The sequence below is a fragment of the Caballeronia sp. LZ016 genome (assembly GCF_031450805.1).
Lineage (GTDB): Bacteria > Pseudomonadota > Gammaproteobacteria > Burkholderiales > Burkholderiaceae > Caballeronia.
The window spans coordinates 1,828,109-1,943,451 of the sequence record NZ_JARTVY010000001.1; the positions used below are offsets into that span (position 1 = coordinate 1,828,109).

General features: G+C 62.7%; 105 protein-coding genes, 1 tRNA gene and 1 pseudogene (2 of these 107 running past the window's edge). 64 read left to right on the forward strand and 43 right to left on the reverse strand.

Annotated features, from left to right (window positions below; genetic code table 11):
* The 6 genes from P9220_RS08680 to P9220_RS08705 form a co-directional block, all read left to right on the forward strand.
* A protein-coding gene (locus tag P9220_RS08680) for a 5'-methylthioadenosine/adenosylhomocysteine nucleosidase (protein WP_309764481.1) crosses the window boundary here: on the forward strand, positions 1 to 353 show its 3' portion. 400 nt of this gene lie to the left of the window's left edge; only the last 353 of its 753 coding nucleotides appear in the window; its start codon lies off the left edge, out of view; it ends in the stop codon at positions 351 to 353.
* Positions 354 to 461: 108 nt separating this feature from the next.
* Positions 462 to 704: a hypothetical protein gene (locus P9220_RS08685; protein WP_309764482.1), complete on the forward strand. Its 243-nt coding sequence runs from the start codon at positions 462 to 464 to the stop codon at positions 702 to 704.
* Positions 701 to 1,162 (forward strand): hypothetical protein, encoded by a 462-nt coding sequence (locus P9220_RS08690; RefSeq protein ID WP_309764483.1) that lies wholly within the window; start codon positions 701 to 703, stop codon positions 1,160 to 1,162. Before P9220_RS08685 ends, P9220_RS08690 begins: the two co-directional genes overlap by 4 nt.
* 93 nt (positions 1,163 to 1,255) lie before the next feature.
* A complete protein-coding gene (locus P9220_RS08695; RefSeq protein WP_309764484.1) occupies positions 1,256 to 3,151 on the forward strand; it encodes a propionate--CoA ligase in 1,896 nt (631 codons plus the stop codon).
* A 111-nt stretch (positions 3,152 to 3,262) separates the two neighbouring features.
* A complete protein-coding gene (locus P9220_RS08700; protein ID WP_309764485.1) occupies positions 3,263 to 3,652 on the forward strand; it encodes a BPSL0067 family protein in 390 nt (129 codons plus the stop codon).
* A gap of 98 nt (positions 3,653 to 3,750) precedes the next feature.
* Entirely contained in the window at positions 3,751 to 4,083 is a 333-nt protein-coding gene (locus P9220_RS08705) for an STY0301 family protein (protein WP_309765430.1), read from the forward strand.
* Between the two features lie 74 nt (positions 4,084 to 4,157).
* Here P9220_RS08705 and P9220_RS08710 read toward each other — a convergent pair whose 3' ends face one another.
* Complete coding sequence (locus tag P9220_RS08710) at positions 4,158 to 5,390, reverse strand: MFS transporter (RefSeq protein WP_309764486.1); 1,233 nt, start codon at positions 5,388 to 5,390, stop codon at positions 4,158 to 4,160.
* A gap of 327 nt (positions 5,391 to 5,717) precedes the next feature.
* Here P9220_RS08710 and P9220_RS08715 point away from each other — a divergent pair, with 327 nt between their 5' ends.
* Positions 5,718 to 7,313: a methyl-accepting chemotaxis protein gene (locus P9220_RS08715; RefSeq protein ID WP_309764487.1), complete on the forward strand. Its 1,596-nt coding sequence runs from the start codon at positions 5,718 to 5,720 to the stop codon at positions 7,311 to 7,313.
* Positions 7,314 to 8,577: 1,264 nt separating this feature from the next.
* A complete protein-coding gene (locus P9220_RS08720; protein ID WP_309764488.1) occupies positions 8,578 to 8,802 on the forward strand; it encodes a hypothetical protein in 225 nt (74 codons plus the stop codon).
* A gap of 52 nt (positions 8,803 to 8,854) precedes the next feature.
* On the opposite strand, the gene P9220_RS08725 is transcribed toward P9220_RS08720, so the two are convergent.
* Positions 8,855 to 10,327, reverse strand: a complete 1,473-nt coding sequence (locus tag P9220_RS08725) for an HDOD domain-containing protein (protein ID WP_309764489.1) — start codon at positions 10,325 to 10,327, stop codon at positions 8,855 to 8,857.
* A gap of 140 nt (positions 10,328 to 10,467) precedes the next feature.
* Positions 10,468 to 12,342, reverse strand: a complete 1,875-nt coding sequence (locus P9220_RS08730; protein ID WP_309764490.1) for a GGDEF domain-containing protein — start codon at positions 12,340 to 12,342, stop codon at positions 10,468 to 10,470.
* 458 nt (positions 12,343 to 12,800) lie between these two features.
* Between P9220_RS08730 and P9220_RS08735 the strand changes: the two genes are divergently transcribed.
* Genes P9220_RS08735 through P9220_RS08745 form a run of 3 tightly spaced genes read left to right on the forward strand, consistent with a single transcriptional unit; the run spans position 12,801 to position 15,175 of the window.
* Positions 12,801 to 14,063: an EAL domain-containing protein gene (locus tag P9220_RS08735; protein WP_309764491.1), complete on the forward strand. Its 1,263-nt coding sequence runs from the start codon at positions 12,801 to 12,803 to the stop codon at positions 14,061 to 14,063.
* Between the two features lie 37 nt (positions 14,064 to 14,100).
* On the forward strand, positions 14,101 to 14,658 hold the full coding sequence (locus P9220_RS08740) for a peroxiredoxin (RefSeq protein ID WP_309764492.1): 558 nt from the start codon (positions 14,101 to 14,103) through the stop codon (positions 14,656 to 14,658).
* 37 nt (positions 14,659 to 14,695) lie between these two features.
* The gene (locus P9220_RS08745) at positions 14,696 to 15,175 is read left to right on the forward strand and encodes a hypothetical protein (RefSeq protein ID WP_309764493.1); all 480 of its coding nucleotides are present in this window, start codon (positions 14,696 to 14,698) and stop codon (positions 15,173 to 15,175) included.
* 13 nt (positions 15,176 to 15,188) lie between these two features.
* Here the strand turns inward: P9220_RS08745 and cydB are convergent, their stop codons facing one another.
* Positions 15,189 to 16,196 (reverse strand): cytochrome d ubiquinol oxidase subunit II, encoded by a 1,008-nt coding sequence (cydB, locus tag P9220_RS08750; protein WP_309764494.1) that lies wholly within the window; start codon positions 16,194 to 16,196, stop codon positions 15,189 to 15,191.
* A gap of 30 nt (positions 16,197 to 16,226) precedes the next feature.
* A complete protein-coding gene (locus tag P9220_RS08755) occupies positions 16,227 to 17,690 on the reverse strand; it encodes a cytochrome ubiquinol oxidase subunit I (protein ID WP_309764495.1) in 1,464 nt (487 codons plus the stop codon).
* A 227-nt stretch (positions 17,691 to 17,917) separates the two neighbouring features.
* On the opposite strand from P9220_RS08755, the gene sugE reads away from it, so the two are divergent.
* From sugE to P9220_RS08790, 7 genes are all read left to right on the forward strand, one after another.
* A complete protein-coding gene (gene sugE / locus P9220_RS08760) occupies positions 17,918 to 18,238 on the forward strand; it encodes a quaternary ammonium compound efflux SMR transporter SugE (protein ID WP_309764496.1) in 321 nt (106 codons plus the stop codon).
* A gap of 541 nt (positions 18,239 to 18,779) precedes the next feature.
* A complete protein-coding gene (locus P9220_RS08765) occupies positions 18,780 to 19,409 on the forward strand; it encodes a DUF4126 domain-containing protein (protein ID WP_309764497.1) in 630 nt (209 codons plus the stop codon).
* Positions 19,406 to 22,009, forward strand: coding sequence for an ABC transporter permease (locus tag P9220_RS08770; RefSeq protein WP_404989532.1), 2,604 nt, complete (start codon positions 19,406 to 19,408; stop codon positions 22,007 to 22,009). Before P9220_RS08765 ends, P9220_RS08770 begins: the two co-directional genes overlap by 4 nt.
* A gap of 13 nt (positions 22,010 to 22,022) precedes the next feature.
* Positions 22,023 to 22,430 (forward strand): group II truncated hemoglobin, encoded by a 408-nt coding sequence (locus P9220_RS08775; protein WP_309764498.1) that lies wholly within the window; start codon positions 22,023 to 22,025, stop codon positions 22,428 to 22,430.
* An 88-nt stretch (positions 22,431 to 22,518) separates the two neighbouring features.
* The gene (locus P9220_RS08780) at positions 22,519 to 23,250 is read left to right on the forward strand and encodes an alanyl-tRNA editing protein (RefSeq protein WP_309764499.1); all 732 of its coding nucleotides are present in this window, start codon (positions 22,519 to 22,521) and stop codon (positions 23,248 to 23,250) included.
* A gap of 2 nt (positions 23,251 to 23,252) precedes the next feature.
* Complete coding sequence (locus P9220_RS08785) at positions 23,253 to 23,831, forward strand: DUF924 family protein (RefSeq protein ID WP_404989547.1); 579 nt, start codon at positions 23,253 to 23,255, stop codon at positions 23,829 to 23,831.
* Between the two features lie 130 nt (positions 23,832 to 23,961).
* Positions 23,962 to 24,837 carry a DUF5672 family protein gene (locus P9220_RS08790; RefSeq protein WP_309764501.1) on the forward strand — a complete coding sequence of 292 codons (876 nt, stop codon included), beginning with the start codon at positions 23,962 to 23,964 and terminating at the stop codon, positions 24,835 to 24,837.
* A gap of 5 nt (positions 24,838 to 24,842) precedes the next feature.
* On the opposite strand, the gene P9220_RS08795 is transcribed toward P9220_RS08790, so the two are convergent.
* From P9220_RS08795 to P9220_RS08825, 7 genes are all read right to left on the reverse strand, one after another.
* Positions 24,843 to 25,589 (reverse strand): SDR family oxidoreductase, encoded by a 747-nt coding sequence (locus P9220_RS08795; protein ID WP_309764502.1) that lies wholly within the window; start codon positions 25,587 to 25,589, stop codon positions 24,843 to 24,845.
* A gap of 11 nt (positions 25,590 to 25,600) precedes the next feature.
* Positions 25,601 to 26,185, reverse strand: coding sequence for a TIGR00730 family Rossman fold protein (locus P9220_RS08800; protein WP_309764503.1), 585 nt, complete (start codon positions 26,183 to 26,185; stop codon positions 25,601 to 25,603).
* Positions 26,185 to 26,922, reverse strand: a complete 738-nt coding sequence (locus P9220_RS08805; protein WP_309764504.1) for a TetR/AcrR family transcriptional regulator — start codon at positions 26,920 to 26,922, stop codon at positions 26,185 to 26,187. The genes P9220_RS08800 and P9220_RS08805 overlap by 1 nt, the downstream gene beginning before the upstream one ends.
* Positions 26,923 to 27,181: 259 nt before the next feature.
* Entirely contained in the window at positions 27,182 to 27,724 is a 543-nt protein-coding gene (locus P9220_RS08810; protein ID WP_309764505.1) for an RDD family protein, read from the reverse strand.
* 8 nt (positions 27,725 to 27,732) lie between these two features.
* Positions 27,733 to 28,485 carry a DUF3106 domain-containing protein gene (locus tag P9220_RS08815; RefSeq protein ID WP_309764506.1) on the reverse strand — a complete coding sequence of 251 codons (753 nt, stop codon included), beginning with the start codon at positions 28,483 to 28,485 and terminating at the stop codon, positions 27,733 to 27,735.
* Positions 28,486 to 28,528: 43 nt separating this feature from the next.
* Positions 28,529 to 29,008, reverse strand: a complete 480-nt coding sequence (locus P9220_RS08820) for a DUF3619 family protein (RefSeq protein ID WP_309764507.1) — start codon at positions 29,006 to 29,008, stop codon at positions 28,529 to 28,531.
* Positions 29,005 to 29,562 carry an RNA polymerase sigma factor gene (locus P9220_RS08825; RefSeq protein WP_309764508.1) on the reverse strand — a complete coding sequence of 186 codons (558 nt, stop codon included), beginning with the start codon at positions 29,560 to 29,562 and terminating at the stop codon, positions 29,005 to 29,007. Before P9220_RS08825 ends, P9220_RS08820 begins: the two co-directional genes overlap by 4 nt.
* Before the next feature lie 367 nt (positions 29,563 to 29,929).
* On the opposite strand from P9220_RS08825, the gene P9220_RS08830 reads away from it, so the two are divergent.
* From P9220_RS08830 to pssA, 6 genes are all read left to right on the forward strand, one after another.
* Positions 29,930 to 31,693, forward strand: coding sequence for an acetolactate synthase 3 catalytic subunit (locus P9220_RS08830; RefSeq protein WP_309764509.1), 1,764 nt, complete (start codon positions 29,930 to 29,932; stop codon positions 31,691 to 31,693).
* Between the two features lie 108 nt (positions 31,694 to 31,801).
* Positions 31,802 to 32,293 (forward strand): acetolactate synthase small subunit, encoded by a 492-nt coding sequence (gene ilvN, locus P9220_RS08835; RefSeq protein WP_008341906.1) that lies wholly within the window; start codon positions 31,802 to 31,804, stop codon positions 32,291 to 32,293.
* Positions 32,294 to 32,362: 69 nt separating this feature from the next.
* On the forward strand, positions 32,363 to 33,379 hold the full coding sequence (gene ilvC, locus P9220_RS08840) for a ketol-acid reductoisomerase (RefSeq protein WP_309764510.1): 1,017 nt from the start codon (positions 32,363 to 32,365) through the stop codon (positions 33,377 to 33,379).
* Positions 33,380 to 34,493: 1,114 nt separating this feature from the next.
* Complete coding sequence (gene ltrA, locus P9220_RS08845; protein WP_309764511.1) at positions 34,494 to 36,194, forward strand: group II intron reverse transcriptase/maturase; 1,701 nt, start codon at positions 34,494 to 34,496, stop codon at positions 36,192 to 36,194.
* 117 nt (positions 36,195 to 36,311) lie between these two features.
* Positions 36,312 to 36,956, forward strand: a complete 645-nt coding sequence (locus P9220_RS08850; RefSeq protein ID WP_309764512.1) for a phosphatidylserine decarboxylase — start codon at positions 36,312 to 36,314, stop codon at positions 36,954 to 36,956.
* 13 nt (positions 36,957 to 36,969) lie between these two features.
* Entirely contained in the window at positions 36,970 to 37,836 is an 867-nt protein-coding gene (gene pssA, locus P9220_RS08855) for a CDP-diacylglycerol--serine O-phosphatidyltransferase (RefSeq protein WP_309764513.1), read from the forward strand.
* A gap of 69 nt (positions 37,837 to 37,905) precedes the next feature.
* Here the strand turns inward: pssA and P9220_RS08860 are convergent, their stop codons facing one another.
* The 7 genes and pseudogenes from P9220_RS08860 to P9220_RS08890 form a co-directional block, all read right to left on the reverse strand.
* Positions 37,906 to 38,610: a glycine zipper 2TM domain-containing protein gene (locus tag P9220_RS08860; protein WP_309764514.1), complete on the reverse strand. Its 705-nt coding sequence runs from the start codon at positions 38,608 to 38,610 to the stop codon at positions 37,906 to 37,908.
* A 187-nt stretch (positions 38,611 to 38,797) separates the two neighbouring features.
* A complete protein-coding gene (gene lysS, locus P9220_RS08865; protein ID WP_309764515.1) occupies positions 38,798 to 40,324 on the reverse strand; it encodes a lysine--tRNA ligase in 1,527 nt (508 codons plus the stop codon).
* An 87-nt stretch (positions 40,325 to 40,411) separates the two neighbouring features.
* A protein-coding gene (prfB, locus tag P9220_RS08870; RefSeq protein ID WP_309764516.1) for a peptide chain release factor 2 occupies positions 40,412 to 41,516 on the reverse strand; the annotation gives its coding sequence in 2 pieces (ribosomal slippage) (positions 40,412 to 41,443 and positions 41,445 to 41,516; 1,104 coding nt in all).
* Positions 41,517 to 41,591: 75 nt separating this feature from the next.
* Positions 41,592 to 41,864, reverse strand: a complete 273-nt coding sequence (locus P9220_RS08875; RefSeq protein ID WP_309764517.1) for a hypothetical protein — start codon at positions 41,862 to 41,864, stop codon at positions 41,592 to 41,594.
* A 72-nt stretch (positions 41,865 to 41,936) separates the two neighbouring features.
* Positions 41,937 to 42,107: pseudogene (locus P9220_RS27045) on the reverse strand (hypothetical protein); the annotation flags it as partial.
* A gap of 447 nt (positions 42,108 to 42,554) precedes the next feature.
* Positions 42,555 to 44,255 (reverse strand): single-stranded-DNA-specific exonuclease RecJ, encoded by a 1,701-nt coding sequence (gene recJ, locus P9220_RS08885; protein WP_309764519.1) that lies wholly within the window; start codon positions 44,253 to 44,255, stop codon positions 42,555 to 42,557.
* A gap of 13 nt (positions 44,256 to 44,268) precedes the next feature.
* Positions 44,269 to 45,366, reverse strand: coding sequence for a regulator (locus P9220_RS08890; RefSeq protein ID WP_309764520.1), 1,098 nt, complete (start codon positions 45,364 to 45,366; stop codon positions 44,269 to 44,271).
* Positions 45,367 to 45,569: 203 nt separating this feature from the next.
* Here P9220_RS08890 and P9220_RS08895 point away from each other — a divergent pair, with 203 nt between their 5' ends.
* From P9220_RS08895 to P9220_RS08915, 5 genes are all read left to right on the forward strand, one after another.
* A complete protein-coding gene (locus tag P9220_RS08895; RefSeq protein WP_309764521.1) occupies positions 45,570 to 46,823 on the forward strand; it encodes a lipoprotein-releasing ABC transporter permease subunit in 1,254 nt (417 codons plus the stop codon).
* Positions 46,816 to 47,529 carry a lipoprotein-releasing ABC transporter ATP-binding protein LolD gene (lolD, locus tag P9220_RS08900; protein WP_309764522.1) on the forward strand — a complete coding sequence of 238 codons (714 nt, stop codon included), beginning with the start codon at positions 46,816 to 46,818 and terminating at the stop codon, positions 47,527 to 47,529. The genes P9220_RS08895 and lolD overlap by 8 nt, the downstream gene beginning before the upstream one ends.
* 24 nt (positions 47,530 to 47,553) lie before the next feature.
* On the forward strand, positions 47,554 to 48,342 hold the full coding sequence (locus P9220_RS08905) for a TatD family hydrolase (RefSeq protein WP_309764523.1): 789 nt from the start codon (positions 47,554 to 47,556) through the stop codon (positions 48,340 to 48,342).
* 88 nt (positions 48,343 to 48,430) lie between these two features.
* On the forward strand, positions 48,431 to 49,180 hold the full coding sequence (locus P9220_RS08910) for a ComEC/Rec2 family competence protein (RefSeq protein WP_309764524.1): 750 nt from the start codon (positions 48,431 to 48,433) through the stop codon (positions 49,178 to 49,180).
* A gap of 121 nt (positions 49,181 to 49,301) precedes the next feature.
* The gene (locus P9220_RS08915; protein WP_309764525.1) at positions 49,302 to 54,281 is read left to right on the forward strand and encodes a type ISP restriction/modification enzyme; all 4,980 of its coding nucleotides are present in this window, start codon (positions 49,302 to 49,304) and stop codon (positions 54,279 to 54,281) included.
* Positions 54,282 to 55,069: 788 nt separating this feature from the next.
* Here the strand turns inward: P9220_RS08915 and P9220_RS08920 are convergent.
* On the reverse strand, positions 55,070 to 56,272 hold the full coding sequence (locus tag P9220_RS08920) for an XRE family transcriptional regulator (protein ID WP_309764526.1): 1,203 nt from the start codon (positions 56,270 to 56,272) through the stop codon (positions 55,070 to 55,072).
* A 2-nt stretch (positions 56,273 to 56,274) separates the two neighbouring features.
* Complete coding sequence (locus P9220_RS08925) at positions 56,275 to 56,937, reverse strand: hypothetical protein (protein WP_309764527.1); 663 nt, start codon at positions 56,935 to 56,937, stop codon at positions 56,275 to 56,277.
* 276 nt (positions 56,938 to 57,213) lie between these two features.
* Between P9220_RS08925 and P9220_RS08930 the strand changes: the two genes are divergently transcribed.
* A complete protein-coding gene (locus P9220_RS08930; protein WP_309764528.1) occupies positions 57,214 to 57,813 on the forward strand; it encodes a recombinase family protein in 600 nt (199 codons plus the stop codon).
* Here the strand turns inward: P9220_RS08930 and P9220_RS08935 are convergent.
* Positions 57,808 to 58,050, reverse strand: a complete 243-nt coding sequence (locus P9220_RS08935) for a helix-turn-helix domain-containing protein (protein WP_076926612.1) — start codon at positions 58,048 to 58,050, stop codon at positions 57,808 to 57,810. The genes P9220_RS08930 and P9220_RS08935 overlap by 6 nt on opposite strands.
* A gap of 41 nt (positions 58,051 to 58,091) precedes the next feature.
* Between P9220_RS08935 and P9220_RS08940 the strand changes: the two genes are divergently transcribed.
* Positions 58,092 to 59,171, forward strand: a complete 1,080-nt coding sequence (locus P9220_RS08940) for a lysozyme inhibitor LprI family protein (RefSeq protein ID WP_309764529.1) — start codon at positions 58,092 to 58,094, stop codon at positions 59,169 to 59,171.
* 113 nt (positions 59,172 to 59,284) lie between these two features.
* Entirely contained in the window at positions 59,285 to 59,971 is a 687-nt protein-coding gene (locus P9220_RS08945; RefSeq protein ID WP_309764530.1) for a hypothetical protein, read from the forward strand.
* Here the strand turns inward: P9220_RS08945 and istB (P9220_RS08950) are convergent.
* Positions 59,914 to 60,681, reverse strand: coding sequence for an IS21-like element helper ATPase IstB (istB, locus tag P9220_RS08950; protein WP_309765432.1), 768 nt, complete (start codon positions 60,679 to 60,681; stop codon positions 59,914 to 59,916). The genes P9220_RS08945 and istB (P9220_RS08950) overlap by 58 nt on opposite strands.
* Positions 60,682 to 60,683: 2 nt before the next feature.
* Positions 60,684 to 62,261, reverse strand: a complete 1,578-nt coding sequence (istA, locus tag P9220_RS08955) for an IS21 family transposase (RefSeq protein ID WP_309764531.1) — start codon at positions 62,259 to 62,261, stop codon at positions 60,684 to 60,686.
* A 180-nt stretch (positions 62,262 to 62,441) separates the two neighbouring features.
* On the opposite strand from istA (P9220_RS08955), the gene P9220_RS08960 reads away from it, so the two are divergent.
* The 4 genes from P9220_RS08960 to P9220_RS08975 all read left to right on the forward strand — a co-directional run bounded on the left by P9220_RS08960 (position 62,442) and on the right by P9220_RS08975 (position 66,546).
* Positions 62,442 to 63,581 carry a hypothetical protein gene (locus P9220_RS08960; RefSeq protein WP_309764532.1) on the forward strand — a complete coding sequence of 380 codons (1,140 nt, stop codon included), beginning with the start codon at positions 62,442 to 62,444 and terminating at the stop codon, positions 63,579 to 63,581.
* Entirely contained in the window at positions 63,539 to 63,799 is a 261-nt protein-coding gene (locus P9220_RS08965; protein WP_309764533.1) for a hypothetical protein, read from the forward strand. Before P9220_RS08960 ends, P9220_RS08965 begins: the two co-directional genes overlap by 43 nt.
* A gap of 976 nt (positions 63,800 to 64,775) precedes the next feature.
* Positions 64,776 to 65,858, forward strand: coding sequence for an ADP-ribosylglycohydrolase family protein (locus tag P9220_RS08970; protein ID WP_309764534.1), 1,083 nt, complete (start codon positions 64,776 to 64,778; stop codon positions 65,856 to 65,858).
* A 154-nt stretch (positions 65,859 to 66,012) separates the two neighbouring features.
* The gene (locus tag P9220_RS08975; protein ID WP_309764535.1) at positions 66,013 to 66,546 is read left to right on the forward strand and encodes a hypothetical protein; all 534 of its coding nucleotides are present in this window, start codon (positions 66,013 to 66,015) and stop codon (positions 66,544 to 66,546) included.
* Between the two features lie 381 nt (positions 66,547 to 66,927).
* Here the strand turns inward: P9220_RS08975 and P9220_RS08980 are convergent, their stop codons facing one another.
* Both P9220_RS08980 and P9220_RS08985 read right to left on the reverse strand, forming a co-directional pair.
* On the reverse strand, positions 66,928 to 67,356 hold the full coding sequence (locus tag P9220_RS08980; RefSeq protein ID WP_309764536.1) for a hypothetical protein: 429 nt from the start codon (positions 67,354 to 67,356) through the stop codon (positions 66,928 to 66,930).
* The gene (locus P9220_RS08985; RefSeq protein WP_309764537.1) at positions 67,346 to 68,803 is read right to left on the reverse strand and encodes a recombinase family protein; all 1,458 of its coding nucleotides are present in this window, start codon (positions 68,801 to 68,803) and stop codon (positions 67,346 to 67,348) included. The genes P9220_RS08980 and P9220_RS08985 overlap by 11 nt, the downstream gene beginning before the upstream one ends.
* Positions 68,804 to 68,874: 71 nt before the next feature.
* Here P9220_RS08985 and P9220_RS08990 point away from each other — a divergent pair, with 71 nt between their 5' ends.
* The 6 genes from P9220_RS08990 (at position 68,875) to ftsB (ending at position 76,564) form a co-directional block, all read left to right on the forward strand.
* Positions 68,875 to 71,022 (forward strand): ComEC/Rec2 family competence protein, encoded by a 2,148-nt coding sequence (locus tag P9220_RS08990; protein WP_309765433.1) that lies wholly within the window; start codon positions 68,875 to 68,877, stop codon positions 71,020 to 71,022.
* 11 nt (positions 71,023 to 71,033) lie between these two features.
* The gene (locus P9220_RS08995; RefSeq protein ID WP_309764538.1) at positions 71,034 to 71,849 is read left to right on the forward strand and encodes an alpha/beta hydrolase; all 816 of its coding nucleotides are present in this window, start codon (positions 71,034 to 71,036) and stop codon (positions 71,847 to 71,849) included.
* 134 nt (positions 71,850 to 71,983) lie between these two features.
* On the forward strand, positions 71,984 to 73,681 hold the full coding sequence (locus P9220_RS09000; RefSeq protein WP_309764539.1) for a CTP synthase: 1,698 nt from the start codon (positions 71,984 to 71,986) through the stop codon (positions 73,679 to 73,681).
* On the forward strand, positions 73,678 to 74,532 hold the full coding sequence (gene kdsA / locus P9220_RS09005) for a 3-deoxy-8-phosphooctulonate synthase (protein WP_309764540.1): 855 nt from the start codon (positions 73,678 to 73,680) through the stop codon (positions 74,530 to 74,532). The genes P9220_RS09000 and kdsA overlap by 4 nt, the downstream gene beginning before the upstream one ends.
* Before the next feature lie 183 nt (positions 74,533 to 74,715).
* Complete coding sequence (gene eno, locus P9220_RS09010; protein WP_309764541.1) at positions 74,716 to 75,999, forward strand: phosphopyruvate hydratase; 1,284 nt, start codon at positions 74,716 to 74,718, stop codon at positions 75,997 to 75,999.
* A 106-nt stretch (positions 76,000 to 76,105) separates the two neighbouring features.
* Entirely contained in the window at positions 76,106 to 76,564 is a 459-nt protein-coding gene (gene ftsB / locus P9220_RS09015) for a cell division protein FtsB (RefSeq protein WP_309764542.1), read from the forward strand.
* Positions 76,565 to 76,639: 75 nt separating this feature from the next.
* Here ftsB and P9220_RS09020 read toward each other — a convergent pair whose 3' ends face one another.
* From P9220_RS09020 to P9220_RS09030, 3 genes are all read right to left on the reverse strand, one after another.
* Complete coding sequence (locus P9220_RS09020; protein WP_309764544.1) at positions 76,640 to 76,987, reverse strand: hypothetical protein; 348 nt, start codon at positions 76,985 to 76,987, stop codon at positions 76,640 to 76,642.
* Between the two features lie 150 nt (positions 76,988 to 77,137).
* Entirely contained in the window at positions 77,138 to 78,088 is a 951-nt protein-coding gene (hslO, locus tag P9220_RS09025) for an Hsp33 family molecular chaperone HslO (protein ID WP_309764545.1), read from the reverse strand.
* A gap of 60 nt (positions 78,089 to 78,148) precedes the next feature.
* Positions 78,149 to 78,673, reverse strand: coding sequence for a gamma carbonic anhydrase family protein (locus tag P9220_RS09030; protein ID WP_309764546.1), 525 nt, complete (start codon positions 78,671 to 78,673; stop codon positions 78,149 to 78,151).
* Between the two features lie 189 nt (positions 78,674 to 78,862).
* Here P9220_RS09030 and P9220_RS09035 point away from each other — a divergent pair, with 189 nt between their 5' ends.
* The 10 genes from P9220_RS09035 to P9220_RS09080 all read left to right on the forward strand — a co-directional run bounded on the left by P9220_RS09035 (position 78,863) and on the right by P9220_RS09080 (position 87,967).
* Complete coding sequence (locus P9220_RS09035) at positions 78,863 to 79,693, forward strand: ferritin-like domain-containing protein (protein WP_309764547.1); 831 nt, start codon at positions 78,863 to 78,865, stop codon at positions 79,691 to 79,693.
* 57 nt (positions 79,694 to 79,750) lie between these two features.
* Positions 79,751 to 80,635 carry an alpha/beta hydrolase gene (locus P9220_RS09040; protein WP_309764548.1) on the forward strand — a complete coding sequence of 295 codons (885 nt, stop codon included), beginning with the start codon at positions 79,751 to 79,753 and terminating at the stop codon, positions 80,633 to 80,635.
* Between the two features lie 55 nt (positions 80,636 to 80,690).
* A complete protein-coding gene (locus P9220_RS09045) occupies positions 80,691 to 81,536 on the forward strand; it encodes a 3',5'-nucleoside bisphosphate phosphatase (RefSeq protein ID WP_309764549.1) in 846 nt (281 codons plus the stop codon).
* A gap of 132 nt (positions 81,537 to 81,668) precedes the next feature.
* Entirely contained in the window at positions 81,669 to 82,298 is a 630-nt protein-coding gene (locus P9220_RS09050) for an L-threonylcarbamoyladenylate synthase (protein WP_309764550.1), read from the forward strand.
* 85 nt (positions 82,299 to 82,383) lie between these two features.
* A complete protein-coding gene (locus tag P9220_RS09055; protein WP_309764551.1) occupies positions 82,384 to 83,049 on the forward strand; it encodes a site-2 protease family protein in 666 nt (221 codons plus the stop codon).
* Positions 83,050 to 83,053: 4 nt separating this feature from the next.
* A complete protein-coding gene (locus tag P9220_RS09060) occupies positions 83,054 to 84,256 on the forward strand; it encodes a tryptophan--tRNA ligase (protein WP_309764552.1) in 1,203 nt (400 codons plus the stop codon).
* Positions 84,256 to 84,843: a class I SAM-dependent methyltransferase gene (locus tag P9220_RS09065; RefSeq protein WP_309764553.1), complete on the forward strand. Its 588-nt coding sequence runs from the start codon at positions 84,256 to 84,258 to the stop codon at positions 84,841 to 84,843. Before P9220_RS09060 ends, P9220_RS09065 begins: the two co-directional genes overlap by 1 nt.
* 63 nt (positions 84,844 to 84,906) lie before the next feature.
* Positions 84,907 to 85,845 carry a 4-hydroxy-tetrahydrodipicolinate synthase gene (gene dapA, locus P9220_RS09070; RefSeq protein ID WP_309764554.1) on the forward strand — a complete coding sequence of 313 codons (939 nt, stop codon included), beginning with the start codon at positions 84,907 to 84,909 and terminating at the stop codon, positions 85,843 to 85,845.
* A gap of 186 nt (positions 85,846 to 86,031) precedes the next feature.
* A complete protein-coding gene (bamC, locus tag P9220_RS09075) occupies positions 86,032 to 87,174 on the forward strand; it encodes an outer membrane protein assembly factor BamC (protein ID WP_309764555.1) in 1,143 nt (380 codons plus the stop codon).
* A 19-nt stretch (positions 87,175 to 87,193) separates the two neighbouring features.
* Entirely contained in the window at positions 87,194 to 87,967 is a 774-nt protein-coding gene (locus P9220_RS09080) for an MBL fold metallo-hydrolase (protein ID WP_309764556.1), read from the forward strand.
* Between the two features lie 153 nt (positions 87,968 to 88,120).
* Here P9220_RS09080 and P9220_RS09085 read toward each other — a convergent pair whose 3' ends face one another.
* Both P9220_RS09085 and P9220_RS09090 read right to left on the reverse strand, forming a co-directional pair.
* Positions 88,121 to 88,375 carry a hypothetical protein gene (locus P9220_RS09085; protein ID WP_084592983.1) on the reverse strand — a complete coding sequence of 85 codons (255 nt, stop codon included), beginning with the start codon at positions 88,373 to 88,375 and terminating at the stop codon, positions 88,121 to 88,123.
* A 266-nt stretch (positions 88,376 to 88,641) separates the two neighbouring features.
* A complete protein-coding gene (locus P9220_RS09090) occupies positions 88,642 to 89,877 on the reverse strand; it encodes a cupin domain-containing protein (protein WP_309764557.1) in 1,236 nt (411 codons plus the stop codon).
* A gap of 33 nt (positions 89,878 to 89,910) precedes the next feature.
* Here P9220_RS09090 and P9220_RS09095 point away from each other — a divergent pair, with 33 nt between their 5' ends.
* Positions 89,911 to 90,462: a peptidylprolyl isomerase gene (locus tag P9220_RS09095; protein WP_309764558.1), complete on the forward strand. Its 552-nt coding sequence runs from the start codon at positions 89,911 to 89,913 to the stop codon at positions 90,460 to 90,462.
* Positions 90,463 to 90,520: 58 nt separating this feature from the next.
* Here the strand turns inward: P9220_RS09095 and P9220_RS09100 are convergent, their stop codons facing one another.
* The 5 genes from P9220_RS09100 to P9220_RS09120 all read right to left on the reverse strand — a co-directional run bounded on the left by P9220_RS09100 (position 90,521) and on the right by P9220_RS09120 (position 97,574).
* Entirely contained in the window at positions 90,521 to 91,885 is a 1,365-nt protein-coding gene (locus tag P9220_RS09100) for a hypothetical protein (RefSeq protein ID WP_309764559.1), read from the reverse strand.
* The gene (gene mutS / locus P9220_RS09105) at positions 91,848 to 94,469 is read right to left on the reverse strand and encodes a DNA mismatch repair protein MutS (RefSeq protein ID WP_309765434.1); all 2,622 of its coding nucleotides are present in this window, start codon (positions 94,467 to 94,469) and stop codon (positions 91,848 to 91,850) included. The genes P9220_RS09100 and mutS overlap by 38 nt, the downstream gene beginning before the upstream one ends.
* Before the next feature lie 281 nt (positions 94,470 to 94,750).
* Complete coding sequence (locus tag P9220_RS09110; protein ID WP_309764560.1) at positions 94,751 to 95,119, reverse strand: glycine zipper domain-containing protein; 369 nt, start codon at positions 95,117 to 95,119, stop codon at positions 94,751 to 94,753.
* Positions 95,120 to 95,313: 194 nt separating this feature from the next.
* Positions 95,314 to 96,612: a lysophospholipid transporter LplT gene (gene lplT / locus P9220_RS09115; protein WP_309764562.1), complete on the reverse strand. Its 1,299-nt coding sequence runs from the start codon at positions 96,610 to 96,612 to the stop codon at positions 95,314 to 95,316.
* 158 nt (positions 96,613 to 96,770) lie between these two features.
* Entirely contained in the window at positions 96,771 to 97,574 is an 804-nt protein-coding gene (locus P9220_RS09120) for an inositol monophosphatase family protein (RefSeq protein WP_309764563.1), read from the reverse strand.
* 244 nt (positions 97,575 to 97,818) lie between these two features.
* Between P9220_RS09120 and P9220_RS09125 the strand changes: the two genes are divergently transcribed.
* Both P9220_RS09125 and cysE read left to right on the forward strand, forming a co-directional pair.
* A complete protein-coding gene (locus P9220_RS09125; protein ID WP_404989548.1) occupies positions 97,819 to 98,598 on the forward strand; it encodes an RNA methyltransferase in 780 nt (259 codons plus the stop codon).
* A 173-nt stretch (positions 98,599 to 98,771) separates the two neighbouring features.
* Positions 98,772 to 99,557 (forward strand): serine O-acetyltransferase, encoded by a 786-nt coding sequence (cysE, locus tag P9220_RS09130; RefSeq protein ID WP_309764565.1) that lies wholly within the window; start codon positions 98,772 to 98,774, stop codon positions 99,555 to 99,557.
* Here cysE and P9220_RS09135 read toward each other — a convergent pair.
* The 4 genes from P9220_RS09135 to P9220_RS09150 all read right to left on the reverse strand — a co-directional run bounded on the left by P9220_RS09135 (position 99,552) and on the right by P9220_RS09150 (position 102,413).
* Complete coding sequence (locus tag P9220_RS09135) at positions 99,552 to 100,361, reverse strand: UDP-2,3-diacylglucosamine diphosphatase (RefSeq protein WP_309764566.1); 810 nt, start codon at positions 100,359 to 100,361, stop codon at positions 99,552 to 99,554. The genes cysE and P9220_RS09135 overlap by 6 nt on opposite strands.
* 11 nt (positions 100,362 to 100,372) lie before the next feature.
* Entirely contained in the window at positions 100,373 to 100,864 is a 492-nt protein-coding gene (locus tag P9220_RS09140; RefSeq protein ID WP_309764567.1) for a peptidylprolyl isomerase, read from the reverse strand.
* 68 nt (positions 100,865 to 100,932) lie between these two features.
* Positions 100,933 to 101,520 carry a peptidylprolyl isomerase gene (locus P9220_RS09145; protein WP_309764568.1) on the reverse strand — a complete coding sequence of 196 codons (588 nt, stop codon included), beginning with the start codon at positions 101,518 to 101,520 and terminating at the stop codon, positions 100,933 to 100,935.
* Positions 101,521 to 101,621: 101 nt separating this feature from the next.
* On the reverse strand, positions 101,622 to 102,413 hold the full coding sequence (locus P9220_RS09150) for a tetratricopeptide repeat protein (RefSeq protein ID WP_309764569.1): 792 nt from the start codon (positions 102,411 to 102,413) through the stop codon (positions 101,622 to 101,624).
* 422 nt (positions 102,414 to 102,835) lie between these two features.
* Between P9220_RS09150 and cysS the strand changes: the two genes are divergently transcribed.
* The 6 genes from cysS (at position 102,836) to P9220_RS09180 (ending at position 109,709) form a co-directional block, all read left to right on the forward strand.
* Entirely contained in the window at positions 102,836 to 104,233 is a 1,398-nt protein-coding gene (gene cysS, locus P9220_RS09155; protein WP_309764570.1) for a cysteine--tRNA ligase, read from the forward strand.
* Between the two features lie 47 nt (positions 104,234 to 104,280).
* A complete protein-coding gene (locus tag P9220_RS09160; protein ID WP_309764571.1) occupies positions 104,281 to 105,321 on the forward strand; it encodes a DNA-3-methyladenine glycosylase in 1,041 nt (346 codons plus the stop codon).
* 126 nt (positions 105,322 to 105,447) lie between these two features.
* Entirely contained in the window at positions 105,448 to 106,419 is a 972-nt protein-coding gene (locus tag P9220_RS09165) for an acetyl-CoA carboxylase carboxyltransferase subunit alpha (protein WP_309764572.1), read from the forward strand.
* A gap of 28 nt (positions 106,420 to 106,447) precedes the next feature.
* On the forward strand, positions 106,448 to 107,884 hold the full coding sequence (gene tilS / locus P9220_RS09170; protein ID WP_309764573.1) for a tRNA lysidine(34) synthetase TilS: 1,437 nt from the start codon (positions 106,448 to 106,450) through the stop codon (positions 107,882 to 107,884).
* Between the two features lie 323 nt (positions 107,885 to 108,207).
* Positions 108,208 to 109,458, forward strand: coding sequence for an aspartate kinase (locus P9220_RS09175; protein ID WP_309764574.1), 1,251 nt, complete (start codon positions 108,208 to 108,210; stop codon positions 109,456 to 109,458).
* A 158-nt stretch (positions 109,459 to 109,616) separates the two neighbouring features.
* A tRNA-Ser gene (locus P9220_RS09180) sits at positions 109,617 to 109,709 on the forward strand.
* A gap of 174 nt (positions 109,710 to 109,883) precedes the next feature.
* Here P9220_RS09180 and P9220_RS09185 read toward each other — a convergent pair.
* A complete protein-coding gene (locus tag P9220_RS09185; RefSeq protein ID WP_309764575.1) occupies positions 109,884 to 110,498 on the reverse strand; it encodes a helix-turn-helix domain-containing protein in 615 nt (204 codons plus the stop codon).
* Between the two features lie 464 nt (positions 110,499 to 110,962).
* Between P9220_RS09185 and P9220_RS09190 the strand changes: the two genes are divergently transcribed.
* Positions 110,963 to 111,211: a PAAR domain-containing protein gene (locus tag P9220_RS09190; protein WP_309764576.1), complete on the forward strand. Its 249-nt coding sequence runs from the start codon at positions 110,963 to 110,965 to the stop codon at positions 111,209 to 111,211.
* A 10-nt stretch (positions 111,212 to 111,221) separates the two neighbouring features.
* Positions 111,222 to 111,842, forward strand: a complete 621-nt coding sequence (locus P9220_RS09195; protein ID WP_309764577.1) for a phage late control D family protein — start codon at positions 111,222 to 111,224, stop codon at positions 111,840 to 111,842.
* Positions 111,843 to 111,900: 58 nt separating this feature from the next.
* Here the strand turns inward: P9220_RS09195 and istB (P9220_RS09200) are convergent, their stop codons facing one another.
* Together istB (P9220_RS09200) and istA (P9220_RS09205) are read right to left on the reverse strand one after the other, a co-directional pair.
* Positions 111,901 to 112,689 carry an IS21-like element helper ATPase IstB gene (gene istB, locus P9220_RS09200; protein ID WP_309764578.1) on the reverse strand — a complete coding sequence of 263 codons (789 nt, stop codon included), beginning with the start codon at positions 112,687 to 112,689 and terminating at the stop codon, positions 111,901 to 111,903.
* A complete protein-coding gene (istA, locus tag P9220_RS09205; RefSeq protein WP_309764579.1) occupies positions 112,686 to 113,696 on the reverse strand; it encodes an IS21 family transposase in 1,011 nt (336 codons plus the stop codon). Before istA (P9220_RS09205) ends, istB (P9220_RS09200) begins: the two co-directional genes overlap by 4 nt.
* Positions 113,697 to 113,777: 81 nt before the next feature.
* Between istA (P9220_RS09205) and P9220_RS09210 the strand changes: the two genes are divergently transcribed.
* Positions 113,778 to 115,343, forward strand: the 5' portion of a protein-coding gene (locus tag P9220_RS09210) for a type VI secretion system tip protein TssI/VgrG (protein ID WP_309765435.1). Its footprint extends 420 nt past the window's final position; only the first 1,566 of its 1,986 coding nucleotides appear in the window; its start codon is at positions 113,778 to 113,780; its stop codon lies beyond the right edge, outside the window.

Consider the following 115,343-nt stretch of genomic DNA (forward strand, 5'->3'; position numbering starts at 1 on the left):
CGGCTGCGGCACGCGCGTTCGTCGAAGCTGAAAGCGCCGCGCTCGCCGAACGCTTCGCGGTGGCGGCGCCGCAAGTGCATCGCGGGCTGGTGGTGAGCGGAGACCGCTTCATCGCGAGTCATGACGAAGTATCCGCATTGCGCGACGCGCTGCCGGATGCGCTCGCCGTCGAAATGGAAGGCGCGGCGCTCGCGCAGGTCTGCTACGAGCACGGCGTGCCGTGCGCGGTCGTGCGGACCATCTCCGACACCGCCGATGCCGCCGCGCCGCTTTCGTTCGCGGAGTTTCTGGCGGCCATCGCCGGGACGTATTCGTCGGGCGTTCTCGGACGCTTTCTTCAGGCGCGCGGCTGATCGCGCCGCGCCTTCTCGTCGCAGCTCCTCTCGAAATACACGATCGCGCTTGTTATTGAGAATGATTCTCAATACAATCGATCGTGATGCACTCGGAGGACGCCCGACATGACGAACGATTCCACCAGCGGCGCGCACGACGCACTCGAGCGCTGCGCCGTCGCCGTGAACGCCGCGAAGGTGCTCGAAACGACGCGCCGCGCCTGGTCCGCTGCGCCCGCGCTCGATGCCGGAAAGCAGGCCGATCGCCGGCCGCCGCGCGCGTTGCGGAAAAAGCGCGTCGTGCCGCGGCGTTCGCGCTGGCCGAGCCTCATCGCCGCCCTGAATCACTGGAGCCCGAAACCGCTGTGAACGCCGACCTTTTCACGAATCCGCCGCTCGCGCTCGACTCGCAACTTTTCGACGCCAGCCGTTTCCCGCTCGTCCGGCTGCGCCGCCGCGCGGTCCAGCCGGGGTTCGCATTCGCGTGGGCCGCGCAGATGCGCCGCCTGCTGGCGCTCGCGACGCCGTTCGTCGTCGTTGCGGAGCACGCAGGCGACGAAAGCCCCGATGATTTTCAGCTTCGCGCGGCCTGGCTGCGCACGCATCGCGCGGCGCTCGGCGCGCACTGCCGCGGCCTCGTCGTGATCGAACCGCGCATCGAGGCGCGCGCCGGCACGCGCGAAACGCTGCGCCGGCTCACCGATGGCAGCGGCGTGCGCACGGTCGTCGTATCGAGCATGCGCGTGGCGAACGAGCTCGCGCCGGTGCTGCTGAAACACGCCGCCACGCAGGCGGCCGCGCGTGTCTCGCGAAGCCGCGCGGTATAGAACCGTCGGACCGATCAGGGCGCGCCCTCTCTAGGCAGGCGTTCGCCCGCTGCTCTATTCTGTGTAGCCAACGCCGCTTTGCAGAGGACGCGCATGCCGACTTACCGAGAAGCGTATCGACGGTCGATCGACGAGCCTGAAGCCTTCTGGGCCGACGAGGCCCGCCGCATCCACTGGCAGACGCCGTTCGACAGCGTGCTCGATGCGAGCAATCCGCCGTTCGCGCGATGGTTCATCGGCGGGCGGACGAATCTCTGCCACAACGCGGTCGACCGCCATCTGGCGACGCGCGCGCAACAGGACGCGCTGGTCTATGTATCGACGGAAACGGGCATCGAGCGGCGCTACACGTTCGCCGAACTTCACGCCGAAGTGAACCGCATGGCCGCGGTGATGCGCTCGCTGTCGGTGAAGAAGGGCGACCGCGTGCTCATCTATCTGCCGATGATCCCCGAAGCCGTTTTCGCGATGCTCGCGTGCGCGCGCATCGGCGCGATCCATTCGGTCGTGTTCGGCGGCTTCGCGGCGCCGAACCTGGCGGCGCGCATCGACGATGCAGAGCCCGCGCTCATCGTCACCGCCGACGCGGGCGCGCGCGCGGGCAAGGTCATCGACTACACGCCGCTCGTCGATGAAGCGCTTTCCCGCGCCGAATTCAAGGTGACGCAAGTGCTGCTGATCGACCGCCAGCTTGCGCCCGAGCGATTGCAGGCGAGCTATCTCGTCGCCTACGAGCCGCTGCGCGAGCAGTTCTTCGACGCGCACGTGCCGTGCGAATGGCTCGAATCGAACGAACCGTCGTACGTGCTTTATACGTCCGGCACGACGGGCAGGCCGAAGGGCGTGCAGCGCGATGTCGGCGGTTATGCGGTCGCGCTCGCAGCGTCCATGGAGCACATCTTTCAGGGCGCGGCGGGCGACACGATGTTCACCGCATCCGATATCGGCTGGGTCGTGGGGCATAGCTACATCATCTATGCGCCGCTGATCGCGGGACTGACCACGGTGATGTACGAGGGCACGCCGGTTCGTCCCGATGGCGGCGTCTGGTGGCGGCTCGTCGAGCAATATCGCATCAACCTGATGTTCACCGCGCCGACTGCGCTTCGCGTGCTGAAGAAGCAGGACCCGGCGCTGATGGAGCGATACGATCTGTCGAGCCTGCGCACGCTGTTTCTTGCCGGCGAGCCGCTCGACGAGCCTACCGCGCAGTGGATTCAGAGCGCGTTGAAGAAGCCCGTCATCGACAATTACTGGCAGACCGAGACCGGCTGGCCGATGCTCGCGATTCCGCGCGGCATCGAGGCGTTGCCGTCGAAGCTGGGTTCGCCGGGCGTGCCGTCGATGGGTTTCGCGCTGACGCTGCGCGACGAGCAGACAGGCGACGTCTGCGCGCCGGGCGAGAAGGGCGTCGTGACGCTCGGCTATCCGCTGCCGCCCGGCTGCATGCAGACGGTGTGGGGCGATGACCGGCGTTTCGTCGACACCTACTGGCGCAGCGTGCCGAATCAGATGGTCTATTCGACCTTCGACTGGGGCGTGCGGGACGAGGACGGCTATGTATCGATACTCGGGCGCACCGACGATGTGATCAACGTCGCGGGGCATCGCCTGGGTACGCGCGAGATCGAGGAGGCGCTGTCGGCGCATGCGGCGGTGGCGGAAGTGGCGGTCGTCGGTGTCGCCGACCCGGTGAAGGGCCAGGCCGCGACGGCGTTCGTCGTGCTGCGCGACGCCGATCGCATCAATGCGCCCGGCGCGCGCGAGGGGATGGAAGCGGAGCTGTGCCATGCAGTCGATACGCAACTCGGCGCGATCGCGCGGCCGGCGCGCGTGCATTTCGTATCGATGCTGCCGAAGACGCGCTCGGGCAAACTGCTGCGGCGCGCGATCGCGGCGCTGGCGGAAGGGCGAGATCCGGGCGATCTCCCGACGATCGAGGACGCGGGGGCGTTGGCGCAGGTGAGGTCGGCGCTGGAGGGGAAGTAGTGGCTTCCCGGCATTGATTTGCCGCAAGAAGCGCGCGAATTCCACGCGCTTCGGCGAACCGCACGAAGACGTCGCTCATATGATTCGGAGGCCTTTTCACCGGAGGTCTTCATGTCATACCGCTACAACGACGCAGCCAATCTGGAAGGTGCCGAAATGGCCGGTTCGCAACAGTGCGTCGACCTCGTCGAGCACGATGCACACGCGCCCGCCACCGCGAGCTGGCGCGCAGGCACGAGCGTGCCCGATACCGCGATCATTCTGCCCGGGACGGCCATCGCTACCTTCGTTGGTGGGCGCTATCGAAGCCACGCTCACGGGAACCACGCCGCGCTTTTTTTGCGTCGCGAAGGTGACTGCATATGGGTAATGGACCAGTGGGGAAACGACAGTAACAAGCCGCTGGTATCGGCTCGCAAGCTCTGTCTCAAAGGCACGCTGAGAAGCGGCGGGTACGAGGACCCGAGCAACAATGCCGACGCTTTCTCCATCATCGAATGACGGCGAAGATGAATCGACTGTGCAGAGCCTTTGTCGGCCTTGCGTGTCTGCTCGCGTCTTTTTACGCGATGGCGATGCAAATTGAATGACCTGCGCGCATCGACATGCAGCCCGCAGTCGTCACCGATGCCCCCGATGGCTGGCAGCCCGAGCAGCGACGCACGACGCTGCCGGTTCAGGACATGCTCGTGACCATCGGCCCGCCGGCGACCCGGCGCGACCTGAAGCCGGAGATCAGCAAGAAAAACGGGCGGAAATCGTTCGAATGGAGATTCGTCGCGGCCGAGAACGACGAGGGAATCTGGCTCTCGTGCGGGTATGGGAACACCATCTTGCTTTCCCGAAAGCTGTCGGGGCATGTCTCGCGATGCCGCGCGTCCGAATCGATCGCCGGCGGCGGATACAGGCAACTGATCGCAACCTGCGACTAAGAAAGCAAAACGCCCGGTCACGAACCACGACCGGGCGTTTGCGCATGAGGACGCGTTAGCGCGGCATCAGCGCATCAAGCCTTCGCATCGTTCGTCTTCGGCAGGAACACCGTGAGCACGCCGATCAATGGCAGGAACGCGCAGAGCTTGTACACATGGTCGATGCTCGTCACATCCGCGAGATGCCCGAGCACCGCCGCGCCGACGCCGCCCATCCCGAACGCGAAGCCGAAGAACAGCCCCGCGACCATGCCGACCTTGCCGGGAATCAGTTCTTGCGCATACACCAGAATGGCCGAGAACGCCGATGCCAGCACGAGGCCGATGATCACCGACAACACGCCTGTCCAGAACAGGTTGACGTAGGGCATCAGCAGCGTGAACGGCGCGACGCCGAGAATCGATACCCAGATGACCGCCTTGCGCCCGACCTTGTCGCCCACCGGCCCGCCGATGATCGTGCCCGCCGCGACCGCCGCGAGAAACACGAACAGATGAATCTGCGCGGCCTGCACGGAGACGCCGAACTTGCTGATCAGGTAGAACGTGAAGTAGCTCGTGATGCTTGCGAGATAGAAGTACTTCGAGAACACGAGCAGCACGAGCACGCTCATCGCCATGATGACCTTGTCGCGCGGAAGCGCGGCTTGCGTGCTTTGCGCGCGGCCCTTCTTCGTCGCGGGATGACGCTTGTACCAGCGGCCGATGTTCGCGAGCACGACCATCGCCAGAAGCGCGGCCGCCGAGAACCACGCGATGCTGCGCTGGCCGTGCGGAATGACGATCAGCGCGGCAAGCAGCGGCCCGAGCGACGAGCCTGCGTTGCCGCCCACCTGAAACAGCGACTGCGCGAGACCGTGCTTGCCGCCCGACGCCATGCGCGCCACCCGCGACGATTCCGGATGAAACACCGACGATCCGCAGCCGACGAGCGCCGCCGCGATCAGCAGTGTCCCGAAGCTGCCGGCAACCGACATCAGCAACAGCCCCGACAGCGTGAAGCCCATGCCGACGGGAAGCGAATACGGTTTCGGATGTTTGTCCGTGTATAGCCCGACGAGCGGCTGGAGCAGCGACGCGGTGATCTGATACGTCAGCGTGATCAGCCCGATCTGCCCGAACGTGAGCGCGAATTCGCTCTTGAACATCGGATAGATGGCGAGGATCAGCGACTGGATCATGTCGTTGAGCAGGTGCGAAAAACTGATCGCGCCCAGCACGGAATAAACGGTGCGCTGCACGGCGGGCGCAGCGGCGGCAGTCGTTTCCGATGGCGGAAACGCGCCTTTGTCGATGCTCGTTTGCATGTCGATGGCTAAAAGAAACGGTTGTCTCGGAGTGTTCTTGATTGGGATTCATGCGCGAACCGCATGTCTGGCAAGTTTAGGTTGTCTTGCTTGCGGTGTCCTGCCAAGAATTGTCGCGAATCGGACACGGCTGCTCGATGCAATCGTCAGACGCTTGCGATTTTTGGCCGGTTATAAAAGCGCACGGGCGTCGCATCGGGCGAAGCAAGTGGTCGCGCCGGATGACGTTAAAGAAAACCGGAGCTCTGCCGTAGATGCACACAGAAGCAGAGCATGGAAGCGCGCCGAAGCGCGCACGCTCGACCATAACGATTACGGGGATCATCGATGAAACTGCACACGCTGCGCGCCGACAGGCGCGGCCTATCCGTCAAAGCATCGCTGCGCCTCGCGTTCGGCCTCGTGCTGGCGGGCACGCTCGCCATCGGCGCGATCTCGCTCACGCAGATCAGCCGTCTCAACGGCGCGACGGAATCGATTTATACGCAGGGCTATGTCGCGAGCCGCGCGGCGGAGGAAACGCGCGGGTATCTGTTGCGCGCGAGCCGTTCGCAGAAGATGCTGCTCACCGCGTCGACGGCGAAGGAGCGCGACGAGCTCGGCGATCAGATCGAGCACGCGCTGACGGAAATCGGCAAGGAGCAGGCGCAGTTATCGCAATACGTCGATCACGCCGACACCGACGCGCTCGCGCAGCAGAAGCGCTTTTCCGCGGCGCTCGGAACGTGGAGTGGCAATCTGCGCACCTTCGTCAAGCTAGTGAAGGAGCAGCCGCTCGATCTTTCGCAGATGAACTGGCAGGTCGGCACGCAGGATGTCTCGTTGCTGGTGGAGACCGGCAAGCTGGAAAAAATGGTCGACGAGCTGGTCGAGCGACGCGGCGCTGCCGCGAAGCGCACGATCGATGCGGCCGCGTTTATTTTCCAGTCGTCGTTCGTGATGGTACTGGCGCTGACGGCGGCGCTCTTCGTGCTGGCGATCGTCGTCAGCGAGTGGATGGTGCGGCGCCTGTCGGGGCAACTTGGCGGCGAGCCGGGCTATGCGAAGGAGATTGCGAGCCGCATTGCGTCGGGCGACCTTGCGTATCCGATTGCGCTGAAGCGTCGCGACGATGCGAGCATGCTTTATGCGCTGTCCGAGATGCAGTCGGGCTTGTCCGCGACGGTCGGCGATATTGCGGCGAGCGCGGAGGCGATTGCATCGGCGTCGAGCGAGATATCGACGGGCAACGTCGATCTGTCGCGCCGTACGGAGGAGCAGGCTGTCGCGCTGGAGAAGACTGCGGCGAGCATGGAACAGCTTACGTCGACGGTGCGTCAGAACGCCGACAACGCGATGCAGGCGACGACGCTCGCACACAACGCGTCGGAGATCGCGGAGAAGGGCGGCACGGTGGTAAATCGCGTGGTCGAGACGATGCAGCGCATCGATGCGAGCGCGAAGAGCATTGGCGACATCATTGGCGTGATCGAGGGGATTGCGTTTCAGACGAACATTCTCGCGCTGAACGCGGCGGTGGAGGCGGCGCGTGCGGGCGAGCAGGGGCGCGGGTTCGCGGTTGTGGCGGGCGAGGTGCGCAGTCTTGCGCAGCGTTCGTCGGCGGCGGCGAAGGAGATCAAGACGTTGATCGATACGTCCGTCTCGCGTGTTTCCGATGGTTCGACTTATGCGCAGGAAGCGGGCGCGACGATGGAGGAAGTGGTCAAGGCGGTGCGGCGCGTGACGGACATCATGGGCGAGATATCGGCGGCTTCGGCGGAGCAGAAGACGGGCATCGAGGCTATCGGACACGCGGTATCGCAGATGGATGCGGGGACTCAGCAGAACGCGGCGCTCGTGGAGCAGGCTGCGGCTGCGGCGCAATCGCTCGATGATCAAGCGCGCGCGCTTAAGGCGCTTGTGGGTAAATTTCAGCTTTGCTGAGCTTGTGTTGGTCGTGGTGGTTGTATTTGTCGGTAAACTTGTATTCGTGTCGGTCTATTAGCTCGCCCCTCCCCGGGGCGGGGGTCACTTTCTTGGCTGTCGACCAGAGTTGGCGCTTTAGCGCCTTACTCTGGTCCCATGCAAAGAAAGTAACCAAAGAAAGCAGCCTCTGGGCCCGCAGCACTAACTCATGTGGTCACTCCGTAGAACACCCGTGGCCCTCAGCTTGACACAGCCCTGAATCACGTTCCACGCCCACTGACTACTTACGTCCTCCGAGCCCCTTGGCTCGCTAACACCAACGGGATGCCTAATCAATCGCAAAGTACATCTCTTGCATTTCGCACAATCGATTTCACCATGCTTTGCAGTCCATGGATCGCGGATTTCGTTCGGTTGTTAGGTGAAGCCGAGAATGAAAGTCGCCGGTCGTCGACCCCGGAGAAACGTTAAGATGTTAAATAATGCCGTGTGTCTTTCCCTTCGTGCGTGAGTTCGTTCAACAAACGACATGGTTTTGTATGCTCAGCCCGTGAAGAACGACGGTGTTAACGAGCCAAGGGGCTCGGAGGACGTAAGTAGTCAGTGGGCGTGGAAGGTGATTCAGGGCTCTGTCAAGCTGGGAGCCACCGATGTTCTACGAAGTGGTTACGCGTACTGTGCTTTGGGTCCGAAAAGCTGCTTTCTTTGGTTACTTTCTTTGCAGCAGCAAAGAAAGTTACCCCCGCCCCGGGGAGGGGCGCACTAATAGACCGACACGAATACAGGTTCACCGAACGACCAGGTTCACCGAACGACCAGGTTCACCGAACGACCAAGTACACAGAAAACCCAATCGCACCCCTTGCCAAAATTCCGGAACAAGAACTAAAATCCCGACCGCAATGAGGGCGCGGCAGGAGCGCCCACTCTCGCGAAAGCCATACGCACCTGCCAGGCAGTAAAAAAAAGCATCGTCCACGCGTTCGATCGAACGCGTATCGAACCGCAACGTCGAACCTTATCCAGCCGCAGCGAGAACGGCGCATAGAAAGGGAACAACGTTATGTGGTCCACATCCTGTCCGATCGAATCGTCCGCAAGCAACACCGACTACCTGCGCGAACACGCGCGACGTCTGCTCAGGCAAGCCCGCGACGGCGATGCAAGCGCGGCCTTGCCGATACTGCGCCGCCTGGCGGCAACATCGAGAGCCCCCGGCAGTCCGAGCCTGACAACCCTCCACGCCTCGCGCAGCGAATTACAGCTGAAGCACATGCTATCGATGCTGGCCATCGAACTGGGCTATCCAACCTGGGACGCATGCAAAGCCGACATCGACACACGCGAACCCGCCTGCATCGATCGATACCGCCTCGACGCCGGCGCGTTCAACGACTTCGAAAAGAACTGGTTCGCGAGCGAGCCCGAGGCACTCGACTGGCAGCGCAGCCACGGCGGCTACATCGTGCGATACGCCGGGCAGGCCGTAGCCATCCTGAAACGCTGAAAAACGCTGAATAAACGCTGAGAGGACGCGAACTGCAAAAGAAACCGAGCATTCAGATCAGCTCGACTTCCTTCCAGTTCGCGCTAGAAAAAAAACGGCTCAACTCCCGCGTGAGTTCGTTGAGCGCAGCCATCTCTTGCGGCGAAATCTTGTGCACATGCTGACCGATCGTCCAGTCGCCATAAACGAGCGCAACGGTCGTATCGTTCGATTTCACCGGCAGCAGCACGAACGCCTGCGCTTCGCCGAGCGTCTCCTTGTACCAGCGGGGCAGCCGCGCGTCGATACGCGCATCGTGAGCATTCTCGATGAAAATCCCCACCGGATTCGTAATCGCAAGATGGAACACGTCCGGCCGGAACTCGGCGGCAAATCGCAGCGCCGGCAGCATCGGCTCGATACCGGAACCCAGCCCGAGCCGCGCCTGAAACTCGTTGTTGGCCTGCCGCACGAACACCACCGTGCGCGACAACCCGAGCCCCGCGAGCACCGCTTCCGATGCGAGCGCGAGCACCGGCCCCAACGCGTTCTTCGACGGCAGCGAGCGCAAGTCCTCGAGGCTCGCGCCGATGCGCGCCTCCGCCGACACGCCCGCCCGCGCGATCGCATCCGCGTTCGCCTGCAACTCGACGATCTCGCGCATCACGCCGTCGCCGCTCTCCTCGTTGGCGAGCGCGAGGCTCATCGCCGCGAGCGTTTCCGCATCGGTGTTGAGCGCGCCGCAATAACGTTCGGCGAGATCGACCAGCATCGATTCGCGTCCGTCCGCGGCCACGTTCTGCGCGGTGAGCGCATCGGCGACTTCCGTCGAATAGTTGGTGACGGCCTGCAGCCAGCGCACATGCCTCGGCACGGTTTCATCAGGAGGCGCGCTGGGATCGCTCACGCGCATGCCCGCGCGAATCGTCTCCGGAAGACGCCAGCGGTCCGCCGCCTCGATGCCGATTTCCTCGAACGTCACGCCCAACAGTTCGGCGCACGCGTGACTGTCGCTGATGCGCTCGGCAGCGGCCTTGCGCCGCAGCTGATCCCACTCATGCTCGAGATAGAACGCGACGAGCAGCTTGCCGATCTGCCGCATCAGCGTGCAGACGACGGCTTCCTCCGCCGAGCGCAAATCGATGCGTTCCGTGACCTGCCGCGCCACCGTGCCCGACAGCAGCGTGCGGTTCAGTTCCAGCTTGGCGTCGATACGGCGCGGCGCGCTGTGATGAAAGTGATCGACGAGCTTGAGGCCCACGACCAGATGCCCGACCGCGTCCATGCCGAGCACCATCAGCGCGCGCGTGACCGTCGTGATGTTGCCGCCGAAAGCCATGTACATGGCGGAATTGGCGAGACGCAGCACCTTCTGCGTGAGCCCGAAATCCGACAGCACGACTTGCACGAGCGCCGTGAAGTCGAGGTCGTCGTCGCTCATCGCGGACACGGTCGTGCGCAGCGCCTGAGAGAGCATCGGGAAATCCCCGCGCTCGCTCATGCGCCCCCACAACTTGTCCAGTAGTTCGGCCTTGGTGCGTGCCATGCGTAATAAAACCTATCGTTCTCGCAACGGCTAATCCGAAGCGGCTGAAGCGCATCCGTCCGTTCGGTCTTGCCCGAAGAGACGGAAGGCGTCGATAAATCGAGGCGCGATCGTCGATTAGAACACGAACATGCGTACTCTCATAATGTCTCGTGCAACAGCAGCGAGTGCGACTGGAACGAGCGCGCCAGTTCCTCGGACGGCAGCGCGTGACTGATCAGCCAGCCCTGTATGTGATCGCAGCCGAGATCCGCGAGCAGATCGCGCTGCGCTTCCGTCTCGACGCCCTCCGCGACGAGCTCGAGCCCGAGCGACTGCGCGAGCCCCACGACCGCGCTCACGATCGCGCGGTTGTTGCGCGACGTAATCAGGTTCTCGACAAAGCTGCGGTCGATCTTGAGCTTCGACAACGGGAAGCGCTGCAGATACGCGAGGCTCGAATAGCCGGTGCCGAAGTCATCGACGGCGAAGCGAATGCCGAGCGAGCGCAGTGTTTCGAGCAGGCGCGTCGCTTCCTCCGGGTCCTGCATCAAGAGGCTTTCGGTAATCTCGAAGACGATTCTTTCCGCGTCGATGCCCGTCAGCGCGATCGCTTCCTTCACCGCCGCGATGAAACGCTTGTCGCGGAACTGCTGCGGCGACACGTTCACCGATACGTAATCCAGCCGGATGCCGATGGCGTCCCACTGCACGAGCTGCATGCAAGCGGCTTTCAGCACCCAGTTGCCGAGATAGTTGATGAGACCGATCGACTCCGCGAGCGGAATGAAGAGCGACGGCGGCACGAGCCCGTGCACCGGATGATTCCATCGCATCAGCGCTTCCACGCCGACGACCGCGCCCGTGCGGATCTTCGTGATCGGCTGAAAAAAGAGCGAGAACTCGCCGTTGCGCACGGCTTCGTAGAGATCGGCTTCGAGCTTCAGGCGCTCGGCGTCGGCGGGGTTGTCGTCGAAGGTATGGAAGACGAGCGTGTTGCCTCCGGCCGCCTTTGCCTGCGCGAGCGCGAGATCGGCCATGCGCAGCAGGCTCGCCTGCACGCCGGGCTTGCCTTGCTTGCCTGCTGCGTTCTTTGCCGCCGCCAGATCGGGATACAGGGCGACGCCCACGCTCGCCGACAAATGCGTGTGCTGCCCGCGATACCGGTACGGCTGCGCGATCGCGGTCAGGAGACGCCGGCCGAGGCTTTCGGCGGCCTCGGCAGTCGCGCCGGCGGGCAGCAGCACGGCGAACTCGTCGCCGGCCATGCGCGCCACGCGCTCGCCGTGCGTGGCCGTATGCTGGATGCGCCGCGCGGTCTCGCGCAGCATGTCGTCGCCGGCGTCGTAGCCTAGCGCCCGGTTGATGCGCTGATAATCGTCGATATCGAGCAGCACGAGCGCCGCCTGCGTGCGTGTCTGCTCCGCTTCGGCCTGCGCCGCGCCGATCGCGCCTTCGAGCGCCGTCGCGTTTTCCAGACCGGTCAGCGGATCGTGATGCAGCGCATGCACGAGCGACAGTTCCCGCTCCCGCCAGCGCGATACGTCGAAGGCGGCGAGCGCGAAGCCCGGCGTGCCGAGCGCATCGGTCGACATCAGACGCAGCTCGACGCAGATCGGATAAGTGAGCGACTTCACAAGATTCAGTGTCGCCGATTCGAGCTTGCCGCTCATGCGCGCGCGGGCGATCAGCGCGTTCAGTTCATCCGCTTCCTCCGACGGCACGAGATCGTGCAGCGTCAGCATGTTCAGGTAGTCGCGGTGATAGCCGATGAAATCGATGCTCGCATCCGACACGTACTGAAAACGCAAGGCGTCGTCGAGTTGCGCGAGGAAATCGACGGGAGCGAGCGTCGGTTCGAACTCCGGCGCGCGGGCAGGGCGCACGGTCGCGGGCGCGGGTGCGTCGTCGACGGGGCGCGCGCGCTCGTCAGTCTCGTGGTGCGCTTGCGCTGCGCCGCCCCATGCGCGGCGCAGCGCATCGAGCGCGATGCGCCAGGGTGCGCGGCGGGAGTCGTTGATCCGGTTCGCTTGCATGGTCTGTTAGGGTTCTCGCGGCGGCGCACGCCGTCAGCGGTCGACGCAACCCACGCATCGGACGCTCGCGGCGGCGCGGTTGCCGCATCGAGCGGCTACCGTGCTGGCCGTGCCGGCACGGCGCGGCACGCTCTATCAGGCGAGTTATCGGCGGCGCGCGCCATTTCTTTAATGCCCATGCACGGCGAGCGAATCCAGGCTCCGGCTCGCGTTTTCGTTTACAGTGGCGCGTTCTGGCGATCGACCGCTTGCCCCGCGCCGTGCTGCGCCGTGCCGCGTGGTTCGATCGAATCCGAGAACTTGCTCGACACGTTCCGCCTCATGCTCGATGCCACTCCATTGCAGGCCGACGCACGCCGGCCCGCGTGCCCGCCTCCTGTCCGTCGACTCTTCGCGCAAACCTTTGCGCTCGCGCGGGGCGCAGCCCTGGGTTGCGCCGTCGCCCGCCCGTTTTCGTCATGACCCATTTCCCGTCGACGCGTGCGCCGCGCGTTTATGTCGGACGCCAGCCGATTCTCGATGGCGCCGGCGCGCTCGCCGCTTACGAACTGCTCTTTCGCGATAGCCCCGACAATCGCGCGCGCGTGCACGACGACGTCCAGGCGACCGCTCACGTCGTCGCGCGCACGGTCGGGGAGATGGGCGTATCGGCGGTGCTCGGCCTGCATGCGGGCTACGTCAACATGAGTCGCGAGCTGCTGTTTGACGACATCGTGCATCTGATGCATCCCGAGCGGTTCGTGCTGGAACTGCTCGAGAGCATCGTGTTCGACGACGCCCTCTTCAAGCGATGCGCGCAGTTGCGCCGCGAAGGCTTTCGCTTCGCACTCGACGATGTCGCGCGCATCGACGACACGCTGCTCGCCGCGCTGTCATCGGTCGATATCGTCAAGGTCGATCTGCTCGCGGCGGAGCGCAGCCACCTCGCCGAACTCGCGTCGCTCGCGAAGCGGCACGGCAAGCTGCTCGTCGCGGAGAAAGTGGAGACGCACGAGGCTTTCCTGGAAGCGCGCGATCTCGGTTTCGATCTCTTCCAGGGCTATTTCTTCGCGCGCCCGCAAGTGCTGTCGGCGCGTCGCGCGAGTCCCGCGCGCGGCACGCTGCTGCGGCTGCTCGCAGTGCTCGGGGCCGAGCCTGGCTTGCGAGAACTCGAAGCCGAACTCAAGCGCAATCCGGACATCGTGCTGCAATTGATGCGCCTCGCCAATTCGAGCGCACATGCGCGCGGGCGGCGCGTGTCGTCGCTGCGCGAGGCGGTGGCCGCGGCCGGCACGCGCCAGTTGATGCGCTGGACGCAACTGCTGCTCTATGCCGACGGCAGCGGCCTGCCGTGGCGTTCCGATCCGCTGCTGCAACTCGTCGGCGCGCGGGCGCGGTTCATGGAGCTCGCGGCGCATGCGCTGCGTCCATCGGATGAAGCCTTCTCCGACGCGGCGTTCATGGCGGGCGTGTTCTCGCTGGTGCATGTCGTGCTCGACATGCAGCCGGCGCAAATTGTCGATAAGCTGCATCTGGCGGCCGATATCAGCTCGGCGATCCTCGCCGGCGAGGGCGTGCTCGGCGCGCTGCTCGGCATCGCGCAGGCGGCCGAACGGGGCGATGCCCGCGCCATCGATACCTGCCGGCTCGCGGAACCCGCGCTCGACGCGCTGACGCCCGCGCTGCTCGCCCGGTTGCAGGTGGAGGCGGCGGCGTGGTTCGCGGGGCAGCCGCTCGACTGAAGCGCGGTTCGATCAACGTCAGGATGGGAGAGGGCACATGAGGAACGGATTGGGGAGACTGGCCGTGGCGATCGCGTGTGCCGCGGCGCTTTGTCCGCTCACGGCGGGCGCGACGCTCAAGCCGGGCGATGCCGCGCCGGACTTCGTCGCGAAAGCGTCGCTGGGTGGCAACGTCTACGATTACTCGCTCGCCGATGCGCTGAAGCAAGGCCCCGTCGTGCTGTACTTCTATCCGGCGGCGTTCACGAAGGGCTGCACGATCGAGGCGCATCAGTTCGCCGAGGCGGTCGATCAGTACAAGGCCGAAGGCGCGACGGTGATCGGCGTATCACACGACGATATCGACACGCTCAAGCGCTTCTCCGTGAGCGAATGCCGCAGCAAATTCCCGGTCGCCGCCGACGACGGATCGAAGATCATCCGCTCCTACGACGCCGCCATGCCGATGAAAAGCTCGATGGCCAATCGCGTGTCGTATGTGATCGCGCCCGACGGCAAGGTCATCTACGAATACACGAGCCTGTCGCCGGATCAGCATGTCGCGAATACACTGCAGGCGCTGCGCGACTGGAACGCGAAGCACAAAGCGCAGTGACGGCGCCAGTTCACGCGTTGAGACCCAGACAAGCGCCATGCCGATCGTTCTAGCGCTCGTCGCGCTCGCCGCGCTGATCTACGGCGCGGTGTGGTCCTTCAATGCGATTGATGCCCGCTTCGGGCTGTCGGTCGCAATCGGCGTCGCGCTGGTGGCCGCGGCGGCGATCGCGGCGGCCATTGCGTACTGGCTCGCGCGGCGTCGCGAGATCGCGCCGAATCTGCCGCGCATCAAGGGCGATGACGGCGCCGGCTGGACGCACGAACTCGCGCGCGAGTGGGGCGGCGTGCGGCTCGCGGCGGGCAAGCGGCTGCTCGACGTGCGCGTCGGCGAGAAGCGCGGCCACTATATCTTCGCGGACCTGCGTGGCGCGAGGATCGACGAAAGCGAGGGCTGGCAGGTGTTGCTCGATGTCGTCGATCCCGCGCACGGCCAGTGGCGTCTGCCGATGCGCAACCGCGCGGAGGCGCGCCAGTGGGCGCGCATCCTGTCGCTCGCGGTTCAGCAAAAGCTCTGAGCGGAACGCCGCGTCATTCGACGTGGTAGCCGATATCGCCGCGCACTTTCCCGCGGAATACCCAGTACGACCATGTCACGTAGACCATCAGCACGGGCAGCAGGAACATCGTGCCGATGAGAAAGAACGTATGCGAAATCGGCGACGCCGATGCGTCCCACAAAGTCACCGATGGCGGCGCGATGAACGGCCACAGGCTGATGACGAGGCCGGTGAACGCGAGAAAGAAGAGGCCCATCGAGCAGACGAAGGGCAGCGCTTCGCGGCCTTTGCCGAGGCTCGACCACAGTGTCCAGGCGAGCAGCGCGGTCAGCACCGGCACCGGCGCGAATGCGAGGCTGCCCGGAAAGCCGAACCAGCGCGCCGCGATGCGCGCATCTTCGAGCGGCGTCCAGACGCTGATGAGCAGGATGAACGCAATCACGCCGATCAGCGCGACGCGCGCCATCCTGCGGCCCCAGTCCTGCAAATCGCCTTCCGTTTTCAGGACGAGCCACGTCGCGCCCTGGAGCGAATAGCCGAAGATCAGCCCGACGCCGACGAGCAGCGGAAACGGCGCGACCCAGTCCCAGCTCGTGCCGGCGAACTGCCGTCCGTGGATCGGAAAGCCCTGGATGAACATGCCGAGGACGATGCCTTGCGCGAACGTCGCGACGAGCGAGCCGTAAGCGAACGCGCGATCCCACAGCCACTTGCGCGCGCCCGTCACTTCGCGGAATTCGAACGCGACGCCGCGAAAGATCAGGCCGAGCAGCATGAAGAGAATCGGGAAGTAGACCGCCGGGACGATGATCGCGAACGCGAGCGGGAACACGGCGAACAGGCCGCCGCCGCCGAGCACGAGCCACGTCTCGTTGAAGTCCCATACGGGCGCCACCGAGTTGAGCATGAGGTTGCGTTCCTCCGGATCGCGGCGCAGCAGAAAGAGCATGCCGACACCGAGATCGAAGCCGTCGAGCAGCACGTACATGAAGACGGCCAGCGCCAGAATGGCGGCCCACAGCGGCACGAGATCGAGCATTGCGGTCTCCGTTATCGATGATGGAATCGGCTAGTTCGGCCTGCGCGGCGGCACGATGTCGTCGCTCGTCGCGACGTGGCCCGTCTGCCGCGACGTCTCGCCGCCCGACGACACCGCCGACAACGGCCGCGCCGCCCGCGTCTTCGGCTGAAGCATGTCGTTCTCGTGATCCTGCGTCGCCTGCGCGGGGCCGATACGCACCAGACGCCGGAGCAGGATGAAGCCCGCGCCGAAGATCACCGTGTAGGCGAGCACGTAGAGCAGCCAGGACAGCGCGACATCGCCGGTGGTGAGCGAGGGCGTCACCGAATCGCGCGTGCGCAGGATGCCGTACACCGTCCACGGCTGCCGGCCGGCTTCGGTGGTCGTCCATCCGGCGATCACCGCGATGAAGCCGAGCGGCATCGTGAAGGTCGCCGCGCGCAGCCATCGGCGGCTGTTTTCGAGCTTGCCGCGCGCGAACAGGACGACGCCGCTCGCGACGGTCGCGAGCATCAGCAGCGCCACGCCAACCATGATGTGAAAGGCGAAGAACACGACCGCGACAGGCGGACGATCCTCGCGCGGGAAATCCTTCAGCCCGCGCACGACGCCGTTCGGGTCGTGCGTGAGGTAAAGGCTGCCGAGCACGGGAATCGAGATTTCGAAGTGATTGCGCTCTTCGTCCTGATCGGGAATCGAAAAGAGATTCGCGGGCACGCGCGATCCCGTTTCCCAGAGCGCCTCCATCGCCGCCAGCTTGGCGGGCTGATGCTTGAGCGTGTTGAGGCCGTGCGCATCGCCGATCACCATCTGGAGCGGCACCATGATGGCGAGAAAGATCAGCGACATCTTCAGCATCACGCGGCTTTCCTCGATCGCGCGCCGCTGCAGCATGTACATCGCGCCGACGCCGAGTATCACGAAGGCCGTCGTCACGAGGAACGCGGTCACGGTATGCGCGAGTCGGAACGGGAACGACGGCGAGAAGATGACGTCGAAAAAGCTCACCACCTCGAAGCGGCCATCCGGCAGGATGCGGTAGCCCTGGGGCGTCTGCATCCAGCTATTGACGGCGAGAATCCAGAACGAAGATATGAGCGTGCCGATCGCGACGAACATCGCGGACATGACGTGCGCCCACTGCGGCACGAGCTTGCGGCCGAACAGCAGCACGCCGAGGAACGCCGATTCGAGGAAGAACGCGGTGAGCACTTCGTAGCCCATCAGCGAGCCGACCACGTTCGCGGTCTTGTCGGCGTAGCGGCTCCAGTTGGTGCCGAACTGAAACGGCATCACGATGCCCGACACGACGCCCATGCCGAACGACACCGCGAAAATCTTCAGCCAGAAGGCGGAGAGACGGCGGAAGACATCGCGCTTCGTGATCCACCAGTTGAATTCGAGCGTCGCGATGAAGCACGAGAGGCCGACCGTGAATGCGGGCAGCAGGATGTGGAATGCGACCACCCACGCGAACTGAAAACGGGACAACAGCACCGAGTCGATATGCATGAACGCTCCCTGGCCGGTTCTTCGTGTCTTGTTCGTTGCTTCGTTGGTTGCTCTGTGTGTCGCTTTCCTGGTTGCCTCTTGATACACCAGTTTCGCGGGACCGGTCGACGCCCCGTGCATCCGCGCTGCTGTAATAGAATGGCCGATTCGCTAAGCTATAGCCGTGCCGGACGACCGCACGCGCTTCGACTCATCGGGGACGGCCCCGCTTTTACAGGGAGTCACTGATGTCCTGGATCCTTCTTTTCATCGCCGGTCTGCTGGAAGTCGCATGGGCGGCCGGGCTCAAATCGTCCGAGGGCTTCACGAAACTCGGGCCGTCTGTCTTCACGCTCGTCACCGCCGTCGGCAGCTTCGTGCTGCTCGCGATGGCCATGCGGCAGTTGCCGCTCGGCACCGCCTATGCCGTGTGGACGGGCATCGGCGCGGTCGGAGCGTTCGTGTTCGGCATCGTGTTCATGGGCGAGGCGGTGTCGGCGGCGCGTATTGTCAGTGCAGTGCTGATCGTCGCGGGGTTGATCGGCCTCAAGCTGACGTCGGGACATTGAGGCGCGGCGCATCGGTGAACATCGTTGCGCTTTTCGATACCGATGCCGGGCGAGAATCGCGGGAACGGCAATCGCTTGGACGCCCGGTGCACCGCGCGCTTTTGCGTGGATATAATGGTCTTAAGACTTTCTTGAGAGCGCTCGAGTGTCTGGACGCGTCGTTTTTATCTCGCGCTTGCTGCACTCTCGCGTGTTTGCCGGAATCGGCCGTTCGATGCACGTGGCCACGGCGGTGCGTATTCGCGTGGGATCGGAGGAAGCGGTGGAGCGCTAACTTTGATCGACAGCCTTGCATGGGATCCGAGTAAGCGCTGAAGCGCTAACTCGGATCGACAGCTTTGCATGGGATGCGAGTAGGCGCTGAAGCGCTAACTCGGGTCGACAGCTTTGCATGGGACGGCAGTAAGCGCTAAAGCGCTAACTGCCGTCGACAGCCTTGCATGGGGCCGGAGTGAGCGCTGAAGCGCTAACTCCGGCCGACAGCTTTGCATGGGGCCGGAGTAAGCGCTAAAGCGCTAACTCCGGCCGACAGGAGACAGCAATGCTAGAGTCACTTTCGCTCGCGGCGGGCCTCTCATGGGCGAGCGGGCTGCGCCTGTATCTCACCGTCTTCATCGCCGGACTGTTCGAGCGCATCGGGCTCATTCACCTGCCGGATTCCCTCGCCGTGCTCGCCTCGCCATGGGTCATCGGCGTCGCAGGCTTTCTCACGGTCGTCGAATTCCTCGCCGATAAAATCCCCGCGCTCGATTCGCTCTGGGACGCCATCCACACCCTCATCCGCATTCCAGCCGGCGCCGTGCTCGCCGCCGGCTCCCTCGGACACGCCGATCCGGCCATGCTCACCGTCGCCGCGCTCGCAGGCGGCACGCTCGCCGGGGCGTCGCATTTCGCCAAGGCAGGCACGCGCGCCCTCATCAATCTGTCGCCAGAGCCGGTGTCGAACTGGGCCGCCTCCGCCACCGAAGACATCGGCGCACTCGGCGGGCTCGCGCTAGCGTTCTTCGTCCCCTTGCTGTTTCTCATCATGCTGATCGCGTTTCTCGTCGTCGCCGGATGGGCGCTGCCCAGGCTCGTGCGCGGCGTGCACGGGGGCGTGCTGCGCATGGCGAAGCACATGATGCCCGGCACGCATCACCCGATCAACCGACTGCGGAGCAAGCACGATTGAGCACCGCAGCCCGCAACGACAAACCCGCGGCCAAAGCGTCGCCTTCTCTCCACGATACGCATCCGACAGCCCGGCTCGACTTCCTGCAGACCGTGCGCCAGGCGTGGCGCATGACCGCACGCGACTGGCGGGCCGGCGAGCTCACGATGCTCCTGCTCGCGCTGGTGCTCGCGGTGGCGGCGCTCGCCAGCGTCGGTTTTCTCGCCGATCGCATGCGTCAGGGTCTCGCGCGCGATGGCCGTCAGATGATCGCCGCCGATTTCGTCGTGCGCGCCGATCACCCCGTCGATGCGATGTTCGCCGCAGAAGCCCGCTCGCTCGGACTCGACACCGCCGGCACGACGATCTTCCCGAGCATGATCAGCGCGACATCGCGCGAGCCGCTGTCGCGGCTCGCGGCGATCAAGGGCGTCACCGATGGCTATCCGTTGCGCGGGAAGCTGCGCATCGCGCCCGCGCCGGATACCCCCGACGCGCCCGCGCAGGGCATTCCCGCTCCCGGCACCGTCTGGGTCGATCCCGCGCTGCTCGATGCGCTCAAGACCCGAGCCGGCGGCACCGTGAAGGTCGGCACGCGGACGTTCACCGTGGCCGCCGTCATCACGCGCGAGCTGGATCGCGGCTTTTCGTTCATCAACTTCTCGCCGCGCCTCATGATGCGCGCCGACGAAATCGCCGGCACGGGCCTGCTCGGTTACGGAAGCCGTGTGACCTACCGGCTGCTGGTGGCGGGGCCGGATGCGCAGGTGGATCGCTTCGCGCAGTTCGCCCGCGACAAGACCGATGGCGGCAAGCTGCGCGGTGTGTCGCTGGAATCGCTGTCGGATGGGCAGCCGCAAGTGCGGCAGACCATCGACCGCGCGAGTCACTTCCTGACGCTGGTCTCGCTGCTGACGGCGCTCCTGGCGGCGGTCGCCATCGCGATGGCCGCGCATCGCTTCGCCCGGCGCCATCTCGACGGCTGCGCCGCGATGCGCTGTCTCGGCGTCAGCCAGCGCACGCTGCGTGCGCTGTTTCTCAACGAATTTCTCGCGATCGGCCTGATCGGCAGCGCGCCGGGCATCGCGCTCGGCTTCATCGGCCATCTCGTGCTGCTGCACTGGCTCGGCTCGCTCGTCGATGTCGAACTGCCGCCAGCGAGCGCGTGGCCGGCGCTCGAAGGCATCGCGATGGGCCTCGTGCTCCTGCTGGGCTTCGCGCTGCCACCGCTGTTGCCGCTCACGCGCGTGCCGCCGGTCCACGTCATTCGCCGCGAACTGGGCGATGCCGGGCGCGTCGCTTATGCGGCGTACAGCGTCGGCGTGCTGCTGTTCGCGGCGCTGCTCGTCGTCGCGGCGGGCGAGCTGAAGCTCGGCGGCATCGTCGCGGGCGGCTTCGCGGCGGGGCTGCTGCTGTTCGGCGCGATCGCGCGGGCGGCGCTGTGGGCGGCGGCGCGTATCGTGCGCCGCGAGAAAAGCCGCGCGGGCGTCGGCTGGCGGTATGCGCTGGCGTCGCTGGAGCGGCGCAGCGGGGCGAGCGCGTTGCAGATCACCGCGCTCGGCATCGGCCTGATGTGCCTGTTGCTGATCGCGATGACGCGCAACGATCTCATCAGGGGCTGGCGCGACGCCACGCCGCCGGATGCGCCCAACGAGTTCCTGATCGACATCCAGCCCGAGCAGCGCGACGGCGTGCTCGCCTATCTCCACGGACACGGCCAGCCGCAGGCCGCGCTGTCGCCGATGGTGCGCGCGCGTCTCGTGTCGATCAACGGCAAGCCGGTCAATCCGGACAGCTACGAGCGAGCCGATGCCAGGCGTCTCGTCGATCGTGAATTCAATCTTTCCTACACGACCGCGCTGCCCGACGACAACCGTGTGACGCAAGGCGCGTGGTTCGGCACGGACGCCAGGCCGCAGGTGTCGATCGAGGAGGGCATCGCGAAAACCATTCGCGTGAAGATGGGCGATGTGCTGCGCTTCGACGTCGCGGGGCTGCCGGTGGAAGCGCCCGTGACGAGCCTGCGCAAGGTCGACTGGAATTCGTTCAAGGTCAACTTCTTCGTGCTGATGCCGCCCGAGGCGCTCGCCGATCTGCCCGCGACGTTCATCACGAGCTTTCATCTGCCCGCCGACGACCAGCGCATGATCGACGGCCTCATCGCCGCCTATCCGAACGTCACCGCCATCGATACCGCGCCGATTCTCGCGCAGATTCAGCGCACGCTCGCCCAGGTGATCGGCGCGGTCCAGTTCCTGTTCCTGTTCACCCTCGCGGCGGGCGTGCTCGTGCTGTACGCCGCCCTTGCCGGCACGCGCGACGAGCGCATGCGCGAATCGGCGCTATTGCGGGCGCTCGGCGCGTCCCACAGGCAGGTGCGCTCCGTGCAGGTCGCCGAGTTCGTCGCAGTCGGCGCGCTCGCGGGACTGATGGCCGCGCTCGGCGCACAAGGCATCGGCTATGTGCTGGCGTCGCGCGTGTTCGAATTTCATATCGATTTCAATCCGTGGCTCGTGCCGGCGGGCATCGTCGCGGGCATCGCGTGCGCGGGGCTCGGCGGCTGGCTGAGCCTGCGTCGCGTGCTGGCGCGTCCGGCGCTGCAATCGCTGCGCGACGCGTAATTTTGTGGAAGCAATGACCGAAGTGACTGACCAAGAGCAACAACCGACCGCGTTCGAACTGGTCGGCGGCGAGGAGCGGGTGCGTGCGCTCGTCGATCGTTTCTATGACCTGATGGACCTCGAGCCGGAGTTCGCGGGCATCCGCGCGCTGCATCCGCCGACGCTCGACAATTCGCGCGACAAGACGTTCTGGTTCCTGTGCGGCTGGATGGGCGGACCCGACCACTACATCAGCCGCTTCGGGCATCCGCGCTTGCGGGCGCGCCATCTGCCGTTCGCGATCGCGTCCGCCGAGCGCGACCAATGGCTGCGCTGCATGGCGTGGGCGATGGAAGACATCGGCCTGCCCGAGCCGTTGCGCGAACGCCTGCTGACTTCCTTCTTCGATACCGCCGACTGGATGCGCAACCGTCCCGGTTGATTCGCCCGCTTTTGTATCGGGCGAGGCCGCGCTCGTTTGCGGCATCATCTGTCGGATCACCGGCCAAGCCAATCGAGGACAAGAAGTCATGAGCACACGCGCACTCTTTCGCGAGGACGCCTATCAGACGCGCTGCGACGCGACCATCACCGGAATCGACGAAACGGGCATCCATCTCGACGAGACCGTGTTCTATCCGCTCGGCGGCGGCCAGGCGGGCGATGCGGGCACGCTGACGCTCGCGGACGGCACGGTCATCGCCATCGCGGATACGCGCAAGGCCAGGTTCGAAGGCGCGACGCCCGACGACGCGGTGCACGTGCCCGCGCCCGGCCAGGAAGACGCGCTCGCGAGGCTGCAGGCGGGCGACAGGGTGAGCGCGGAGATCGACTGGGCGCGGCGGTATCGGCATATGCGGCTGCATACGGCGAGCCATCTGATCTGCGCCGTGCTGCCGTTTCCGGTCGATGGCTGCAGCATCACGACCGACTACGCGCGGCTCGATCTCGCGACCGTCGAGCCGATCGAGCGCGAAGACGTGGAGACGAAGCTGCGCGAATTGATCGGCGGATCGCACGACGTTCGCACCGAATGGATCACCGACGACGAAATGGCCGCGCGCCCCGAACTCGTACGCACGATGAGCGTGAAGCCGCCGATGGGTCTCGGCCGCGTGCGGCTCTTGCGCATCGAGAACGTCGATCTGCAGCCGTGCGGCGGCACGCATGTGCGCAACACCGGCGAGATCGGCGGGCTGCGCATCGCGAAGCTCGAGAAGAAAAGCGCACGCACGCGGCGGCTCGTGCTGGAACTGGCTTGAGTATCGACCCTCGCGCGCAGGCGGTGCTCGACGCGTGGTTCGGCGCGGCGGGATCGCCCGAGTTCGGGACCGAGCGCAAGCAGTGGTGGACGAAAAAGCGCGCGTTCGATGCGATGCTCGTCGAACGCTTCGGCTCCCTGCTCGACGACGCGCAGGCGGGCGGCCTTCAGGACTGGGAGCGTTCGCCGCCTGGCGCGCTTGCGCTGATCGTGCTGCTGGATCAGTTGTCGCGCAATTGCCATCGCCATACGCCGCGTGCGTTCGCCGGGGACGAACGGGCGCTCGCGCTTGCCAAGGCGATGGTCGAAAAGGGCGACGACCTGGGCCTGCCGACGGCGTACCATCGCGCGTTCGCGTACATGCCGTTCGAGCACGATGAATCGATGGAAAGCCAGCGTGAATCGCTGCGTCTCTTCGAGAAGCTAAAAGACGAAACGGGTGTCGCGAGCTTTTATGAATCGGCGGTGGCGCACGCGGAAGTCATCTCGCGGTTCGGGCGGTTTGCGCATCGCAACCGGATTCTCGGGCGCGCCACGACGTCCGAAGAAGCGGCGTGGCTGGCGAAGCATGGCGGGTTCTGAGTCGCACGGTTCTTGACGAAGCTTTACGCCAGACGAGTCGCCAAAGGGCGTGCGCCGTCTAGAATCGAAGTCTCGCGACGGATGCGCTCGCTGCGGGAAACGACGAGACAACGCAGCAATTTCATGTGCCATGCCTGATTTCAGCAACATTACGCTCGTCTCCGTGACCGGGCTCGACCACGCTCAGGGCGCGGCCTATGCGCTCGAATTAAGTGCGCGGCGCATGGCGGGTGCACGGGTCGTGCTCTTTTCTCCGCAATGTCCCGCGCATCTGTCGCCCGTCACTCAATACCGCGCGATCGCTCCGATGAACTACTACGAGTACAGCTGGTTCATGTTGTTCGGGCTGTGGCGCTTCATCGACACCGAGTATGCGATCGTCGTCCAGGATGACGGCTGGGTGCTCGATGCAGCGAACTGGCGCGATGAATTCCTCCAATACTATTACATCGGCGCGACGAATCATCTCGCGTGGGTGACATCGCCGTCGGGCAGCGGCTGGATGGGAGAATTCTCGTGGTGTAGCCGGCTAGGCCAATCCGACCACGTCATCATGCCAGTGCTCAACGGCGGCTTCAGCCTGCGCAGCCGGCGCATGATGCGCGCGCTCATCGACCATCCGCACATCAAGTACGAGCTATCGCCGCCCGACTTCGTGGGCGGCGAACCGATCGAAGTCCGCTGGCTGACCTATGCTCAAAACGAGGACGTACAGTTGACTGCGGTCTTGAGAGAACGGCTGGAGGGTGTCGGTCTGCGCTATCCGCCGCTCGCCGTCTGCCAGCGGTTTTCCCTCGAATTCGCCGGCTACCATGACGGCGGCACCGATCCGATGCAGCTCTTCGGCCATCATTGCCGATGGCGCCGCCTCGTCAGCATCGATCCACCGACGGTTCGCTATTCCGTGCCGCGCAGCACGATGGAAAGGGCGTTCCGAGAGACGGATGTCGTGCAGATGCTTCTGCGGCGCGGGTATCGGGTGGAATTTGCGACAGAGCCGGCGTGATCGGCTCACCGCCCGCCGGTGACATCCAGAATCGCCCCCGTCACATACGACGACGCATCCGACAGCAGCCACACGATCGATTCGCCGACTTCATCCGCCGTGCCCGGCCGCCCGAGCGGCGTCTGCACGCCGAGCACCTGTGCGCGGTCGGGCTTTCCGCCGCTCGCGTGAATATCGGTTTCGATGAGGCCGGGGCGGATGGCGTTCACGCGCACGCCTTGCGGCCCGAGTTCCTTCGATAGCCCGATGGTCAACACATCGATGGCGCCTTTGGACCCGGCATAGTCGATGTATTCGTTCGGCGCTCCGAGCCGCGCCGCCGCCGACGACACGTTGACGAGCGCGCCGCCCTTGCCGCCGCGCGAGCGCGACAGCCGCCGCGCCGCTTCACGCGCGCAGAGATACGCGCCGAGCACGTTGGTATCGAAGATGCGCTTGAGACGCGCGACGTCCATATCCGCGAGCGCCGACCCGGGAGCCACGATGCCCGCGTTGTTCACCACGCCGTCGAGCTTGCCGAAGGCTTCTTCGGTGGCGTCGAACATCGCGAGGATCGCGGCTTCGTCGCATACGTCGCCCTGAATGGCGATCGCCTTGCCGCCCGCGGCCTGCACGGCGGCGACGGTTTCATCGGCGGCACGCGCGTTGGTCGCATAGTTGACGCCGACCGACCAGCCGCGCGCGCCCGCGAGCACGGCAGCCGAGCGGCCGATGCCGCGGCTTGCCCCGGTAATCAGGATGACTTTCGACATCGATTCGATCCTCAGACGACGTTGCGATTTTCCGACCACTTGTCGTGGGCAGGCGGCGTGTACGCTTCGAGTTTCGCGATCATCTCGCCGGAGTCGGCGGCGATCTGGATCAGGTCGAGATACGGCTTGCGCATGAAGCCTTCCTCGACGGTATGGCGAAGCATCGACAGGAGCGGCTCGAAATAGCCGTTCACGTTCAGCAGGCCGACCGGCTTCTGGTGATAGCCGAGCTGCGCCCACGTATAGACCTCGAAGAATTCTTCGAAGGTGCCGACGCCGCCGGGCATCGCGACGAACGCATCGGCGAGATCGGCCATCTTCTTCTTGCGCTCGTGCATGTCGGGCACGACGTGCAGTTCGGTGAGATCCGTATGCCCGACCTCCTTCGCCAGCAACAGTTCGGGAATGACGCCGACGGCGCGTCCGCCGGCGGCCAGGACCTCATCGGCGATGAGGCCCATCAAGCCGACACGGCCGCCGCCATAAACGAGCGACAAATCGGCTTCGACGAGCGCGCGGCCGAACGCTCTGGCCGCTTCGGCATAGACGGGGCGGGCTCCGGTCGCGGAGCCGCAATAGACACAGACTGCCTTCATTATCGGGAATCCTTCGGTGTTTCGGTCTTCGATGCGGCGGCCGCATCGTCGCGCGGCGGCAGGAAATCCGCGTATTGGCGCTTGGGTAGTCTACCGGACACCAGGTCGTCGAAAAGCTGACGCGAGCGGCCGCGCAAATACGGCGCCATGATCGAGATGATATGCAGGCTCGCCTGATGTAGCTCCGCGCGGATCGCTTCCTGATCGTTGTACTTGCGCGGGTTCATCACGTACTGGTACGAGAGCCAGTACGTCGAGATCACACCGATGTTCGTCGCGATCACCTTGATTTCGTCGGGTGTCGCGACCATCTCGCCGTCCGCGACGAGCGCTTCGCACAACTGGCCGGCGAAGCGCACCTTGTGCGTGATGATCTGCTTGAAGTGCGTCTCGAGCGTGCGGTTGCGTGCGAGCAGGTCGTTCAGGTCGCGATAGAGGAACCGGTACGCCCACAGAAAATCGGCCATGTACTGCAGATACGACCACATCTCGTCGATGGTCGGACGGTGATCGTCCGGGAAGCGCAGCCGCTTCTGAATCTGCTGCTCGAACTGCGCGAAGATGCTGTTGATGATGTCGTCCTTGTTGCGGAAATGGTAGTACAGGTTGCCTGGACTGATCTCCATTTCCTCGGCGATGGTCGTCGTGGTGACGTTCGGTTCGCCGATATCGTTGAACAACTTCAGTGACAGCTCGAGAATCCGTTCGCGGGTGCGGCGGGGAGGTTTCGCTTCCATGTCGTCCGACCTTGGCATCCGGCTCGCGCGGGCGTGCAGAGAGTGCTCCCGTCCGCTTCCGTTGCTATTTTTGAGAATATCGGACGATTATAAACCGCGTCTCTGCCTTCCCGGACTTGCCTCTGCCGGCGGGGTTTCCTTTTTATAAGACGGAGTCAGGTCATCGCGATCACTTCGCGAACCGCGCGATCCATGCGGCGAACGCGGGCGCGAGCGGACGCGGCCGTGACCGGGCGGCGACGGTCACGAGGACTTCTTATCAGTTGCGCGGTGCCGATTTGGCGGCGTTCGCGGGCGCCGCGACGATGCGCGTGCCCGCGAGCCGATCGTGGAGGAACTGGCGCGCCGGATCGAGCCGGACGGCCGCCGCCCACAGCGTCACCCAGACGCCGAACACGACGAGCGTTTGCGGCACGGCCAGCGACAACAGCGGATGCAGCGCGAGCGGCGGCAGAAACCACAGCCATGCGAACGCATAGCGGGCGAGCGCGCGGCCGGGTTTGACGGGCTGGCCGCGCGCATCGACGACTTTCAGGCGCCAGGTTTTCATCGGCAAGGTCTGTCCGCCGTGCGTCCAGAACCACACGAAGTAGGCGGCAAGCACGACTCCGATCCACGACATCAAGAGGTTGTGATGCGTGAGGCCGTTGCGTTGCTGCGTGAGCGTGCTGAAGAGATAGCCGGCGATGAACACGACGCCGAATAGAATGACGCCTTCGTACACCATCGTCGCGAGACGGCGGCGCAGCGCGGGCGCGTGAAGCGGCGGGATGGTCGGATCGGCGGCGCGGACGTCGTTCATTCGCGCGTCTATGATCCGTTGTACATCGACGGCGCTTGCTGCGGCGAAACAGGAATTGGCGTGGCGGGGACGATGCTCGCCGCGTTCGGGATGGCCGGCTGCGATGACACGCCCGGCAGCGACGCCGATGCGCCCGATTCGCCTTGCGCGTGCCCGGCGGCATGGCCCTGCTCGCGTGCGGTGACGAGACGGTTGATGTCCTTGACCTCCGTCTTGCCGGTCGGCGGCGCGCTGACGACCGTCGGACGGCGATTGTGCTCGCTCGCGGCGAGCTTCTTCTTCTGATCCTCGGGGAGCTTCTGATACGCGTCCCACGCGCGCTCGCGCTTGTCGAGCGGCACCGACTTCGACACCTGGTAGTTTTCCCGCGCGACCTTGCGTTCGTCGGGCGTCATCCGAACCCATTCCTGCATGCGCTGATGCAGGCGCTTCTGCGCTTCTGGCGACATCCGGTGATAGCGCGACGCGATCTTCAGCCACTTCTGCTTGCGTTCGTCGCTGAACGAATCCCACTGCGCGGCGAACGGCGCGAGCGCGGCATGCTGCGCGTCCGTCAGGCGATTCCACGAGAGCGGATTCGCCGACAGCGCGGCAAGCGGCAGGCCGTCGTTGTCGGCGGCGGCGCTCGCCCCGACGGGCGCGGCCTGGTTAGCGGTCGAGGCAGCAGGGGACGAGTAGAAGCGCGGGTAAGTGGCGGCGAACGCGACCAGACCCGCAATCGCGCAGCCAAAGACAATCGCGAGACCGCGCTTGTAACTCACCCGAAGATTCCCCCGCTGTGTTCGTTGCTCGATGAGCGATGTTTCAATGATTGCGTGTCAGGTACGCGTTGAAGCCGTGGTCGAGATAGGCGTCGAGCGGCAGGCTGTCGCTCATCATGGCCGCGTCGATGTCGGCCAGTTCGGCCTTGCGCTCCTGATCTTCCCAATACGCGACGCCCGCCAGCGCGACGGCGAGCGCGAGCACCGGCCACGCCAGCCCGAAGCCGCCTAGCCGGGCGAACAGGCCCTTGCGCGCGCGGGGCTCGTCGCCGAGCCCGCCTCCGCTGCCGAGGCCGCCCGCCGCGCCGGCGAACGCGGGCGAGGCGGACGTAAAGTCAGACGTAAAGGCCGGCGTGAAGGCGGCGACGGGTACTTTCTCCGGCTTCTTGCGCGCGAGCGCCGCCCGTCGCGCGAGCGCGAGGCGGTCGCTTGCTGCGGCCGGAATATTCGACGCATTTTCGTCGAGCGCGCGAATCACTTTCAGCGCGAACTCGTTTTCGTTTAATTCAGGAGCGGAACTCATAGCGTGATCCCTTTGGCTTTCAGGGCTTGCGCGAGCGCGTGCGTGGCGCGTGAACAGTGTGTCTTCACGCTGCCCTCGGAGCAGCCCATCGCGGCGGCCGTCTCGGCGACATCCATATCTTCCCAGTAACGCATGAGAAACGCTTCTCGTTGACGTGCCGGCAATTTCTGAATTTCCGCGTCGATCAGGTTCAGCACCTGTTCGCGCTCGAGCCTGTTCTCGCTGCTTTCGCTGCCGCCGCTTTCCGCTTCTAATGTTTCGAGCGGATCGAATTCGTCGTCGTCCGCGCTTCCGAACGACGAAAACAGGCTCACCCAGGTATTGCGGACCTTCTGGCGGCGAAAGTAATCGTGTGTCGCATTCTGAAGGATACGCTGGAACAAAAGCGGAAGCTCGGCGGATGGACGGTCGCCGTACTTCTCCGCGAGCTTGATCATCGCGTCCTGCACGATGTCGAGCGCCGCGTCGTCGTCGCGTACGGTGTAGACGGTCTGCTTGAACGCGCGTCGTTCGACGCCCGCCAGGAAGTCGGCGAGTTCCTTGTCTGATGCCATCCGTTGGGGACCCGGCGCAGCGAAAGTTGCGTCGAAAGAGAATAAGGAGTTGCAGGGAAACCTGCGGATGCTAGCAAACTTTCACCGCCCCCGGAAAATTCGGGACGATTTATTGCCGGACGCCCGTGCGTTGCGTGAGCGGCGAAACGCGGCGGCGCAAGCGCGCGCAATGATCGGAAAATTTTTGCTTGACCCCAAGCGCCGAACCGGGCTATCTTTTCTGACTCGCATCATAAAGTGAAATGTCTGCTTTGAGGCGAGCCCAAGAAGCACGCCTGTCAAACCTAGACGCGCCGCTTGAACCCGAGCCACAAGCCCGGCAGAGAGCACCCGATCAATTTTTTGCCGAAAATTCGAAAGGTGATGAATGAACATGCCTAGCGCGGAATTCTCCACGTCGGATACCACTCCTCCCCACGACGCTGACTCCATCGGCGCGACCGTGCTCATGCGTGCGCTCGCCGACGAGAACGTCGAGTTCATCTGGGGCTATCCCGGCGGCTCGGTACTCTACATCTACGACGAGCTGTACAAGCAGGACCAGATTCAACATATCCTCGTGCGCCACGAGCAGGCCGCCGTGCATGCCGCCGACGCGTATTCGCGTTCCACCGGCAAGGTCGGCGTTTGCCTCGTGACCTCGGGCCCGGGCGTCACCAATGCCGTCACCGGCATCGCCACGGCCTATATGGATTCCATCCCGCTCGTCGTCATCAGCGGGCAGGTGCCCACTGCGGCCATCGGCTTGGACGCCTTCCAGGAATGCGACACCGTCGGCATCACGCGTCCCTGCGTGAAGCACAACTTCCTCGTGAAGGACGTGCGCGATCTCGCCGCGACCATCAAGAAAGCGTTCTACATTGCCCGGACAGGCCGTCCAGGTCCGGTGCTGATCGACATTCCGAAGGACGTGTCGAAGGCGCCGTGCCAGTACGAACCGGTCAAGAGCGTGTCGCTGCGGTCGTACAACCCGGTGACGAAGGGCCACTCCGGCCAGATCCGCAAGGCGGTGCAACTGCTTTTGTCGGCGAAGCGCCCGTATATCTATACCGGCGGCGGCATCATCCTCGCGGATGCGTCGCGCGAGCTGAACCAGTTCGCCGATCTGCTCGGCTATCCGGTCACGAACACGCTGATGGGCCTCGGCGGCTATCGCGCGAGCGACAAGAAGTTTCTCGGCATGCTCGGCATGCACGGCACCTACGAAGCCAACATGGCGATGCAGCACTGCGACGTGCTCATTGCAATCGGCGCGCGTTTCGATGACCGCGTGATCGGCGACCCGAAGCATTTCGCGTCGTCGCCGCGCAAGATCATCCATATCGACGTCGATCCGTCGTCCATTTCGAAGCGCGTGAAGGTCGACATCCCCATCGTCGGCGACGTGAGGGAAGTCCTGAAGGAGCTCATCGAGCAGCTTCAGCACGCCGAACACGGTCCGGATACGCAGGCGCTCAAGCAATGGTGGGACGACATCGAAGGCTGGCGCGCGAAAGACTGCCTGGCCTACGACCGTAAGAGCGAGATCATCAAGCCGCAATACGTCGTCGAAAAGCTCGCGGAACTGACCGACGGCAACGCGTTCGTCTGTTCGGACGTCGGACAGCACCAGATGTGGGCGGCGCAGTTCTATCCGTTCAACAAGCCGCGCCGCTGGATCAACTCGGGCGGTCTCGGCACGATGGGCTTCGGCCTCCCCGCCGCGATGGGCGTGAAGATGGCCTATCCGGACGAGGACGTCGTCTGCATCACCGGCGAAGGCTCCATCCAGATGTGCATTCAGGAACTGTCGACCTGCAAGCAGTACGACACGCCCGTGAAGATCATCTCGCTGAACAACCGCTATCTCGGCATGGTTCGCCAGTGGCAGCAGATCGAATACAAGAAGCGCTATTCCAGTTCGTACATGGACGCGTTGCCGGATTTCGTGAAGCTCGCCGAGGCGTACGGTCATGTCGGCATTCGCGTCGAAAAAACCGCGGATGTCGAGCCGGCGCTGAAGGAAGCGCTGCGCCTGAAGGATCGCACCGTATTTCTCGACTTCCAGACCGACCCGACCGAAAACGTATTCCCGATGGTGCAAGCCGGTAAAGGCATCACGGAAATGCTGCTCGGCTCTGAGGATCTATAACGCGGGTTTCGAATGCGCGGGTTCGCGTGGCGCCTGTCTCCACGAAAGACAGGTGCGGCGCGTGAATCCGCATCGAAGCTCAACTGGAACGCCATCGGGAAACGACATATGAAACACATCATCTCCGTACTGCTGGAAAACGAGCCGGGCGCGTTATCGCGTGTCGTCGGCCTCTTTTCCGCGCGCGGCTATAACATCGAAACGCTGACGGTGGCGCCGACCGAAGACAGTTCGCTGTCGCGGCTCACCATCGTCTCCATTGGCTCGGACGACGTGATCGAACAGATCACGAAGCACCTGAACCGCCTGATCGAGGTGGTGAAAGTGGTCGACCTGACAGAGGGCGCCCACATCGAGCGCGAGCTGATGCTCATCAAGGTAAGGGCGGTCGGCAAGGAACGCGAGGAAATGAAGCGGATGGCGGATATCTTCCGCGGCCGCATCATCGACGTGACCGAGAAGACCTACACGATGGAACTGACGGGCGCGTCCGACAAACTCGACGCGTTCATCCAGGCGCTCGACGCCACGGCGATCCTCGAGACGGTTCGCACGGGCAGCTCCGGCATCGGCCGGGGCGAGCGCATCCTGAAGGTCTGACCGCCGGACCATCCAGTTAGCAGCGCAATCAAGCACACCAATTCACGCATCAGGACTCAAGGAACCACCATGAAAGTTTTCTACGACAAAGACGCCGACCTCTCCCTCATCAAGGGCAAGCAAGTGACCATCATCGGCTATGGCTCGCAAGGCCATGCGCACGCGCTGAACCTGAAGGAAAGCGGCGTGAACGTGACGGTCGGGCTGCGCAAGGGCGGTGCTTCGTGGAGCAAGGCCGAGAACGCCGGCCTGCCGGTGAAGGAAGTGGCCGAAGCCGTGAAGGGCGCCGATGTCGTCATGATGCTGCTGCCCGACGAGCAGATTGCCGAGGTCTACAAAAACGAAGTGCACGACAACGCGAAGAACGGCGCGGCCCTCGCATTCGCACACGGCTTCAACGTTCACTACGGCCAGGTGATTCCGCGTGCGGACCTGGACGTCATCATGATCGCGCCGAAGGCTCCGGGCCATACCGTGCGCAACACGTACCAGCAAGGCGGCGGCGTGCCGCACCTGATCGCGGTGGCGCAGGACAAGTCCGGTTCCGCGCGCGACGTGGCGCTGTCGTACGCAGCTGCGAACGGCGGCGGCCGTGCGGGCATCATCGAGACGAACTTCCGTGAAGAAACCGAAACGGACCTGTTCGGCGAGCAGGCCGTGCTGTGCGGCGGCACCGTCGATCTGATCAAGGCCGGTTTCGAAACGCTGGTCGAAGCGGGTTACGCGCCGGAAATGGCGTACTTCGAATGCCTGCACGAACTGAAGCTGATCGTCGATCTGATCTATGAAGGCGGCATCGCCAACATGAACTACTCGATCTCGAACAACGCCGAGTACGGCGAGTACGTGACGGGCCCGCGCATCGTGACGGAAGAGACGAAGAAGGCGATGAAGGCCGTGCTTACGGATATCCAGACCGGCGAGTACGCGAAGAGCTTCATCATCGAGAACCGCGCGGGTGCGCCGACGCTGCAATCGCGCCGCCGCCTGACGGCCGAGCATCAGATCGAGCAAGTGGGCGAGAAGCTCCGCGCGATGATGCCGTGGATCGCGAAGAACAAGCTCGTCGACCAGTCGAAGAACTAAGCGTGTCTGCGTGACCCCGCGTCACGGTTCTTGCTCAACCGAAAGCCGCCCGGAAGCCGCTGTGCGCCGGGCGGCTTTTGCTATCCTACGGTTTTTAGTGCGACGTGAGTCGCATCGACTGGACGGCGCAAGCCGTCCCATTGGTGGCACCTTGGGCCACCCCTTGTGTAGCAAACGAAACCGAGTGCGGTTTGGCTTGGAATCGTAGCTTTAGACGCACCGGAGTCTTCGGACCCTTGCGCGTAATCGCATTGACCTGATTACCGTCAGGTTCCGCCCAGTTAGCGGCTTCAACTCCGCTAACAAAGCGGATTGGAGTATGTGATTTTAGGGTAGGTCGAGCGCAAGCTCGGTTTGTCATTGTTCAATCTCACGGGGTTAGCCCCCCTATGAGGTAGAGAACCTGCTGTACGACCAGCAGTAGCCTAGGAGGACATGCGTCACTGGCAACGGTGGGGTGTGAAGCTTCTCTGACAATGTAGCCCCCGAAGTTTGGGTGACTGCCTGTTGTGAAACAGGTATTCAGAGACTCCTAGCAGCAAGGGGGTTGAGGCGCTAGGCTGGCTGATACGGTTAACGGAAGTGAACTGCTGATAAACCTCGTAAGTAGGACGATGCCAAAGCTGCTGATAGGCATTAACCAAAACGGTGTGCGGTCGGATAACTCGCTTGAAATTCGGGTTACGTCGTCTTAGGGCCGCCGGGGGAAAGGCAGAACCTACGTCAGTCATGTGGCAGGCCGGGAACACGGTAAGCCCGTATCGTTGCCAGTGCAGTTGGGCTGGCAGGCGGCCCGCAAGGAACGCTGTTGACGATGCGGGTAGAGGATGACGGAAAAAGCGAATGACGGGCTGTAATGGTCCGGATAGGGATTGAGACATCATCCCACGCGAAAGCGGGCAGACTTCCGTCTGGTCTACCGTCGCAAGATGGCTGACAGACCTTGTGACTTGGTGAGACACGAGCGCTCGCGTTCGTGCGTAGTACATGGATGACATATGGGCGCATGCGCCCGTATTTGTTCAACTGTTGTTCCCCAGCGGGGTGTGTCTATCCCGCTGGGGAAGATGCGCCTTCTGCTGTGGGAATGATCAACCCAAGGTAGGAGAGCAGCATGAAAGTATCTGTCCGGAAGGATGGATCTGCGCTTTCCCACGTGCCTGACAACTGGCACGCCGTAGATTGGCGTCGCGTCGAACGGAACGTGAGAGGGATGCAGATACGAATTGCGAAGGCGACGCGGGAAGGCGACTGGCGCAGGGTGAAAGCCTTGCAACGGATGCTGACCCGCACGTTGTCCGCAAAGCTGTACGCGGTACGACGTGTTACGCAGAATCAAGGTGCGCGAACGGCCGGAGTCGATCGCGAACTGTGGGATTCGCCTGAGAGCCGGTGGGAAGCTATCGGCAGGTTGAAGCGGCGTGGGTACAAGCCTTTGCCATTAAGGAGAGTCTTTATCCCCAAGGCCAATGGAAAGGAGCGCCCTTTGGGCATTCCGACCATGCGGGACAGGGCGATGCAAGCCCTGTATCTGCTGGCCTTGGAGCCGGTGTCGGAATCGACGAGTGATCCGAACTCTTATGGGTTCAGACTCAATCGCTCGACAGCCGATGCCATGTCGCAGATATTCGTCGCAATGTCCCAAAAGGGCTCGGCCCGATGGGTGCTGGAAGCGGATATCAAAGGCTGCTTTGACTGGATCAACCACGACTGGTTAGAAAGCCATGTCCCGATGGACAAGGAGATCCTCCGGAAGTGGTTGAAGGCTGGCCTGATTTACAAGGGGCAGCTACAGGCGACCGAGGCCGGTACGCCGCAGGGGGGCATCATCTCCCCGACGCTGGCAAATGTGACGCTGAACGGGCTGGAGCGTGAACTGATTGGGCACCTCGGTGCGACGTTGGGAATCGCGAAAGCCAAGAAGCTGAAAGTGAATGTGGTGCGATACGCGGATGACTTCGTGATCACCGGCGACTCGAAAGAGATTCTGGAAAACGAGGTCAGGCCTTGGGTGGAAGCATTCCTTGCTGTTCGGGGCTTGCAACTGTCCGAGACAAAAACGCGGATCACTCACATTGACGAAGGCTTCGATTTCCTTGGGTGGAATTTCCGGAAGTACTCGGGAAAGCTGCTCATCAAGCCGAGCAAGAAGAACGTGCAGACGTTCTATCGCAAGGTGTCGGAAACGATCAGTGGTAACAAGACGGTGAAGCACGAGGATTTAATCCGATTGCTGAATCCGATGCTACGGGGTTGGGCGCAATATCACAGCCCCGTCGTAGCTAAGCAGGCATACAGCCGCATGGAGTCTCTGATCTTCCGAAGACTTTGGTGGTGGTCAAAACGGCGACATCCAAACAAGGGTGCTGAATGGGTGAGGAAGAAATACTTTCATTCCGATGGCACTCGACACTGGATTTTTGCTGTTCCTGTAGTTCGAGACGATGGCAGTAACGGCTTGACCGAGTTGTACCAGCTTCGCGGTACATCGATCAGGCGGCATCGCAAGATCAAAGGCGACTTCAATCCTTTTGATCTTGGTTGGGAGCAGTATGGCGAACAATTGCGACAGGCGCGCATGGAAGTATCAATGCGTCATCGCAAGCAATGGGTTTCGCTATACCGATCGCAAGGCGGGCTGTGTGCGCACTGCGGCGGTGCTCTGACACGAGAGACCGGTTGGCACGATCATCATCTGGAATACCGGATGCATGGTGGTTCCGACGGCCTCTTCAATCGAGTGCTATTGCATCCCGACTGCCACCGACAAGTGCATGTAGGTAAAATTGCGCTAACTAAGCCGGCCCGGTCATAAAACTGGGCTTTGTACGTAGATTGGAGCCGTATGCGGGGAAACTCGCACGTACGGTTCTTAGGGGGCTCTCCTTCTGCGAAGAAGGGGGGCTACCCTCCTAAAACACAGAACACGTTCATGAACTATCCTCATCCGATCATTGCCCGCGAAGGCTGGCCGTTCATCGCCATCGCGGCCGTCGTTGCCATTCTCGTGCAGGCGATCGGCGGCTTCGGCTTCGCCTGGCTCTTCTGGCTGATCGTGATCTTCGTTGTCCAGTTCTTCCGCGATCCGCCGCGACCCATTCCCACTCAGCCGAACGCGGTGCTGTGTCCGGCCGACGGGCGCATCGTCGCGGTCGAAACGGCGCACGATCCTTACGCCGGACGCGAAGCACTCAAGATCAGCGTGTTCATGAACGTGTTCAATGTTCACTCGCAGCGTTCGCCCGTCGACGGCGCGATCACCAAGGTGCAGTACTTCCCCGGCGCGTACTTGAATGCTGCCGTCGACAAGGCATCGACCGAGAACGAGCGCAACGCGATCGTCCTGCATACGGCGGCCGGGCATACGGTGACGTCGGTGCAGATCGCGGGTCTGATCGCACGGCGCATTCTCTGTTACGTGCACGCGGGCGAACCGCTGACGCGCGGCCAGCGTTACGGCTTCATTCGTTTCGGCTCGCGCGTCGACGTGTATCTGCCGGTCGGAAGCCGGCCGCGCGTGTCGATCGGCGAGAAGGTGTCCGCCTCGTCGACCATCCTTGCCGAATTCGCGGAATAACGCGGAGGTTCCGATGGCGGCATTCAAGACGCGCCGTAACCGCGCGAACGCGACGCCGCCGCGCGCGTTCCGCCGCAACAAGGCCATTCAGGACGTGAGCGTCGTCGAGACGCGGCGCGCGAAGCGGCAGCAGTTTCTCCGCAAGCGCGGCATTTATCTGCTGCCGAATGCGTTCACCACGGCGGCGCTGTTTTGCGGCTTCTTCGCCGTCGTTCAGGCGATGAACGTGCGCTTCGAGATCGCGGCCATCGCCATTTTTGTCGCGATGGTCCTCGATGGCATGGACGGCCGCGTTGCCCGCATGACGCATACGCAAAGCGCGTTCGGCGAGCAGTTCGACAGTCTCTCGGACATGGTGTCGTTCGGCGTCGCGCCCGCGCTCGTGATGTACGAATGGGTGCTGAAGGATCTCGGGCGCTGGGGCTGGCTTGCGGCGTTCGTCTACTGCTCGGGCGCGGCGCTGCGGCTCGCGCGTTTCAACACCAACGTCGGCGTGGTCGACAAGCGCTATTTTCAGGGCTTGCCGTCGCCGGCTGCAGCCGCGCTGATCGCCGGTTTCGTGTGGCTCGCGACAGATAACCGCGTGCCGCTCAAGCTCGTGTGGCTGCCGTGGGTCGCGTTCGGTCTGACGATCTACGCGGGCGTCACGATGGTGTCGAACGCGCCGTTCTATAGCGGCAAGGCGCTCGACGTGCGGTATCGCGTGCCGTTCGCGGGCGTGCTGCTGATCGTGGTGGCGTTCGTGCTCGTATCGTCCGATCCGCCCGTCATGCTGTTTTGCCTCTTCGTGCTGTACGGCTTCTCCGGATACGTCTGGTGGGCCTACATGGCGATGCGCGGCAGGCCGAATCCGGCGCGCAGTTCGCAGCGCGATCACTGACGCGCGGGTTTATCGGCATCGGGAAGAGCGGCGGCCTGCAAGCCCGCCGCTCTTTTCATTCACACGCAATCAACCCGCTTCCAGCACGCCGTTGCGCACCCGCACATGCTGGCCTTGCGCAAATGGCGGTTGCTGCTTGTACGTGAAATAACGCGTCTTGCCGTTCTCCATCCTTACGCGCACCGAGTAATCGGTTTCGCTGCGGATGTGTTTCTCCACCGAGTTGCCCGCAAGACCGCCGCCGAGCGCGCCGAGCAGGGTCATCGCGGTGCGTCCGCCGCCGCGCCCGAACTGGTTGCCGACGACACCCCCGGCCACCGCGCCACCGACCGCGCCGATACCCGTGCCGTGTCCTTCGCGACGGACGGCGGAGATAGCTTCGACTGTGCCGCATGTCGAGCAGTACGCGGCTTTCGGCGGCGGCTGCTGCGCGTAGGAAGGTTGTGCGGGCGCCGGCTGGACAGGCGCCTGCTGCACCGGCTGCGGAGAGAGTTGCGGAGCGGGTTGCTGCGCGACCGGCTGTGCGGGCGCGGGTGCGGCCTGGCTCACCACCGGCTGTGGCGCGACGGCCGCCGTCTGCGTCTGCGGATTTTGAGCGGACGTGCTCGACGCCCTGGGAAATACCCCTGTAATCGCTGCCGTCGCGGCCAGACTTGCCACGATCACCGCGCCCGCCGCCGTCGCGACGAGCGGATGCAGACGCCGCTGCTGCGGTTGCGGCTGGCTGGCGTCGGAAGAGGGCGACGACGCGAATTTTCTGGTCCCGTTATCCATGCTGAACCTCCGTTCGAGGCAAAGTGCCGACGCCATCGATTCTGGTGCAAGCGTGCGATCGGCGCTTTTTCAGAGTGTAACTTCGTGTTTTCGTTAGGAAAGCACGTTGGATGCCAGCCTCGACCGGAAATAAAAAAGCGCGCCCCGCAGGACGCGCTTTTCAGCGTGGATAAACCGAGCGTACCGCTCAGTCCTCCCGACGCAGATGCGGAAACAGAATCACATCGCGGATGCTGGGGCTATCGGTCAGCAGCATCACCAGCCGGTCGATGCCGATGCCGCATCCGCCTGTCGGCGGCATGCCGTATTCGAGCGCGCGAATGTAATCGGCGTCGAAGTACATCGCTTCTTCGTCGCCGGCATCTTTCTGGTCGACCTGCTTCTGGAAGCGCGCAGCCTGATCTTCCGGATCGTTCAGCTCCGAGAAGCCGTTCGCGATCTCGCGCCCCGTGATGAACAGCTCGAAGCGCTCCGTGATGCCCGCCACGGTGTCCGACTCGCGTGCGAGCGGCGACACTTCGATCGGGTAATCGACGATATACGTCGGCTCCCACAACTGCGATTCCGCTGTTTCTTCGAAAAGCGCCAGCTGCAGCGCGCCGATGCCGGCATTCAGAAACGCGGGCTGCGTCGTATCGACTCCGAACTTCTTCAGCTCCGCGCGCACGAACACGCCGTCGTTCAATTGCTCGTTGGTGTATTGCGGCGCGTACTTTTGAATGGCCTGGTTGATCGTCAGCCGATGGAACGGCTTGCTCAAGTCCAGTTCGCGGCCCTGATACATGATGGTCGCGGTGCCGAGCGCATCGATTGCGGCCTGGCGGATCAGTTGCTCGGTGAAGTCCATCAGCCAGCGGTAGTCCGTGAACGCCGCATAGAATTCCATCATCGTGAATTCCGGGTTGTGACGCGGCGAAACGCCTTCGTTCCGGAAATTACGATTGATCTCGAACACGCGCTCGAAGCCGCCGACGATCAGCCGCTTCAAATACAGCTCGGGCGCGATGCGCAGGAACATCTGCATGTCGAGCGCATTGTGATGCGTGACGAACGGCTTCGCCGCCGCGCCACCGGGAATCGGGTGCAGCATCGGCGTTTCGACTTCCATGAAGTTCGCCTGCGCCATGAAGTTCCGGATCGACGTGACCGCCTTCGTGCGCGCCATGAACGTCTTGCGCGATTCCGGCGTCACGATCAGATCGACGTAACGCTGGCGATAACGCATTTCCTGGTCGGCGAGACCGTGGAACTTGTCGGGCAACGGGCGCAGCGCCTTCGACAGCAGCCGCAGCTCCGTGCAGCGCACCGACAGTTCGCCCTTGTTCGTGCGAAAGAGCACGCCGCGCGCCGCGACGATATCGCCCAGGTCCCACTTCTTGAACGCCTCGTAGACGTCCGCGCCGACATCGGCGGGCGTCACGAAAAACTGGATCTGGCCGCTGCCGTCCTGAACCGTCGCGAAGCTGGCCTTGCCCATCACGCGCTTGAGCATCATGCGGCCGGCGAGCGCCACGGGCAGGGGATTCGCTTCGAGCGCTTCCTTGTCGGTTTCGGCGTACTCGGTTTGCAGCGCGGCGGCCTGATGCGTCGGGCGGAAGTCGTTCGGATAAGCGACGCCTTGCTCACGCAGCGCGCGCAGCTTGTCGCGGCGCTCGGCGATGATCTGGTTGTCTTCCAGTTCGGGAGCGGCGCTCGTCTGGGTCGGTTCGGTCATGATGATTCTTGGCTTTTAGGGCGAGGCGGATGCGCGGTGAGTCGAAACGAAAAACGCGGATATCGAAGCCGATATCCGCGCCGGCGGTCAGACGCCCTGTTTCAGGCTCGCGCTGATGAAGTCGTCGAGGTCGCCGTCGAGCACGGCGCGCGTGTTGCTCATTTCCACGCTGGTGCGCAGGTCCTTCACGCGGCTCTGATCGAGCACGTAGGAGCGGATCTGATGGCCCCAGCCCACATCGGTCTTGCTCGATTCGAGCTTGTCCTGTTCGGCCTGGCGCTTGCGCATCTCGAATTCGTAGAGACGCGCTTTGAGCATCTGCATGGCTTCGGCGCGGTTGCGGTGCTGCGAGCGGTCGTTCTGGCACTGCACGACGATGCCCGTCGGCGCGTGCGTGAGGCGCACGGCGGAGTCCGTCTTGTTGATGTGCTGGCCGCCCGCGCCGGATGCGCGATACGTGTCCGTGCGGATATCGGCGGGATTGATTTCGATCTCGATCGAATCGTCGATTTCCGGATACACGAACACCGACGAAAACGACGTATGCCGGCCGCCCGACGAATCGAACGGCGACTTGCGCACGAGGCGGTGAATGCCGGTTTCGGTGCGCAGATAGCCGTACGCGTATTCGCCTTCGACCTTGATGGTCGCGCTCTTGATGCCGGCGACATCGCCTTCGGATTCTTCGAGCACTTCGGTCTTAAAGCCCTTGCGCTCGCAGTAGCGCAGGTACTGGCGCAGCAGCATGGACGCCCAGTCGCACGCCTCGGTGCCGCCCGCGCCCGCCTGAATGTCGATGAAGCAGTTGTTCGGATCGGCCGGGTTCGAGAACATCCGGCGGAATTCCATGTCTTCGACGCGCGCCTTCAGCGCTGCGGCGTCCGCTTCGCAGGCGACGAGGGTGTCTTCGTCGCTTTCGTCGCGCGCCATGTCGAAGAGGTCCTGCGCGTCGCGCAGATCGTTGCCGAGCGCGGTCAGCGTCGTCACCACGCCGTCGAGCAGCTTCTTCTCACGACCGAGCGCCTGGGCGTTTTTGGAATCGTTCCAGACGTTGGGGTCTTCGAGTTCCTTGTTGACTTCGGTCAGACGCGCGAACTTGGCGTCGTAGTCAAAGATACCCCCGTAGCTCGTCCGCGCGGCGGCGCAGGTCGGCCAGAAGGCTTTCGATCGCGTTGAGACGTTCTGCTTCCATTGTCGATCTTCGGCTTCGTAAAAAGGTGCAATTATAGCCGATCGACACGTGGCGCCTGACGCGCCTGCGGCAGTTTCACTGCGAGTCGGCAAGCAATGCTTCGCATGCCGCGACGTGCTCGGCGGCCTCGTCGGCGGTGAGCTGGAACAAGTCCAGCGTGTAGGTCTGCGCGATCTGCTCCGGCGAAAAGCGCGAACGCACGCGCGAATACAGCGCGCGCGTAACGGACGTCCTGCCTTCCTTCCGGCAACTCAGGCACAGATCGAGAAAGTCGGTAGTTTGCACCGAGCGCAGATGCGCGTTTTCGGCGAAGAAGATAATGTCGGCGTCTTCGACAAAACGATTCATGTTGAAAACTGCGTGAAAACCGAAGGGCGGTTGTGAAGCGCGCGTGAATTCAAGCGAGAAACGATCGGCCAGCTGTTCGTCGGCGAAGCGAATGCCGAATTCGCGTTCCAGCAGTGGGCGATATGTGCGGCAGATCAGTTCGTCTTCGACGATTTGCGGATGCGGCGGAAACCGTTCGTCGGTTGCGAGTATCTCCAGAAGCCGCCGGGAACGCAGCGAAAAGCCGCCATTGCCGACGGACATCCCGTCGTGATGAAACGGCCAGCGCGCCGATGTAATCGCACGAGAAGAAATCTTCCGTCCACGCCGACGGATTGACGACGAAACCGTCCCATTGGATCAGCAAGACCCACGGCGTCGAAACGTGCCGCAGCAAGTGCTTGAGTATGAACGCACTGTATTCTTCTCGCGATCCGATTGCCGGAATCAGCGCGATTCGTGAATTGCTTTCGACGCGTTTATCAGTCAGTAAAACCGAATCGCCGAACAGGCAGCCCCGTTTTGAAATATCGAGTGCTCTCGATGCGAGCACGGGATTAATGCAATCGACGGCACAAAGCGTCACATTGCGCAGATTTATTTTCTGGGAATCCATCGGGAAACAAAAGCCTTCGGCTCGGAAATCCATCGATTATAGATGTCATCGAATAGAAGATTTCCGAGGGGCCGTCAAGCCGAATGAATGCCCTTCTAACCCGCGTGTTCGACGATCATTTGCACGCGCGCCACGCCGTTCCAGGAATCGCTGACGAGCCGGTACGCGACCGTCGCGCGCGGCGGCAACGGATCGACGTGATTGAACCAGATCGCGTTGAAGCGCTGCCGCCCGCGCATGAGCGACAGCTTCAGATGCTTCTCCTTGACGAGCGCCTGAGACGCGACATCGAATTCGCCGGAGAAGGTCGGCGCCGGGAAGCCCTGGCCCCAGACGGCGGCGTCGATCAGTTCCACGAATTGCGGCGTGAAGTACGCATCCTCCAGTTCGCCGTCCGTCTCGATGGTTCGAGCGAGCGCTTCGGCCGTCAGCCATTCTCGCCCGACCGTTTCGAACGCGGCGGTGAAGCGCGCGATATCGGCGGTGGCGAGCGTGAGGCCCGCCGCCATTGCGTGGCCGCCGAACTTGTGGATGAGACCGGGCTCGCGCTTGCTGATCAGATCGACGGCGTCGCGCAGGTGAAAGCCCGGGATCGAGCGGCCCGAGCCTTTGGAAAGCGTGCCGGCGTCGTCGGCGTGCGCGAACGTGAACGACGGCCGGTGAAAGCGCTCCTTCAGCCGCCCCGCGACGATGCCGATCACCCCCTGATGCCAGCCGGGATCGAAAAGCGTGAGCGTCGCGCGCTCGCCGGGATCGAAAGTTTGCAGCTCGGCGAGCGCCTGTTGCTGCATCCCCGCTTCGATCTCGCGCCGCTCGCGGTTCATCGAATCCAGTTGCTGCGCGAGTTCCCACGCGCGGCCGATATCGTCGGTAGTCAGGCATTCGATGCCGAGCGACATGTCCGACAGCCGGCCCGCCGCGTTCAGCCGCGGTCCGAGCGCAAAGCCGAGATCGAAGCCCGATGCGGCGCGCGCATCGCGGCCCGCCGCGCGAAACAGCGCCGCGATGCCCGGCTGCATGCGGCCCGCGCGAATCCGCTTGAGTCCCTGCGCGACGAGGATGCGGTTGTTCGCATCGAGCTTCACGACGTCCGCGACGGTGCCGAGCGCGACGAGATCGAGCAGGCCGTCCAGACGCGGTTCGGGCGCATTCCCGTAAGCGCCGCGCCGGCGCAATTCGGCGCGCAACGCGAGCAGCACGTAGAACATGACGCCCACGCCCGCGATGCACTTGCTCGGAAACCCGCAGCCCGGCTGATTTGGGTTGACGATCGCGCGCGCGGCGGGCAATTCGTCGCCGGGCAGGTGATGGTCGGTGACGAGCACGTCGATGCCGAGCGCATTCGCCGCCGCGACGCCTTCGACGCTGGCGATGCCGTTATCGACGGTAATCAGCAAGTCGGGCGGGCCGAGCGGCGAGCGTGCGGCCAGATCGACGATTTCGGGCGTCAGTCCGTAGCCGTATTCGAAGCGGTTCGGCACCAGATAGTCGATGGTCGCGCCGAACATGCGCAAGCCGCGCACGGCGACGGCGCAGGCGGTCGCGCCGTCGCAGTCGTAATCGGCGACGACGAGCATGCGCTTTTTCGCAGCGAGCGCATCGGCGAGGACGACGGCGGCATCGTCGCAACCCTTGAGGCCGACGGGCGCGTGCAGGCGCTTGAATTCGGTTTCGATCTCATCCGGCGACGTGACGCCGCGCGCCGCATAAAGCCGCGCGATCACGGGATGCAGGCCGTGGCGCATCAGCGCTTCGGCGTCGGCGGGAGACGAAACGCGCGTAACGATTCGGGTCATTCGGCTATGGCCTTCATTCGATGAAAAGCGCCGCAATCGGCCGGCGACGCCAGAACTTGCGCAAATCCGAACGCGTGACGGAAAGCGTCACCGAGCCCGTGTCGCCGCACAGCGTGATGCCGAGGCGCTTGAGCGAACCGTTCGACAGCGCGTCGAGCGCGGGCGCGAGCCAGTCCTTCTCGAGCGCCCGAAGGGATGCGTTCCAGCGCGCCCAGTCCTGCTCGATGAACGGCGCGGAGAACGGATCGAGTTCGACGAGCGCCGTGCCTTCGGCATTGGCCTTCACGAGCGCGGGCAGGCTTTCCGGCGGCGTGTGCGCTTCGATGCCGGCGGCGATCGCCAGCCCGCGCGTCGCGGCGGCATCCGACATGACGCGTGCGAACGGACTCGTGACGGGACGCATCGCGCCTTGCGCATGCAGCCAGATGGAGTTGATCGCGGGCAGGCCGCGCGACTCGCGTTCCACGTTGAGCGGATGTTCGAACCACGCCATCTGCACTTCGTTCTGCAGCTTCATCCATGCGCGCGAGCGTTCGCCCGTGCGGGCTTCGTGCGGCAGCCAGATTTCGATGTTGCGTCCGGTCGCGCGCAACGGCGATGCCCCCGCGAGCGCGCCGAGCGCTTCACCGGACACGTACCAGCGCAGCGGCGTCGGCGCCTGCAACGCGATGCCCAGTTCTTCGATCACCGGCCGCGCCGTCTGAAGCAACGCGCGCGCTTCTTCGGTCCGCACGCCGAGCGTGGCGGGATCGATCAATACCAGATGATCGTGCGCGATCCGGACATGAACCGGCTCGATGCAAGCCCACGACGCATCGCCGGGCGTGCCGCCATCGGCGAGAAGCATGAAGGGGGCGAGCGGGGCGTCGTCGGCGTGGCGCTGACCGGCGCCCTGCGTAACCACGCCGAAGCGCTGCGCGATCCAGCGTTCGTGCGGCAGCGTGCGCTGGAAATCCTCTCCGATCACGCGTTCTTCGAGCGTGGCGCGGGCGAGCAGCTTGTCGAGCGCCGCGCTTTCTAGTCCGTGCAGCGCAGTGGCGGCGTCCGCCGCCGAGGGCAAAGCGAACGGCAGAAGAAGGTGAAGGTCGGGAACGGGCATGATGGTCGGCATTGTAGGGCATGCGCCGATGCCACGCGCGTCGGGGGAACGCTGCGAATCGCCCGCCGAAAGGCCTTTGCGCACTCCGCCGAATGGCCGATGCCAGCGCCCGTTTGTTACGGCGCTCACGCCACCTATGGCAAACTTTCGCAAATTCCGGCCATGCCCCGCATCGGTTCACGGCCGCGACAGCAACAGCAGACACAGGGATTCGCTTGAAACTTCCGTACGAATGGCAGATCGGCTGGCGCTACACGCGCGCCAGCAAACGCACCACAGGCAACGGCTTCATCTCCTTCATCGCGCTCGTGTCGATGGCGGGCATCGCGCTCGGCGTCGCCGCGCTGATCGTCGTGTTGTCGGTCATGAACGGCTTCCAGAAGGAAGTGCGCGACCGCATGCTATCGGTGCTCGCGCACGTCGAAATCTTCTCGCCGACCGGGTCGATGCCCAACTGGCAACTGACCGCGCAGGAAGCGCGCCGCAATCCGGAAGTGACCGGCGCGGCGCCGTATGTCGAAGCGCAGGCGCTGCTGACGCGGCAAGGTGCGGTGAGCGGCGTTGCGCTGCGGGGCGTCGAGCCGTCGCTGGAGCCGCAAGTGTCGGACATCGCGAAGGAAATGCGCGCGGGCAAGCTCGCGGATCTCGTGCCGGGGGAATTCGGCATCGTGCTCGGCCGCGATCTGGCGACGAACCTCGGCGTGATGACCGGTGACAGGATCACGCTCGTCGCGCCCGAAGGCACGATCACGCCGGCCGGCATGATGCCGCGGCTCAAGCAGTTCACGGTCGTCGGCATCTTCGAGTCCGGGCACTACGAATACGATTCGACGCTCGCGCTCATCGCCATCCGCGATGCGCAAGCGCTCTTTCGCCTGCCCGCGCCGACCGGCGTGCGCCTTCGCCTGAAAGACATGCAGCGCGCGCCCGAAGTCGCGCGGCAACTGTCGCATACGCTGTCCGGCGATTTGTACATCCGCGACTGGACGCAGCAGAACAAGACGTGGTTTTCCGCCGTGCAGATCGAGAAGCGCATGATGTTCATCATCCTCACGCTGATCATCGCGGTGGCCGCGTTCAATCTCGTTTCGTCGCTGGTGATGACCGTCACCGACAAGCAGGCCGATATCGCGATCCTTCGCACGCTCGGCGCGCAGCCCGGCTCCATCATGAAGATATTCGTGGTGCAGGGCGTGACGATCGGCTTCATCGGCACGGCGCTCGGCGTGTCGCTCGGCTGTCTCATCGCGTGGAGCATTCCGTGGCTCGTGCCGATGATCGAACATCTGTTCGGCGTGCAGTTCCTGCCGCCTTCGGTCTATTTCATCAGCGAGCTGCCGTCCGAGCTCGTGCCGGGCGATGTCGCGAAGATCGGCGTCATCGCGTTCCTGTTGTCGTCGCTGGCCACGCTCTATCCGAGCTGGCGCGGCGCGAAGGTGCGTCCGGCGGAGGCATTGCGTTATGAGTGACATGATTCCAGACAACAATATCGTGCTGCACGCGTCGGCGATTTCGAAGACCTTCGTGCAGGGCGGCTTCAACGTCCAGGTGCTCGACAACGCGCAGCTCGAAGTGCGGCGCGGCGAAAAGCTGGCGATCGTCGGCGCATCCGGCTCGGGCAAGAGCACGCTGCTGCATGTGCTCGGCGGACTCGACGAACCGAGCGCGGGCAAGGTGTCGCTGCTCGGCAAGCCGTTCACCGAGCTGAAGGAAAAGGAACGCAACGACTTGCGCAATCGCGCCCTCGGTTTCGTGTATCAGTTCCATCATCTGTTGCCGGAATTCACCGCGCTCGATAACGTCGCGATGCCGCTGCGCATCCGCCGCATGCCCGAGGACGCGGCGCGCAAGGAGGCGATGGCGATGCTCGAACGCGTGGGCATCGGGCATCGTGCGAAGCATCGGCCGGGCGCGCTGTCGGGCGGCGAGCGGCAGCGCGTGGCGATCGCGCGTGCGCTCGTCACGCGTCCGGCGTGCGTGCTGGCCGACGAGCCTACCGGCAATCTCGACGGCGGCACCGCCGATACGGTTTTCAATCTGATGCTGGAACTGTCGCAGACGCTCGAGACGAGCTTCGTGATCGTCACGCACGATGCCGATCTCGCCGCGCGTTGCGACCGCATCATGCGTTTGCGCGACGGCGTGCTGCACGAAGAGCCGTCGGTGCCGGTCTGAGCGTCGCGGACCACGGAGCGCGCCATGTGGATCGATACCCACTGTCATCTCGATGCCTCGGAGTTCGACGCGGATCGCGATGACGTCGCGCGCGCGGCGGTGGAGTCGAACGTGACGCGCATCGTGATACCGGGCGTCGAGCGCGCGAACTTCGATACCGTGCGAGTGCTCGCGCATCGCATCGAAGGCGGGGCGTATGCGCTCGGCATTCATCCGCTCTTCACGCCGCGCGCCACCGAGGATGACCTTCTCGTGTTGCGCGAACGGATTGCGGCGAGTCTCGACGATCCGCTCTTCGTCGGCATCGGCGAAATCGGGCTGGATTACTTCGTCCCGACGCTCGACGACGCGCGCCAGCAATTCTTCTATGACGCGCAGCTCAAGCTCGCTCGAGAGTTCGATTTGCCGGTCATTTGCCATGTGCGCAAGTCGCAGGACAAGGTGTTGAAGGGCTTGCGCGTGAATCGGATTCATTGCGGCATCGCGCATGCGTTCAACGGCAGCTTTCAGCAGGCCGAGGCGTTCATCGCGCAGGGCATGCGGCTCGGCTTCGGCGGCAATCTGACGTTCGAGCGCGCGCGTCAGATTCGCCGGCTGGCGGCGGAGCTTCCCCTCGACGCGATCGTGCTCGAAACGGATGCGCCCGATATCGCGCCTGCGTGGCGGTACAGGGGCCGCAATACGCCGGATCAGGTCGCGGGCATCGCGAAGGTGCTCGCGGAGCTGCGCGGCATCGACGAAACCGCGCTTTCCCTAGGCACAACGGCTAACGCGCGCGCGGCGCTTCCCCGGCTGGGACTCGCTTCTTCATAATCGTTCGCAGGGTCATTCGATTCGGACCACTGATGGTGTCCGGGTGGATGCGTTCGCGTCGACGATGAAAGAGGAACGAGTGCGTGCGATGTTGCTGGGGTTTGCGTTGGGTGTCGGGTGGCTGCAGCAACAGGCGCGTTTGCCGGGCTTGCTGCTTTGTTGCGTGGCTGTCTGCATTGCACTGAGCGCGGGATGCATCGCGCGCCGCCGGTTCGGAATCAGCGCATTCGTGATCGCGGCGGTCGTCGCGGGCTTCGCGTTTGCGGCGTTGCGCGCCGAGATTCGCTTGCGTCCGCATTTGCCGGTCGAGTACGAGCAGCGCGATATCGAACTCACCGGCTTCGTGCGCGGTTTGCCTGAGCCACATCCGCAAGGCACGCGCTTTCTGTTCGAAGTGGAGGCGAACGGCGCGGGGTTGTACGACTTCCCGAAGATCGTGAGGCTGCTTTGGGTGCCGACGGCGACGCATGCTCCGCCTACGTTGCATGCCGGTCAACGGTGGACGCTCACCGCGCGTCTCAAACGCCCGCATGCGAACGCGAACTTCTCGCTGCGCGACGGCGAAGTGGCCCTGCTCGAGCGCGGCATTCGGGCGACGGGATCGGTATCGCTCGCGCGTGCGCCGCGTCGACTTCCCGGCGATGCGATCGGTCCGTGGCTCGCCATCGATCGATGGCGAGGGCATATTCGTCAGCGCATCGAGACGGTGCTCGGGAGCGCGCTGCATCGCGGGATCATCGTGGCGCTTGCGGTGGGCGCGCAGGAATCCGTCAGCGACGACGACTGGGCCATCATGCGCGCAACCGGCACGAGTCATCTGGTTGCACTGTTGTGGTGAAGAACACACAATGCTTCGTTCTTCCCGCGTCTCGGCTGTTCTGATAGGCGAAAACGGATTGTCCGAAAGGCATAATGTCGGCTTCATGGCTGCAAGGCCATTCTGCAAGTGACAATTACACATGACCGCACTCGAAAAGCTGCTCGATACGTTCCGCCACGCCGCCGTCACTGAGCGCGAGAAGGGGACCTATTTCGAAGATTTGATCGTCTGCTATCTGCGGAACGAAGCCACTTACCGTGATCTCTACAGCGACGTGTGGACCTACGCCGAGTGGGCAAAACAGCGGGGACTAACGGCGCAAGACGCCGGTATTGACCTTGTTGCGAAGACTCGCGGCACGGATGAAATCCATGCCATACAGTGCAAGATGTATGCGCCGGACTATAAGGTCCAGAAGGGCGACATCGATAGCTTCTTCACAGCATCAGGTAAGAAGCCCTTCTCGCGACGGATCATCGTCGCCACGACCGATCATTGGAGCGATCACGCTGAAGATGCCTTGCTGGATCAGCAGCCGCCCGTTAGCAAGATCGACTTGACCGCCCTTGAAGAGAGTCAGATCGATTGGTCGAAGTATCAGCCGAAAGCTGCACCGGTCATCAAGGCGAAGAAGGAACTGCGCCCGCACCAGACTAACGCACTGGACGCCGCTGTTCATGGTCTGGCGGACGCTGACCGTGGCAAGTTGATTATGGCTTGCGGTACGGGGAAGACGTTCACCAGCTTGAAGATTGCCGAAACGGTGGCCGGTGCTGGCAAGCGTGTGCTGTTCTTGGTTCCAAGCCTGTCGCTGCTGTCACAGACCTTGACCGAATGGACGCAAGAAGCCAAGACGCCGCTTCATAGCTTCGCCGTGTGTTCCGATAGCGATGTGGGGAAGAAGCGCAAGAAGGAAGACGACGAAGTGAAGACCTTCGTCCATGAACTGCGCTATCCGGCGACCACGAATTCGGCACGACTGGCGGACGAGATGGCGAAGCGTCACGACGCATCACATATGAGCGTCGTTTTCAGCACCTATCACTCCATCGACGTAATCAGCCGCGCGCAGAAAGACTTCAAGCTCGCTGACTTCGACCTGATCGTTTGCGATGAAGCCCACCGCACGACCGGCGCGACCTTCGGTGATGATGACGAGAGCACCTTCGTCCGGGTTCATGACGCGGACTACATCCGCGCCGCCAAGCGTCTGTATATGACGGCGACGCCGCGCATCTATGGCGATTCGGCCAAGGCTACTGCGGAACGTGACAACGTGGCGCTTTGCTCGATGGACGATAAAGCGCTGTACGGCGAAGAACTGTTCGTCATCACGTTCTCGGAAGCCGTCAAACGCGGGCTGCTGGTTGATTACAAGGTGATCGTGCTGGCAGTCGAGGAAGCGCACGTCAGCCGCCGTCTTCAAGACCTGCTGCGCGACGAGAACAACCAATTGAAGGTGGACGACGCGGCCAAGATCGTCGGGTGCTGGAAGGCGCTTTCGAAGCAAGGGCTTACCGAAGACCTGATCGGCGACGGCGATCCGATGAAACGTGCCGTGGCCTTCTGTCAGGTCATTGAGGTTTCGAAGGGTGCGAAGACGCATAAGGTTAGTTCGAAGCAAATCGCCGGAATGTTCCAATCTGTCGTCGAAGCGTATCAGGCAGCAGAAGAGACAGAAGAGTTCGAACAGGCGGCGCGGCTTCGCTGCGAAGCCGAGCACGTCGATGGCGGCATGAATGCCAGCGAGAAGGAAGCGAAATTGGCTTGGCTGAAGGCCGAGACGCCTGAGAATACCTGTCGCATCCTCAGCAATGTGCGCTGCCTGTCCGAAGGTGTGGACGTTCCGGCATTAGATGCGGTGCTATTCCTGACGCCACGTAATTCACAGGTTGACGTAGTCCAGTCCGTTGGTCGCGTCATGCGCAATGCACCGGGCAAGAAACGCGGCTATGTCGTGCTGCCGGTGGTGATTCCTGCTGGCGTCGCACCGCACGAAGCCCTCAACGACAACCAGACTTACAAGGTGGTGTGGCAGGTGCTGCAAGCGTTGCGCTCGCACGATGACCGCTTCGACGCGATGGTGAACAAGCTTGAACTAAACGGGCCGAACACCAGCAAGATGGAAGTCATCGCCATCACCGACAAAATCCAGAAGAAACAGGAGAAGTCGAAGGGGCCGAAGAACAAGGATGCCGGTAAGGGTGGTTTCACTATTGGCGAAGCAGCCAAGAAGCGAACGGCACCGGATCAGGGCGAACTGCAATTCGAGATCGGTGAGATCGAGAAGGCCATCTATGCCAAGCTCGTTCAGAAGGTCGGCAACCGTCACCATTGGGAAGATTGGGCGAATGACATCTCGAAGATCGCCCGGACTCATATCGATCGCATCACCGGCATCATCGAGAACCCTGCCAACGCGAAGGAACGGGATGCGTTCAACGAATTTGCAGCAGAACTGCGTGATGACCTAAACGGCAGCATTACGGATGGCGAAATCATTGAGATGTTGGCGCAGCATCTCATCACGAAGCCGGTATTCGATGCCCTATTCGCAGACTACAGCTTCGCGAAGCACAACCCGATGTCGTTGGCAATGCAGAGCGTGCTGGATGTGCTGCAAGAACACCGGCTGGACAAGGAAGCCGACACGCTGGATCGGTTCTACGAGAGCGTGAAGCTGCGGGCAGAAGGCATTGACAATGCGGCGGGCAAGCAGAAGATCGTCGTCGAGCTTTACGATAAGTTCTTCCGCAATGCCTTCCCGAAGATGACCGAGCGGTTGGGGATTGTCTATACGCCGGTCGAAGTCGTGGACTTCATCATCCACAGCGTCGCCGACGTGCTGCAAGCCGAATTCGGGCAGACCCTTGGTAGCAAGGGCGTTCACATAATCGATCCCTTCGTCGGAACGGGCACCTTCGTAACCCGGTTGTTGCAAAGCGGCCTGATTAAGCCCGAAGAACTGCCGCACAAGTACAAGCACGAAATCCATGCGAACGAAATCGTTCTGCTGGCCTATTACATTGCGTGCATCAACATCGAAGCGGTGTATCACGGCATCGTCGGCGGGAAGTACCAGCCCTTCGAAGGCATTTGCCTGACTGATACCTTTCAGATGTATGAGAAGGAAGACTTGGTGGATGCGCTGCTGGTGCAGAACAGCGCACGCCGTAAGCGCCAGAAGAAGCTGGACATCCGGGTCATTATGGCAAATCCGCCATATTCTATTGGTCAAGGCAGTCAGAACGACAACAACCAGAATATTGAATATCCGCAGTTAGATGACCGTATTCGCAATACATACGTTGAACGTTCGGATGCAGCACTCTCGCGAGGACTTTACGATAGCTACATCCGAGCGATCCGTTGGGCCACTGATCGAATCGGAAATAGTGGCGTTGTCGGATTTGTTACCAATGCAGGTTTCTTGGAGGCTGCATCTGCGGATGGTCTACGAAAATGTCTTGCTGACGACTTCTCAAGCATGTATGTCTTCCATTTGCGCGGTAATCAACGCACTTCCGGTGAACTGTCGCGCAAGGAAGGGGGTAAGATTTTTGGTAGCGGTAGCCGTGCCCCGATTGCGATCTCTATCTTAGTAAAAAATCCGGGTGCCGCGCAGCATGGGAATATTTACTTTCACGATATTGGCGACTACCTAAGTCGCGAAGAGAAGCTGAATAAAATAAGGGATTATTTTAGTATCGAGGGTATCACTAAAGCCAGAGGCTGGCGGACTTTAAGTCCAGATCAGCATGGTGATTGGTTGAATCAACGCGACGATTACTTTGAAGAGTACATTGCTATTGGAGATAAGAAAGGGGCTGTTGCAAAGCTCTTTTCGGACTATTCTCAAGGGGTTGTGACGAATCGTGATGCGTGGGCTTATAACGCATCGAAAAGCCAAGTCGAAAATAATATGAAGAAGATGATCGAATTCTATAATAGGGAGGTCGATCGCTTTGACGTAGCCTGTAGCAAATTTGACAAAAAATCTAGAGAAGCTCAAGTTAACGGATTCATAAATACGGACGCTTCTAAAATTAGCTGGTCTAGAGGCTTAAAGAGTGAATTGGTCAAAGGTAGGAAATACACTTTTGATCGAGATTGTTTGACGGAAAGCATTTATCGCCCATATAGTAAGCAGTGGCTATATCTGAATCGCCAGTTTAATGAGATGATTTTGAAGATGCCACGCATTTTTCCTGCGAAAAATGCCGAAAATCGAGCGATCATGGTTAAAGGTAATTGGGCGATGGGGGATGGCCAAATAGCGTTGATGATCGACAAGGTAGTCTGTTTGCAGCCGGACGGCGGTGCGCAATGCTTTCCATTGTATTTCTATGATGAGGCCGGAGAGGACGATGTCGAGGACCAAGAGCAGCAAGTTGGATTGTTCGATACTCGTAACGAAACAGCGCGCCGCGACGCGTTGACCGACGAGGGGCTGGCGTATTTCCAATCCGTGTATCCGGGCGAACAGATCGGCAAGAACGACGTTTTTTACTACGTCTACGGTTTGCTGCATTCCCAGGACTATCTGGAACGCTATGCCGACAATCTGTCTAAGGAGTTGCCGCGCGTACCATGTATGAAGTCAGCCGCCGACTTCTGGACTTTCTCGAAGGCCGGTCGGAGGCTCGCTGACTTGCACGTCAATTATGAGGCAGTTGAGATGTATCCGTTGCAGATCGAAGGCGGTGGGCTACTACTGACGGATGCCGACTATCGTGTCTCGAAGATGAAGTACGGTAAGAAGGGCAAGGACAAGGACCTCACGACGCTCATCTACAACGATAAGATCACGGTGAAGGGGATACCGCTGGAAGCCTATGAATATGTAGTCAATGGCAAACCAGCGTTGGATTGGGTGGTTGATCGTCAGCAGGTGCGGATCGATAGTGCTAGCGGCATCGTTAACGACGCCAACGATTACGCCATCGAGACAATGAACAATGCACGTTACCCGTTGGAACTGTTCCAGCGTGTCGTGACGGTCAGTCTCGAAACGATGAAGATCGTGAAGTCATTGCCGCCTCTAGACATTCAGGAGCCGGGTCCGACTGTAGATCAGTTAGTCGGGGCGGACGGTGCTTCGGATGCAATGACTGTGTGATCGGCTAGCAACGGTCGGCGACTGCAATCATTTAGGCCCGACCTATTGTTCGCTTGCAGACGGCTGACTTCCCCGATAGTGGGACCCCACTGGTGGAGACACCCACTGGTGGAGACACCCACTGGTGGAGACACCCACTGGTGGAGACACCCACTGGTGGAGACACCCACTGGTGGAGACACCCACTGGTGGAGACACCCACTGGTGGAGACACCCACTGGTGGAGACACCCACTGGTGGAGACACCCACTGGTGGAGACACCCACTGGTGGAGACACCCACTGGTGGAGACACCCACTGGTGCAGACACCCACTGGTGCAGACACCCACTGGTGCAGACACCCACTGGTGCAGACACCCACTGGTGCAGACACCCACTGGTGGAGACACCCACTGGTGGAGACACCCACTGGTGGAGACACCCACTGGTGCAGACACCCACTGGTGGAGACACCCACTGGTGCAGACACCCACTGGTGCAGACACACTGGTGCGGACACCCACTGGTGCATATACCCACTGGTGCAGACCGCCTACCCGTGGTCGAGACCTCCTACTAGTGGTGACGGGCCCCTGCCATAACATTGACCTACCTGATGTCATGGTGATCCGGTCGGCGTGCCGTTGTGCCGCTGGAAAATATTATCGGCGGCATTGCACTAATGTAGCCGACGACTGTAGCCGAATGCTTCCATCTATTGCTACATTCCAAGCCCGTTGACGAAGGCGACGGATTCAGATCGCAGCCCCTCTCACTTGTGTCTGCAATCGCGCTGCATATCGCCCCGTCACGCCTTACGCGGAAACTGCAACACTGTTCCTGTTGGCAAGGTCGGCGACCCGTCAGCGGACTGTTTCTTCAATCGAACTGCGTCCAATGATGAGACGCTTGGTTGGTGACTGAAGAATCCATCCGGCAGTCCGCAAAGCCTTTCGCAATCAGTTGCACCGAATCCCACTGATGCAAGAAGTCCTTCCTTGGTCAGGCCGCCCTCAGACAGAAGTAGATTGGTGGTACGGGGAAGAAGGCGGACCGATTCAAAGCCAAGTCGGTCGTCTAGCGGTTCACCTTTTCGCCAACCGCGTGCGCTGTAGTTCTTCCACAGACGGGTCGCGTAAGCGTCGTCGATGATCTCCAATTGACGGCAACGCATAATCATTGCGGCGACTGACACCTTCCAGCGCAGCTTCAGTGCGAGAAAAGTATCAAGACTAGGTCGGATCATTTCCGCCGCGAACGTTTCAGCGGGCAGCAGAAATGCAGCCGCGAACAGATGTGCTTGCCGTTCGATCTCGGGATACCGCTTCATGAACTCTATGTCATCGATGTCCCGGTGCAGAACCAGATGTCCGAGTTCGTGAGCGGCGTCGAATCTGCTGCGGACACCATTAGCTTTGTCCGCAGCAAGGAATACGTATGGGCGGCCATCGGTTTCGAACCACTTTGACGCGCCATCCATCCGGGTGTAGCCGAGTTCTTCACGAACGCAAATGACACCAGCATTCTCCAACACAAGCACCATATCCGAGATCGGACCAAGGCCAAGATTCCACTGTCGGCGGCATGCTTGCGCCGCTTGTTCGATGTCGGCGTCAGTGATCTTCAAGTGGTCATTCGCGCCGAGGCACGGAATGTTGACCGCAGGCCAATCGACCCACTCCTGAAGGACGAGACTTATCTCATTCAGCCACTTCAGGCGGATGTCAGAGATTGTTTGTGCTTCCTTGGTAACTGCCGCCGTGCTTCTGAAGAAACAGACCTTGTCCCCGTAGTCCGGTAGAGCGGTGAGAAACCATGAAGTCGGCATACCAAGTTCATCGGACAGGCGCTGAAGCGCCTCCGATTCGGGAACTTGATCGCCCTTCTCCCACTTCGAGACGGTACCCGACGACTTCCCCACCTTCGCCGCCAACGCTGTCTGCGTCAGCCCACGGCAAAGACGGGCCTGTATAAGGCGTTCGGGCTGAAAGCCTGAAACTCCAATTCGCATTGTTACTTTTCCGATTCGCCCATGCGGCGCTTCAAGGTAGCAAACGCCAAGTCTGGGACTTCGATCTTCTCTTCTGGGTGGTATGCAGCCATCACATCGGAGACAGGCACGAACAGGTGCCAGTCTGTGAGATTGCTATAAGGCACACCGACCATTACGCCGAAGGGTACCGATTGCGGCTCGCGTCGGTGCGGCTTAACAGCGACGATCAAACAGCCCAAGCCATCGGGAAGCGGTTCTGCATTCCCGGTGAAGAGGTCACGGTTTGCTGGTTCCAGTCGGTCATTGACGGCAGCAATCATCTGGCGATGTTTGGCCTGTCTTGGCGTCCTGTTGTTGAAGGGAACGCAAATCTGACCGAAGCGTATCTCACCGCTGGCGACAAGACTAAAGCGTTCACCTTTAGGTTCGGTGTGCGGGGCAGCGACGACCATCCCGGCAACGTCTGCCGCTTTGCGCAACGCTGCACTCGACCTGTAGTGTTGCAGTTGCGGATGCACCCGGAACCTCTCTGGGTCATCGAACGTAACCGCATGCCGGTGCGCGTCGGAATGACCAGCTTCGATTTCTTCCACAACACGCTGAAAGAATATTGCCGGTGTGCGGGATGCGATGTACTGAATCAGATCGTCTTTCAGAGGACGGCGGACAGCTTGCAGGGTCAAAGTAGGCTCCTACCAACGTGTGATGCGGATTTATTGTGAAAAATTATTCGTTTTGAAGCTGAACGCGAGACAAGTATAGCGTTAACCGGGTGCGATGGTGAAGCCTATGCGTAGACGAGAGATCAGCCCGTCGAGCTTGCGTGTCGGCATGCCGGGAACCCACCGTTTGCTAACAGTGGTCGGACGCAATCCCACGAACCGTTGGAAATATAGGGTTGACAATTTCCGACAGGCGGTGATATTCTGACACCCTTTTCCAACGCCTTCGGGGTGTCTATGGCGATCTTCGGGTACGGTCGGGTAAGCACGCGGGAACAGACAACCGAGAATCAGCGTCTCGAAATCGAGAACGCCGGTTTCAAACTCGATTACTGGTTCACCGACGAAGCCATCAGCGGCAAGACCCATGCGTCGCAGCGCCCGCAGTTCGTCGCGATGTTGGACAAGATCAGGGACGGCGAGACGCTGGTCGTATCTCGTCTCGACAGACTTGGCCGTGATGCCGAAGATGTGCTGCGGACCGTGCGGACGTTGGCCGAACGAAAGATTGAAGTCATCGTGCTTCAACTTGGGAAGCTGGACCTTGGATCGTCTGCCGGAAAGCTAATGCTTACGATGTTATCGGCTGTTGCGGAGATGGAGCGTTCACTGCTTGTCGAACGCACACAAGCCGGACTTACGCGTGCGAAGGCCGAAGGTAAAACCCTTGGTCGGCCATCCAAGACGACGCCAGCGCAACGCGAAGAGATGAAGGGCAAGTACGCTGCGGGCGAGACGGTCAGTGCTTTGGCGCGGACCTACGGCATTTCACGGGCGAGTGTACTGGCGGTGGTGAATCCGCAGTCAGCAGCCGCGCAACCGACGACTGTCTCATAACCCGGCTTCGGCTATCAACTCGGCCAAAGTTATGTCGAGCGCGTTCGCCAGTCTTTTCAGTGTCAATGTAGCGGCGTTGTTGGTGCCACGTTCAACACGACCGACATAGCTTCGATCAACGTCAGCGAGCAGGGCCAACTGCTCTTGCGATAGTTCTTTGGCTTCACGGTGGCGGCGAATCGCTTCGCCGAGCGCGATTAAGGATGGGTCCTTGCTTTGACGGGTGCTAATTGGCATCCCGTCATCGTGTGGGGTAACATCGTCCAGTTCGACGGACCATGGTCACCTTTGAGGTGGAACCAGAAACATTCGGGGGATTAACAATGAGAAAGTGTCCATTCTGTGCAGAAGAGATTCAGGATTTAGCGATCCGATGCAAACACTGCGGCGCAGACATCGCCGCCGCCGTAGCAGCGGCGAAGAGCGCCAAGAATGACCAAGCGGTCAACAACGTTGCTGGTTGGTTCTGGGGCATGGTCGGTGCCCTCGCTTTCGCAGCGTTGGCCTACGGCGCGTACACAGAAGGGTTACGCACGGACATAGCAATCTGTGTTGGCTTTGCGGTCGTCTTCCTGTTCCTAGCCCCAAAGGCATGGCAATTGGGATTTCTCGCTCGCAATGCGGGGCAGCCCGACATCATCCTCGCCAGCAGTGCGGGCGAGTTGGCGAAGCAACGCTTTTACTATGAGTTTGGTGCGCGGGTCTTCTTGACCGGTGGATTGTTCATTGTTCTTTTGATCGGCCTGTACTTCCTTGTGCCGCTTGATCGCATAGTGTTCGGGCCGGGGACTCAGGCCGCTGCATCGTCGGAAGCGAAGCCGTTCTCGGCAAGTGGTACGGCGGAAGCACAAGCAGCCGCCAGTTCGGCGTCCAGTGATGAAGCAGCGAAGGCCGTCGCAGATGGTCAATCGGTGGGCAGTGACGTAGCGACTTCGGCGGCACCAGTACCGGCATCGTCGGACACTGCAACGCAAGCGGCGCAGCAACCGGTGGAACCCGAGAAGGCCGTCAACACATCTCTCGCATCATCGGTACCGACAGCCAATGCAGTAGCGCAGTCGGCATCGACGACGACGCCGCAACAGGATGCAACTGGCACGACGGGTGTTCATCCTAGCTTTGACTGCACCAAGGCATCGTCCGACATCGAGAAGTTGATCTGTTCGACACCCGAGACTGCGGACGCGGATCGGCGTCTGGCTGCCGCTTACAGTGCCGCCCGCGCGAAGTCGAAGGACCCCAATGCCCTGAAGGTAGATCAGCGCAACTGGCTGACGAACGAGCGGAACGCGTGCAGCGATGCGGCATGTCTTCTTCACGCGATGAACGACCGCATCGAACGCCTTTCTTCCATGTAAGCGCAGCACTCGGCGGCTTTAGAATCCCATGCAGCATCAATTCGGGACACGCAGTTTCGTTGCCCGGCTTGGTGCTGTTTTTCATCATCACTAGAACAACGAGAAGGTCCTATATGAACGAGAATAAACGAGCGGGACGCAGTATTCATTCGGGGATGGCAGCGGCGACGGTCGCAGTATCTGCTGTCTTCGCGCTGGCAGCATGTGGCGGTGGCAGTTCGGGCAATAGCACGGCAAGCAATGCGACACCGACTTCGATGGCTGGAACCGTAGCCGTTGGTGGCAGCGTGGTCGGCGCGAATATCACGGTGATCGATTCGACCGGCAAGAGCGTCGCGACGACCAGTGACGCATCGGGCAACTACTCGATGTCGCTGTCCGGCTTGACCGCGCCGCTGTTGATCGTCGCGTCCGATCCCAATGGCGTGCATCCGACTTTGGCTTCAGTAGTTGCCAGCATCCCCAAGGGGACGAGCGCACCAGTGGTCGGAAACGTGACGACCCTCACGACGGCGGTCGCTGCATTACTGACCACCAGTGGCAATCCGCTGGAACTGACCGGCAGCGGTACTCTGTCGTCGCTGGCGCAAACTTCATCGGTGACGGCTGCCGTCTCGAAGCTCAATACAGCCCTGTCGAATATCCTGCCAGCCAATGGCCTGAATGCCGCGTCGTTCCCGGATGGGCAGTTCAAACTCCTCCACCTGTGGGCGGCTAAATTCCCCCAGGCAGGACCAGTGGATTATGCGTCGGATTCCTCAGTGACGGCAAGCCTGGTCGCTGCTTCCCGGAGGCGATAACTCTTTCCTTCAAACTCGAGGAGTTTTGAGCGATGCAGGAGACGGTCAAGAATCGTCGAGGCCATGGTGCTGTCGCGAAGGTAGCGCCCCCAGTCCTGGACGATGCGGTTGGATGTGACGAGAATGCTGCGGCGATGCTTGTATCGTTGGTGAACAAGGGTCTGCAGCAGTTCGGCCGCGGCATCAGGGATGCGTTTGGCGAGGAACAGATCGTCAAGCACGAGAAGTTCGGGCTCAACGAGTGCCTTGAGCAGACGGTCCTGATCGGCCCGCGTTTCCACAGCATAGCCGGCGAACACGGTGTCGGACTCGACGTAGCGCACCTTCCTTCCCTGCAGGGTGGCGTTGTAGGCGATGGCCTTGGCGACGTGGCTTTTGCCGGTGCCCGTTTTTCCTATCAGCAATGCGTTGTCGCTGTCGGCGACGAACTTCAGGGTATGTAACTCGAAGCAAGCCTGACGAGGTACTTTGGGGTTGAAGGACCAGTCGAAGTCACTCAAGGTTTTTCGCTCGTCCAGACCGGACTGCTGATAACGTCGTTCGAGAAGCCTGGATTGCCGCCGATCGAGCTCGTCCTGCAGAATCATGGAGAAGGTTTCGAGGAACGGCTGCTGGCTGGCCTGGGCTTGCAGCACCCTCGTTTCCAGCGTCGCGCTGATGCCAGACAGACGCAGTTCGCGCAGCGCGCGGTCAATTTCAGCGAGGCTCATGCTCAAGAGAGATCTCCGTTGGGTGATGACATGGCGGCGCTATGACTGGCGCCGAGGGTGAACAGGTCGGCATAGTCGTCGCCGTCCCGGATGAGGTGATGTTCTTGAGTCAAGGGCAGTTCGCCCTGGATGGGCGTGTCCAGTTCAGCCAGCGCCTGCTCCAGAAGACGCTCGGTTAGCGCTTTGACCTGCTTGTAGCTGGTCACACCTTCTCTCACAGCGATCTCGCACGCCGAATCGATCAGGCGGCGGGGGTAGCGCCGGGCGAGACCGACGATGCCCCAGAGCTTGCGCTGACCGATTCTCCCTTCCGTATCGAACAGCTGCTGACACAAACGCTCGGCCGACGGCCCGATCGCCTTGGCCTGCAACAAGATGCGGCGCGTTTCCCGGGAGGGATTGAACGGTCGCTCATCGTGCGGCAACACCACTGATCCCGGCTTGTCGGCCAGAACGTGCGTGCGCAGCAATGCCTGTGTCTGGAGGTTGCGGACTTCCAGGCGACGGGCAAACTTGCGTACGAGCACCTGGCTGCCGATGAGAGCCGGTCGGGCGGCGTAGCTGCTGTGATCCACCCGTACGCACGTGTCGTCGCAGACCGTGTAGACCTTGTCGGTGAAGTATTCGAAACTGCGCGTGGGCAAAGCACCTAGATGGGGGCGCTCTTCCTCGAACATCGCCTGAACCTGGCGACGGGTGCTGCCGTGGATCCTTCTGGCCGCCCAGTTCGATTCCCATTGATCAAGGAAGGCGTTTTGCTCCTCGATCGATTCGAATCGTCGCCCCTTCAGGGCCGTGCCCTGAGTGTGCTGGATTGCGTTCTCGACGGTGCCCTTGCGATTCGGATCCCGTACGCGGGCTGGGTCCGCCACCACGCCGTAGTGAGCGAGCATGGCGGCATACACCGGATTGAGCTCCGGCTCGTACAGGTCCGGTTTGACTACGCCTTCCTTCAGATTGTCGAGAACGACGTACTGCGTGACGCCACCAAAGTGGCGCCAGGCCTGCTCGTGCAGTTCAGCCCAGACCTGTTTGCTGGACTTCCACACGACGCGGCGGAAGCTGCGCCGCGAGTAACGCAGCGTCATCACGAACAGCCGGGGCTTGCGGTATCGGTTGGTGCCCGGCACCCTGGTCAGGGCGCCTTCGCCATAGTCAACCTGCGCCTCTTCGCCAGGCATGAAGTCCAGCCGGTCGAACTGGGCCGGCTCGTGCTGACGCATTGTCCGCACGAACCGCTTGACGCTGTCGTATCCAGCGACAAAACCAAATCGGTCCACCAGATCCTGGTAGATGGCCATGGCATTGCGCCGAAGCCGCAATTGAGCCTCTATGAACTCCCGGTGAGGCTCGCAAGCTGATATCTGGCTGCCCTTTGTCGGTGGGCATGGTGGAGGAATTTGCAGCGCGCAGCCGGTGGGCACCGTGGGGGAATTTGCTTGCGCCGCTGCGAATTGCTCCTGGTACTTGCGAATCGTCTTCCGATCAACCCCGGTAACCCGGGAGATTTCCCGCTGACATTTGCCCGCAGCGACGAGTGTGGCGATGGTTGTTTGCAGATGCGGCTTCAAGACGTTCACTCCAGCCACCCCTCTTGTTCATTCTTCGAGAGGTGCAAGGTAACGTCCTGCCAGACCGCGTCAGCATCATGCTCCGCGTGTCTCTAGGTGGGGGATTTTGAGGTGCCCACAGGTGGGGGAATTTGCCCGCCCATCGGGGCGTCGTTCGACCCGGTGGGGACTGCCTTCACGGCGAACCAGATGGGTGCAGATGCCGTGATTGACGCGGTTCAGGTCGTTCCCGCGCCGACCGGTGGTAGCCAGATCATCTCGTCGGCGTCGCCGTCCAGTGGTATCCCGCTGAACCAATCGACATCAGTGTCGTCGCCGTTGGTTGCGCCGCCCGCGTTGGCGTCGTACCTGTCTCAAGTGATGACGGCATTGACGCAGTGCCTTGGAGGATCATCGTCGGCGTGTACTCAAGCCATCGATGCCGACTACAAGGAGAATGGCTTCGCCACGTTCGCGACCGCGCATCCGAAGCTCGTCGCGTCGGGCGTGACCATCGGCACGCCACAAACCCTTGAATTCTTCACCGGAACCGGTGGCGTTCAGGAAGCGCTTGTCTCGATCCCTTACACGACGACCGGTGGCGTGGCAGGTACGGAAGTCACGGTGGTCCAGAAAACGTCGGGTGGCGCGTGGGACATCATCGGCAACCAGCAGCAGTACAACGCAAGCATCTGGTCGTATCTGAGCCGTTGGCAGTTCCTTGATTCCACGGATGCGCCCGCCAGCAGATACGAGTCTGGTCTGAACATCAGCATCCCCGTTGGCGGCGTGAATCCGTCGAATCTCGCATCGGCATCGGTGACTGGTCCGGGCATCATCGGAACGCTGTATCTGGTGCCGCGTGCTGCTGCGGGTAACAGCACATTGGCACTCACGTCCACGGCGCAAGCGAGCGTGCCGACCGGTGGCATGACCTCAACGTCGAATACGAACCTCTATCGTTGGTCGTGGCAGGCTACGCCGGGTGCAACGGCAACGTACACCCCGCCGAACGGGCGACGCGGCTTTTATGCGTCATCGCCGGTCGATCTGTCCACGGTGCCGCAGTTCGCGACCTACACAGTCACGTTCTACGATTCGACCGGTGCGCAGATCGGCCAACCGATGAGTGTCGTGAATACGACGCCGCCAATCAGTGCGGCATCGGGCACGGGCGTCGCATGGCAGACACTGGCGACGAGCGTCCAGAACAGCGTCTTGAGTCCGACTGGCGGATTGGCCGGTGCGCAGTCGTCGGTGGGCCTTCGTGGTCCAATCTCGTCAATAACCAGAACATCGCGCCGCTGGTGTCCAGAACGCAGATTCAGGCCGTACCGGGTACGGGCGTGACGACGGGCGAGGTCGATGGATGGTGGCCGGGACCCGCGACGTTCGCCACTTCGGGCCAGTATTCGTCCACGGTGACGCCGGGTGCTGACCAGTTCGGCGTCCAGCAGTGTTCAGGGTGCGTGTTCCCGGCGCTTCAATCGGGTGGCGCGCGCTTGGCCGAACTTAACTGGAATGTCGGCCAAACGGCGTACTACAACATCTGGAAGTACATCGACTGACGTGACTTGATTGACGGCGGGTGTGTCGTCCGCCGTCCCTTTTTCACGCACGCCGATGTTGACCACTTCGAGGATATTATTGCTCGGGGTCAGGTATTTCGGCGGTTTGCCGGACTTAACGTGATGGACTAAACATCATGAAGTGTGTCGCTGTCGCATTGGCATGTCTTTTCGCGGTGAACTCTTGGGCAGGAGAACCGGAACGACCGGCAAGCACTGTCGTCGCACCATCAAACCAACTGGCAGGCGTACCGACCCGGACAGATGTCACGCAGGGCATTTACGTTGAGACAGCCACGGCGACCCCTTCGTGGGTCGTATTACTGTTCGCCGGTGACGACGGTGCATTACACCTGACCACGAATGGGCCGACGACGCTGCGAGGAAATTTCCTCGTCCGAACGGCTTCGTATTGGGTCCAGCAGGGTGACGCCGCCGTGATGATCGACACGCCGTCCGACTACCCCAAACGGGATCGACGACGGATTTCGTCTTGGAAAGGATGCGCTGCGAGACATCGATGCGGTAATCAACGTGCTGCGGCAGCGGTTTCCATCGGCCAAGATCGCGTTGGTCGGCACTAGCCGTGGAACGGTTTCAGTTGGGAACGCGCTGGCACGTGCGCCTGACCTCGCGGATGCCTTTGTGCTGACATCGCCAGTATCGATTGCGCAGGGCGGCAAGGCAGGTGTTTCGGGCCTTGACGTGGATGGGACCAAGGCACGCGTGCTTGTTGTCTCGAATCGCCATGACGCATGTCCATCGGCGCTGTTTTATGGGGCATCGCATCTCGCTGAGAGAAACCATTTCGACTTCATTGCGGTGGAATCGACGAGCGGTGGCGGCGACCGGCACTCTGATTGCGGCGCACATTCCCCACACGGATTTCTCGGGATCGAGGATGAAGTGCTCGGGGACATTAATAGCTGGCTGGCAGCGGGTGCATCCCGTTAGCGCGTGCTGGCGGGGAGATCAGATGAACAATAACGAAGGGTTTCTCGGGCTGCGCGGATGTTCCGACGCGCGGATCGCCGGGTTGATCGGCTTGCTGGTCGGCGACGCGCTTGGGGTCCCGTTCGAATTCAAGACGCCGAATCTGCTTCCGCCGCGCGAGTTGATTGAGATGACCCCGCCACCGGGTTTTCGGCGCACCCACGCGGGCGTGCCGGTGGGCACTTGGTCCGATGACGGCGCACAGGCGCTTTGTCTACTTGCCAGCCTTCTGGAACGTGGCCGATTCTCGCTGACGGACTTTTCGGACAAGCTGCAAAAATGGCTGAACGACGGGTATATGGCCGTCGATGGTGCAGTGTTCGACATCGGCGTTCAGACATCGCGTGCTTTGGATCGTCTTCGAGACGGTGTGTCACCGCGCGATGCTGGCGGTGCCAACGAACATGACAATGGGAACGGCAGTCTCATGCGTGTCCTGCCATTGGCGCTATGGCACGCGGGACCAGACCGGGCTTTCGTCGGCGCGGCGCATATAAGTTCGTTGCCAACCCATGCACATCCACGTTCGCTAGTTGCCTGTGCATTGTATTCGCTCGTCGCCCGAGCCTATCTCTGGGCAATCGATGAGCCGTGGTCGTGGGCGAGCGAACATCTCGAAGCGGTCTACCAGACATGGTCCGTGGAAAGGAAACCGGACTCAACGTTTCTCGCGGAACTCGATCTGATTCGACGATTCATGAAGACCGAGATGCCGCGCGGTTCAGGCTATGTGCTGGATACCCTGCTATCGGCACGAACGGCACTGGAACAGCCAACTTTCCAAGATGTCGCGAGGACCGCGATCCAGTTCGGTAATGACACTGACACCACTGCCGCTGTGGCATGCGGACTCGCAGGCATCAAGTTCGGTCTCCAAGGCATTCCTGAGCGATGGCTGCAAAGCTTGCGCGGCTACGACATTGTCGAATCGCTACTAACCACGTGGATGAACAGACTTACACCGGAATGGATTGAAGAAGACGAATGGGCTGGCGATGCGGTCGATGAGGTGTCGGCTTTGTTGAGCGGGTCGGGAGTCCGCGAACCGCGTGATTGCCAGCAGTAACTCGGAAGCATCTCGCCCTTGCATCCCGTTGTTGTTGTGTGGTCGCGACGAAAAGGCTTGACATGACGAGAAAATCGTGACCGCAAAGTGACGCTGTGATATAATGACGTTTCTAAAGGTCGCTAAGTATAAGAAACACTTAAAGGCGATTCGAATGACCAGTAGCAATTCAGCGGTTCTTCCTGCCAACGTCGATGACTGGATCGCATGGGTCGATAGCCAGCCAGTAGATGGGTGGCGAATTGTGACCCTTGGGTATCCCCTGTGGACGCAAAAAGAAATGTGGAGAAAGCCAATCGCGCAGACCATGCGTGAGTTGGAACAAACATTTTTGAAGGGAAGTTTGCGAAGGCAAAACGAGAAATCAGGCGCAACAAAACTTCGCAGGGTTGTGGTAATGGGCGGTGATCGTGCCGCTGGCATTGAACTTCACGCCCATTGCCTGATTGATGGTATCGGTGATGATGCTGATTTCGAGAGGCGTCTACGGTCTGCGTGGACGAACAACGTTCGGAAATTTGATACCGCTGAAACCCGCGAGGACAAGATTCAGGTCTTCTCGCGGCCAGCGAAAGCTGGCATCGCGGAATACATGATGTATATGGTTCGGAATGAAGGAAACGATCTGAGATTTGGGGTTGATAAGATCGATATTTCGAACACATACCTTACTCCTTCCACATCCTGACGACTTGAATAACCCGAATCGTGCGTCGTGGTCGGTTTTATCTCTTATATGAAGGCAGCGTCGGCAGCACAGACGCGAAATGTCATTTACGCAGCTAAGGGATGCCGCCGCTGCGTAAACGAAGTTCTAGCCGCATGGTGAAGTCATAGTCACGTCTATAGGATTTGTTCACTCAGTAGTTGACAAGTGAAAAAGGAAGCGAGTGCGTGGTGAATAAACGAATCCGATGACCTGACGATGAACTCATGTAACCGGTATTGCATAAGCCGTGAAAATGCTTAGCAACGGCATAGCCTCATGGGCAGCATGCGGTACGGTCTTGGTAGACAGAGATCGATTGGTACCAACGAATGCCGGTCAGCACATTGGACTTATGACCGGCTACTTTTCCTCGTTTTCAATCTCGTTGAGAAGTGCTAGTAACAGATTGTCTTGACCGGTCAGCCCCGGTCCATCGTCGTTGAAACCGCCTTCAACGACTGCAACGGTCGGATCATCGAACTTCGGGTACACCACGCGGAAGCCGCCATTCTTGGTCTTGATAACGAAGAACCTACCGTTGTTAGCGCGTGATGCAAACCGTCCCCGATCTCCCTTTCCCTGACGCTTTGGTTCCGTCTGGTAGTGTTCATCGCAATACTTCGATGCTTCGGCTTTCGACATACCAGCTTCAATTAGACCTGCCTTCTGCTTCTCAATAAATTCCTTCGTGACGAGGCGACCGGCACCGTGCAGTTCGACTACGTCGATGAATCGGCGTAGTTGTGCCGCAAGTGCGGCACGAATACGAAACCTTTCTTCATCCGTCACGGATGACATTTGTTCGATCAGCGACTTCGTGACGCGGGCGACTTCGCGCGAATCCGTACCTGAATCCTTCCGCTGCTGAATCTCGGTCAGCAACCGTTCCTTCGCCGCTTCGGCGTTTATCTTGTCGGTGGTAAGCCTGCTCAGTTGCTTCTGAACTTCCCCTTTCGTCAATTCCGTGGCACTGAGAAACAAGTCGAACAGTTTGTCTATGTTCTTCTGGATGTCGTCGATTTTTTTTTTCTTCGGCGTGTAGCTGGTCTTCGAGCTTCACTGGTTGCGGTCCAGTATCGTTGCGAAGATCGGCAAGCAAGGCATCAAGCGACAATCCTCGACAGAAGGTTAGGAACGCAGCTTCGAAGTCGTTATATCCCCACTGAACCGCGTAGCAGCCCATTCCACGCCTTGCCGCGTCGCAGACCAAGACCTTCTTTGGGGGACGGATGGTTTCGCCTTCTGGCGTCTTGACGCGCTTCGCAGCGGCACCGGCGATGACCATGTTCGAACGCCCGCAATAGCCGCATCTCAGCAGACCGGATAACAGGTTCGGAACGGTCGTTCCTTTGCGTGCTCGACCACCGCCGACCGCATTTTGGGCACGGAAGGCTTGTAGCGAGTAAAACTCATCCTTGGTGATGACCGCAGGGTAGTAGTCCTCGATGGGTGGGCCGCTGATGATCTTCCTTCCGTTTATAGTCTCGCCGGGTTGAAATTCGCCGTATAACTGCTTCGATGTCAGGATTTTTTGAATATAGCTGCTGTGCCACGCGTTCTTCTCGCCCGAGAACGCTGGCGTGCCACGTTCATTGAGCATCTTTGCGATGGCAAGTTGACCGAAGCCGTTCTTCGCAAGGCTGATGATTTCTTTCACGATTTCGATGCGCTCTGGGATGAAGTTGAACTCAGTGCGATCCGCGTTTAGCTTCAACCAGAGCGGGCTACGTGCCGTAAGCTTCTTTGTGCCGATGTTCGCGCGTTTGTTGTTCCAAGCTGCACGCTGGCGCTTCGACTTGGTCAGGGATTCTTCGTGCGCGCGTGACATGACTGTGAGACTGATTATCAGGTCCGTCATCTCCGTGGTACGGCTGGAATACACCCGGTTGTCCGTCAAAGTAACGATGGTGATCTGCTTCTTTAGGATCGACCGGAATAGGTCGAACGCATCCATCACTTCGGCGCGAGAAAGCCGGTCCAACGATTCCACCAAGAGATAACTGCCGGGTAGAACTAAACCGGTGTCACACGCGTGAAGGAAGTCACCAAGGCGTCCGCGTTCGACGTTGCTACCCTTGTAAGCCGACACTCCAAGGTCATGGAAGGTAAGTGTGGTGTCCAGCGTCAGTCCATGTTTAGCAGCATAGGCTTCACTGAGTTCCTGTTGCCGTCTCAGTGAGTCGCCTTTACTTTGTTCCGGCGTAGAAAATCTGACGTACGAGTAGGCACGCGGCATTGGTGGTCACATAAGACGATTGGACCACCGAGATTGTAGCGGGATTATGTGTTCATAACCGTTAATTTGCGATTTCCGGGCTGCATATCGGCTTCGTCGCGGGGCTGGCGGCGCTGGCTTGCGGGTTCGTCTGGAGGCGAGTCAGGGTGCGCGGCGTGGACGGGCCGCTGCTCATGGCCACGCCGAAAGTCGCGGCGCTCGGGGCGGCGTCGTTTGCGGCGGTGTATGCCGCGCTTGCCGGATTCAACGTGCCGGCGCAGCGGACGCTGTGGATGCTGACAGTGTTCGCGATCGCGTTCGTGTGCGGGCGGCGGCCGGCGTCGTCGCTCGTGCTCGCGTGGGCGCTTGCGCTCGTGCTGCTTGCCGATCCGTGGGCGGTGACATCGCCGGGATTCTGGCTGTCCTTCTGCGCGGTGGCGGCCATTTTGCATGCGATCGCGGCGCAAGGCCGGCGGGCGTCGAAGGCGCGAGGCGATGATGATGACGATTGGTTAGCCGGAGTGGAGGCGCGTGATCCGGTGTTGCCGGATGAAGGGGCGGGAGTTGCGTCGGATGAGGCGAGGGCGTCGAATGCGCGCCGAGCGTCGAATGTGTCGGATGCGTCGGATGCGTCGGATGCGTCGGATGCGTCGGATGCGTCGGATGCGTCGGATGTGTCGGATGCGTCGAATACGTCTAACACGGCGAATACGTCGAATACGTCGAATACGTCGAATACGTCGAATACGTCGGATGCGTCGAGCATGTCTAACACGGCGAACGCGGTGAACGCGGCGAACGCGGCGAACACGGCGAACACGGCGAACACGGCGAACAAGGCGAATGCTTCGAATGCTTCGAATAAGTCGAGCATGTCTAACACGGCGGACGCGGCGAAAGCGTCGAACACGTCCTACGCGCTACATACGCGCGCCACACGACACTCACTGCTCACGCCGACTCCTATCGGCCCGAAGCGCCGGCTCATTTCCGCATTGCGCCGCACCGCTTCGAAGCTGCGCGCACACATCGCATCGAGCGCGCGCGTCCAATACGCCGTCACGCTCGCACTCGCGCCGCTGACCGCGTACTGGTTCTCGCAGGTGCCGCTCGTCGGGCCGCTCGCCAACGCGTTCGCGATTCCGTGGGTCAGTTTCATCGTCACGCCGGCGACGCTCGCCGGTCTGATCCTTCCCGCGCCCGTCGATGCGCCCGCGTTCCACATCGCGCATGCCGCGCTTTCCGTCCTTTGCGACGCGTTGAAGCACCTCGCCGATGCCGGCCCCGCATGGTCCCTCTGGCGCCTGCCGCAGCCTCGACCGTTCGCGCTCGCCGCCGCGCTGGCCGGGACTGCATGGGCGCTCGCCCCGCGCGGGTGGCCGTTGCGCTTCGCCGCGCCGCTGACCTGGCTGCCGCTGCTCGCGCCTGCACCACACGTCACACCGCCCGGCGCGTTCCGCATCACGGCGCTCGACATCGGCCAGGGCTCGGCGCTCGTCGTCGAGACGGCGAAGCACGCGCTGCTTTTCGACGCCGGCCCCGGTCCCGAATCGACCCACGCGGGCGAACGCATCACCGCGCCGTATCTGATCGCGACCGGAACGCGCACGCTCGATGCGCTCGTCATCAGCCATTCCGATTCCGATCACTCGGGCGGTGCGCCGGCGGTGCTGCAAGCGATCGCCGTGCGCCAGCTGCTCGCATCGCTTCCCGCCGACGACGCGCTCTGGTCGGACGCCCGCAAGCGCGGCAGCGACACGCTGCGATGCGCGGCGGGACAACACTGGACGTGGGACGGCGTCGACTTCCGCATGCTGTGGCCGGACCCTGGCCCGCTGACGGGCAAGCCGAATCATCAGGGCTGCGTGCTGAAAATCACGAACGCGTCCGGGCGAACCGCGCTTCTCACCGCCGACATCGAAGCCGATGTCGAACGCACGCTTCTCGCCCGCAATCCATCTGCGTTGCGCGCCGATGTTCTCATCGTGCCGCACCACGGCAGCCGCACGTCGTCGACCGAACCTTTCCTCGATTCCGTCGAGCCGCTCGCCGCGGTATTTCAGGTAGGCTATCGCAACCGTTTTCACCATCCGAACCCGACCGTCCATGCGCGCTACCGGATGCGGGGCATCGTGCTCTCGCGCAGCGACGAAGACGGCGCGGCCCGCATCGACGTGGGCTCGGACATCGTGCTCGAACGCTTCCGGCAAACGCACGCGCGTTACTGGATGGACCACTGACAAGGAAGCGCTTGAAGGACATCATCCATTTCTCGCACGCGAACGGCTTCCCGGCATCGACGTATCGCACGGTATTCGCCGAACTCGCCGACGACTACGAGATTCGCAGCATCGAACGATACGGCCACGATCCGCGCTTCCCCGTCACGCGCGACTGGCCTTATCTCGTCGATGAACTCATCGACGACATGAGCCGTCATCGGCGTGAAGCAGGCGGCGAGCATCCGAAAGTGTGGCTGGTCGGCCATTCGCTCGGCGGCTATCTGTCGCTGATGGCGGCGCACAAGCGCCCGCAGTGGGTGAAGGGCGTCGTCATGCTGGATTCGCCGGTCATCGCGGGGTGGCGCAGCGGTCTGCTGCGCGTGATGCAATGGACCGGGCTCGACGAACGCCTGTCGCCCGCCGCCGCGACGCGCAACCGCCGCACGCGCTGGGCGAGCCGTGACGAGGCGTGGCGTCACTTTCGGGCGAAGCCCGCGTTCGCGCGCTGGGACGAACGGATGTTGTCGGATTACATCGAGTTCGGCATTCCGTCGACGCATCCCGACGGCACGCGCGCGCTCGCGTTCGACCGGCAGACCGAATACCTGATCTATCGCACGTTGCCGCACACGCTCGGTGCGCGGCTCGCGCATGGCGCGCCGGTGCCGGTCGGATTCGTCGCGGGCACGCAGTCGACCGAAGTGCGGCAGGTCGGACTCGCGATGACGCGGCGCATCGCCGGCGAGCATTTCGAGTGGATGGAAGGCAGCCATCTCTTCCCGATGGAACGGCCCATCGACACCGCTCGCGCCGTGCGGCGGCTGCTTGTCGCAATGGACCGATAGACGCGCATCTAAGCCGAAACGATCGCCATAAATGGCGTCAAAAGCAGGGCGCGCAAGGCGGATTTCACCGGCGCGCGCGTTGGGTCGCGGGCGGCCTTTACGGTATAATCCGTTTTTCCCGCGAGCATCTAGCGATGACCAAATATGTATTCGTCACCGGCGGCGTAGTTTCTTCCCTCGGCAAGGGTATTGCCGCCGCCTCCCTCGCCGCGATCCTCGAATCGCGCGGTCTGAAAGTCACTCTCCTCAAGCTCGATCCCTACATCAACGTCGACCCCGGCACGATGTCCCCGTTTCAGCACGGCGAAGTGTTCGTGACGGAAGACGGCGCGGAGACCGACCTCGACCTCGGCCACTACGAGCGCTTCATCAGCACGAAGATGCGCAAGGCCAACAACTTCACCACGGGCCAGATCTACGAATCGGTGATCCGCAAGGAGCGCCGCGGCGAGTATCTCGGCAAGACGGTGCAGGTCATCCCGCACATCACCAACGAAATCCAGGCGTTCGTCGAGCGCGGCGCGGCCGCCGCCACGTGCGGTCAGCCGGATGTCGCGATCGTTGAAATCGGCGGCACGGTGGGCGACATCGAATCGCTGCCGTTCCTCGAAGCCGCGCGTCAGATGAGCCTGCGCATGGGCCGCCACAGCGCGTGCTTCGTGCACCTGACGCTCGTGCCGTTCATCGCCACCGCGGGCGAACTCAAGACCAAGCCGACTCAGCACAGCGTGCAGAAGCTCCGCGAAATCGGTATCTATCCGAACGTGTTGCTGTGCCGCGCGGATCGCCCGATTCCGGACGATGAGCGCCAGAAGATTTCTCTCTTCTCGAACGTGCAGGAAGACGCGGTCATCTCGGTGTGGGACGCGGACAGCATCTACAAGATTCCGCAGATGCTCAACGATCAGGGCCTCGACGAGATCGTCTGCGACGAACTGAAGCTCTCGCCGCCGCCGGCCGACCTGAAGATGTGGTCGGATCTCGTGGAGAAGCTGGAGAATCCGAAGAACGAAGTGACCATCGGCATGGTCGGCAAGTATGTGGAACTGACCGAGTCGTACAAGTCGCTGATCGAGGCGCTGCGCCACGCGGCCATCCATACGTCGACGAAGGTCAACATCGAATATATCGATTCCGAGCAGATCGAAGCCGAAGGCACGGGCGCGCTGGAACACCTCGACGCCGTGCTGGTGCCGGGCGGGTTCGGGCGTCGCGGCACGGAAGGCAAGATCAAGGCCATCCGCTATGCGCGCGAATCGAAGACGCCGTATCTCGGCATCTGCCTCGGCATGCAGCTCGCGGTCATCGAATTCGCGCGCGACGTCGCCGGTCTCGCCGATGCGAACAGCACCGAGTTCGACTCGCACACCACGAACCCGGTCGTCGCACTCATCACCGAGTGGTATGACCGTGCGGGCCGCATCGAAAAGCGCACCGAAGAATCGGACCTCGGCGGCACCATGCGCCTCGGGTCGCAAAAGTGTCCGATCAAGCCCGGCACGATGGCCGAGCGCATCTACGGCACGGATGTGAACGAGCGTCATCGTCATCGTTATGAAGTGAATAACCGTTTCGTGCCGCAACTCGAAGCGGGCGGGCTTATCATCAGCGCGCGTACGCCGAGCGAAGACCTGCCGGAGATGATGGAGCTGCCGCAATCGCTGCATCCGTGGTTCGTCGGCGTGCAGTTTCACCCCGAATTCACCTCGACGCCTCGCGACGGGCATCCGCTCTTCAAGGCGTTCGTCGAAGCGGCGCGTTCGCACGCGCTGGCTGCGGGCGGCGCGAAGGGCGGCGCGCAGATCGCCGCGACGGCAGGAGCGCAGGCATGAAGCTATGTCATTTCGAAGCGGGTCTGGACCAGCCCTTCTTTCTGATCGCGGGCACGTGCGTCGTCGAATCTGAACAAATGACGATCGACGTCGCCGGGCGGCTGAAGGAAATCACGTCCAAGCTCGGCATTCCGTTCATCTATAAGTCGTCGTTCGACAAGGCGAACCGCAGTTCGGGCAAGTCGTATCGCGGTCCGGGAATGGACGAAGGCTTGCGCATTCTCGGCGAAGTGAAGAAGCAGCTCGGCGTGCCCGTGCTCACGGACGTGCATGCCGAAGAGGAAATCGAAGCGGTGGCATCGGTCGTGGATGTGCTGCAGACGCCCGCGTTCCTGTGCCGTCAGACGGACTTCATCCACGCGTGCGCGCGTTCGGGGAAGCCCGTCAACATCAAGAAAGGCCAGTTTCTCGCGCCGCACGACATGAAGAACGTGATCGACAAGGCGCGCGATGCGGCGCGTGAAGCCGGTCTCTCTGAAGACCGCTTCATGGCGTGCGAGCGCGGCGTGTCGTTCGGCTATAACAACCTCGTGTCCGATATGCGTTCGCTCGCGATCATGCGCGAGACCGACGCGCCCGTCGTGTTCGACGCCACGCATTCCGTGCAGTTGCCGGGCGGGCAGGGCACCAGTTCCGGCGGCCAGCGCGAGTTCGTGCCGGTGCTGGCGCGCGCGGCAGTCGCTACGGGCGTCGCGGGGCTTTTCATGGAGACGCATCCCGATCCCGCGTGCGCGAAGTCGGACGGTCCGAACGCCGTGCCGCTGCATCGCATGGAAGCACTGCTCGAGACGCTCGTCGCGCTCGATCGCGCGGTCAAGAGCGGTCCGTTTCTCGAGAACGACTTCAACTAACGCGCGGGTCGGCATAGCCGGGCGGACGCCTCGCGGTCGGCGTCCGCTTCACGAGGACAGAAATGGTCGCGCGAAGGCAGGCGCGAACCACGAGAGCCGTCAGACGGTCTGAGCGAAGCCAGTGCAGCATCGAGTCATCGCTTCATTGTGACCGACAGAATTCATCGTCAATTTGAGGAAACCATGAGTGCTATCGTAGATATCATCGGCCGCGAGATTCTCGATTCGCGAGGCAACCCCACCGTCGAGTGCGATGTTTTGCTCGAATCGGGCACGATGGGCCGCGCCGCGGTGCCGTCGGGGGCGTCCACGGGATCGCGTGAAGCCATCGAACTGCGCGACGACGAAGCCGGCCGCTACGGCGGCAAAGGCGTGCTGAAGGCGGTCGAACACATCAACACCGAGATTTCCGAAGCCATCATGGGCCTCGACGCCTCGGAACAGGCTTTCCTCGACAAGACCCTGCTCGAGCTCGACGGCACCGAAAACAAGTCGCGCCTCGGCGCTAACGCGTTGCTCGCCGTGTCGATGGCTGTGGCGAAGGCCGCAGCGGAAGAAGCCGGCCTGCCGCTCTATCGCTATTTCGGCGGCTCGGGCGCGATGCAACTGCCGGTGCCGATGATGAACATCGTCAACGGCGGCGCGCACGCGAACAACAGCCTGGACATCCAGGAATTCATGATCGTGCCGGTGAGCCAGCCGACCTTCCGCGAAGCGCTGCGTTGCGGCGCCGAAGTGTTCCACGCGCTCAAGAAGATCCTGTCGGATCGCGGCATGAGCACGGCAGTCGGCGACGAAGGCGGTTTCGCACCGAACTTCGGCAGCAACGACGAATGCCTCTCCACCATTCTCCAGGCCATCGAGAAGGCGGGCTATCGCGCGGGTGAAGACGTGCTGCTTGCGCTGGACTGCGCGGCGAGCGAGTTCTACCACGACGGCAAATACCAGCTCGCCGGCGAAGGCCTGCAGCTTTCGTCGGGCGAATTCACCGACTATCTCGCGACGCTCGCCGACAAGTTCCCGATCGTTTCCATCGAAGACGGCATGCACGAAAGCGACTGGAACGGCTGGAAGACGCTGACCGACCGCCTCGGCAAGAAAGTGCAGCTCGTCGGCGACGATCTCTTCGTCACGAACACGCGCATCCTGAAGGAAGGCATCGAGAAGGGCATCGCGAATTCGATCCTCATCAAGATCAATCAGATCGGCACGCTGACGGAGACGTTCGCGGCCATCGAAATGGCGAAGCGCGCCGGCTACACGGCGGTCATCTCGCACCGCTCGGGCGAAACGGAAGATTCGACGATCGCGGATATCGCCGTCGGCCTGAACGCCGGTCAGATCAAGACCGGCTCGCTGTCGCGCAGCGACCGCATCTCGAAGTACAACCAGTTGCTGCGTATCGAGGAAGACCTCGGCGATATCGCAAGCTATCCCGGCAAGTCGGCGTTCTACAACTTGCGCTAAAGCTTTCGCCGCTTTAGTCGATAAGGACGTTAGCTTTATTCTCTGTCCGCCGCGCCGGCTTCGGTGTCACTGAAGCCGTCCGGCGGCGCTTATTTCGGCTACTCGAATGCGGCTTGTAACTGTCGTTCTGGTCTTGTTGCTGGTGCTGATCCAGTACCCGCTCTGGTGGGGGCACGGCGGCTGGTTGCGCGTGCATGAATTGCAGCAGCAACTCGCGCAGCAGACCGACAAGAACATGAACCTGAAACTGCGCAACGAGCGCGTGCAGGGCGAAGTGCAGGACCTGCAAAGCGGCACCGCCGCTGTCGAAGAACGGGCTCGCTATGAAATGGGCATGGTGAAGGACAGCGAGGTGTTCGTGCAGTTCGTATCGCCCAATTCGACGGCGCCGGTCAACTCGGCGAATGCGCCGTCGGTGAACGGCTCGATGCGCGGGCAGGTATCGGCGGCGCCGCTGCGGGTGGTGCCGAATCCGGTATCGCGTTCGAAGCAGGAATTGCGCGAGCTGGACCGCAAGGCGCGCAAGGAAAAAGAGGCGAAGAAAAAGCCAGGCGCGACGCAGTAATATCGGGCAGCGGACACACAAATGGCGCAGTGATCGACTGCGCCATTTGCTTTTGTACGGCAGAAATTGGGTGGATTACCACCAGGTCCCGAAGCCGACGCCCGTTCCCCAATATGGGCCGCCCCAGCCGCCGCTCGAATATCCGCCGTACACGCTGATGGGCGTCGCCGTGTAGCCGGACATCATCTTCGCATTGTTGCCGGCTGTCGCCGATTGCTGCGATTCGGCCAGCGCCTGCTTGTCGATCGCGTTATAGCGCTCCATCTGCTGCTCGGGCGTCAGCGCCTGTTGCACCGGCGCCGATGTGCTCGGCAGACGGCTATAGATCGGCGACGGGCCCGGCGGGTCCATCGCGCAGCCCGCGACAAGGAGTACGGCGGCCACGCCGGACGACAGTTCCAATAGCAACGGGACGTTTCTCATATTCGACCTCCAGCCGGTCGGACAACTAAACAAACGCCAATCATAGCGCGCGGCGGTTCGCCTGGACCACGCGCGCGGTTTCGCCCGTTCAGGCGATCCCGCGTTCGCCCGGCGCGTTCGACGGCACGCCGGACAAGGCTTCGGCGGCGCTCAGTGCCGCTGGTCGGCTGCGGGGCTCACGCCTTGTGAGAGGTCTTTTGCGACAAAAAGTTGCGCAACGTCGACCGGATCGAACTCGTAGCGCTGATTGCAAAACTCGCAATGTACTTCGACGGCCCCGCGTTCGTCGATCACGCTGTCCACTTCTTCGCGGCCGAGCATCTTCAACATGCCGCCGACCTTCTCGCGCGAGCACGTGCACTGAAAGCGCGCCGCAGCGGGCTCGAAGTGCTGCACGTTCTCCTGCCAGAACAGGCGGCGAAATACCGTCTCCGGCTCTTCCTTCAGCAGTTCTTCGGTCGAGAGCGTGCTGCCGAGATGGCAGACGCGCTGCCACGTATCGGCGTCGTGCTCGCCAGGATGCGGAACGATGCCGCCATCGCCCGGCAGCTTCTGCAGCAGCACGCCGACCGCGCGGTCGGTATCGGCGGCGAGCCACATGCGCGTATCCAACTGCTCCGAGTGATGCATGTAGTGTTCCAGCACCTCGGCCATCGACGCGAGCGGCCCATGTTCGCCCGAGAGCGGCACGATGCCCTGATACGGCTGCTGGCCGGGCTTCTTGTCGGACGGATCGAGCGTGATGACGCAGCGGCCGTGACCGTGACGGTTGAGCAGGTCGGCGAGCGGCATGTCGCTCTGAAGTTCGCTTTCCGCGCCTTCGGCGAGCTTGGCCGTCGCGCGCAGCGACAGGTTCGAATTGCACTGCACGACCAGCATTTTCACGGGGCCGTCGCCATAAATCTGCATGACGAGCGTGCCGTCGAACTTGAGATTCGCGGAGAGCAGGGCGCACGCGGCCATCATTTCGCCCAGCACGTTGCGCACGGCCGGCGGATACGCCCGGCGCGCGAGCACTTCCTGCCACGTGTTACGCAGCGAGACGATTTCGCCGCGCACGGGCGCCGCATTGAACATGAATTTCTGCAACTGGTCGTTCACAACGCTTCCTTGGGTGTTGAGGCCGAACGTGCGGCGCCGCGTCTCGCGCAGCGCCGCCGCTCAGCCGATGCGCACGAGCTGCGCCTTGTAGTATTCACGCCGGTCGGCATAACTTGCCGTCGCGGCGCGCATGCGGGCGATGTCCGCTTCGCCGATCTCGCGCACCGCCTTGGCGGGCGCGCCGAGAATCAGCGTGTTGTCGGGGAACACCTTGCCCTCGGTGACGATGGCGCCCGCGCCAACCAGACAATTGCGGCCGATTACCGCACCATTCAAGACCACCGCCTGAATTCCGATCAGCGAGCCTTCGCCGACGGTGCAGCCGTGCAGCATCGCCTGATGGCCGACGGTGACGTCGTTCGCGATGGTCAGCGGAAAGCCGGGGTCCGCGTGCAGCACCGCGCCTTCCTGCACGTTGCTGCCGCGTCCGACGACGATCGGCTCGTTGTCGCCGCGCAGCGACGCGCCGGGCCAGACGCTCGCGTTCTCTTCGAGCGTGACCTGGCCGATGATCGTCGCGGTATCGGCGAGGAACACGCTTTCATGGATGGTGGGGGCGTCGTCGCCGAGTTTGTAGATTGCCACGGTGTCTCCTCAGGTCTTCGTCTGGTCTTCGATGGGGAAGGTCGCCGCGCGGCGCTAAAATGCGCGGCTTGCGCCGGCCGGACCGCTATGTGTCTGCTTTGCGCCTTGTGCCTGCGCCGGGATTAACATTTTAGCCGTTTGCGGCGTTTCGCCGCCGAGCGTGCCTTACCGCTTTCATTCAGACGCGCGATGCCGAACGTTCCGACCACTCCTGAATGCGCCCGCCGCAGCGCATTGTCGATACTGCGCGAGATCGATCCCGCCACGAAGGCGGAGCGGACCCGCGCGCTTTACGAAGCGGCCTGCACGGGCGCGTCGCCGGTCGATTCCGCGCTCGAATTGCCCGATCCCGGCGACTTGCCGGGCCGCCCGGCGCGGCCCGCACTGGTAGAACCGTCGTCGCTCAAGCGGCGGGGCATGCAGTCGGAAGCCGGGCGCGCGGTATTGCTCCACGCGCTCGCGCACATCGAGTTCAACGCGATCAACCTGGCGCTCGACGCCGTCTGGCGGTTTCCGTCGATGCCGGCCGATTTCTATCTCGATTGGTTGAAGGTCGCGGCGGAAGAAGCGCATCACTTTTCGCTCCTGAGCGCGCGACTGGCGGAGTTCGGTCATGCCTACGGCGATTTCCCCGCGCACGACGGCCTCTGGGAAATGGCGCAGCGGACCCGCGCCGACGTGCTCGCGCGCATGGCGCTCGTGCCGCGCACGCTCGAAGCGCGCGGGCTTGACGCTTCCCCGCCGATTCGCAAGCGGCTCGCGCAGGCGGGCGATCACGCGTCCGCCGCGATCCTCGACGTGATCCTGCGCGACGAGATCGGCCACGTGCTGATCGGCAATCGCTGGTTCCGGACGCTGTGCGACGCGGCATCGCTCGACCCGCACACGGCTTACGAGCGGCTCGCCGCGCAGTATCACGCGCCCAAGCTGCGCGGTCCCTTCAACTTCGAAGCCCGTCGCGACGCCGGCTTCGACGAGGCCGAACTTCGCGCGCTCGCCGGACTCGACGGCTCCGCCTAAGCCGCACAGTCGCCGCTATACTCGAACGATCATCCTTTTTTTTGATCGAGGCGGGCCATGAAAGAATCGCGCTCCGAGTTCGTCGATGCGCGCGGCGTGCGGCTGCACGTGCGCCGCTGGGGTTCGCCCGACGCGCCCATGCTCTTCATGCTGCACGGCTGGATGGACGTGTCCGCGTCGTTCCAGTTCGTCGTCGACGCGCTCGCCGGCGACTGGCAGGTGCTCGCCCCCGATGCACGCGGCTTCGGCCTGTCCGACTGGCCGGTTGCGCAACGGGGCGGCGGGCATTACTACTTTCCAGACTATTTCGCCGATCTCGACGCGCTGCTCGATCACTACGCGCCTGCCGGCGAAGTCAATCTCGTCGGGCACAGCATGGGCGCGAACGTATCGCTGCACTATGCCGGCGTGCGGCCGGAGCGCGTGCGGCGGGTCGTCGATCTCGAGGGCTTCGGGCTGGCTGCGGCGCGTCCGTCGCAGGCGCCGGGCGCCATCGCGCGATGGCTCGACGAGTTGCGCGTACCGCCGGCGTTGCGCAGTTACGCGACGCTCGATGAAGTCGCCGACCGGCTGATTCGGACGAATCCGCGTCTTCCCCGTTCGCGGGCGCACTTCCTGGCGCAACATTGGTCGCGCCGCGAAGCCGATGGCGCCTACCACCTGCTCGCCGATCCGGCACACAAGCTGCGAAGCCCTGCGCTGTACCGGCTCGACGAAGTGATGGCCGTCTGGTCGCGCGTGCGGGCGAAGGTGCTGCACGTGGAAGCCGAGGCGTCGCCGACGCTCGCGCGGTTCGCCGGCGACATGCCCATCGCCGAATTCAAGACGCGCTTCGCCGCGTTCGCCGACTGGCGCGAGGAAGCCGTGAGCGGCGCGGGGCACATGATCCATCACGATCAGCCCGAGCGCGTCGCGGAATTGATCGCATCGTTCTGCGCGTAGGTCGGCGTCGGCGGCGCCAAGCGCCGTTATGCGCCCTTAACGTAAAATCACGTTTATGAATCCGACCACCATCAACGCCGATCTGCACTGCCATTCCACCGTTTCCGACGGGCGGCTCGCGCCCGCCGAAGTGGCCGCGCGGGCGCATGCGGGCGGCGTCGCGATCTGGTCGCTGACCGACCACGACCAGCTGGGCGGCCAGCGCGAAGCACGCGCGGCGGCCGAGGCGCTCGGCATGCGCTATCTCGCGGGCGTCGAAATTTCGGTGACGTGGGCGGGGCGCACGGTGCATGTCGTCGGCATGAACGTCGACCCGGAAAACGAGGAACTGGCGAACGGCCTCGCCTCGACGCGCAACGGACGCGCGGCGCGCGGCGTGGCGATCGGCGACGCGCTGGCCGCGGTCGGCATTCCGAACGCCTACGTAGGCGCGCTGCGCTATACCGACGACCCCGACATGATCTCGCGCACGCACTTCGCGCGCTTTCTGGTGGACGAGGGCTACGCGCAAAGCACGTCGGACGTCTTCGCGCGCTATCTCGGCGACGGCAAGCCCGGCTTCGTCGGGCATCGCTGGGCGAAGCTCGCCGACGCGGTGAAGTGGATCCGCAACGCGGGCGGCGAGCCGATCATCGCGCATCCGGGGCGCTACGACTACACGCCGGTCGAATTCGCCGCGCTGTTCGACGAGTTCATCGGGCTCGGCGGCAATGCCATTGAAGTCGTGACCGGAAGCCATACGCCGGACCAGTATCGCGAGTACGCGGATGTCGCGCGCCGATACGGCTTCGAAGCGTCGCGCGGCTCGGACTTTCACGCGCCGGGAGAAGGGCGCATCGATCTCGGGCAGCTTCCGCCGCTGCCGCAGGACCTCATCCCTGTCTGGCATCGCTGGCTCTAGCGCGCCGGCTGTGAATCACTGGCGCGCATGCGTCTTGCGTCGCATCATCGCTGACTAGCCCGCGTCCGCGCCGCAGATGTCTCGCGCGAGCGCGTCGAACCGCGAACACGATCGGAACAACAAGGCGTCGCCATGTCCCAATTCTTTCGTATTCATCCGGACAATCCGCAGCCGCGGCTCATCAATCAGGCGGTGCAGATCGTTCGCGACGGCGGCATCGTCGCGCTGCCGACCGATTCGAGCTATGCGCTCGCCTGCCATCTCGACGACAAGGACGCCGTCGAGCGGCTTCGGCGCATTCGCGGCATCGACGACAAGCAATTGCTGTCGCTGCTCGTGCGTGATCTGTCCGAGCTGTCGAATTTCGCGATGGTCGACAACCGGCAATATCGGCTGATCAAGTCGGTAACGCCGGGGCCTTACGTGTTCGTCCTCCAGGCGACGAAGGAAGTGCCGCGCAGGCTGTCGCATCCGTCGCGCAAGACGATCGGCTTGCGCGTGCCGGACCACGCCATCACGCTCGCGCTGCTCGAAGCGCTCGGCGAGCCGCTGCTCGCGTCGACGCTGATCCTGCCGCCCGACAGCGAGCCGCTCAACGACGCCGAGGAAATCCGCGAGCGGCTCGAAAAGCAGATCGAACTCGTGATCGATTCGGGCGCGTGCCCCGCCGAGCCATCGACGGTGATCGATCTGTCCGGCGGCGAGCCGGTGCTCGTGCGCGCCGGACGGGGCAGTCTGGAGCCGTTCGGACTCGCCGCCTAGGCCGTTCGGTCATGGCGCGATTCGTCGTGCCTGGCAGCGTCGCGCTCGCCTGAAGACGGCCCTCCGCTTGATACAATACGGCCCCATGGATCCTTCTCTGATACAAACCATCGCGGTCTACGCGCTCCCGGTGATCTTCGCGATCACGCTGCACGAGGCCGCGCATGGTTATGCCGCGCGTCTGCTCGGCGACAACACGGCTTACGTGCTCGGCCGCGTTTCCATGAACCCGATGCGCCATATCGACCCCATCGGGACCATCGTCATTCCCATCGTCCTGTACTTCGTCACGAACGGCAGTTTCATGTTCGGTTATGCGAAGCCGGTGCCGGTCGCGTTCGGGAACCTGCGCAATCCGCGCTGGGGCAGCCTGTGGGTCGCGGCGGCGGGTCCGGGCAGCAACTTCGTGCAGGCGCTCGTCTGGGGCGTGCTGGCGGTGCTGCTCGCCGCGTTCAACGTCGACGAAGCGTTTCTCACGCGCATGGCCGCGGCGGGCGTCGCCGTGAACCTCGTGCTCGGCGTGCTCAACCTTTTTCCGCTGCCGCCGCTGGACGGCGGGCGCGTGCTGATGGCGCTCTTGCCGGTGCGCGCATCGATTGCATTCTCGAAGCTCGAGCCCTACGGTTTCTTCATCGTGATGGCGCTCGTCGTGACGGGCGTGCTGACGCGCTTCTGGCTGAGTCCGCTCGTGAACGTCGGTTACGCGGCGGTATCGGCCATTCTGAATCCCTTCGCTTCACTATTCCCATAAGATCATGTTCCCTGACCGTATCTTTTCCGGCATGCGGCCCACCGGGTCGCTGCACCTCGGCCACTATCACGGCGTGCTGAAAAACTGGGTGCGGCTGCAGTCCGAATACCCATGCTTCTTCGCGGTCGTCGACTGGCACGCGCTCACGACGCACTACGAGACGCCCGAGGTCATCGAGAAAAACGTCTGGGAAGTGCTGATCGACTGGCTGGCATCGGGCATCGACCCGGCGCAGGCGACGCTCTTCATCCAGAGCCGTGTGCCCGAGCATGCGGAACTGTCGCTCCTGCTCGGCATGGGCACGCCGCTCGGCTGGCTGGAACGCGTGCCGACCTACAAGGAGCAGATCGAGAAGCTGAAGGAAAAGGATCTCTCGACCTACGGCTTCCTCGGCTACCCGGTGCTGATGGCGGCGGACATTCTGCTGTATCGCGCGTCGCTCGTGCCGGTCGGTGAAGATCAGGTGCCGCACGTCGAAATGACGCGTGAAATCGCACGCCGCTTCAATAACCTCTACGGCAAGGAGCCGGATTTCGAGGAAAAGGCGCTCGATGCCGCGAAGAAGCTCGGCGGCAAGCGCTCGAAGCTGTATCACGAGTTGCGCGTCGCGTATCAGCAGGAAGGCGATGCCGAAGCGCTGGAACAAGCCCGCGCGATGCTGCAGGAATCGCAAAGCCTGTCGATGAGCGATCGCGAGCGTCTGTTCGGCTATCTGGAAGGCGCGCGTAAGATCATTCTCGTCGAGCCGCAGGTGCTGTTGACGGAAGCGTCGCGCATGCCGGGTCTCGATGGCCAGAAGATGTCGAAGTCGTACGGCAATACCATCGGCTTGCGCGAGGATGCGGAGACCATCACGAAAAAGGTCCGCACGATGCCGACCGATCCGGCGCGCGTGCGCCGCAACGATCCGGGCGATCCCGACAAGTGTCCGGTGTGGCAACTGCATCAGGTCTACTCGGACGAAGCCACGCACGAGTGGGTGCAGAAGGGCTGCCGCAGCGCCGGCATCGGTTGCCTCGACTGCAAGCAGCCGGTGATCGAAGGCATCCTGCGCGAACAGCAGCCGATGCTCGAACGCGCTCAGAAATACATGGACGATCCGTCGCTGCTTCGCGCGATCGTCGCCGATGGCTGCGACAAGGCGCGCAAGTTCGCGACCGAAACGATGCGCGACGTGCGCGAGGCGATGGGCCTCTCGTACAACTGATGGAAGCCGGCATTCCGAGCGCATGGGTCACGCGCTGGGCGCATCTCGTCACGCCCGGTGCGCCGGTGCTCGATGTCGCAGCGGGCGGCGGGCGTCATGCGCGCTGGTTTGCGGCGCGCGGTCATGCGGTCCTCGCCGTGGATCGCGATGCCGATGCGCTCGAGTCGATGTCCGCCTGCGAGGGCATCGAGACGCTCGCGGCGGATATCGAAGGCGCGCCCTGGCCGGTTTCCGCCGATCGCCGGTTCGCTGCGGTCGTCGTAACGCACTATCTGCATCGGCCGCTGTTCGCGCACTTGATCGACAGCGTCGCACCGGGCGGCATCCTGATCTACGAGACCTTCGCCGTCGGCAACGGGACGATTGGCAAGCCGTCCAATCCCGCGTTTCTGCTCGAGCCCGGCGAACTGCTTGAAGCGGTGCGGGGCCGGCTTCGCGTGATCGCTTATGAAGACGGTTTCGTCCAGACGCCGCGTGCTGCCTACGTGCAGCGAATTTGCGCGGTCCATGAAGTCGAGGCAGCTATGGACCGGCTCACGATTGGTAACACACCCCCGGGTCCGCCGCGTTACGATTTGGCGGGCTAATCCGCTACAATCGCGTAATATCGCTTTTTGCGATTAAATTCACGATTAAATTCATAGAGTTTCATGACAAACGGAACTAGCAGCGGAACTAGCAGCGGAACTAGCGGCAGCAACGGCGGCATCCAGATCCGTGGCAGCATTCCTGCCATCGTCACGCCGATGCACGAGGACGGCAGCCTGGATCTGCCGGCGTTTCGAAAGCTGATCGACTGGCACGTCGAGCAGGGGTCGAACGGGCTCGTCGTCGTGGGAACGAGCGGCGAATCGGCGACGCTGTCGGTCGAAGAGCACGTGCTGATGGTGCAGACCGCGGTCGAGCACACCGCGAAGCGCATTCCGATCATCGCGGGCGCGGGCGCCAATTCGACGGCCGAAGCCATCGAACTCTCCAGGCAGGCCAAAAAGGTCGGCGCCGACGCCACGCTGCAAGTGGTCCCGTATTACAACAAGCCGACGCAGGAAGGCATGTTCCGCCATTTCAGCGCCATCGCTGAAGCTGTCGACCTGCCCGTGATTCTCTATAACGTGCCGGGCCGCACCGTGGCCGACATGAGCAACGAGACCATCCTGCGTCTCGCGCAAGTGCCGGGCATCATCGGCGTGAAGGAAGCGACCGGAAATATCGATCGCGCCGCGTATCTCATCAAGCATGCGCCGGCGAATTTCGCGATCCTGAGCGGCGACGATCCCACGGCCATCGCGCTAATGCTGCTCGGTGGCCACGGCAACATCTCGGTAACGGCGAACGTCGCACCGAAGCAGATGAGCGATCTGTGCCGCGCGGCGCTCGAAGGCGACGCGGTCACCGCCCGCCGCATCCACCTGAGCCTGCTCGAACTGCACAAGCAGCTGTTCTGCGAATCGAACCCCATTCCGGCGAAGTGGGCGCTGCAGGCGCTCGGCCGCATGGAAGGCGGCATTCGCCTGCCGCTCACGCCGCTCGATGCGCGCTACCACGACGTTGTGCGCGGCGCGCTGCGCGACGCCGGGCTTCTCGCCTGATCGAGTGCTCGGGCGCGCGTCGCGACAGGCAATGAATCGAACGTGACCGCGCCGCACCGGATCGAGATGAAGCCGAGCCATTCACCCATTGCCATCCATTGGCGTCGATGACCCGCGCATGACCCCGCGCGGGAACCGACGCGGGCAATGCGTATCCAGCCGTTATCTGCAGCAAAGAAGGACCTCATGAAACATTCCGCTCTTCTCACCCGAGCCAAACGCCTGAGCGTGCTGTCGCTGGGCGCCGGCGTCCTTTTCTCGCTTGCGGGCTGCGAAACGCTGAACGACTGGCTCGCGCCCGACCGCGTCAACTACAAGGCGGCCGAGACCGCGCCCGCGCTCAACGTGCCGTCCGATCTAAGCACGGCCGACATCAGCCAGCGCTACGCGGCGCCGCCGCCCATCAACACGCTCGGCGGCGCGACGCAGCGCAACACCACGCCGGCCGGCAACCTGACGCTCGGCGTGCCGACCGCGCAGGACCCGTACGGCATGCACGTCGAAAGCGATGGCGATCGCCGCTGGCTCGTCGTCGATGGCCGCACGCCGGATCAAATCTGGCCGCAACTGCAGGAGTTCTGGACGGAGAACGGCTTCACGCTGAAGACCGATTCCGCGCAGACCGGCATCATGGCGACCGACTGGGCCGAAAATCGCGCGAACATTCCGGACGACTGGTTCAGGAAGAGCGTCGGGAAGCTGCTTGACTTCGCCTACTCGTCGGGTACGCGCGACATGTTCCGCACGCAGGTGGATCGCGCAGCGGACGGGTCGACGGACATTTCCGTCACGCATAGCGCGATGGAGGAAGTGCTGACGGGCCAGGACAAGACATCGTCGCGCTGGGAGACACGGCCGCGCAATCCGGCGCTCGAGGCCGCTTTCCTCGCGAAGATGATGCAGAAGTTCGGCCTCACCGAAGACCAGTCGAAGCAACTGATTGCGCAAGCGCGTCCGGCGGGCGCGAAGGTGGCGGTCGAGCAGACGGCGGGTGCATCGACGCTCGATCTCGCGGAGCCGTTCGATCGCGCATGGCTGCGCGTGGGCCTCGCGCTGGATCGCACCAATTTCACGGTCGACAATCGCGATCGCGAGAAGGGCATCTACTACGTGCATTATTCGGACTCCATGGCGGAGCTGAAGAAGGAAGGTCTCTTCGGCAAGCTCTTTTCCAGCAACACGCCGAAGCCCACGCGCCAGTTCCTCGTGAACGTGCGTCCGAAGGCCGATGCCGTGACGCAGGTCGCCGTCGTCGATGCGAACGGCCAACTGGACAACTCGTCCGATGCGCAGCGCATCGTGTCCCTGCTGCACGCGCAGTTGAACTAGGCGGGCGGCGCGAGCGATTGTGAGATTCGCCAGCCTCGGCAGCGGTAGTGAAGGCAATGCGTTGCTCGTGGAATCGACGAGCGGCGCGACCACCACGCGCGTGCTGCTCGATTGCGGTTTTTCCGCGAAGGAAGTCGAGCGTCGGTTGCTTCGGCTCGGAACCAGCGCCGAGCATCTCGACGCCATCCTCATCACGCATGAACATACGGACCACATCGGCAGTGCGCTGACTTTGGCGCGCAAGTGGTCCATTCCCGTTCACATGAGTTGGGGCACCGCGCGCGCGGTCGGCGCGGACGAAGGCAAGGTCGACCTGCGCGTGGTATGGGGCGACGAAAGCGTCGCTATCGGCGATGTCAGCGTGTTGCCCTATACCGTTCCCCACGACGCCCGCGAACCTTTGCAATACGTCTTCTCCGATGGCGCAAGCCGCTTAGGCGTGCTGACGGACGTCGGTGTCGCGACACCGCATATCACGAGCGTGCTGAGCGGTTGCGACGCGCTCGTGCTCGAATCGAATCACGACCTTGCGATGCTTTCCGCGAGCCGTTACCCGGCATCGCTGAAGGCGCGCATCGGCGGGACGCACGGGCATCTGAACAACGATGCGGCCGCGGCGATCCTGGCATCGCTGGATCGTTCGAAGCTGCGTCATCTCGTCGCCGCGCATCTTAGTCATCAAAACAATCTGCCTCATCTCGCGCAGGCTGCGCTTGCTGCGGTGCTGGATGCATCCGCGCCGGATGTCGTGGTGGCCACGCAAGCCGAGGGCTTCGACTGGCTGTCGCTGTGAGGTGAGCGAAACCGCTCGAAGCGTGGATCGACGAGGCACGACGACACCGCGTCAAGAAACAAAAAAACCGGCCCAAGAGCCGGTTTTTTTGTTTCAGGCCGCCATGAGCGGCCTGTGCCAGGCTCGAGGCGCTGGCGTAAGTGCCTGATGGCCTTACTGGCTTGCGCCCGATGCCGGAGCAGCAGCCGAAGCAGCAGCGTCCGAAGCCGCGCCAGCAGCCGAAGCTGCGTCGCTTGCAGCGGCCGAAGCGCTCGATGCAGCAGCGTTAGCGTCCGAAGCGGCAGCAGCCGGAGCCGAAGCAGCCGACGTATCGCTTGCAGCGCTCGGAGCAGCCGTATCGCTAGACTTGTTGCATGCAGCCAGAGCAACAGCAGCCAACAGGGATGCTACGAGGAGGGATTTCTTCATGATCACGTCCTTTTATGGTTAAAGGTAAGCAACAGCGCAAAGTACCGGTAATGTGTGCTCCAACACCGACCTGGGCCGCTGTGGAGCCTCACAATTCTTTTTGGTGTGAGACTTACTACGGCTTGGCCGGAAATTATAGGCACTTTCGTAACGACCGTCGATAAATGAGGGGCCGGTACGTTGTCTTTCTCATACAAATTTTCGTATTGCGGAACAGCAAAACCACGGCTTTGATAGAACTCGCCAGCGCTTTCACGTCAAGCGTTTCAGGCCGATGACTCCGTCTGAATCCAGCCCGCACGATACCACTCGTGCAGCAGGGATGTCATTGCCAAATCGCCTGTAAGTGTTACAAAGCGTTTCGCCTCCATTCGCCGGGAATCAGCGAGTTCTGGCAGCCACTTTTTCGCCTTTGCGGATAACGCGGCGGCCTCGCCATTAACGAAATACGAGTGCGTGTTGTAGAGCAAAATCGTCTTTCTATCTAGCCTGACACCCGTCTTTTTCGCGCGCTCAACAAATTTTTGCTCATTCAGCGCACGAACCGGCGGATCGAATACCACATTGGCTTTCGGCTCACTCAGATAACTGCCTAAAAACTCCGCGATATCCTTATCAGTCCAACTGACGTTTGCAAGGATCGCGCCAACCCGTTCGATGAGCAGCGAGGGCAACGCCGCCGGCGTATCGACGGGCGGTTGGGCCGGATCACGATAACGCGCATCCGCTTTGCCCGGCGTCTTGTCGCTGGTGCGCTCCGCAAGGTGATACAGGAACTGCGCCGTCAGTTCATGCGCCGATGGCGCGCGAAAGCCGATGGAGCACGTCATGCATTCGCCCTCGGCGATACCGTCGTGCGCGATATGCGGCGGCAGATACAACATGTCGCCGGGCTCCAGCACCCATTCTTCCTCCGCCTCGAAGTGCTGTAAAACTTTCAACGGCAGGCCGGGTTTTAGCGAGAGGTCGCGCTGCGCGCCGATACGCCAGCGGCGCTTGCCATGCACCTGCAGCAAAAAGACATCATAGGAGTCGAAGTGCGGGCCGACGCCGCCGCCATCGGTCGCATAGGAGATCATGAGATCGTCGAGACGCGCGTCGGGGATGAATCGAAAGCGGTTCATCAACGCGTGCGCACGTTCGTCATGCAGGTTCACGCCTTGCACGAGCAGCGTCCACTCGCGCTTCTTCACGGATGGCAGTTCATCGGGCGCGAACGGTCCATGCTCCAGATTCCACGTATTGCGGAAATGCGTGATGAGGCGCGATTCGACGTCGTCGGAATCGGCGAGTTCGAAGAGTTCTTCGCGAGCGAGCGGGGCCGACATGCGGGGGATCGCCTGGCGAATCAGCAGCGGTTTTTTCTGCCAGTAGCGCCGCATGAACTGCCGCGGCGTACGGTTGCCCAACAGGGGCGACACTTCGTCCGGAAGCGGCGCACGCGCGGGTTCGTTATGGTTGTCGGGAGGCAAAGGAGTAACGTCTGAGGGCCGCTGACGCATCGTATAATCGAGGCTTGTATCTTGGAGCATTCAATGAAAATTGCGAAAGACACTGTCGTTTCGGTCGCGTACAAGCTATCGGATGCGCAAGGCAATCTGATCGAGGAAAGCGACGAGCCGATGGTCTATCTGCACGGCGGCTATGATGGCACGTTCCCCAAGATCGAGGAAGCGCTGGACGGCCGCGAGCCCGGCTATGAAACACTGATTCAGCTCGAACCGCAGGATGCATTCGGCGAATACGATCCCGAACTCGTGAAGATCGAAGAGCGCAGCCGCTTTCCCGAGCCGCTCGAAGTGGGCATGCAGTTCGAAGGCACGCCGGAAGATAGCGACGACGAACTGGATACGCTCATCTATACCGTGACGGACGTCGCCGAAGACAAGGTGGTGCTCGACGGCAATCATCCGCTGGCGGGCATGGCGTTGCGTTTTGCGTTGTCGGTGCAGGAAGTGCGAACGGCGACCGAAGATGAAATCGAGCATCAGCATGCGCACGGTGCGGACGGCCTGCATATCGCGGACGAAGACGAAGACGACGACGAAGCCGAGCCGCGCAAGGACTCGGGTCCGACGCTGCATTGAGCGGCCATCGGGCGTAGCGGGCGGTAGTTGAAAAAGCGCAGCGAGAGGCTGCGCTTTTTTATTGTGCGCGACCGTTCGTGTTCACCGTCCCGCCCGGCGGCACGCTGGATGCCGGCGTGGGCAGTATCGGCGGACGCGCCTGCGGCGGCGTCAGAATCGGCGGCAGACCGGAGGCTGGCTGAATGAGCGATGGCGCGGCCGGCAGCGCGTCGGGCAAGTCGTGATGCAGCGGCGCGGCCGGTCCCGACGCGGGCGCGGAATATGGCGCGCCGTACGAGTCGGCTTGCGGCTCGACGGGCTCGCGCTTGCGGGCGTCGTTCGCACCGTGCGGATCGCGCGCGCTTCGAACGTCACGCACGTCCCGCACACGCAGGCGAAAGGGCGGCCGCCATCCCGCATCGGTCGACACTTCGAGCCATTGCGATTGCGGTTTCTTTAGCGCAAGCGCGACGCGCGTCAGGTTCGTCACCGTCAGGCCCTTGTCGTTGCGCAGCGGCTGATCGATATGAAAGCCGTTCGGCTCCGGCGCCTCGGTGCGATGAATCACGATGACCGGCCCGCGAAACGTCTCCGCTGCCTTCACGAGACTGCGCTTGAGCTCCAGAAAGCCGTCACGCGGCGGCATCGTGCGCGAGAAGCGCAGCCACGCGAAGCGGTCGCGCCGCTCGTAACGTGCGAAGTCGGGATCGCCCTGAAGGAGGATGACGAGCGCGCGCAGCCCCGAGCGTCGTGCCGATTCCGCAGCATGTTCGAGCCAGAATGTCGTCGCGACGGCGCGGTCTTCGAATTCGCCGTTGCGCCCGCCTGCGGTCAGGTAATGATTGTTCGGGCTCGGCGCGTTGAGGCCGATGAACGCCACGCCTTGCGCCTGCCATCGCACCATTTCACGAAACGGGCGAAAGCGCGCGACGTCGCTCTCACGCGATAAGGCGAGCGGCTGCTGTCCGAGCGAATTTGCATCCGTGAAAAAAAGCTGGCGCACGAAATCGAGACGCTCGACGGGATCATAAGCGCCGGTATGCGTGAGGCCGCAGTCGGCCCAGTCGTGTTGTCCGAGCAGCAGCACGAGGGGCGCGCGCGAGCCGTCGAGCAGATCGCGGCGCGACTGGTAGACACTGTCGCGGCAAGCCTCCATGCTGCCTTTGACATTGCCGTCATAGACGATGAACGCGATATCGCGATCGCGCCCGATTGCGTCGAGCATCTGGCGTACGGGCGCTTCGTCGGCGGGACGGGCGAGCGCATCCGCGATGACGGCGAACGTCAGCGGATCGCCTTCTTGCGGATACGCGGCAGGACATGCGGCGGCCAGCACCGCCGCCACGACGGCATGCACCGTCGCGCTCACGACGCCCGACCGTCCGGCGATGGACCGGACGACGCGCTTATCGCGACGCATCCGGCGCGGAAGTCGCCAGTTCATGCAGTTCGTAGAGCAAATCGAGTGCGTCGCGTGGACGCAGATCGTTCGGATCGAGCGCGCGCAGCTTTTCGAGCGCGGGATGTTCCGGCGCATCCGCCTCGACGGGCTCGTTCGGCGCGTCTTCGAACGCATAAGGCGGGCTCGCGAAGAGGTCGAACTGTGCGGTCGGCTGGCCGATCGACTGCTGCTCGAGATGCACGAGGTGCTTGCGCGCCGCGCGGATCACCGCGGCCGGCACGCCCGCGAGTTGCGCGACCTGCAGGCCGTAGCTCTGATTCGCCGGGCCTTCGCTGACGGCGTGCAGGAACACGATGCCATGATCGTGCTCCACCGCCGACAGATGCACGTTCGCCGCCTGCGCGAACTCCGAAGGCAATTGCGTGAGTTCGAAGTAGTGCGTGGCGAAGAGCGTATAGCAGTGATTGTGCGACAGCAGATGCCGCGCGATGGCCCACGCGAGCGCGAGGCCGTCGAACGTGGACGTGCCGCGTCCGATCTCGTCCATGAGCACGAGGCTCGACGCCGTCGCATCGTTCAGGATGGCGGCTGCTTCGGTCATCTCGACCATGAACGTGGAGCGGCCGCCTGCGAGGTCGTCCGCTGCGCCGATGCGCGTGAAGATGCGATCCAGCTTGCCGAAGCGCGCGCGCTTGGCCGGCACATAGCTGCCGACATACGCCATCAGCGCGATCAGCGCGGTCTGCCGCATGAATGTGGATTTGCCGCCCATGTTCGGGCCGGTGATGAGCAACAGCTTGCGCTCGTCGCTCAGGCAGCAGTCGTTCGCGATGAACTGCTCCACCTGCGCCTCGACGACCGGATGCCGTCCCTGTCCGATATCGATGCCGGCATCGGCGGCGAACTCCGGCGCGACCCAGTCGAGCGCGCGGGCGCGTTCGGCGAAGGCTGCGAGCAAGTCCAGTTCGGCGAGCGCGCCCGCGACGCGCTGGCAATCCGCGATGAACGGCAACAGGTTCTGCAGCAGCGCATCGTAAAGCGCGCGTTCGCGGGCGAGCGCGCGCTCCTGCGCGGACAGCGCCTTGTCTTCGAACGCTTTCAGTTCGGGCGTGATATAGCGTTCGGCGTTCTTGAGCGTCTGACGGCGGCGATAGTCGTCCGGCACTTTGTCCGTCTGACCGCGCGTGACTTCGATATAGAAGCCGTGCACCTTGTTGTATTCGACCCGCAGATTGGCGATCCCGGTGCGCGTGCGCTCGCGCGTTTCCAGATCGATCAGGAATTGATCGCAGTTCTCCGAAATATCGCGCAGTTCGTCGAGATCGGCATCGTAGCCGCGCGCGATCACGCCGCCGTCGCGGATCAGCGCAGCCGGTTCCGGGGCGATGGCGCTCGCGAGCAGATGCAGGCATTCGCCCGGCGGTTCGAGCGCCGCGCCGATGCGCGTGAGCGCAGCCGTCTGCGCAGGCAGCGCCGCGACGATGCGCTGAAGATCGGGCAGGGCGGCGAACGTGTCGCGCAGGCTCGAAAGATCGCGCGGACGCGCCGACAGCAGCGCGAGCCGCCCGGTGATGCGCTCGATGTCGGAAATCTTTCGCAGCGCGGTGCGCAAGGCGTCGAGACCGGTCGACGGCGGCGCATCGAGCAGCGCGCCGATCGCGTGCTGACGTGCCCCGGCAATCGACGCATCGCGCGGCGGGTGATGCAGCCAGTGCCGCAAGAGGCGGCTGCCCATCGTCGTCGCGCAGGTATCGAGCAGCGAACACAGCGTGGGCGATTCCGTGCCGCGCAGCGTCTCCGTCAGTTCGAGATTGCGCCGCGTTGCAGGGTCGAGCCCGATGTACTCCGATTCATACTCGACCTTCAGGCTGCGCACATGGCGCAACTGCTGGCCTTGCGTCGCCGCCGCGTAGAGCAGCAGCGCGCCGGCCGCGCCGCACGCGCAGGTGAGCGATTCGCCGCCGAAGCCGTCGAGGCTCGCGACATCGAGCTGTTCGCGAAGACGCGCGGCGCCCGAGCCGACGTCGAAGTGCCACGCCGGCACGCGCGTCGTGGCCGCGAGCGTGGCGACGCCGAAGTTCGCCTGCACGTCGGCGACCGTATCGGCGATGAGGGTCTCCGACGGACGGATGCGCTCGAGCGCCGCCGCCACCTGCTCGGGCGCGACTTCCGCGAGCCGCAGCGCACCGCTCGCGAGATTGAGCCACGCGAGACCGACGTTCGTCACCACGCCGCGACGGTTATGCGCGGGGCAGAGCGCGAGCAGATAGACATCGCTTTTGTCGGAGAGCAGGGCGGCGTCGGTCAGCGTGCCGGGCGTCACCACGCGCACGACCTTGCGCTCGACCGGTCCCTTCGACGTGGCCGGATCGCCGATCTGTTCGACGATCGCGACCGATTCGCCGAGCTTCACCAGCTTGGCCAGATACTGCTCGCACGAATGATGCGGCACGCCCGCCATGCGAATGGGATTGCCGCCCGATGCGCCGCGCTGCGTGAGCGTGAGGTCGAGCAGGCGCGCGGCTTTCTCGGCATCGTCGAAAAAAAGCTCGTAGAAATCGCCCATGCGATAGAACACGAGCGTGCCGGGATGATCCGCCTTGATGCGAAGATACTGCTGCATCATCGGCGTGTGCTGGGAGAAATCCGCGGGAAGCGCGGCTGCGGCCGATGCCGCAGGAGAGTCGGGAGTTGCCGTGTGATTGCCCATCTTGCGTGCGGTAAAAGCGAATGGACCGAAACGCAACGCGCGTTCAGCCGCGAGTCAGCCGCGGTTCAGCCAATGAGCAAGAGTTTAACCTGTCGGGGTTGGGCGAAGGAGACGGCCGGAAGGCATAGGCCGGATCGCGCAATGGAAAGGGGCCATCGCGCGATGGCCCCCGTGTCCGCCTGTCGGCGTCAGTGCGCTCAGGCGCGGCCCGCCAGAAAGCCGATCAACAGCGCGAGCCCCGCGACCGCGCCGAGCGTGTGCCACGGCTTGTCGTGCACGAAGTCATCGGCGTAACCGGCTGCATCGCCGAAGCGGCCGGAAATGGCCGAACCCGCGCCGTCCATCTGCGAGCGCGCGTACTTCAGCTTCGATTGCAACTGCTTGCGCAGCTTGTCGGCGTCGATGTCCTTCGCGCTGTGCAGCGAATCTTCCAGCTCATCGAGGAAGCTGCGCAACTGGTCGCTGGCCGAATCGACGACATCGCTCGCCCCGCGCACCGCGCGCTGGCCGACGTCGGCTGCGCCGTTGATTTTGCTATCGAGCGTCGAACGTGTGAACAATCCCATTTTCATGCTCCTTTATTGACGTGCCGAAGAATGGCAGCGTGCCTGCTTCGGCTGCGCTGCCTGCGCATCATGCGCTGATCCATCCTCTCTCGTTGACTGCTCTTACGACTTCGACTCGTCCGCCATCGTTCCCTCCCTCTGTCGCGATTCCGGGCGGCCCGAGGCGATGAACCGATACCACGCCCAAGCAAGCTTCATTCCTCGACGAGCGCGCCCAGGTCCGCTTCGCGCTCGTTGTGCGTGTGGCGGCGCATCGCCAGCGCCATCATGCCGCAGACGAACACGCCGAAGATCACGATGATCCATTGCACCGGCACCTTCTCCGTCAGGAGCAGCGCGTAGGAACCGAGCATCGCGAGCACGGCGAGGTTCTGATTGAAGTTCTGCACCGCGATCGAATGACCGGCGGAAAGCAGCGTCGCGCCGCGATGCTGAAGGATCGCGTTCATCGGCACGATGAAGAAGCCCGACAGACCGCCGAGCGCGATCATCAGCGGATAAGCCATCAGGATGTACGCGGGCATGAACACCGGCCCGACTTGCACGCCCGCGCCGGCCGGGAACAGGTCCTTGTTGTAGAAGGCCATCGCCACCGCCACGGCGCCGATCAGCACGCCGACCGGCAACACTCTGAGCGACTGCCTCAGCGCGATCCGCGCCGATGCCGCCGCTGCGCCGAGCGCAATGCCCACGCCCGTCACGCCCTGCAGCACCGCCGCCTTCGACAGCGACAAGCCGAGGTTCGCGTCGGCCCACTTGAGCACGAGCAGTTGCAGCGTGACGGCGGCGCCCCAGAGCAGCGTCGTCACCCACAGCGCGATCTGCGCGAGCTTGTCGCGCCATAGCACCTTGAAGCAGTGCGAGAAATCGTGGACGAGGCGCGTCGGCTGCGTGAGCAGGTTCGGATAACGCGCGCCGGTATCGGGGATGAACGCGTTGATGACCGCCGCCGACGCGTAAATCGCCATCACGGCGAACATCGCGGCGTGCGCGGCGGTGCCGACGAACGGCAGATGGGCATGTTGGACCCATCGGCCGACGACCTGGCTCACGAGCGCGCCGCCGATGACGGTGCCGAGAATCGTCGAGCCGACTGTCGCCGATTCCAGCCACGCGTTGGCCGGGATCAGCTTCTCCGGCGGCAGCAGTTCGGTGAGAATGCCGTACTTCGCGGGCGAATAAGCAGCCGCGCCGAGGCCGACGACGCCATACGCGATCATCGGATGCACGCCCGCGAACATGAGCGCGCAGCCGCCTGCCTTGAGCGCGTTGGAGATGAACATCACGTGGCGCTTCTGGAGCGCATCGGCGAATGCCCCGACGAAGGGCGCGAGCACCACATACGAGATCGTGAAGAAGATCTGCAGCAGCGGCGTGACCCAGGGCGCCGATCGCACGACCGCGAGCATCGCGATCGCCGCGATGAGCAGCGCGTTGTCCGCGAGCGATGAAACGAACTGCGCGGCGATGATCGTGTAGAAGCCTTTTTTCATGTCGGGCGGGGAGGCGGCGCGGCGCACCGGAGGAGAACGGCGGAAAGTGCGATGGTCTTGCGTCGAGCGAGCAAGCTGCGAACAGCGCGCACCGATTGCGGAGCATGGCGCGCGCCCGGCTGGAGAGCGAGGCGCGCCCGGCGCCCCGCGAGACGGTGTTACTCGCCCGTCAGGCGCGTGCGCGAGTACATGTCGAGAATCTTGACCATCTGCGCGTAGACCTTCGGGTTCGCCGCGACGATCTCGTTCTTGAACAGGAAGTCCGATTCACCCGTGTAGTTGCCGACGAGCCCGCCCGCTTCGGTCACGATCAGGCTGCCCGCCGCGACGTCCCACGGATGGATGCCTTGCTCGAAGAAGCCGTCGAGGCGTCCTGCCGCGACGTTGGCGAGGTCGAGCGCGGCCGCGCCGGGGCGGCGCAGTCCCGCGCACGCCAGCGTCATTTCGCTGAAAAGGCGCGTGTAGGCGTTGAGGCCCTGGCCATCGCGGAACGGGAAGCCGGTGCCGATGAGCGCATCCGACAGACGATCCAGCTTGCCGACGCGGATGCGCCGCTCGTTCAGGTACGCGCCGCGCCCGCGCGATGCGGTGAAGAGGTCGTTGCGCGTCGGGTCGTAGACGACGGCCTGCGTCGCGATGCCCCGGTGCACGAGCGCGATCGACACGCAGTAATACGGAAAGCCGTGGATGAAATTGGTGGTGCCGTCGAGCGGATCGATGATCCACTGATATTCCGATTCGCGTTCGTCCGCGCCGGACTCTTCGGCGAGGATGGAATGATCGGGATAGGCGGTGTGCAGCGTCTCGATGATCGCGGCTTCGGCCGCCTTGTCGACTTCCGTCACGAAGTCGTTGTGCTGCTTCTTGCTGACCTGGAGGCGATCCAGGTCGAGCGACGCGCGGTTGATGATCTGTCCGGCGCGGCGCGCGGCCTTGACAGCGATATTGAGCATCGGTTGCATGAGCGAAATCCTTTGACCGCCGCGCTTTTATGCAATGGCGCGGGCGATGAAGTTGGCGACAACGGCTAGGTCGACGAAAGACGAATTGAATAAGAGCGGGGCGCTCGCGGACCGGAAGGCGGTCACGGCGCGAACTCGTCATTTTACCCGAAGCCGGATGTTTCCGATTGGCGGGAGCGGCCGGCGTGCTTCGGGATAAGATAGCCGATTCCCCGCTTCAGTTTTCTCGCAACCTTCAAGCAGAATCCGCCCCTTGGAATCCAACGAACTTTCTCTCCCCGCCGGCGGCTTCACGTCCACGCGGTTCATCCTCGTCGAGCCGAGTCATCCGGGCAATGTGGGCGCAGCGGCGCGCGCGCTGAAGACGATGGGCTTCTCGCGCCTCGTGCTCGTCGCGCCGCGCGTCGCGGATGTCAAGAACGAGCCCGAAGCGATCGCGATGGCGAGCGGCGCCGACGATGTCCTCGCGTCCGCGCATGTCGTCGATACGCTCGCGGAAGCGCTCGTTGGCGTGCGCTGGTCCGTGGCGCTGACCGCGCGCACGCGCGAATACGGGCCGCCGCACATGCCGCCGCGCGCCGTCGCCCGGCGCGCGCACGAATCCGTGCGGCACGGCGATATCGCGCTCGTGTTCGGCAACGAGCGCACAGGCCTCTCCAACGCCGACGTGGAGCGGTGCAGCGCGCTTGCGCACATCCCGGCCAATCCCGCATACAGCTCGCTGAATCTCGCGCAGGCGGTGCAGGTGCTTGCCTACGAACTGCGCATCGCGTTTCACGAAGCCGCGCCGGCGTTGTCGCTCGTGGCGTCGGCGGAGCACAGCGCGTCGAGCGATGAAATCGAAGGCATGTACGCGCATCTCGAAGAAGCGCTCGTCGCGCTCGAGTTTCTCGATCCCGCCAATCCGAAGAAGCTGATGTCGCGCGTGCGGCGGCTCTTTGCGCGCTCGGGGCTGGAACGCGAGGAAGTGAACATCCTGCGCGGCATCGCGAAGCACATTCTTCTGCGCGCAAGAAAGGACTGACGCAGACCGCGCTGTCATCGGGGGCATCGGGCACGCTTTGCGCGCTCGCCCTACAATCGGCGAAAACGGCATGCCGATATAAGCATTGCGCTTTTCGTGCTTAAGCCCATGCGCGCTGATCGTGCTCAGGCCCCTGGTGCAGCAGCGCCCCTTCCCCCGACAGAGACTCCGACATGTTCGACCGAATCCGCGAAGACATTGCCGCCATCCGCGAGCGCGATCCCGCCGCACGCAGCGTCCTGGAAGTCGTCACGTGTTATCCGGGCCTGCATGCAATCGTGCTGCACCGCTTCGCGCACGCGTGCTGGCGGCGCGGCTGGCGCTGGTCGGGGCGCTTCGTGTCGCAGATCGGGCGCTTTCTCACCGGCATCGAAATCCATCCGGGCGCGACGCTCGGACGGCGCGTGTTCATCGATCACGGCATGGGCGTCGTGATTGGCGAAACGGCCGAGATTGGCGACGACTGCACGATCTACCAGGGCGTGACGCTCGGCGGTACGTCGCTGGCGCGCGGGGCCAAACGGCATCCGACGCTGGAACGCGGCGTGATCGTCGGCGCGGGCGCGAAGGTGCTCGGCAGCTTCACCGTCGGCGCGAACGCCAAGATCGGCTCCAATGCGGTCGTCGTGAAGCCGGTGCCGGCGGGCGGCACCGCGGTTGGCAATCCGGCGCGCATCGTGATGCCCGCGGTGCCGAAGCCCGCGACCGACGCGCGCGATGGCTTCTGCGCCTACGGCATTACGCCGAACGCCGACGATCCGGTGTCGCTCGCGATTCACGGTCTCATCGATCACGCGTCGAAGCAGTCGCAGCGCACCGACGAAATCGTCGCGGCGCTGGAGCGGCTCGGTGCGCGCGTGGAAGCGCTGCATGGCGTGGACGGCGCGACGCTCGTCGACCTGAAGCGCATGTGCTCCGCGATGGACGGCGAACCGCGCAACGTCGAGCGCCAGCTATAAGGGCAGAACGCGAATGCCGCTCGCGTCGATACGCAGATAACCGCCGCGCGGCTCGTCGATATCCAGTTCCCAGTCGGGCAGCACCCAGCGCACGCCGTCGGCTTCGCGATGCATCGCCGGGCGATGCGTGTGGCCGTGAATCATCGTATGCGTGCGGCTTCGCGTGAATAGCGACGCGACCGCGTTGCGCGTCACGTCGTATTTCGCCGATGCCTCGTGCGTGCGCGCGCCTTCGCTCGTCATTCTCATGCGTTGACCGATTGCAAGCCGCGTTCGAAGCGGCAGCGCGAGAAACAGGCGCTGGGCAACGCGATTGCGCGCGAAACGGCGAAAACGCTGGTAGCCGGTGTCGTCGGTACAGAGCGCGTCGCCGTGCGCGAGCACGATGCGCGTGCCGAACGCGGTCATCGTGAACGGATCGGGCAGCGGCATTGCGCCGGCTTCCTTCATGAAGCGCCGGCCCAGCAGAAAGTCGCGATTGCCGTGCATCACGTAGAGCGCGATGCCGCGCTCGGATAGCGTATGCATCAGCTTCGTCATGCGGCGCGCAAAGCGGCCGCGTTCGTCGGTGACGGCGGGGTCGAGCACGTCGTCGCCGATCCAGAATTCGAAAAGATCCCCGAGGATGAAGACGGAGTCGGCCTCGTTCGCCGTCACCTCGATGAAATGCTCGAACGCGGCGACCGTGTTCGGTATCGCCTCGCTCAGATGCAGGTCCGAAATGAAAAACAGCGGGCGCGCGTCATGCGCTGCGCCCGCTGCTTCGTGTTCCGTTTCGCGACCGAAAGACTTCGACTCGATCATGCGATGGAGATTCAGACCACGACGGCCTTCTCGATCACGACGTCATCGACCGGCACGTCCTGATGGAAGCCCTTCGAGCCGGTGCGGACCTTCTTGATCTTCTCGACGACATCCATGCCTTCGACGACTTTGCCGAACACCGTGTAGCCCCAGCCCTGCGGCGTCGGCGACGAGTGGTTCAGGAAGTCGTTGTCCTTCACGTTGATGAAGAACTGCGCGGTCGCCGAGTGCGGGTCGTTGGTGCGCGCCATCGCGATCGTGCCGTTGTCGTTCGTGAGGCCGTTGTTCGCTTCGTTGTTGATCGGCGCGTCCGTCGGCTTCTGGTTCATGCCCGGCTCGAAGCCGCCGCCCTGGATCATGAAGCCGTCGATCACGCGATGGAACACCGTGTTGTCGTAGTGGCCCTTCTTCACGTAGTTGAGGAAGTTCTCGACCGTCTTCGGCGCTTTTTCGGCGTTCAGTTCCAGCTTGATGACGCCGTGGTTCGTATGCAGTTCGACCATGTGTTTTCTCCGGTGTGTTCGGTTGTAGTTGGGCGGCGCGCGACTGCACGCCGCCAGGGATATTCGCGTTACTGCGACACGACGGTCGCCGACTCGATCACGGTCGGCTTCTGCGGCACGTCGGCCATCGGGCCGCGCGTCGTGGTCGGGCTGCCTTCGATCTTCTTCACGACATCCATGCCCGCGACGACCTTGCCGAACACGGCGTAACCGTTGCCGTCGGGGTTCGGATAGTCGAGGCCCGCATTATCGACCGTATTGATGAAGAACTGGGCCGTGGCCGAGTTCGGATTGCTGGTGCGCGCCATCGCGATCGTGCCGGTGGCGTTCTTCAGGCCGCTGCGGCTTTCGAGCGGAATCGGCGCGCGGGTCGGCTTTTCCGCGAAGCTCGTGTTATAGCCGCCGCCCTGAATCATGAAGCCCGGAATGACGCGATGGAAGATCGTGCCGCTGTACTGTCCGGACTTCACGTAGGCGAGAAAGTTCTCGACGGTTTTCGGCGCCTTCTCGGGATAAAGCTCGACGCGGATGTCGCCTTGCGAAGTCTTGAAGAGCACGTTCGGATGCGCGGCCTGCGCGGGTTGCCCGGGTTGAGCAAAGGCGGGGGCGGTCGCGATCAGGGCGGCGCCGGAAAGCGCCAGCATCAGCAATTTCATGAAGGTTCGATCCTCGGGTGATGAATGCAAAGCGTCAACCGCGACGGCGTTGCGTGCAATGGCGTCGCGCGAAGCTCATAGCTTAACCTGTGCGCGCCCACTCACGGCTGCTGCGGATTCGGCGCGACATACGGCGATGTCGGCAACGGGCCGCTCGGTCCGCCGAAAGGCGAGTACGTTTCGGGCGATGGCATGGTCGACGGCGTCTCGCCTTGCGTCGGCGTCCATTCGTCCGAAGCCGCACGCGGCGCCGAAGCGCCTTGCGCGCCGGACGCCCCGCTCGACGCCGCACTTGCGGCACGCTTCTTCGGCGGCGGAGTGATGATGTTCTGGATGCCCGCAATGCGCTGGCGCGTAAGCGGACTCGCGGAGCCGAGCGATTGCGCCCGCTTGTACGATTCGCTCGCGAGCCGCAGATAAAGGTCGCCGAGGTTGTCGTAGGCGAGCGCATAGCCCGGGTTCGCCTTCACCGCCGTTTCGAGCGCGGCGCGCGCATCTTCATAGCGGCCCTTCTTCGCATAGAGGGCGGCGAGATTGTTGTAAGGCTCGGGCAGTTCCGGGTATGCCTGCGTGAGTTCGGTGAACGCGGCGATGGCCTCGTCGTCGCGATTCAGGCGCGCCAGCACGGTTGCGCGCTTGAACTTCGCCTGCACGTCGCGCGGGTTCGTCGCGATGCGCGCATCGAGCTGCGCGAGCGCGGCGTTCCAGTCCTTGCTGGCGATGGACGCATCGATCTCCGGCGTGCCGTCCGCCTTCGCCGACGATACCTGCGCGAACGCCGCCGTCGACGTGACACAGCACGCCGCAACGCCGAAGACGGCGAGCGAAAGCGTCGCGATGAGGCCCTGGCGAACACGAACGATGGATGGCAGGCGGGAAACTTGCGAAGGCATGCGCGCTTGAGCGTGAGTCACTTGGAATCGGGTCAGGGAATGGAGCGGGGAGGGAGGGTGAATGAAGCACAATGCGCCACTCGAAACACCATGGACTGCGAGGGCTTCAGCCTGGCTCGCGGCATGACCGGCAACGCCCGTCGTGCGGCCGCTTGGAGATTTCATAGGCTCAAGTCCGAGTGTTATACTCCGACCCATTCTAACAAAAGGTCCGCCCGTTCCGCGCACGCCTTGCACGCCATGTTTCACACGTGGCCGCGCGTTGCCGACGCCGGACTCTCTTTGCCACTCGTGGCCGTCTCCGTCCTGGTCGACCGACCGTCGTGTTCGCGCTCGCGTGTGCGTATCATCCGTTCCCGCCAGCATCGAGCACGTCACTGCGCCGACAACGCACGGGTGCTCCGGTACACGCACTGCCCTCTATGAATTCGCTGCGCATCTACAACACGCTCGCGCGTGACAAGCAACCCTTCACGCCGCTTCGCCCCGGCGAGGTACGCATGTACGTCTGCGGAATGACCGTCTATGACTACTGTCATATCGGCCATGCGCGCGTGATGGTCGTGTTCGATGTCGTGCAGCGGTGGCTGCGCACGATCGGCTACAAGGTCACGTTCGTGCAGAACATCACGGACGTCGACGACAAGATCATCCGTCGCGCGGTCGAGAACAACGAGTCGATCAAGTCGCTCACGCAGCGCTTCATCCAGGCGATGCACGAAGACGCGGATGCACTCGGCGTCGCGCGTCCGGACCTCGAGCCGCGCGCCACCGATTACATTCCGCAGATGCTCGGCATGATCGATGCATTGCAGGCCAACGGCTATGCGTATCACGCGAAGGACGGCGACGTGAACTACGCAGTGCGCAAGTTCGCGGGATACGGCAGGCTGTCGGGCAAGTCGCTCGAAGACCTGCGCGCGGGCGAGCGCGTCGCCGCGAACGATGCGAAGGAAGATCCGCTCGACTTCGTGCTGTGGAAGCATTCGAAGGAAGGCGAGCCCGCCGATTCCGGCTGGGATTCGAAGTGGGGTCGCGGCCGTCCGGGATGGCACATCGAATGTTCGGCGATGGCCTGCAGCTTGCTCGGAGAGCAGTTCGACATTCACGGCGGCGGTCAGGACCTGCAGTTCCCGCATCACGAGAACGAGATCGCGCAAAGCGAAGGCGCGACCGGCAAGACCTTCGTGAACTACTGGATGCACAACGGCTTCGTGCAGATCGACAGCGAGAAGATGTCGAAGTCGCTCGGCAACTTCTTCACGATCCGTGAAGTGCTGGCAAAGTTCGACGCCGAAGTCGTGCGCTTCTTCATCGCGCGTGCGCACTATCGTTCGCCGCTCAACTACAGCGACGTGCATATCGACGATGCAAGGAACGCATTGACTCGCCTATATACCGCGCTGAAAGATGTCGAGCCGGACAATCAGCAACTTGACTGGGATGAGGCGAACGCGCAGCGTTTCCAGTCTGCGATGAACGACGACTTCAACACGCCCGTGGCCGTATCCGTGCTGTTCGATCTTGCAAGCGAAGTGAACCGCACGCACGACGCGGCGCTCGCTCGTCAGCTGAAGGGTCTGGGTCAGGCGCTCGGGTTCCTCGGGCGCGAGCCGCGCGCGTTCCTGCAGCAGGCGGCGGGCACGGATGCAGCGGACGGACTGTCGCCGCAGGAGATCGAAGCGAAGATCGCCGAGCGCATCGCCGCCAAGCAGGCGAAGAACTATGCCGAAGCAGACCGGATTCGCGCCGCATTGCTCGAAGCCGGTATTGCGCTTGAAGACAAACCGGGTGGGTCGACCGAATGGCGCCGCGTGTGATCGCGAACCTTCGAACCCTCTGATCGACTCGCCAGGCAGGAGGCAAGATGGCAACGGCCAGGAAGACGCCGGTCAAGCGACCCGCGTCAGGAAGCGCCGCGTCGCCCGCAACGAAGCGCGCGCGCGCTGCGCAATCGGAATCGACGACGCAAAGGAGCAATGGTGCAACGACGGCGACGGCCCGCAAGAGCGCGGCCAAACGCGCGATCTCGACGCGTTCCGCAGGCGACGGCGTAAGCAGCGCGCGACGCGGCAACGGCGAGGACATCGGCGCGCGTGCGTCGAAGGCGCGCACCGTGGAAGCCGAGATGCTGCCGGCGAAGGGCAACGGCCGCGCCGTCGCGGGCGATGCCGCCCATGCGCAGACGCTCGTCGCCGACAAGGAGCACGGCGAAGTCGTGCGCAAGTCGCGTGTCGTCACGGCGGATGCCGAGGTGTCCGCGCAAGTCGGCGGTCTCACACGCGAAGCCACGCGTCCTGACTATTGGGACAAGGCGTGCGCCGACCTGATGAAGCGCGACCGTATCCTCAAGAAGCTGATTCCGAAGTTCGGCGAGATCCATCTCGTCAATCTCGGCGATCCGTTCTCGACGCTCGCACGGTCGGTCGCCGGTCAGCAGATATCGGTGAAAGCCGCGCAAGCCATCTGGGAACGCGTGAAAACCGCGTGCCCCGAAGTCGTGCCTGCGCAGTTCATCAAGCTGGGGCCGGAGAAGCTGCAAGCGTGCGGCCTGTCGAAACGCAAGACCGAGTACATACTGGATCTCGCGCAGCATTTCGTATCGGGTGCGCTGCATGTCGATACGTGGGCGTCGATGGACGACGAAGCCGTCATCGCCGAACTCACGCAGATTCGCGGCATCGGCCGATGGACGGCGGAGATGTTCCTCATCTTCAATCTGTCGCGCCCGAATGTCCTGCCGCTCGACGACCTCGGCCTGATCCAGGCGATCAGCGTGAATTACTTCAGCGGCGAACCGGTCACGCGCAGCGAGGCACGCGAAGTCGCGGCGAACTGGGAGCCGTGGCGCACGGTCGCGACCTGGTACATGTGGCGCAGTCTCAACCCGATTCCCGCAGACCACTGATTTCACACAACAAATGCCGAGCTATCGTTGATTTATAATCGATAGCTTCCGCGCGTATTTATCAGGGACGGACGCGGTTAGAATAGACGCCCCTGCGCCCCGCCCGTTGTTCTAGGACTCGAACACATGAAGACCACGTTTCTGGATTTCGAGCAGCCGATCGCTGAACTCGAAGCGAAGATCGAAGAACTCCGCTTCGTTCAGGACGATTCCGCTGTCGACATCTCGGAAGAAATCGAGCGGCTGTCGAAGAAGAGCCAGCAGCTCACGAAGGATCTCTACGCAAACCTGTCGCCGTGGCAGGTTTCGCAAATCGCACGTCACCCGCAGCGTCCGTACACGCTCGACTACGTGAACGAGCTGTTCACCGACTTTCACGAACTGCATGGAGACCGCGCCTTCGCCGATGACCTCGCGATCGTCGGCGGCTTCGCGCGATTCAACGGCCAGCCGTGCATGGTGATCGGCCATCAGAAGGGCCGCGACACGAAAGAGCGCGCGCTGCGCAACTTCGGCATGCCGCGTCCCGAAGGCTATCGCAAGGCCGAGCGGCTCATGCGTCTCGCCGAAAAGTTCGGCATGCCTATCTTCACGTTCGTCGATACGCCTGGCGCGTATCCGGGCATCGGCGCGGAAGAGCGCGGTCAGTCGGAAGCCATCGGGCGCAATCTGTACGTGATGGCGGAACTCAAGACGCCGATCATCACGACGATCATCGGCGAGGGCGGTTCGGGCGGCGCGCTGGCGATCGCCGTCGCCGATTCCGTGATGATGCTGCAGTTCTCCACGTACTCCGTGATCTCGCCGGAAGGCTGCGCGTCCATTCTGTGGAAGAGTGCGGCGAAGGCGCCGGAAGCGGCCGAAGCGCTCGGCCTGACCGCTCATCGCCTGAAGGCGCTCGGGCTGATCGACAAGATCGTGAACGAACCGCTCGGCGGCGCGCATCGCGATCCGAAGGGCATGGCCGCGATGCTGCGCCGTGCGCTCGCCGACTCGCTGCGTCAGTTCCAGGGTCTGAGCGTGCAGGAATTGCGCGATCGCCGCTTCGACAAGCTGATGGCCTACGGCAAGTTCAAGGAAACGCTGCCCGGCGCATGAGCGGGCTTTCCTCTCTTCACCATCCCTCGTGATTTCCGACACCGACACCCCGGCCGGCCGCCTCGTTCTCGAGGCGGTGCGCGCTTCGGTGTCGGCCTCCGCGCTGCCATCCGATGCGCGGCTTGCCGTCGCACTCAGCGGCGGCCTCGATTCCACCGTTTTGCTCGATGCCGCCGTGCGCTGTTTCGGCGCGGCGCGCGTCGTTGCGCTGCACGTACATCACGGCCTGAGCCCGAACGCCGATGCCTGGGCCGCGCATTGTGCCGCGTTCGCGGCATCGTTGGATGTGCGCCATGCGTCGCGGCACGTGGAGGTGATGCGTTCCGGCGGCGAAAGCCTCGAGGCCGCCGCGCGCGATGCACGGTATCGCGCGCTCGACGACATGTGCGATGAAGCGGGGGCGTCGGCGCTCCTGATCGCGCATCATGCCGACGATCAGGCCGAGACCGTGTTGCTGCAATTGCTGCGGGGCGCGGGCGTCGCGGGCCTCGCGGCGATGGCCCCGCAGCGCCTCGATGGCGCGACGCCGCGTCTGCGTCCGCTGTTGCGGCTGTTGCGCGCGCAGCTCGAGCAATACGCGCACGAGCGTGATCTGACGTGGATCGACGACGAGTCGAACGCCGACACCCGCTACGCACGCAATGCGCTGCGCCATGACGTGCTGCCGGTGCTCGCCGTGCATTTCCCGGGCTTTCGCGATGCCCTTGCGCGCACGGCGTCGCATGCGGCTTCGGCGCAGCGGCTGCTCGACGAGCTCGCGCGCATCGACATGGATACGGCGCGCAGCGGCGAGGACGGTGCGCTCGCGCTCGATGCGCTTCTCGCACTCGACGACGAACGCGCCATCAACCTCCTGCGCTACTGGATGCGCGCGTGCGGCTTGCAGGCGGCATCGACGGCGCGCACAGCGGATATCCTGCGTCAGCTTCGTCACGCGGCGAGCGCGCGCGACGGTCACGCGCTGCGCGTCGATCACGCGGGGCAGTGCTTGCGGGTGTATCGCAATGCGTTGTTCTGGGAGCAGGGCGACAGCGCCGATGCGCCCGATCTCGACCAGGGCGCGGCCATCGCCCGTGCACCGGGCGAATTGCGCTGGCAGGGCGATGAAGTCTGGCGCTTGCCGCAGTGGCGCGGTTCGTTCGTGTTCGAACCCGTCGATGCGCCCGGCCCCGATGTGATCGCGGAAGGCTTGCTGCGCGCCGCGCCGCTCGTCGCGCGGTCGCGTGGCGGCGGCGAGCGCATGCGCCTCGCGGCGGATGCGCCGAGCCGCACGCTCAAGAACCTGTTCCAGGAGCGCGGCGTTCCCGCATGGAAACGCGACGTGCCCTTGCTCTTCATCCGCGATGCGCTGCTGTTCGTGCCGTTCATCGGCGTGAACCGCGAAGTCGCGCCGGATGTCGCATCCGAAAGCGCGAACGCGCCGTTACGCCGCATCGTGTGGCGGCCGGATCTGCTGCTCGCCTGATGCGGCGGCGTTGCACGCGAGCCGGTAGAATGGTTCCGCCAAGCGTGCAATCTTGAAATTTCGGCCTCGATCGGGTACCGTAGCTCGCTTGCCCGCCACGCGCTTTGCGCAGCATCTCCGTTCAAAAGACGCGAATTTCGCCTGCAGACGCGCGCCCTTGACGCACCTCTTGAGCACACTTGCGTGAGTCCTGACCGCAAGGCGGGCATGCGGCGGCATCCCGCGTATCGTTGCTGGCTTCATCCATCCCCGAAGCGGTCGAGCAACGCACAGCATTTGCATTGAGCGCGTCAGCGCGTGTTTCCCTTCTGTTCAAAACGACAATGGCACTCATCGTACACAAATACGGCGGCACTTCGATGGGCTCGGTCGAGCGCATCAAGAACGTCGCCAAGCGCGTCGCGAAATGGCACAAGGCTGGCCACAAGATGGTCGTCGTGCCGTCGGCGATGTCCGGCGAAACGAATCGCTTGCTCGGTCTCGCGAAAGACATCACGGCGAACCCGGACCCGCGCGAACTCGACATGATTGCCTCCACGGGCGAGCAGGTCAGCGTGGGGCTTCTCGCCATCGCGCTGCACGCCGAAGGTCTCGACGCCGTGAGTTATGCCGGCTGGCAAGTGCCGATCAAGACGGACAGCGCGTTCACGAAGGCGCGCATCAGCGAAATCGACGGCGAGCGCGTGCTCAACGATCTGAACGCGGGCAAGGTCGTGGTCATCACGGGCTTCCAGGGCGTCGATCCGGAAGGCCACATCGCCACGCTCGGACGAGGCGGCTCGGACACGTCGGCGGTCGCGATCGCGGCGGCGCTGAAGGCCGATGAATGCCTGATCTACACGGACGTCGACGGCGTCTATACGACCGATCCGCGCGTCGTCGACGATGCGCGCCGGCTCGATCGCGTGACTTTCGAAGAGATGCTCGAGATGGCGAGTCTCGGCTCGAAGGTCCTGCAGATCCGCTCGGTGGAGTTCGCCGGCAAGTATCAGGTGAAGACGCGCGTGCTCTCCAGCCTGACTGACCCGCTGATGGCGCTCGACGAAGAGATGCACTCGGGCACCCTGATTACTTTTGAAGAAGACGAGAACATGGAAAAAGCAGTGATTTCTGGCATCGCGTTCCAGCGCGACGAAGCGCGCATCGCGGTGATGGGCGTGCCCGACAAGCCGGGCGTCGCGTATCAGATTCTCGGGCCGGTCGCCGATGCGAACATCGACATCGACATGATCATCCAGAACCAGAGCGTGAACGGCAAGACCGACTTCACGTTCACCGTCGGCCGCGGCGACTATCAGCGCGCACTCGAAATCCTGAATGGCCAGGTGAAGGGCCACGTACAGGCCGAGACGGTGCTGGGCGATCCCAAGGTGTCGAAGGTGTCGGTGGTGGGCGTCGGCATGCGCTCGCACGTGGGCATCGCGAGCACGATGTTCCGCACGCTGTCGGAGGAGGGCATCAACATCCAGATGATCTCGACGTCGGAAATCAAGATCTCCGTGTTGATCGACGAGAAATACACCGAACTGGCGGTGCGCGCGCTGCACAAGGCGTTCGAGCTGGATCGCGCGTAAGAAGCGCAGAGGTTCGCTGCGTTTATTGCGATATCTGGCGGCGGAACATTCGAATTCGGTCGATTGGAAAAAACTGTCATGCGAATTTGACCACTGCCGGGGAACACGCTATTATCTCGATCTCGTTGCACTGCACTCCCGGTGCGACGAAAAGTTTGGGAGACGTGGCCGAGAGGTCGAAGGCACTCCCCTGCTAAGGGAGCATCTGGCTAAAAACTGGATCGAGGGTTCGAATCCCTCCGTCTCCGCCAGTAGTAGTAAGAAAACCCCGTAAGTTTAACGACTTACGGGGTTTCTTTTTTGGTAACCCACAAAATGACCCACAGAGCGAATGGCGCGATTGTAGACGCTAGGCGTCTGGTCGATGAATCGATTTGTTACGTTATCTTGAAATGTGGCGGCGAGAGCGGCTAGCCATGGCAGACTCATGTGAGGTCAGCGGTATAAGCATCGTCACTCCTGCCAGCGTGCGAGCGAAGGTGATGCGACACCGGCAGTCTCGCGTATTGAACGAGTTGTACCGCGCATTCCCATGCGTCTTGCGTCGCGACTCCGGGTCGATCTAGCAGGCTGCTAACTGTTGCGCCACGAAGCAGATTCACGATCTGGCGGCTGAGTTGGTCGAGGATCGCGGGCGGCGCGAGTTCGCCAAGCACTTGATGCACGATCAATCGCACCGCCTCGTAATGGTCGGTGCCTATTTCTTGTACTTCTGAATCGTCCGCGAGTTCGAACAGCGCGTTCAGCAGCAGCCTGTCGCCACGCCCATTTAAGTCGAGCGCGCGAAACAGGGAACGCAATCGCGCCATGCCCGGCGGCGCGGCTTCTTGCGCTGCATGTAGCGCCGTCCTGATTGCTTCGCAGCGGGACCGCAGGACCGCAGCTATAAGCGCGTCCTTCGAGCGGACATATCGGTAAAGCGTGACCTTACTGATGCCGCATGCATGCGCGAGGGCATCGACGCCTACGGCGCGGAAACCGTGTTCTGCGAAGGCGCGTTCGGCAGTTTCCAGTATTCGATGCTCAATCTCGCCCTTCATCGTTCACCACGGCCTGTAGTGGAGGTCGTAGGCGGTTGACGGTGCATCATGTCTCGCTCCTGTCGAACAGAAGCCGCGCCCTTCGTGTGAGCGAAGGGCGGGCGGGAACAGCGACAGGGTTGACAGACCGGGCCTTACACCATTACCGGCAACCCTTGCGGGTTCCCTGCAGCGTCCCGCCCATAGACGGACGAAACGAAGCACCGTGCGCCAGTGGTCAGAGAAGGCGCGCGGGGTCTAACGCAGCGCCCGCATTGCGCGGGCGTCGCGGGTCTGATTGTCTACAGGCTGCTAAACCCGTGCTCGACACAACCACGTGTCGGGCGTCCAAAGCATACGACCAAACCCCGCCGCTTGAATTATAGGATGGCGTGACATTTTGTCCGTTTCGTGGCGGCCCGGACGCGTCTTGTCGTAGCCTAAATAACGCATTCATCGCTCAATAACGATAAGGATCACCAACGATGAGAGATAAAACAGGCCGCGACGTTGCACGCTTGGGCGATAGCACGGACCACGGCGGCAAGGTCATTCAGGCCGCTCCGGACCTTCAGCATAGGGGCATTGCGACGGCGCTCGACGGGCATCTCACGGAATGTCCGAAGTGCGGCGGCACCTATCCCATCATCGCGACCGGCACGCGCACGCATAAGGGCGTCAACGTGGCATTGATCGGCGATAAAACCGCGTGCGGCGCAACGATCATTGCATGAGGGCCACCGCATGACTGCACTAACGCAAACCCGTCCGCTCGGCTTCCATTGCTCGGCGCTGCCCGAGCCTGATTATTGGGGTGTGCCGTACCTTGTGCCGGTCCGTCTTAAGGGTACGGACGGCATCGGCGAGCTGTTCGAATATGTCGTGACGCTCAAGACGAGCGAAAGCTACCGGGGCCGCAGCGCGGACCCTGCGAACGTCGATCTGGACAAACTGCTCGGCGTGGAAGCGACCGCTTACGTTCAGGTGCGCGGGAAATACGAGTTCGTTCCCGGAATGCCCGGCAATACCGGCGCGGGCAACGTGGGCGGTCACACGCGCGAGATAAGCGGCATCATCGCGGCGGCGCGCATCGCGGGCAGTGATGGCCGCTCGATTGTCTATGAGTTGACGCTACGCCCCGCCTTATATTTAGCCACCCAGAACCTCAATTCACGAGGGTTCTATGGTCTCGACGTTATCGCTATCACGCGCGAAGTGATGCACGCGTATCCGCTGCAAGTGGAGTACCGGATTGGCGGGCCAGCCGGTAGCGGCAACGGCTATTATCCGACGCGCGACTATCAGAGACAGGCATTCGAGTCCGACTACACATTTTTACGAAGGCTGTGTGTCAACGCCGACTGAAACCTGACCCACATTTCTGGGTTTCGCCGAAGTAAATGTGACCCACCCGGGTCGTTGATCACGCGGCTACTTTCGTGCTGGCCCGCGTGCCTGTTTGTCCCGCCTTTCTTTTGTCCTTTAGTCGATAGCTCTCGCCGCTGATTTGCACGATATGAGCGTGATGCAGGAGCCGGTCGAGCATTGCAGCCGTCAGCGTCTGGTCATCGGCGAATGCTGTCGCCCACTGTGTGAACGGCAGGTTGCTGGTCAATACGATTGAGCCGCGCTCGTAGCGTTTCGCCACGACATTGAAGAATAGGTTCGCCTCCTCCCGTCCAAATGGCAGATAGCCGATTTCGTCGATAACCAGCAGCCGGGGTCCAATGACCGCGCGATTGAAGAACTCCCGCAGGCGGTTCTGCTGCCGGGCAGCGGCCAGTTGCATCATCAGGTCAGCGGCGGTGATGAACCGCGTCTTGATGCCGGCCTGCGCAGCGCGGTAAGCAAGCGAGGTCGCGATATGCGTCTTACCCACCCCGGATGGTCCGAGCAGCACGATGTTCTCGGCCCGTTCGACGAACGCCAGACTTGCCAGTTCCTGAATCTGCGCACGTGGCGCGCCGCTGGCGAAGCTGAAGTCGTATTGCTCAAGCGTCTTGATGCCAGGCAACGCTGCCAGCTTCGTGAGCACCTGACGCTTGCGCTGCTCGCGCGCGCCAAGTTCCGCTTGCAGAAGTTGTTCAAGGAAGTCGGCCATACTCGAATCGGTCGTTGCATTGCGTTGTGCAAGCGGCGCCCAATCGGTCGCGACGCAGTCCAGCTTCAGTTGTGCGTATAGCGCGCCAATCCGTTCATGTTGCAGATTCATGCTGCGACCTCCAGCAATGCGTCGTAGACCGCTAGCGGATGCTGCAGGCTCTCGCGTGGCAGCACCCGTCGGTTGTCTGGCGCTGCGAGCGCTGGCGCCTGGGTTGGTAACGGCAGGAGCGCCGCCTGCTCCGAACAAAGCAGGACCGCCGGACGCTCACCTGTCGTCGCGTGGCGGCGTACATTGGCAACTTCTGATAGCCAACGGCCAATTTGCGCATTGGCGGCCTCAACATCAAGCTTCAACCCCGAGGACCTGAGCGTCGCGGCAAGCGGCACAACGAAGCTCTCCTTGAGATAGCGGTTGAAGCGTTCCACCTTACCCTTGGTCTTCGCGCGATACGGACGACACACCTTCGGCGTGAAGCCGTAGGTCTCAGCCAGCGCAAGCAGCTGTGGGTTCCAGCGATGCTCGCCTTCGCCGAATGCATCGCGTTCGATGACCACCGACTTCGCGTTGTCGAACAGCACATGTTCTGGCGTGCCACCGAAATAGACGAGTGCTTCACGTAGGCATTCGCATAGCGTCGCGGCGTCCTCACGCGAGGTGAAACGCACGAAACTCGCACGGCTGTAACCCATCGTCGCGACCAGCGCGAGCAATGGCTCGCGCCCTCGTCGAATAACGGTGAAATCGGCCTGCAACTGCTTGCCCGGCGCGGTTTCGAAGCGCACCACCGGTTCAGCTTCGGGACGCTTGTAGGGCATCAGAAATGCCTTGAGTTGACTGATGCCGCCTTCGTACCCAGCTTCCTGCAGTTCGCGAAGCAGGACCGTTGCCGGAATCCAGTGCGGCCGCGCGGCGGCGACGCGCTCCAGCAGATAGTCCTTAAACGGGTCGAGCTTCGTGGCTCGCGGCTCACGCTGGCTGTAACGGCTCGCCTGCTCATCCCTCAAATATCGGCGCACAGTGTTGCGTGATAAACCCGTTTGCCTTGCTATCTCACGTACCGCCGTCCCGCGCCGGGCCAATACCTTGATTTCCAATGTTTGCTCCTGAGTCAGCATCGGCGGCAAAAGCCGCCATCGTCTCCCAGGTGGGTCATGTTTACTTCGGCGCCAGGGTCATTTTTACATCGGCGCTAACAGCTGTGGGAAGAATGGGGCATTGTGTTCTGGTGGGAAAGTTCCGACGGCTTCCATCGGCTCGTGTTAGCTGATGGCTATGGCGGCTACAGTGAGCACGGCCCCGCGCACGCCACGCTGATCTATAACCCCACGAAGGCGCGCATTGACGAGGAGTACATTGATACCCTGTCGATCGAGAACGTACTCGCTACCGGCGCGATCAAGCTGCGCGACCACGACTACACCGCGCCGTCATGGGGGCGCAACGGCAACCGCGCGTCAGGCATGGAAGGCGAATATGTTTATCCGCGTGACGGGAAGCATCCGCGCCCCGAGATTTACGATTGGGGCAACTTCGCTCAGCCGCACGAAGCGGGGTTAAACCATGAACGGAACGACGCGCTGGAAGAAGCGCGTTACCTCGCCAGCGTACGCATGGACTCCATCCGATGCAGGACGCATCGCGGCAAGGGTCACGGTCATTTGACGGGGCTGCTACCGGGTCACACGTTCAAGCTCGAAGGCTATCCGCAAGCGAGGGCAAACGATGAGTATGTCGTCGTCTCCTGCGCGTTAGACATTGAGAGCGTCGACATTGAGGCGAAGGACTCGCCGCCTTTCCGTTGCGATGCCGATTTCGAGATTCAGCCACTGACGGAATATCTGCGGCTCGAACAGAAGACGCCCAAGCCGCGCATTTACGGACCTGAATATGCGGTCGTAGTCGGCTACAAGGACGCGGAACATTGGGTCGATGCAATGGGCCGCGCCTTGGTCCAATTCCGTTGGGATCGCGAAGGCACCTACGACGAAAAGCGTTCGGTATGGCTGCGCGTCGCGCTGCCGTGGCAAGGTAACGCGCGCGGCGTGGCGATGCCGCTGCGCATCGGCGATGAGGTCATCGTCTCGTACATCAACGGCGATCCGGACTTAGGCATCATCGTTGGAAGCGCCACGAATAAGCGGAACGTGCCGGCGTGGGACCTGCCGAAGAACGTTGCATTGTCGGGCATTCGGAGCGACAGCTTAGGCCAGGAACGCGGAACGAATCACCTCGCGCTCGATGACACGAAAGGCGAGCTACAGGCGCAGCTATCGAGCGATCAGGGAACATCGATTATCAGTCTCGGATTCATTCGCCGCATTTTCGGCAACGAGGGACGAAGGGAGGCCAGAGGCCACGGCTTCGAGCTGCGGACGGACCTGAAGGGGGCGTTGCGCGCCGCGATGGGCTTGCTGGTCACGACTCAGGCGCGACCGGAGGCGCAAAGCCACGTCACGGATATGGGCGAGACGGTCGCACGTCTTACCGACGCGCGCGACCTGCACGAAACGCTTGCGGAGCAAGCGCAGACGCACGGCGCGCAAGCCGAGCACGGCAATCAGTCGGACGTGGCCCGCTCGATCAAGGCGACAAACGACGAACTACGCGGGCAAGGATCGCCTAACCTTAATACCGCCGAGTTCCCGGAGTTTGCCGCGCCGCATATCGCACTGTCGAGCGCGGCGGGCATTCAGACCACGGCGCAACGCAGCACGCATCACGCAAGCGGTGAAGACCACGCGATAACGGCTCAACGTCTTATC

Excerpts from the sequence above, each read along its gene's own strand:
- P9220_RS08765 (WP_309764497.1), top strand. The coding sequence starts at position 18,780 with ATGCTAGAGTCACTTTCGCTCGCGGCGGGCCTCTCATGGGCGAGCGGG.
- P9220_RS09135 (WP_309764566.1), bottom strand. The coding sequence starts at position 100,361 with ATGATCGAGTCGAAGTCTTTCGGTCGCGAAACGGAACACGAAGCAGCG.
- P9220_RS09120 (WP_309764563.1), bottom strand. The coding sequence starts at position 97,574 with ATGCAACCGATGCTCAATATCGCTGTCAAGGCCGCGCGCCGCGCCGGA.
- P9220_RS08695 (WP_309764484.1), top strand. The coding sequence starts at position 1,256 with ATGCCGACTTACCGAGAAGCGTATCGACGGTCGATCGACGAGCCTGAA.
- istA (WP_309764579.1), bottom strand. The coding sequence starts at position 113,696 with ATGCTGACTCAGGAGCAAACATTGGAAATCAAGGTATTGGCCCGGCGC.
- P9220_RS08810 (WP_309764505.1), bottom strand. The coding sequence starts at position 27,724 with ATGAACGACGTCCGCGCCGCCGATCCGACCATCCCGCCGCTTCACGCG.
- P9220_RS09085 (WP_084592983.1), bottom strand. The coding sequence starts at position 88,375 with ATGAAGAAATCCCTCCTCGTAGCATCCCTGTTGGCTGCTGTTGCTCTG.
- sugE (WP_309764496.1), top strand. The coding sequence starts at position 17,918 with ATGTCCTGGATCCTTCTTTTCATCGCCGGTCTGCTGGAAGTCGCATGG.
- cydB (WP_309764494.1), bottom strand. The coding sequence starts at position 16,196 with ATGCTCGATCTCGTGCCGCTGTGGGCCGCCATTCTGGCGCTGGCCGTC.
- P9220_RS09190 (WP_309764576.1), top strand. The coding sequence starts at position 110,963 with ATGAGAGATAAAACAGGCCGCGACGTTGCACGCTTGGGCGATAGCACG.
- ilvN (WP_008341906.1), top strand. The coding sequence starts at position 31,802 with ATGAAACACATCATCTCCGTACTGCTGGAAAACGAGCCGGGCGCGTTA.
- P9220_RS08830 (WP_309764509.1), top strand. The coding sequence starts at position 29,930 with ATGAACATGCCTAGCGCGGAATTCTCCACGTCGGATACCACTCCTCCC.
- istB (WP_309764578.1), bottom strand. The coding sequence starts at position 112,689 with ATGAATCTGCAACATGAACGGATTGGCGCGCTATACGCACAACTGAAG.
- cysS (WP_309764570.1), top strand. The coding sequence starts at position 102,836 with ATGAATTCGCTGCGCATCTACAACACGCTCGCGCGTGACAAGCAACCC.
- P9220_RS08920 (WP_309764526.1), bottom strand. The coding sequence starts at position 56,272 with ATGCGAATTGGAGTTTCAGGCTTTCAGCCCGAACGCCTTATACAGGCC.
- P9220_RS09195 (WP_309764577.1), top strand. The coding sequence starts at position 111,222 with ATGACTGCACTAACGCAAACCCGTCCGCTCGGCTTCCATTGCTCGGCG.
- P9220_RS09100 (WP_309764559.1), bottom strand. The coding sequence starts at position 91,885 with ATGAACTGGCGACTTCCGCGCCGGATGCGTCGCGATAAGCGCGTCGTC.
- P9220_RS08720 (WP_309764488.1), top strand. The coding sequence starts at position 8,578 with ATGCTGGCCATCGAACTGGGCTATCCAACCTGGGACGCATGCAAAGCC.
- P9220_RS08740 (WP_309764492.1), top strand. The coding sequence starts at position 14,101 with ATGAGGAACGGATTGGGGAGACTGGCCGTGGCGATCGCGTGTGCCGCG.
- P9220_RS08905 (WP_309764523.1), top strand. The coding sequence starts at position 47,554 with ATGTGGATCGATACCCACTGTCATCTCGATGCCTCGGAGTTCGACGCG.
- P9220_RS08820 (WP_309764507.1), bottom strand. The coding sequence starts at position 29,008 with ATGAGTTCCGCTCCTGAATTAAACGAAAACGAGTTCGCGCTGAAAGTG.
- P9220_RS08700 (WP_309764485.1), top strand. The coding sequence starts at position 3,263 with ATGTCATACCGCTACAACGACGCAGCCAATCTGGAAGGTGCCGAAATG.
- lysS (WP_309764515.1), bottom strand. The coding sequence starts at position 40,324 with ATGACCGAACCGACCCAGACGAGCGCCGCTCCCGAACTGGAAGACAAC.
- P9220_RS09045 (WP_309764549.1), top strand. The coding sequence starts at position 80,691 with ATGAATCCGACCACCATCAACGCCGATCTGCACTGCCATTCCACCGTT.
- P9220_RS08780 (WP_309764499.1), top strand. The coding sequence starts at position 22,519 with ATGAGCACACGCGCACTCTTTCGCGAGGACGCCTATCAGACGCGCTGC.
- recJ (WP_309764519.1), bottom strand. The coding sequence starts at position 44,255 with ATGACCCGAATCGTTACGCGCGTTTCGTCTCCCGCCGACGCCGAAGCG.
- kdsA (WP_309764540.1), top strand. The coding sequence starts at position 73,678 with ATGAAGCTATGTCATTTCGAAGCGGGTCTGGACCAGCCCTTCTTTCTG.
- P9220_RS09145 (WP_309764568.1), bottom strand. The coding sequence starts at position 101,520 with ATGAAATTGCTGATGCTGGCGCTTTCCGGCGCCGCCCTGATCGCGACC.
- dapA (WP_309764554.1), top strand. The coding sequence starts at position 84,907 with ATGACAAACGGAACTAGCAGCGGAACTAGCAGCGGAACTAGCGGCAGC.
- P9220_RS09165 (WP_309764572.1), top strand. The coding sequence starts at position 105,448 with ATGAAGACCACGTTTCTGGATTTCGAGCAGCCGATCGCTGAACTCGAA.
- P9220_RS08910 (WP_309764524.1), top strand. The coding sequence starts at position 48,431 with ATGTTGCTGGGGTTTGCGTTGGGTGTCGGGTGGCTGCAGCAACAGGCG.
- P9220_RS08825 (WP_309764508.1), bottom strand. The coding sequence starts at position 29,562 with ATGGCATCAGACAAGGAACTCGCCGACTTCCTGGCGGGCGTCGAACGA.
- bamC (WP_309764555.1), top strand. The coding sequence starts at position 86,032 with ATGAAACATTCCGCTCTTCTCACCCGAGCCAAACGCCTGAGCGTGCTG.
- P9220_RS09050 (WP_309764550.1), top strand. The coding sequence starts at position 81,669 with ATGTCCCAATTCTTTCGTATTCATCCGGACAATCCGCAGCCGCGGCTC.
- P9220_RS08850 (WP_309764512.1), top strand. The coding sequence starts at position 36,312 with ATGAACTATCCTCATCCGATCATTGCCCGCGAAGGCTGGCCGTTCATC.
- P9220_RS08975 (WP_309764535.1), top strand. The coding sequence starts at position 66,013 with ATGACCAGTAGCAATTCAGCGGTTCTTCCTGCCAACGTCGATGACTGG.
- P9220_RS08725 (WP_309764489.1), bottom strand. The coding sequence starts at position 10,327 with ATGGCACGCACCAAGGCCGAACTACTGGACAAGTTGTGGGGGCGCATG.
- ilvC (WP_309764510.1), top strand. The coding sequence starts at position 32,363 with ATGAAAGTTTTCTACGACAAAGACGCCGACCTCTCCCTCATCAAGGGC.
- P9220_RS08940 (WP_309764529.1), top strand. The coding sequence starts at position 58,092 with ATGGTCACCTTTGAGGTGGAACCAGAAACATTCGGGGGATTAACAATG.
- P9220_RS08930 (WP_309764528.1), top strand. The coding sequence starts at position 57,214 with ATGGCGATCTTCGGGTACGGTCGGGTAAGCACGCGGGAACAGACAACC.
- P9220_RS08775 (WP_309764498.1), top strand. The coding sequence starts at position 22,023 with ATGACCGAAGTGACTGACCAAGAGCAACAACCGACCGCGTTCGAACTG.
- P9220_RS09185 (WP_309764575.1), bottom strand. The coding sequence starts at position 110,498 with ATGAAGGGCGAGATTGAGCATCGAATACTGGAAACTGCCGAACGCGCC.
- P9220_RS08970 (WP_309764534.1), top strand. The coding sequence starts at position 64,776 with ATGAACAATAACGAAGGGTTTCTCGGGCTGCGCGGATGTTCCGACGCG.
- P9220_RS09060 (WP_309764552.1), top strand. The coding sequence starts at position 83,054 with ATGTTCCCTGACCGTATCTTTTCCGGCATGCGGCCCACCGGGTCGCTG.
- lolD (WP_309764522.1), top strand. The coding sequence starts at position 46,816 with ATGAGTGACATGATTCCAGACAACAATATCGTGCTGCACGCGTCGGCG.
- P9220_RS08755 (WP_309764495.1), bottom strand. The coding sequence starts at position 17,690 with ATGCATATCGACTCGGTGCTGTTGTCCCGTTTTCAGTTCGCGTGGGTG.
- P9220_RS08795 (WP_309764502.1), bottom strand. The coding sequence starts at position 25,589 with ATGTCGAAAGTCATCCTGATTACCGGGGCAAGCCGCGGCATCGGCCGC.
- P9220_RS09090 (WP_309764557.1), bottom strand. The coding sequence starts at position 89,877 with ATGCGTCAGCGGCCCTCAGACGTTACTCCTTTGCCTCCCGACAACCAT.
- P9220_RS09140 (WP_309764567.1), bottom strand. The coding sequence starts at position 100,864 with ATGGTCGAACTGCATACGAACCACGGCGTCATCAAGCTGGAACTGAAC.
- ltrA (WP_309764511.1), top strand. The coding sequence starts at position 34,494 with ATGAAAGTATCTGTCCGGAAGGATGGATCTGCGCTTTCCCACGTGCCT.
- P9220_RS08735 (WP_309764491.1), top strand. The coding sequence starts at position 12,801 with ATGACCCATTTCCCGTCGACGCGTGCGCCGCGCGTTTATGTCGGACGC.
- P9220_RS09110 (WP_309764560.1), bottom strand. The coding sequence starts at position 95,119 with ATGGGATTGTTCACACGTTCGACGCTCGATAGCAAAATCAACGGCGCA.
- P9220_RS08985 (WP_309764537.1), bottom strand. The coding sequence starts at position 68,803 with ATGCCGCGTGCCTACTCGTACGTCAGATTTTCTACGCCGGAACAAAGT.
- ftsB (WP_309764542.1), top strand. The coding sequence starts at position 76,106 with ATGCGGCTTGTAACTGTCGTTCTGGTCTTGTTGCTGGTGCTGATCCAG.
- P9220_RS08790 (WP_309764501.1), top strand. The coding sequence starts at position 23,962 with ATGCCTGATTTCAGCAACATTACGCTCGTCTCCGTGACCGGGCTCGAC.
- P9220_RS08805 (WP_309764504.1), bottom strand. The coding sequence starts at position 26,922 with ATGGAAGCGAAACCTCCCCGCCGCACCCGCGAACGGATTCTCGAGCTG.
- P9220_RS08710 (WP_309764486.1), bottom strand. The coding sequence starts at position 5,390 with ATGCAAACGAGCATCGACAAAGGCGCGTTTCCGCCATCGGAAACGACT.
- P9220_RS09055 (WP_309764551.1), top strand. The coding sequence starts at position 82,384 with ATGGATCCTTCTCTGATACAAACCATCGCGGTCTACGCGCTCCCGGTG.
- eno (WP_309764541.1), top strand. The coding sequence starts at position 74,716 with ATGAGTGCTATCGTAGATATCATCGGCCGCGAGATTCTCGATTCGCGA.
- P9220_RS09040 (WP_309764548.1), top strand. The coding sequence starts at position 79,751 with ATGAAAGAATCGCGCTCCGAGTTCGTCGATGCGCGCGGCGTGCGGCTG.
- P9220_RS09150 (WP_309764569.1), bottom strand. The coding sequence starts at position 102,413 with ATGCCTTCGCAAGTTTCCCGCCTGCCATCCATCGTTCGTGTTCGCCAG.
- P9220_RS08875 (WP_309764517.1), bottom strand. The coding sequence starts at position 41,864 with ATGAATCGTTTTGTCGAAGACGCCGACATTATCTTCTTCGCCGAAAAC.
- istB (WP_309765432.1), bottom strand. The coding sequence starts at position 60,681 with ATGAGCCTCGCTGAAATTGACCGCGCGCTGCGCGAACTGCGTCTGTCT.
- P9220_RS08960 (WP_309764532.1), top strand. The coding sequence starts at position 62,442 with ATGGGTGCAGATGCCGTGATTGACGCGGTTCAGGTCGTTCCCGCGCCG.
- P9220_RS08890 (WP_309764520.1), bottom strand. The coding sequence starts at position 45,366 with ATGCCGACCATCATGCCCGTTCCCGACCTTCACCTTCTTCTGCCGTTC.
- P9220_RS08730 (WP_309764490.1), bottom strand. The coding sequence starts at position 12,342 with ATGCAAGCGAACCGGATCAACGACTCCCGCCGCGCACCCTGGCGCATC.
- mutS (WP_309765434.1), bottom strand. The coding sequence starts at position 94,469 with ATGATGCAGCAGTATCTTCGCATCAAGGCGGATCATCCCGGCACGCTC.
- P9220_RS08935 (WP_076926612.1), bottom strand. The coding sequence starts at position 58,050 with ATGCCAATTAGCACCCGTCAAAGCAAGGACCCATCCTTAATCGCGCTC.
- P9220_RS09065 (WP_309764553.1), top strand. The coding sequence starts at position 84,256 with ATGGAAGCCGGCATTCCGAGCGCATGGGTCACGCGCTGGGCGCATCTC.
- P9220_RS08685 (WP_309764482.1), top strand. The coding sequence starts at position 462 with ATGACGAACGATTCCACCAGCGGCGCGCACGACGCACTCGAGCGCTGC.
- P9220_RS08715 (WP_309764487.1), top strand. The coding sequence starts at position 5,718 with ATGAAACTGCACACGCTGCGCGCCGACAGGCGCGGCCTATCCGTCAAA.
- P9220_RS08800 (WP_309764503.1), bottom strand. The coding sequence starts at position 26,185 with ATGAAGGCAGTCTGTGTCTATTGCGGCTCCGCGACCGGAGCCCGCCCC.
- P9220_RS09035 (WP_309764547.1), top strand. The coding sequence starts at position 78,863 with ATGCCGAACGTTCCGACCACTCCTGAATGCGCCCGCCGCAGCGCATTG.
- P9220_RS09000 (WP_309764539.1), top strand. The coding sequence starts at position 71,984 with ATGACCAAATATGTATTCGTCACCGGCGGCGTAGTTTCTTCCCTCGGC.
- lplT (WP_309764562.1), bottom strand. The coding sequence starts at position 96,612 with ATGAAAAAAGGCTTCTACACGATCATCGCCGCGCAGTTCGTTTCATCG.
- pssA (WP_309764513.1), top strand. The coding sequence starts at position 36,970 with ATGGCGGCATTCAAGACGCGCCGTAACCGCGCGAACGCGACGCCGCCG.
- P9220_RS08745 (WP_309764493.1), top strand. The coding sequence starts at position 14,696 with ATGCCGATCGTTCTAGCGCTCGTCGCGCTCGCCGCGCTGATCTACGGC.
- P9220_RS08945 (WP_309764530.1), top strand. The coding sequence starts at position 59,285 with ATGAACGAGAATAAACGAGCGGGACGCAGTATTCATTCGGGGATGGCA.
- P9220_RS08915 (WP_309764525.1), top strand. The coding sequence starts at position 49,302 with ATGACCGCACTCGAAAAGCTGCTCGATACGTTCCGCCACGCCGCCGTC.
- P9220_RS09020 (WP_309764544.1), bottom strand. The coding sequence starts at position 76,987 with ATGAGAAACGTCCCGTTGCTATTGGAACTGTCGTCCGGCGTGGCCGCC.
- P9220_RS09175 (WP_309764574.1), top strand. The coding sequence starts at position 108,208 with ATGGCACTCATCGTACACAAATACGGCGGCACTTCGATGGGCTCGGTC.
- P9220_RS09095 (WP_309764558.1), top strand. The coding sequence starts at position 89,911 with ATGAAAATTGCGAAAGACACTGTCGTTTCGGTCGCGTACAAGCTATCG.
- P9220_RS09160 (WP_309764571.1), top strand. The coding sequence starts at position 104,281 with ATGGCAACGGCCAGGAAGACGCCGGTCAAGCGACCCGCGTCAGGAAGC.
- P9220_RS08860 (WP_309764514.1), bottom strand. The coding sequence starts at position 38,610 with ATGGATAACGGGACCAGAAAATTCGCGTCGTCGCCCTCTTCCGACGCC.
- cysE (WP_309764565.1), top strand. The coding sequence starts at position 98,772 with ATGTTCGACCGAATCCGCGAAGACATTGCCGCCATCCGCGAGCGCGAT.